69 protein-coding genes and 1 tRNA gene are annotated in these 81,272 nt (G+C 27.9%); 58 read left to right on the plus strand and 12 right to left on the minus strand.

The features are described 5' to 3' along the window. The first annotated feature begins 218 nt into the window (after positions 1-218). On the plus strand, positions 219-2,222 hold the full coding sequence (locus tag KQI77_RS04265) for an ATP-dependent helicase (RefSeq protein ID WP_253289341.1): 2,004 nt from the start codon (positions 219-221) through the stop codon (positions 2,220-2,222). A gap of 106 nt (positions 2,223-2,328) precedes the next feature. Here the strand turns inward: KQI77_RS04265 and KQI77_RS04270 are convergent, their stop codons facing one another. Continuing rightward, a complete protein-coding gene (locus KQI77_RS04270) occupies positions 2,329-3,798 on the minus strand; it encodes a glycosyltransferase family 39 protein (RefSeq protein ID WP_216388733.1) in 1,470 nt (489 codons plus the stop codon). Positions 3,799-3,993: 195 nt separating this feature from the next. Here KQI77_RS04270 and KQI77_RS04275 point away from each other — a divergent pair, with 195 nt between their 5' ends. Continuing rightward, positions 3,994-4,971, plus strand: coding sequence for a glycosyltransferase family 2 protein (locus tag KQI77_RS04275; protein WP_216388866.1), 978 nt, complete (start codon positions 3,994-3,996; stop codon positions 4,969-4,971). Between the two features lie 172 nt (positions 4,972-5,143). Here KQI77_RS04275 and KQI77_RS04280 read toward each other — a convergent pair whose 3' ends face one another. Further along, positions 5,144-5,407 (minus strand): late competence development ComFB family protein, encoded by a 264-nt coding sequence (locus KQI77_RS04280; protein ID WP_216388735.1) that lies wholly within the window; start codon positions 5,405-5,407, stop codon positions 5,144-5,146. A gap of 279 nt (positions 5,408-5,686) precedes the next feature. Between KQI77_RS04280 and KQI77_RS04285 the strand changes: the two genes are divergently transcribed. The 6 genes from KQI77_RS04285 (at position 5,687) to spoVB (ending at position 13,649) form a co-directional block, all read left to right on the plus strand. Further along, positions 5,687-5,863, plus strand: a complete 177-nt coding sequence (locus KQI77_RS04285) for a hypothetical protein (protein WP_216388737.1) — start codon at positions 5,687-5,689, stop codon at positions 5,861-5,863. A gap of 311 nt (positions 5,864-6,174) precedes the next feature. Beyond that, the gene (locus tag KQI77_RS04290; protein ID WP_216388739.1) at positions 6,175-8,217 is read left to right on the plus strand and encodes a cell division protein FtsA; all 2,043 of its coding nucleotides are present in this window, start codon (positions 6,175-6,177) and stop codon (positions 8,215-8,217) included. Between the two features lie 52 nt (positions 8,218-8,269). Continuing rightward, a complete protein-coding gene (locus tag KQI77_RS04295; RefSeq protein ID WP_216388741.1) occupies positions 8,270-9,451 on the plus strand; it encodes a M20 family metallopeptidase in 1,182 nt (393 codons plus the stop codon). A gap of 57 nt (positions 9,452-9,508) precedes the next feature. Further along, entirely contained in the window at positions 9,509-10,477 is a 969-nt protein-coding gene (locus KQI77_RS04300; protein WP_216388743.1) for an RluA family pseudouridine synthase, read from the plus strand. Between the two features lie 12 nt (positions 10,478-10,489). Further along, positions 10,490-12,097 carry a polysaccharide biosynthesis protein gene (locus tag KQI77_RS04305; RefSeq protein ID WP_216388745.1) on the plus strand — a complete coding sequence of 536 codons (1,608 nt, stop codon included), beginning with the start codon at positions 10,490-10,492 and terminating at the stop codon, positions 12,095-12,097. Positions 12,098-12,155: 58 nt separating this feature from the next. Further along, positions 12,156-13,649: a stage V sporulation protein B gene (gene spoVB / locus KQI77_RS04310; protein ID WP_216388746.1), complete on the plus strand. Its 1,494-nt coding sequence runs from the start codon at positions 12,156-12,158 to the stop codon at positions 13,647-13,649. 132 nt (positions 13,650-13,781) lie between these two features. Here the strand turns inward: spoVB and thyX are convergent, their stop codons facing one another. Further along, entirely contained in the window at positions 13,782-14,402 is a 621-nt protein-coding gene (thyX, locus tag KQI77_RS04315) for an FAD-dependent thymidylate synthase (protein ID WP_216388748.1), read from the minus strand. A 404-nt stretch (positions 14,403-14,806) separates the two neighbouring features. Here thyX and KQI77_RS04320 point away from each other — a divergent pair, with 404 nt between their 5' ends. The 9 genes from KQI77_RS04320 (at position 14,807) to KQI77_RS04360 (ending at position 22,054) form a co-directional block, all read left to right on the plus strand. Beyond that, entirely contained in the window at positions 14,807-15,982 is a 1,176-nt protein-coding gene (locus KQI77_RS04320; protein WP_216388750.1) for a M20 family metallopeptidase, read from the plus strand. Between the two features lie 160 nt (positions 15,983-16,142). Next, positions 16,143-17,777, plus strand: coding sequence for a hydroxylamine reductase (gene hcp / locus KQI77_RS04325; protein ID WP_216388752.1), 1,635 nt, complete (start codon positions 16,143-16,145; stop codon positions 17,775-17,777). Positions 17,778-18,474: 697 nt separating this feature from the next. Then, positions 18,475-19,176: an MgtC/SapB family protein gene (locus tag KQI77_RS04330; RefSeq protein ID WP_216388755.1), complete on the plus strand. Its 702-nt coding sequence runs from the start codon at positions 18,475-18,477 to the stop codon at positions 19,174-19,176. Positions 19,177-19,293: 117 nt separating this feature from the next. Continuing rightward, entirely contained in the window at positions 19,294-19,527 is a 234-nt protein-coding gene (locus tag KQI77_RS04335) for a TIGR04540 family protein (protein ID WP_216388757.1), read from the plus strand. Positions 19,528-19,660: 133 nt separating this feature from the next. Then, positions 19,661-19,810: a hypothetical protein gene (locus KQI77_RS04340; RefSeq protein WP_216388758.1), complete on the plus strand. Its 150-nt coding sequence runs from the start codon at positions 19,661-19,663 to the stop codon at positions 19,808-19,810. A gap of 139 nt (positions 19,811-19,949) precedes the next feature. Then, positions 19,950-20,855: an alpha/beta hydrolase gene (locus tag KQI77_RS04345; protein ID WP_216388759.1), complete on the plus strand. Its 906-nt coding sequence runs from the start codon at positions 19,950-19,952 to the stop codon at positions 20,853-20,855. 34 nt (positions 20,856-20,889) lie between these two features. After that, the gene (locus tag KQI77_RS04350; protein WP_216388761.1) at positions 20,890-21,108 is read left to right on the plus strand and encodes a hypothetical protein; all 219 of its coding nucleotides are present in this window, start codon (positions 20,890-20,892) and stop codon (positions 21,106-21,108) included. Further along, complete coding sequence (locus KQI77_RS04355) at positions 21,089-21,400, plus strand: YbjQ family protein (protein ID WP_216388763.1); 312 nt, start codon at positions 21,089-21,091, stop codon at positions 21,398-21,400. Before KQI77_RS04350 ends, KQI77_RS04355 begins: the two co-directional genes overlap by 20 nt. A 186-nt stretch (positions 21,401-21,586) precedes the next feature. Beyond that, the gene (locus tag KQI77_RS04360; protein WP_216388765.1) at positions 21,587-22,054 is read left to right on the plus strand and encodes a DUF2798 domain-containing protein; all 468 of its coding nucleotides are present in this window, start codon (positions 21,587-21,589) and stop codon (positions 22,052-22,054) included. 490 nt (positions 22,055-22,544) lie between these two features. Here the strand turns inward: KQI77_RS04360 and KQI77_RS04365 are convergent. Next, positions 22,545-22,619, minus strand: a tRNA-Glu gene (locus KQI77_RS04365). Between the two features lie 309 nt (positions 22,620-22,928). Here KQI77_RS04365 and KQI77_RS13265 point away from each other — a divergent pair. From KQI77_RS13265 to KQI77_RS04395, 6 genes are all read left to right on the plus strand, one after another. Further along, complete coding sequence (locus KQI77_RS13265; protein ID WP_216388767.1) at positions 22,929-23,702, plus strand: GDSL-type esterase/lipase family protein; 774 nt, start codon at positions 22,929-22,931, stop codon at positions 23,700-23,702. Beyond that, positions 23,703-24,161 (plus strand): DUF4358 domain-containing protein, encoded by a 459-nt coding sequence (locus KQI77_RS04375; RefSeq protein ID WP_216388770.1) that lies wholly within the window; start codon positions 23,703-23,705, stop codon positions 24,159-24,161. A 12-nt stretch (positions 24,162-24,173) separates the two neighbouring features. Further along, positions 24,174-25,574, plus strand: coding sequence for an MBOAT family protein (locus tag KQI77_RS04380; protein ID WP_216388772.1), 1,401 nt, complete (start codon positions 24,174-24,176; stop codon positions 25,572-25,574). A 17-nt stretch (positions 25,575-25,591) separates the two neighbouring features. Beyond that, positions 25,592-26,752: a DHHW family protein gene (locus KQI77_RS04385; RefSeq protein WP_216388774.1), complete on the plus strand. Its 1,161-nt coding sequence runs from the start codon at positions 25,592-25,594 to the stop codon at positions 26,750-26,752. A 20-nt stretch (positions 26,753-26,772) separates the two neighbouring features. Further along, entirely contained in the window at positions 26,773-27,714 is a 942-nt protein-coding gene (locus KQI77_RS04390) for a hypothetical protein (protein ID WP_216388776.1), read from the plus strand. Between the two features lie 217 nt (positions 27,715-27,931). Then, complete coding sequence (locus KQI77_RS04395) at positions 27,932-28,342, plus strand: SH3 domain-containing protein (RefSeq protein ID WP_216388778.1); 411 nt, start codon at positions 27,932-27,934, stop codon at positions 28,340-28,342. Positions 28,343-28,376: 34 nt separating this feature from the next. Here KQI77_RS04395 and KQI77_RS04400 read toward each other — a convergent pair whose 3' ends face one another. After that, positions 28,377-29,012, minus strand: coding sequence for a GerMN domain-containing protein (locus tag KQI77_RS04400; RefSeq protein WP_216388780.1), 636 nt, complete (start codon positions 29,010-29,012; stop codon positions 28,377-28,379). A gap of 170 nt (positions 29,013-29,182) precedes the next feature. Here KQI77_RS04400 and KQI77_RS04405 point away from each other — a divergent pair, with 170 nt between their 5' ends. Both KQI77_RS04405 and KQI77_RS04410 read left to right on the plus strand, forming a co-directional pair. Next, positions 29,183-29,986 (plus strand): response regulator, encoded by an 804-nt coding sequence (locus tag KQI77_RS04405; protein ID WP_216388782.1) that lies wholly within the window; start codon positions 29,183-29,185, stop codon positions 29,984-29,986. A 5-nt stretch (positions 29,987-29,991) separates the two neighbouring features. After that, on the plus strand, positions 29,992-32,835 hold the full coding sequence (locus tag KQI77_RS04410) for an ATP-binding protein (protein ID WP_216388784.1): 2,844 nt from the start codon (positions 29,992-29,994) through the stop codon (positions 32,833-32,835). A 40-nt stretch (positions 32,836-32,875) separates the two neighbouring features. On the opposite strand, the gene KQI77_RS04415 is transcribed toward KQI77_RS04410, so the two are convergent. After that, positions 32,876-34,474 (minus strand): DEAD/DEAH box helicase, encoded by a 1,599-nt coding sequence (locus KQI77_RS04415; protein WP_216388786.1) that lies wholly within the window; start codon positions 34,472-34,474, stop codon positions 32,876-32,878. A gap of 255 nt (positions 34,475-34,729) precedes the next feature. Further along, complete coding sequence (locus tag KQI77_RS04420; protein WP_216388788.1) at positions 34,730-36,634, minus strand: NAD(+) synthase; 1,905 nt, start codon at positions 36,632-36,634, stop codon at positions 34,730-34,732. Between the two features lie 314 nt (positions 36,635-36,948). Between KQI77_RS04420 and KQI77_RS04425 the strand changes: the two genes are divergently transcribed. From KQI77_RS04425 to KQI77_RS04445, 5 genes are all read left to right on the plus strand, one after another. Beyond that, positions 36,949-37,386, plus strand: a complete 438-nt coding sequence (locus tag KQI77_RS04425) for an NfeD family protein (protein WP_216388790.1) — start codon at positions 36,949-36,951, stop codon at positions 37,384-37,386. Then, complete coding sequence (locus KQI77_RS04430; RefSeq protein ID WP_216388792.1) at positions 37,386-38,324, plus strand: SPFH domain-containing protein; 939 nt, start codon at positions 37,386-37,388, stop codon at positions 38,322-38,324. The genes KQI77_RS04425 and KQI77_RS04430 overlap by 1 nt, the downstream gene beginning before the upstream one ends. Before the next feature lie 708 nt (positions 38,325-39,032). Then, positions 39,033-39,410 (plus strand): RidA family protein, encoded by a 378-nt coding sequence (locus tag KQI77_RS04435; protein ID WP_216388793.1) that lies wholly within the window; start codon positions 39,033-39,035, stop codon positions 39,408-39,410. 34 nt (positions 39,411-39,444) lie between these two features. Next, on the plus strand, positions 39,445-39,768 hold the full coding sequence (locus tag KQI77_RS04440) for a plasmid mobilization relaxosome protein MobC (protein ID WP_216388795.1): 324 nt from the start codon (positions 39,445-39,447) through the stop codon (positions 39,766-39,768). A gap of 79 nt (positions 39,769-39,847) precedes the next feature. Further along, positions 39,848-40,624, plus strand: coding sequence for a relaxase/mobilization nuclease domain-containing protein (locus tag KQI77_RS04445; RefSeq protein WP_216388797.1), 777 nt, complete (start codon positions 39,848-39,850; stop codon positions 40,622-40,624). Between the two features lie 33 nt (positions 40,625-40,657). On the opposite strand, the gene KQI77_RS04450 is transcribed toward KQI77_RS04445, so the two are convergent. The 3 genes from KQI77_RS04450 to eno form a co-directional block, all read right to left on the minus strand. Further along, entirely contained in the window at positions 40,658-42,772 is a 2,115-nt protein-coding gene (locus KQI77_RS04450) for a heavy metal translocating P-type ATPase (RefSeq protein WP_216388799.1), read from the minus strand. Between the two features lie 5 nt (positions 42,773-42,777). Further along, on the minus strand, positions 42,778-43,005 hold the full coding sequence (locus tag KQI77_RS04455) for a DUF6110 family protein (protein ID WP_216388801.1): 228 nt from the start codon (positions 43,003-43,005) through the stop codon (positions 42,778-42,780). A gap of 361 nt (positions 43,006-43,366) precedes the next feature. After that, complete coding sequence (gene eno, locus KQI77_RS04460; protein ID WP_216388803.1) at positions 43,367-44,656, minus strand: phosphopyruvate hydratase; 1,290 nt, start codon at positions 44,654-44,656, stop codon at positions 43,367-43,369. Positions 44,657-45,163: 507 nt separating this feature from the next. Here eno and KQI77_RS04465 point away from each other — a divergent pair. The 12 genes from KQI77_RS04465 to KQI77_RS04515 all read left to right on the plus strand — a co-directional run bounded on the left by KQI77_RS04465 (position 45,164) and on the right by KQI77_RS04515 (position 59,682). Beyond that, positions 45,164-48,916, plus strand: a complete 3,753-nt coding sequence (locus tag KQI77_RS04465; RefSeq protein WP_216388805.1) for a phosphoribosylformylglycinamidine synthase — start codon at positions 45,164-45,166, stop codon at positions 48,914-48,916. Positions 48,917-48,933: 17 nt separating this feature from the next. Further along, the gene (gene purE, locus KQI77_RS04470) at positions 48,934-49,413 is read left to right on the plus strand and encodes a 5-(carboxyamino)imidazole ribonucleotide mutase (RefSeq protein WP_216388807.1); all 480 of its coding nucleotides are present in this window, start codon (positions 48,934-48,936) and stop codon (positions 49,411-49,413) included. Continuing rightward, positions 49,413-50,126: a phosphoribosylaminoimidazolesuccinocarboxamide synthase gene (purC, locus tag KQI77_RS04475; protein WP_216388809.1), complete on the plus strand. Its 714-nt coding sequence runs from the start codon at positions 49,413-49,415 to the stop codon at positions 50,124-50,126. The genes purE and purC overlap by 1 nt, the downstream gene beginning before the upstream one ends. A gap of 1 nt (position 50,127) precedes the next feature. Continuing rightward, positions 50,128-51,561, plus strand: a complete 1,434-nt coding sequence (purF, locus tag KQI77_RS04480) for an amidophosphoribosyltransferase (RefSeq protein ID WP_216388811.1) — start codon at positions 50,128-50,130, stop codon at positions 51,559-51,561. Between the two features lie 9 nt (positions 51,562-51,570). Continuing rightward, positions 51,571-52,572, plus strand: coding sequence for a phosphoribosylformylglycinamidine cyclo-ligase (gene purM, locus KQI77_RS04485; RefSeq protein WP_216388814.1), 1,002 nt, complete (start codon positions 51,571-51,573; stop codon positions 52,570-52,572). Beyond that, on the plus strand, positions 52,560-53,174 hold the full coding sequence (gene purN / locus KQI77_RS04490; protein WP_216388816.1) for a phosphoribosylglycinamide formyltransferase: 615 nt from the start codon (positions 52,560-52,562) through the stop codon (positions 53,172-53,174). Before purM ends, purN begins: the two co-directional genes overlap by 13 nt. Positions 53,175-53,190: 16 nt before the next feature. Next, the gene (purH, locus tag KQI77_RS04495) at positions 53,191-54,696 is read left to right on the plus strand and encodes a bifunctional phosphoribosylaminoimidazolecarboxamide formyltransferase/IMP cyclohydrolase (RefSeq protein ID WP_216388818.1); all 1,506 of its coding nucleotides are present in this window, start codon (positions 53,191-53,193) and stop codon (positions 54,694-54,696) included. A gap of 73 nt (positions 54,697-54,769) precedes the next feature. Then, complete coding sequence (purD, locus tag KQI77_RS04500; protein WP_216388820.1) at positions 54,770-56,020, plus strand: phosphoribosylamine--glycine ligase; 1,251 nt, start codon at positions 54,770-54,772, stop codon at positions 56,018-56,020. 68 nt (positions 56,021-56,088) lie between these two features. Further along, positions 56,089-56,712 (plus strand): VanZ family protein, encoded by a 624-nt coding sequence (locus tag KQI77_RS04505; protein WP_216388826.1) that lies wholly within the window; start codon positions 56,089-56,091, stop codon positions 56,710-56,712. Then, positions 56,705-57,832 (plus strand): GTP-binding protein, encoded by a 1,128-nt coding sequence (locus KQI77_RS04510; protein ID WP_216388828.1) that lies wholly within the window; start codon positions 56,705-56,707, stop codon positions 57,830-57,832. Before KQI77_RS04505 ends, KQI77_RS04510 begins: the two co-directional genes overlap by 8 nt. A gap of 261 nt (positions 57,833-58,093) precedes the next feature. Beyond that, a complete protein-coding gene (locus tag KQI77_RS13160; protein WP_301281674.1) occupies positions 58,094-58,219 on the plus strand; it encodes a hypothetical protein in 126 nt (41 codons plus the stop codon). 230 nt (positions 58,220-58,449) lie between these two features. Beyond that, on the plus strand, positions 58,450-59,682 hold the full coding sequence (locus tag KQI77_RS04515; RefSeq protein ID WP_216388830.1) for a Coenzyme F420 hydrogenase/dehydrogenase, beta subunit C-terminal domain: 1,233 nt from the start codon (positions 58,450-58,452) through the stop codon (positions 59,680-59,682). Between the two features lie 146 nt (positions 59,683-59,828). On the opposite strand, the gene KQI77_RS04520 is transcribed toward KQI77_RS04515, so the two are convergent. Then, positions 59,829-60,593, minus strand: coding sequence for a histidinol-phosphatase (locus KQI77_RS04520; protein ID WP_216388832.1), 765 nt, complete (start codon positions 60,591-60,593; stop codon positions 59,829-59,831). Positions 60,594-60,755: 162 nt separating this feature from the next. Between KQI77_RS04520 and KQI77_RS04525 the strand changes: the two genes are divergently transcribed. The 14 genes from KQI77_RS04525 (at position 60,756) to KQI77_RS04590 (ending at position 76,256) form a co-directional block, all read left to right on the plus strand. Beyond that, positions 60,756-61,478 (plus strand): glycerophosphodiester phosphodiesterase, encoded by a 723-nt coding sequence (locus KQI77_RS04525; protein ID WP_216388834.1) that lies wholly within the window; start codon positions 60,756-60,758, stop codon positions 61,476-61,478. Between the two features lie 98 nt (positions 61,479-61,576). Next, a complete protein-coding gene (locus KQI77_RS04530; RefSeq protein WP_216388836.1) occupies positions 61,577-61,981 on the plus strand; it encodes a hypothetical protein in 405 nt (134 codons plus the stop codon). Positions 61,982-62,134: 153 nt separating this feature from the next. Further along, the gene (locus tag KQI77_RS04535) at positions 62,135-62,932 is read left to right on the plus strand and encodes an ion channel (protein ID WP_216388837.1); all 798 of its coding nucleotides are present in this window, start codon (positions 62,135-62,137) and stop codon (positions 62,930-62,932) included. 46 nt (positions 62,933-62,978) lie between these two features. Beyond that, positions 62,979-64,106, plus strand: coding sequence for a sensor histidine kinase (locus KQI77_RS04540; RefSeq protein ID WP_216388839.1), 1,128 nt, complete (start codon positions 62,979-62,981; stop codon positions 64,104-64,106). Positions 64,107-64,111: 5 nt separating this feature from the next. Then, complete coding sequence (locus KQI77_RS04545; RefSeq protein ID WP_216388841.1) at positions 64,112-64,735, plus strand: response regulator transcription factor; 624 nt, start codon at positions 64,112-64,114, stop codon at positions 64,733-64,735. 102 nt (positions 64,736-64,837) lie between these two features. Continuing rightward, positions 64,838-65,767 carry an ABC transporter ATP-binding protein gene (locus KQI77_RS04550; RefSeq protein ID WP_216388843.1) on the plus strand — a complete coding sequence of 310 codons (930 nt, stop codon included), beginning with the start codon at positions 64,838-64,840 and terminating at the stop codon, positions 65,765-65,767. 10 nt (positions 65,768-65,777) lie between these two features. Continuing rightward, positions 65,778-66,914, plus strand: a complete 1,137-nt coding sequence (locus KQI77_RS04555; RefSeq protein WP_216388844.1) for an ABC transporter permease — start codon at positions 65,778-65,780, stop codon at positions 66,912-66,914. Beyond that, complete coding sequence (locus tag KQI77_RS04560) at positions 66,907-68,034, plus strand: ABC transporter permease (protein ID WP_216388846.1); 1,128 nt, start codon at positions 66,907-66,909, stop codon at positions 68,032-68,034. Before KQI77_RS04555 ends, KQI77_RS04560 begins: the two co-directional genes overlap by 8 nt. Before the next feature lie 139 nt (positions 68,035-68,173). Beyond that, complete coding sequence (locus KQI77_RS04565) at positions 68,174-70,063, plus strand: methyl-accepting chemotaxis protein (protein ID WP_216388848.1); 1,890 nt, start codon at positions 68,174-68,176, stop codon at positions 70,061-70,063. 159 nt (positions 70,064-70,222) lie between these two features. Further along, positions 70,223-70,852, plus strand: a complete 630-nt coding sequence (locus KQI77_RS04570; protein ID WP_216388850.1) for an HAD family hydrolase — start codon at positions 70,223-70,225, stop codon at positions 70,850-70,852. Between the two features lie 88 nt (positions 70,853-70,940). Continuing rightward, positions 70,941-72,314, plus strand: a complete 1,374-nt coding sequence (gene lexA / locus KQI77_RS04575) for a transcriptional repressor LexA (protein ID WP_216388852.1) — start codon at positions 70,941-70,943, stop codon at positions 72,312-72,314. Between the two features lie 48 nt (positions 72,315-72,362). Further along, entirely contained in the window at positions 72,363-73,052 is a 690-nt protein-coding gene (locus tag KQI77_RS04580) for a DUF4253 domain-containing protein (RefSeq protein WP_216388854.1), read from the plus strand. Between the two features lie 255 nt (positions 73,053-73,307). Next, positions 73,308-74,024: an HAD family hydrolase gene (locus KQI77_RS04585; protein ID WP_216388856.1), complete on the plus strand. Its 717-nt coding sequence runs from the start codon at positions 73,308-73,310 to the stop codon at positions 74,022-74,024. Between the two features lie 123 nt (positions 74,025-74,147). Then, positions 74,148-76,256, plus strand: coding sequence for a methyl-accepting chemotaxis protein (locus tag KQI77_RS04590; RefSeq protein WP_216388858.1), 2,109 nt, complete (start codon positions 74,148-74,150; stop codon positions 76,254-76,256). 179 nt (positions 76,257-76,435) lie between these two features. Here the strand turns inward: KQI77_RS04590 and KQI77_RS04595 are convergent, their stop codons facing one another. Beyond that, positions 76,436-76,672 (minus strand): hypothetical protein, encoded by a 237-nt coding sequence (locus tag KQI77_RS04595; RefSeq protein WP_216388860.1) that lies wholly within the window; start codon positions 76,670-76,672, stop codon positions 76,436-76,438. 98 nt (positions 76,673-76,770) lie between these two features. Here KQI77_RS04595 and KQI77_RS04600 point away from each other — a divergent pair, with 98 nt between their 5' ends. Beyond that, the gene (locus KQI77_RS04600) at positions 76,771-77,433 is read left to right on the plus strand and encodes a Crp/Fnr family transcriptional regulator (protein WP_253289345.1); all 663 of its coding nucleotides are present in this window, start codon (positions 76,771-76,773) and stop codon (positions 77,431-77,433) included. 266 nt (positions 77,434-77,699) lie between these two features. Continuing rightward, the gene (locus tag KQI77_RS04605; protein ID WP_216388862.1) at positions 77,700-81,140 is read left to right on the plus strand and encodes a pyruvate carboxylase; all 3,441 of its coding nucleotides are present in this window, start codon (positions 77,700-77,702) and stop codon (positions 81,138-81,140) included. Positions 81,141-81,272 lie beyond the last annotated feature (132 nt).

The following is an 81,272-nucleotide window of genomic DNA, read 5'->3' on the forward strand; positions in this document are numbered from 1 at the left end:
ATCCTATTATTTGCAGGTTTATTTGCCATGTAATAAAATAATCAAACTTATATAATTTTCAAAGAGCGAGCAATTCTACGAAAAGTTAAGCTATTTTTTCATAACAACCTAACAGAATCTAAAATTATATAATTATATTGTATACATTAAAAATAATTATTACAATAATATATATGTATATTGTTTAATAAAACAATATTTAAGAAAGGGAAATATATATGAATTTAGACGAATTTCAGAAACAGGCTGTAGTGGCTAAAGATAGAAATATATTAGTAGTTGCAGCACCAGGGTCTGGGAAGACAACTGTTATAGTTAATAGAATAAAATTTTTAATTGATGATATGCTTATTAAGGAAGGGCAAATAGTAGTTTTAACCTTTACTAAAGCTGCAGCAACTAACATGAAAAATAGATATATAAAAACATTTAATAAGGATAAGTCACCGTTTTTTGGGACATTTCATGGCTTGTTTTATAAGATGCTCTTAAGAGAAGGATATAAAATAAATATAATTGAAGGGTATGTTACTAATAAGATAATTGAAAATACATTAAAGAAATATTTTGATGATGTTAATGAAGATAAGATAAAAGAAGTAATTAATAATATTTCATTATATGGCACATCTAATATGGATATAGATGAATTTGAACCAAGCATAGCCAAAGACATATTTATTAAATGTTATGAGAATTATACAATATATAAGAAACAAAACAACTTATGGGATTTTGACGATTTAGCTATAAAGGTAATTGAATTATTAAAAAATGATACTAGATTTAGAGAGGGGTATAGGAGAGTATTTTCCTATATGCTTGTAGATGAGTTTCAGGATTGTGATGAGCTACAGATAGAATTTCTTAAAATAATTAATGAAGGAAAATCAAATTCATTGTTTGCAGTAGGAGATGAAGATCAATGTATATATTCATTTAGAGGATCTCGACCGGAGTATATGGTTATATTTAACAAGATATTTACTAGTGGAAAAAAATATTATTTATCTAAGAATTATAGAAGTTCTAAGAATATTATTGAATCTGCAAAATTATTAATAGAAAATAATAAAAATAGAAATTCAAAAGATATATTTGCATACAAACAAAATGAAGGCGACATAGCTTATTCATTAGTATATGATGAGAGACAAGAAGGAGAATTTATAGTAAAAACTATAAGAAACAAATTATCAGAAGGATATAGATATAAGGATAATATTGTCTTGTATAGAACTAATATGGAATCTATGGGGATGATAGATGTGTTTATTAGAAATAATATACCTTTTAGAATGATTGATAAGGAATATAATTTTTTTAACCATTTTATATGTAGAGATCTTATTGATTATTTAAGATTTACTTTAAACCCTTATGACAGAGAGGCTTTTATTAATATTATAAATAAGCCTTTTAGGTATGTAAGTAGAGATAATTTAAGTTATATTAGAGAATATACAGCAGAGGCAGATCCTTTAGATATACTTATTGATAAGGAGGATGTTCCACCATTTCAAAAGAAAAAATTTGCAGAACTTAAGATTGATTTTGCATATATTAGAAAAGCATCCCTTGGAACTGCAATACAATATATTATTATGGATTTAGGATATATAGATTATTTGAAATCTTATTCTGAAAAGTTTTCAAGCAGTTTTGATGATTTAGAGGAAATATTAGAAGGTTTTAAGGAATCTGCAGCCCCTTTTAAGACAATAATAGAATTTTTTAATCATATAGAAGAGGTTAAGAAAAAACTAGAAGAAAGCAAAAAAAATAGTTCTGAAGATAGAGTATTACTTAGTACGATTCATGGCGTTAAGGGTATGGAGTTTAAAAATGTATATATAATAAATTGTAATGAAGATACTATCCCACATTATTCATCAAAAAAAGATAATCTAGAAGAGGAAAGAAGGTTGTTCTATGTAGGAATAACTAGAGCAATAGATAATTTATATCTATATAGTCCTAAGAGTAGAAAAGGAACTTTTAAAGAACCATCTAGATTTATAGAAGAAGCAGGATTTATTTCTAACAGTGATTTATTACATGGATTAAAAAAAGGGATGGAGATATATCATAGAAGCTTTGGCAATGGAAGAGTATCTAGAGTAGATGGTGATGATGTAATACTTCAATTTGAAAATGGCTCTAAGAAGAAGTTCTCAGGGAAGGTACTTATTGATAAAGGATTGATAATTACTATAAGTTAAATAAAAAATCAATGAAAAATAATTTGAACTTAATTTAATAAATAAAATGCTATCATAAAAATAATTGTTATTAATATGATAGCATTTTATTATAGAGAGGTTTTTGTTATTTCTTATAGAGAAGAATGTAATTTCCGTTACTACTTTGAACAAGTATATCTTCTTTGTTTAAATCTTTATTATTTAAATATTTTTCTTTTGTAGTTATTAATACTGATTTTGAATTATCCTTTAAGTATGAAGATATTCCTCCATCGTTGCATTTAAAATCCATTTCTATTTCACCTAAGAACAATAAACTTTGAGACCAATTAGATGTATCAACATCTATATAAGCATTATCACCTTTTAAATCTGTATTTGTACTTACTTCATTAGTAATGAAATCTTGCAACGAATCCTTGAGAGGATTATTAATATAATTAACTATCTTTATAAAATTTAAAAGATTTAACGCAATAAAAACAAGTGATATTACCCTAAATAATATTTTATTTTGATTTGAATTTTTTATTATTTCACTGAATATAATTGAAGCAACTATTAATACTGGAATCATTATAGGAATGATATACCAGTCTAGCTTAGTTTTAGCTAAAGAAAATAAAATTAGTGGAACAAAAATCCAAAGTAAATAACCTATAGTGTCATTTTTATTTAAAATACTAGTTTTTGTTTTACTGTTTTTTACTTTTTTAAATAATAATATAAACCCAATGACTAATATTACTATTGAAGTTGCTTGAAATAAGTTATGAGTAATTAAATATTTAAAATAATAAAAGAAGTTTTGACCATTACCTTCTATTCCTGTGCTTGTCCTTTTTAATAAATCATACTGTACCATATTAACAAAGAATTTGCTACCATCGTTACAATATCTTAGAATGCCCCATGCACCAATAGGAACTATAAAAGATAAAAGAAAATAAATCCATTCTTTTAGCTTTAATTTTTTTATTAATCCTGTAGCTATTAAAAATAATCCACCTATAGCAACTATAGAAAGAGAATGCCAGCTTTTAGTTAAAAATACTAAAGCAAAAAAGAAACCTGCTAAATACAAATTTTTAACATTAGTATTTATTTTTAGCATAGATAACATTGCTATTGTTAAAAATAATAATGCAATTGCATCTGCATCTCCATTTCTCCCCATATGACTATAATAAATAGGTGCACAACAACAGAATAGAAATAACCAAGTAATAGCTGTGAATTTATCATATTTCTTTTTTATGAAAAGAACAACACAAATTGCTAATATAATTATAGATAATGCAGAATATAATCTCATTGTAAATATTGTTGTTCCAAATAGTTTATAGCTTAACATAATCATCCAAAAGCTAATTGGTGGCTTTAAATTCCAATAATCATTTTCGTAGTTATATGTATTTATAATATAGTTTTTGTTTTTTAACATTTCATAGGCACTTACACCATGTCTAGCTTCATCCCAATCATTTACTTTAAATTCCCCTAAGTTGTAAAAAGTAATAAATGCAAGCACTAAAAACAAAAGTATTAATATAATATTGCAAAATAGTTCTTGCTTTTGTTTTGCTTTTTTCATTCTTTTTCCTCCTAAAATAGCAGTTTTCCATTTATTATAATAACATATAAGCATATTGAATTAATAGTTTTTAACGTATAGGAAAGTATAAATTTTTGGGGTTGACATAATATAATGGCTATGTGAAAATTACTATAAATATAGATATATTAGTTTTATTATTTATATAGATTTAAAATTTACTAGGGGGCGGAGATATTGAAACCATGTCTTTACATTATAATTCCTTGTTATAATGAAGAAAGTGTTTTACCTATTACATCAAATATGTTTTTACAAAAGTTAAATACGTTGTGTAAAGAAGGCAAGATAAGTAATGAAAGTAGAATTCTGTTTGTAGATGATGGATCAAGGGATAACACTTGGAACTTGATTTGTGAATTGTCACAGGCAGATAATAGATATATAGGTATTCGTCAAAGTCGTAATAGAGGACATCAGAATGCTGTTTTAGCTGGACTTATGGAAGCAAAAGATTTATGTGATATTACAATATCAATTGATTGTGATGGACAAGATGATATTAATGCTATGGACAAGATGGTAGATGAGTATTTAAATGGTAGTGAAATAGTATATGGAGTTAGAAACAAAAGAGATACAGATACATTTTTTAAGAGATATACAGCAGAAAAATTTTATAAGATACTTAATTCTATGGGAGGTGAAACAATTTATAATCATGCAGATTACAGATTGGTATCTAGGAGAGTGTTAAAAGAATTTCAGAATTATAAAGAGGTAAATCTTTTCTTAAGGGGGATGTTTCCACTAGTTGGATTTAAGAGTACTTGTGTATCATATGAGAGGAATGAAAGAATTGCTGGTGAAAGCCATTATCCCGTAAGAAAAATGCTAAAGTTAGCCATTGATGGAATAACAAGCTTGAGTATAAAACCTATACATATGATTACAATTCTGGGAGCCATTATTTCAGTGTTAAGTTTTATTGGTGCAATATGGGCAGTAGTTGTTGCTCTGCTTGGAAAGTCTGTTACTGGGTGGGCTAGTATGACTTGTATAATATGCTTTATTGGAGGGATTCAACTTATTTGTTTAGGGGTTATAGGTGAATATATTGGAAAGATATATATGGAAGTGAAGCATAGACCACGTTATATAATTAGTGAAAGAACTTCGGATTATAAAAACAATAAGATCAACTTGAAATAATAACGCTAGATTAATTAAAATATAATAAGATTAGTGTAAGTAACCATTTATTGTAAAGGTTAAGATTATAGGTTGATACAGAATAGTATAACCATAATAAATTAACATTTGGTGTGAATAATATGAAACAATAGGTTACTGAACCAATGCTATTATATTTTAATTTTATATATTAATGATTTGGATTCTTTTTGACTATTTCTATAGCATTAGTTACAGCAAGAATTATATCTGTTTCAAATTGATATTCTTTTATTTGATATTTTGCCATGATTTTACCTTTTTGTGTTACTACATAATAAGGTGGTAAATTATTAAGTGCTAATGCAAATATATCTTTTTTACAACTATCACAAGTACAGACATCATATTCTTTTAAAAATTTATTCATATATTCTTCTACCCATATTTCCATATAATTAAATACATCTTCCATAGTGAGTACCCCCTTTTTATATGCAATTATACAACGAATTTTTAAAACTGTCCATAAAAAGAAAAAAATGTAAAAATAAAATTAGAATATAAGGAAAATAAATAAAAAAATTAATTGTTTATTTACAAGAAAAAAGGTATAATTTAATAAGAGAAAATTATACCTTTTTATAACTACTTTATTTTAGGGGTATAAAGATTGATATATTATAAACGATAATATATCTGATATTAAAGAATCATTTATAAAAATTTAACATAGCCGAGGGGATGGATTAAAATGAATTGTTATGATTTAGCATTAGAGTTTTTAAGAACAGTAACATCAATTGATGAATTAGTAGATAAGAAAGCTAAAGCTTCTGCAAAGGAAGATAAAATATTAAATGATAAAATAGAACAATTAGAAAGTAGAATGTTTGAGATAAAGAACATCTTAAAACAAAAAGAAGTTTAATATTTTCAGAAAAAGGCACTAGAGATTTATTTCTAGGTGCTTTTTTTTACTCTTTAGGAGGTTGTATTTTGTTTGAGGTTGAGAATAAGTAGTTTACACGTAGTATTTATATATTAAAATAGATGAATTTAAAATAACTATAATACGTAGATAATTAAATAATTGCAAGAAAAGTAGTATATATACTATAATAAAATTATATAATTAATAAAAATCATGAAATAATTAACAATAACTTTATTGATGGGGAGGAGAAAACTATCATAGAGTATATTTATTAGATAAATATGTAGTTATGATAGGTGAGAGGTATGAATAATAGTAAGTATAAACCAAAGGATTTAATATTTTCATTAGATATAGGTACTAGGTCAATAATAGGATCTGTTGGAATTATTAAAAATAATAAATTTGTAGTATTATGTGAAGAATATAAGGAACATGAAGAAAGAGCTATGGTTGACGGACAGATACATGACATTAATCTTGTAGCAAAGACTGTTCGTTATGTAAAAGAATCTATAGAAGAGAAAATGAATGTTGAACTTACAGAAGTATCTATTGCAGCTGCAGGTAGATTCCTTAGAACAAGCGAAGCAAGTATAGATATTGAATTAAATGGAGATGAAGAAATAGATAAAGATATAATAAGAGGACTTGAGCTTAGTGCAGTAAAAAAAGCAGAAAGTGAAATCTTAAAAAGTAGTAATGGTAAGATGTATTGTGTAGGATATTCGGTGAAAAATTATTATTTAAATTCATTTGTTATATCTAATTTATTAGGTCATAAGGGTGAAAAGATAGGGGCAGATGTTATAGCAACATTTTTACCTAGATCAGTAGTAGATTCTCTTTATGCAGTTATGGAGAAAGTTTCTCTTACTGTAATGAACTTGACCCTAGAACCTATAGCTGCAATAGAAGCTGTTGTTCCTCAGAAGTTAAGATTACTTAATATAGCTTTAGTTGATATAGGTGCCGGAACTTCAGATATTGCTATAAGTTCAAAACAGACTGTAGCGGCCTATGGAATGGTTCCACTAGCAGGAGATGAAGTGACAGAAGTTATAGCACAAGAATATTTAATTGATTTTAATGAAGCAGAAGTTATTAAGAGAGAAATTACAGATATAGATGAGATAAAATACACTGATGTATTAGGTGTTGAAAACATCGTAAAAAGCGAAGAAGCATTAAAGCTCATTAGACCAACAGTAAAAAAGATAGCAGAAGAAATAGGTGGCAAGATAATAGAATTGAATGGTAATAAATCGCCAGCAGCTGTTTTTTTAGTAGGAGGAGGGGCACATACTCCTTATATAATAGAAGAATTGAGTGAAGTGCTTAATATAAAGCAAGAGAGAATAGGTATAAAGGATAGATCGGCAATTGAGGAATGTGAATCTGATAATAGTTTAGGGTCTGCAGGAGTTACAGTAATAGGAATAGCTCTAAATGCTATCAGAAAAATAGGTGATAATTTTGTAGATATTGATCTTAATGGAGAAATAATAAGTTTATTCAATTCTAGAAATAATACAGTGTTAGATGTACTTATTCAAGCAGGAATCAATTCATCATTTTTGATAGCTAGAAATGGAAAGAGCAAGAGATTTGTATTAAATGGTAAGAAGAGATTGGTATTTGGTCAGATGGGAAGTAACGCGGAAATATTTGTAAATGGAGCCAAAGCTGATACAGATACAGAAGTATTTAATGGGGACAAGATAATTATCAATTATGCAAGGAATGGTGAAGATGCTAAAACAGTTGTAAGAGATCATGTTGGAAATATAACATCTATAAGTATATATGTAGATGATGAAATTGTTAATATAGATCCGTTATGTACTATAAATGGAGAACTAAGAGATTTTGATGCAGAAATAAATGAAGAAGATGAAGTTGATATATTTTTACCTAATACAGTAAAAGATATAAAAGAAAAAATACTAAAAGAAGACGTAGTATTAATGAAGAATGATTTGATACTTCCAGATGACTATGTTGTTAATGAAGGTGAAAAAATATATAGAAGGACAGTTCAAGACGAAGTTATACAAGAAAATATCAATGAAGATCAAGAAATTAAATTGCCTATTGAAGAGGAAGATGTACTAAAGGAAAAATCAAATCAGGAAAATGGACATAGTATAACAGTTATTGTAAATGGTGAACCAGTTATACTTACAGGAAAAGATGAATATGTATTTGTAGATATTTTTGATAAAATTGATTTTGATATACATACAGTACGAGGAAGAAGGTTAAATACTACATTAAATGGAAATAAGGTGGCGTATTTAGATAATATAAAAGAAAATGATGTAATAAACGTAGAATGGATTAATTAAGTTAGGAAATCTATCATATTATTATACTAAAGTAATACATTTAGGAGATAATATGATAGATTTTTTTAATGAAGCAAATAGTATAAAGGATGAATTAATAAATATAAGAAGAGATATACACATGCATCCAGAGCTTGGATTCGAGGAAGAGAGAACTTCTAAGGTTATAAAAAATTTTTTGTGGTACGAAGGTATAGAATATAAAAATGTTGCAGGAACAGGTATATGTGCTATTATAAATGGCAATAATTATAATAACAGAGTTATTGCTGCAAGGGCAGATATAGATGCATTGCCATTAGTAGATAAGAAGGATTGTTATTATAAGTCGAAGATAAATGGCAAGATGCATGCTTGTGGACATGATGCTCACACAGCTATCTTATTAGGTGTTGCTAGAATAATGAATAGACATAAGGATGAATTTTCAGGAACTATTAAGTTGTTGTTTGAACCAGCAGAAGAGACTAGTGGAGGTGCACCTATTATGATAGAGCAGGGGATATTAGAGAATCCTCATGTAGATGCTATTATAGGATTACATGTATCAGAAGAAGTGGAATGTGGTAAGATAGCAATTAAGGAAGGAATGGTTAATGCAGCATCTAATCCGTTTAAGATAACTATTAGAGGGGCATCTTCTCATGGTGCAACGCCTCATTTATCTATAGATCCTATAGTTATATCAGCACATATAATAACTGCTATTCAGAATGTAGTAGCTAGAGAAGTTTCGCCACTTAGACCAGCTGTAGTAACAATAGGTAGTATTCATGGTGGAACTGCTATGAACATTATTCCTGAAGAGGTAGTATTACAAGGAACTATAAGAACTATTACTGATAGAGATAGGGAATTTGTTATAGGAAGAATTAGAGATATAGTAGAGAATATATTGAAGTCATTTAGAGCTAATGGAGATATAGAGATAGAAGATGGTTATCCTTGCTTGTATAATGATTCTAATATGATATCAATGCTTAGAAGTAATGCAGAGAATGTAATAGGTAGTGAGAATATAATTATAAAGAGACAACCTAGTATGGGAGTAGAGAGCTTTGCATATTTTGCTAACGCATGTCCTTCAGTATTTTATTATTTAGGTACTAGGAATGAAGAAAAAGGTACAGATAAGCCAGCACATACCAATTACTTTGATATAGATGAAGATGCTATACCTATAGGAGTTGCTATTCAATGCTCAATTATGTATGATTATTTGACAAGATGTTAAATAAATATTAATCTATAAAAAAGAGAGAAACTAAAGAAAGAAGATGGAGTTGATTTTTTGGAGATAATTATAGGTTCTAATGAAGCAGGACAGAGACTAGATAAGTTTTTGAGAAAATTATTAAAAGATGTACCTCTTAGTGCTATATTTAAGGCACTTAGAAAAGGTGATGTAAGAGTAAACGGCAAGAAACAAAAAGAAAAATATATATTACAAGAAGGAGATCTTGTAACAATAAAATACATAACAAGTAAGAAAGAAGATAAGTTTAATAAATTTATCAATGTAGATTCAAGTGGAATTAAGATTGCGTATGAAGATGAGAACTTATTAGTTATAGAGAAGTGGCCAGGAATATTAGTTCATCCAGATAGTAATAATAACGAGCCTACACTAACAGATTATGCATTATCATATCTTAATGCAAAAGGTGATTATAAGCCAGAGAGTGAGCTTACATTTACACCAGCTCCTTGCAATAGATTAGATAGAAACACATCTGGTCTTGTTATATTTGGCAAGAACTTTGAAGCATTGAGAAATCTTAATGAACTTATACGTAATGGAGATGTAGATAAATATTATAATACAATAGTACAAGGAAGAGTAAAAGATGGATTATATAATGGATATATTCTTAAGAATGAGGAAAATAATATTTCTAGAGTTTATGACACAAAAGTCCCTAATTCAAAAGAGATATCTATGGAAATAAAGACTATACAGAGTAATGGAGCATTTTCATTTATTGAAATAAAGCTTCTTACAGGAAGAAGTCATCAGATAAGAGCGCATATGGCTCATATAGGTAATCCATTAATAGGTGATATGAAATATGGCAAAAAAGATATCAATTCTTATTTCAAGAATAAATATGGTTTAGAATATCAATTTTTATATGCATATAAGCTAATAATAAGAAATGCAACAGGCAAATTAGCATATTTAAATAATAAAACAATTGTAGAAGCATTGCCACCAATATTTAAAAAGATAAAACAAGATGTATTTAAAGTTAATTTATGATAGGGGATAAATATGAGGGAAGAGACTTCAGCTGCTAGAGGTGCTATGGCACTTTCTATAGCAGGAATAGTAAGTAAAATAATATCAGTAGCATATACTCCTATTCTTATACAGATATTAGGTGTGTATGGATATGGAATATATTCAAAGGTTTTAACTGTATTTTTGTTTATATATGCGCTAACAAGTGCAGGAGTACAACCAGCTGTTGCAAAGGTAGTTGCAGAGTTTAATGCAAGAGAGAATCCAAAAGGAGCAATAAAGACTCTTAAGGTAGCAAGAAGGTTTTATATACTTATAGGACTACTTGCATGTCTTATAATGATTGCTATTGCATACCCTATGGCAGAGATTATGAAAACATCAAAAGTAACTTATGGAATTATGTTCTTAGGACCTTGTGTATTTATAACATGTATATTATCTGTATATAGAGGTTTTATGCAAGGTAGTAACAATATGAAAGCTATTGCTATATCTCAGATAATAGAACAGTTTATAAACGTAATTCTAAGCCTTTTATGTGCTTATATCCTAGTAAGTGTTGGAACTGAATATGGAGTAGCAGGAGCACAAGTAGGAACTTCTGTTGGAGCATTTGTAGCTATTGTGTATGTTGTTTTCTGTTTTAAGAGAGGAAGGTATGAAGAAGAAGCTCTTAGAGATGTAGATACTAGGAAACTTAATGCAAAGAAAATAAGAAATAGAATATTAGTCTATTCTATACCTATAATTATGAGTTCGGGTTTACAGAACCTAGGTAGTTTAATTGATTCAGGAAATGTATCAACTATATTAGAACGTATAGGTTATAATGAAGTTCAAGCTAATACATTATATGGATATTACGGTGCGTATTTAACACTAATAGGGGTACCTATGGTAATAATTACAGCTATATGTACAATTGTCCTTCCAGCTATAACTAAAGCTAGAGCTATAAAGGATCAAAAAGAAGTTAGAAGAAAAATTCGCTTTGGTTATAAAGCAGTATTTGCTATAGTAGTTCCTTCAGCAGTAGGCTTGTCTATGGTAGCTAAACCTTTATATATAGCATTATATGGTTCAAAAGAAGGAAGCAATATGTTAGTTATTGGATCTTTTATACTTATTATCATGGCAACTGCACAGTTACAAACATCTATACTTCAAGGAATTAATAAATTTTATTATATTCTAATTACTTATGGCTTAGGTATAGCATTGAAAATAATATTAAATTATATATGTGTTGGTATTCCATCAATAAATATATATGGTGTTTTAATAGGAAATACAGCTTGGTATCTAGTGCCTGCTATAATGAATCATATTAAGATACGTAAAACAACTAAAGCAAAAATTAATATAATAAGGCTTATAGCAAAACCTGTATTTGCTTCATTGATTATGGCATTAACAATTTTAATAGTTAATAAACCATTAGATTTGATATATAGATTTGCAGGTGTAACTAGACTTACATGTGTGCCAGTTATCTTAGTTGAAGTAATAGCAGGGGCATTTGCATACATATATGTAATGATAGTTTGTGGTGGTATAAGAAAGAATGATATTGAATCAATATCTGCAAGACTTATAACAATGATGCCTAGATTTTTAAGAAAGAAATTAAGATAGTTCTAATACAAAATCTCTCCGAATATGCTTTATAGAAGGCAAAAGGGGAGATTTTTTTATGGGAAAAGATAATTTTTTTAAGAATTCATTTATATTAACTGCATCTAATATTACAACAGGAATTATAGGATTTATTTTTTCAATATATCTATCAAAAATAATAGGTCCTGAAGGGATGGGACTTTATAATCTTGTAATGCCTATATATAATTTGTTTATATGTGTTATGACAGCAGGTGTTGCAGCATCAATATCTCAAATATCTGCTGTTTTCTATGAAAAAGGAGAATATACAAATTTAAGACGAACTATAAAGGTTGTAACTATATTTAATTTATTATGGGCTATATTGGTATCAGCAATTGTATTTTTAGCTGCTAATTATATAGGAGAATATGCTATAAAAGATATAAGAACTATAGATGCTATTAAAGTGACATGTCCAGCTATGGTTTTTATTGCATTATCAAATATATTAAAAGGATATTTTTGGGGTACGTCTCAAGTAACAGCACCTGCTATAATAGATATATTTGAGAAGGCACTTAGAATTGTAACAGTTGCTATTTTGATTTTTTTATTTAAAGCAACTGAATTAAAAGAATTAGTAATGTTATGTTATGTAGCTTTGGCTTTAGGGGAATTGCAAAGTCTGTTGTTGTTATACATATATTATAAGCAAAGTGTAAAGAAATTACCTGTAACAAGTGAAAGGGTAGAACGAAGGTCTCAATTATTATTTAATGTTTTGATAATATCATTACCTTTAACTTTAAACGGATTTTTAAGTAATATATTTAACACAATATCAACGCTTATAATTCCTCGTTCACTTCAAATGGCAGGGTTTAGACATTCAGTAGCTTTATCTATGATTGGTAAGTACACTGGAATGGCAATGATGATAATAGGTATGCCACTTATTGTGGTAAGTTCTATAAACACTCTTCTAATACCAGATTTATCACAGACAATGATAAAAGGTAACTTATACGAAGCATCTGTAAGAATAAAAAAAGTGCTTAAAATAGCTTTTTTGTTAGGAATGGCAACAACAATAATATGTTTAATTGTACCAACTGAATTAGGAGAATTATTTTATAGTAGAAGTGATTTGGGATATTATATAATGACTGGAGGGTTATGTGCTCCTGTATTTTTTGTATCTGTACCTATGAATAGTATATTAAATGGATTAAATAAACAAGGAATAATACTTAGAAATTCAATGATAATTGCAATTGTTGAATTAATTGGATTATATATATTTACTGCAATACCTGCTATTAATATATATGGATATGCTATTACTTTGTTTTTAGTGTCAGTACTTGGAATAATTATTAATATGTATGAGATAAGAAAGCATATAGAATTAAATATATCTTTTTATAATATAATAATATATATTATTCTTGGAATTGTTAGTTATATAATAATTAAAAATATCTTTAATATAATATATATAAAGAGTATTGTGGTGAAATGTATAGCATTAATAGTAATAGTATTTGGAGTGTTTGTATATCTTGGAAATTTAGGCAATGAGTAATTGATAAAATTAATATATATCGAATTGAAAAGAAAAAGGTATTATAATTTAAGGCGTTATAGTGAGATGAATAGATAAACTTATAATCACTATAACGCCTATGTAATTAAATAAAATAATTATTTTAGATTTTTATTCTATATCATCAAATATAACAGGGACTTCCTTCTTAAATGTATCAAGAATAAGATAAGCAACTTCTCTCATTTGAGGATGAGCAGCTTTTGCGCATCTTAACTTGAAGAAGTGTCTCCATTCTCTAAGATTCATTGTCATAACAATTTCAGTTTTTAAACTGTTAGGTAATATGCTTCTAGCTTCTTGAGGAGTAGCACCACTTTTTATAAGTGCATTATATGTTTCTTCAATAGAAGTCATACATTTCTTCCAATGCATGTATTGTTCACAATTCTCATCCCAATAACAAGGCTTGATAAATGTTAATTCTTCACCGAATTTTTCATTACAATAATTACAATATCTAGTACTCTCTTGACTATAACTAGCAACTCTATGTCTTACAATTTCATGAGTAACACCTCTATCACATATAACACGCACAGATATACTAACATGTTCAATAACAGATTCATGTCCTCTCTTTAAGATGTTATGTATAAATCTCTCGCATGATTCTTCAGTTATGTTATTTTCTGATTTGTAACATACTCTACCTATTCTCTCTATTTTCTTCAACATAGCTGTTCCATCAATCTTATCTTCAAGCTCTATATATGGTTTAATTATGTTCATAAATATATTTCCTCCAAACTTATATCGATTAAAAGTTATTATACCATAGAATAAAAGATAGTTGAAAATTTTTTTGCTTTATAGAAAAATATTAATAAGAAGAAATAGCAAAATTTATTATGAATGTTTACTTAAGGTAATAGTTATTAATATTAATTAACTGAAAAAATAAGTTATATATATATAAATAAAGATATAAACTTTCTTATGTATATATGATATTATATAAGCAACATTATAATTTAGTGTATATTATTAGTGGTAAAAATTTTGTATAGTAAAAAAATAGTGCCATGACAGAATACCAAAACAAGTTTTGTAACCTGTAATAAGGCTCTGACAAAATCTTAGGTTCTATAGTTGTCTTGGTGATATTTTACTACTTTATAAGAGAGGGGATAGCTATGATAGATATAAAAAAAGAAGTAAAGGATATATCGAAGTATATTGTAAGACTACGAAAGCATTTTCATAAGTATCCAGAACTGGGACTTCAAGAGTTTGAAACATCTAAGAAGATTAAAGAGGAATTAGATAATCTTGGGATACCATATGTAGAAACTGCAGTAACAGGTGTTATAGGAACAATTGGAAGTGGGGAAGGAAAACATATAGCATTACGTACAGATATGGATGCTATAAAAATTCAAGAGAAGACAGGAGTTTCTTATGAATCGCAAAATCCAGGAATAATGCATGCTTGTGGACATGATGCACATATGGCTGCATTAATAGGTGCTGCTAATATACTTAAAAAACATGAAGATGAGATAGATGGACAGATTGATCTTATATTTCAACCATCAGAAGAAAATTGTAAAGGTGCTAAGCTTATAGCAGAAGATGGATATTTAAATGATATAGACGAAATTTTTGGATTACATGTATTTGGGGATATTGAATGTGGCAAGATATCTATAGAAGAAGGTCCTAGAATGGCCCAATCTGACATATTTAAGATAAAGGTACATGGCAAAGCAGGGCATGCTGGTAAACCACATTTGACAGTAGATGCTGCAGTTGTATGTTCAGCAATAGTTATGAATCTTCAATCTATAGTCAGTAGAGAAGTTAATCCTATAGATTCTGCTGTAGTTACAGTTGGACATGTGGAAGTTGGAACTCAACATAATATAATTCCAGGAGAAGGTTTTATTGAAGGAACTGTAAGAACATTTTCAGTAGAAACTGCAAAAATTATAGAGAAAGCTATAAAGAGAATAGTGCTTAGTACGGCAAATGCATATGGTGCAACAGTTGAAATAGATTATACATTCTCTGCACATCCTACTGTATTTAATGACAAGGATGTAGTAGAAACAGCATTAAGAGGTGCAAAAAAGATATTCCCAGAGAATATGCTTGTAAGTATTCCGAAGATGATGCTTGGAGAAGATTTCTCAGAATATCAGAAGAGAATCCCAGGAGTGTTTGCATTTGTTGGTGCAGGAAATGAAGAAATGAATAGAGCATATCCTAATCATAATGAAAAGTTTAATATTGATGAAAAAGCTGTATTATATGCAACAATGTTACATGTAGCTTATGCTATGGAGGCAGTAGGAAAGGAAAATAAATAGTTAATATTTTGAGTCTGAATATATGTTATACAAAGAATAATATTTAAAAAAAGATAGTTTATAAAAATTTTCAATGTGTAACATATGTTACAGACCTCTTTTTATTTTCTAGCTATAATTTAAGCATAGATTGAGGAAATGAATGGAGGAAATATAAACTATGGATAAATCAATGTTTTGTTATCAATGTCAAGAAACTGCAGGAGGAACTGGATGTACTAAAGTTGGTGTATGTGGTAAGTCAAGTGAATTAGCAAAAGAACAAGATTATTTAGTTTATGCAACTAAGTTACTTAGTGATGTAACAACAAGACTAAGAGAAGAAGGAAAAAAAGTAGAAGCTTATATAGATAATTTAATAACTGTTAATTTATTTACTACAATAACAAATGCTAACTTCGATAAAGAAGCTATTACAAAAAGAATAAAAGAAACAATAGATATAAAAAATCAATTAATTTCTAAAGTAGATGATATGGATGAATTATCAAAAGATACAATAAATACAAAATTGTTTACAGAAGATACAGATAAGAAAGTAAGTATATTATTTGTTGAAAATGAAGATATTAGAAGTTTAAATGAACTTATAACTTATGGATTAAAGGGTCTTTCAGCTTATATGAAACATGCAAATGCATTAGGATATGATAGCGAAGATATAAATGTATTTATACAAAGTACTTTAAGCAAAATATTAAAAGGTAATTTAAGTGTAGATGAGCTTGTTGCATTAGCATTAGAAGCAGGTAAATATGGAGTGGATGGTATGGCATTATTAGATAAAGCTAATACTGAAACTTATGGTAATCCAGAAATTACTAAAGTAAATATAGGTACAGGTAAAAATCCAGGAATATTGATATCAGGACATGACTTAAGTGATATAAAAGAATTATTAGAGCAAACAAAAGATACAGGAATTGATGTATATACTCATTCAGAAATGTTGCCAGCTCATTACTATCCTGAATTAAAGAAATATCCACATTTAGTTGGAAATTATGGTAATGCATGGTGGAAACAAAAAGAAGAATTTGAGAAGTTCAATGGACCTATACTTATGACTACTAATTGTATTGTACCACCAAGTGATAGTTATAAAAATAGATTATTTACTACAGGTGCTGCAGGTTTTGAAGGATGTAAGCATATAGATGGAGTAAGTGGAAATAAGAAGGATTTCTCTGAAATAATAGAAATGGCAAAAAGATGTAAGGCCCCAGAAGAGTTAGAACAAGGTGAAATCATAGGAGGATTTGCACATAATCAAGTCTTTGCATTAGCAGATAAGGTTGTAGATGCAGTAAAGTCAGGGGCTATTAAAAAGTTCGTAGTAATGGCAGGATGTGATGGTAGAGCTAAGTCAAGAAATTACTATAGTGACTTTGCAAAAGCGTTACCAAATGATACAGTTATATTAACTGCAGGTTGTGCAAAATATAAATATAACAAGCTAAATTTAGGAGATATTGGCGGAATTCCTAGAGTTTTAGATGCAGGACAATGTAATGATTCTTATTCATTAGTTTTAATTGCACTAAAGTTACAAGAAGCTTTTGGATTAAAAGATGTAAATGAACTTCCTATAGCATATAATATAGCGTGGTATGAACAAAAAGCAGTGATAGTGTTATTATCATTATTACATTTAAATGTAAAGAATATTCACCTAGGACCAACACTTCCAGCATTTTTATCAAAGAATGTAGTTAATGTTTTAGTGGAGAATTTTGGAATAAGTGGAATATCAACAGTAGAAGATGATATGAAGATATTTGGGATACAAAAGTAAAATCCAATGTTATTCGTATTTGATTAATATTAAGTTTATAATTAGTATCAATATTATATGTTTTCATAAATAGCATAACTTCATTAAGGATTTCTAACTATAAAAAAATTAAGGTATTATTGTTAGATAACTTATATTTTGCAATAATTAATATCAAAATTATATGTTTAAGTAAATAATATAATATCATTAAGTATTTACTAATATAATAAAAAAGAGTAAAGATCCCTAAATACTATAAACTCGCTAAAGCTCAGACAGTATAGTATTTTTAACGGGATCTTTACTTTTTTATTATAAGAAATACTAAATTCTATTATAGATAATTTACTTAAATCAATAATTTGATATTAATTAACTAAAAAAATAAGTAATCAAAAATAAATAAATTCAATAATTATTTTAAGTAAGAATTACTGAAGACATAAGATACTTGTAATAATATAGATACACTAAAAACAACCATAACGCTTAAATAATTAAAATATAATAAGCTTAGTGGAAGTAACCATTATTGTTAAGGTTAGAATTATAGTAGATATAGAATGATATAACCATGAAGAATTAAAGATTAGTATAAATAATATGGAACAATAGGTTACTGAACTAATGCTATTATATTTTAAATATATGTATAGAAAATATTCATAATACCAAGTATAATATTACTATAAAATTTGGAGGAAAGAGTGAGAGTATGGAAGGATTTAGAGAGTTCAGTAACTACATTCATGACTTAAATTCAGTATCAATAACAATAAGACTTCTTATGGCAATTTTATGTGGAGGAATTATTGGACTTGAAAGAGGAAGGAAAGGACAGGCAGCAGGATGTAGAACCCACATGTTAGTATGTATTGCTTCAGCCCTTGTAATGATGACTAATATATATATAGTTCAAGAGTATAGTCCTAATTCTGATCCATCTAGAATAGGAGCACAAGTAGTTAGTGGAATAGGTTTTTTAGGTGCAGGAACTATAATGGTAACTAGTAAGAATCAGATAAGAGGATTAACTACAGCAGCTGGATTATGGGCTTCTGCATGTATGGGATTAGCAATAGGTGTTGGTTTCTATAAATTAGCAATAATAGGAAACTTGTGTATTTTTGCAGTTATTGCTATATTGAATAAATTTGATAGAAAAGTATATGGTAAGTCTAGACAGATAGATGCTTATGTAGAGTTTGAAGATTCACATGTGTTATCTGAAATTGTTGCATATGCTAGAGAAAGAGATTATACTATAAGGAATATTCAAGTAATAAAAAATAAAGCTGTAGATATTACTAAGATAGGTGCTATTTTGTCATTGAAAACAAAAGATAAAGTTGACCATTCATTAGTTATTGCTGATTTAAGTGAATTAACAGGAGTTTGTTATATTGAAGAAGTATAGTAATATATAATTACAAAAAAAGTATAAAGAATTAAAAAAAAATAGACGATAATAGTAGTACATAAAGCATAAATAATGCTTATATATAGTAAAATAAAAAGAAAGAGAGATAAAAAAATGAGAGCAGTTTACAGAAACCCAAAGGAATTAGCAACAGCAGTAAAGGATATAGTAGATTTATATCAAGATGATTTAATGAGTTATGAAAAATTATCAGATAAGATAGTAAGAATTTCAGAAGCCAATACTGATAGATTTTATAAAAATGGAAAGATAGATTCAAAATTAGCTACTGTATTAGGTACAGAAAGATTAGAAATAATTAATGATATTCTTAAACAAGCAAAATAAGGATATGGAGGTAATAAAAACCTCCATATTTCTATAAAACAATATTTGAAAAAATAAATATTGTGATATAATAAATGTGTACATGTTATTGAGAAAATGCATATACTATAATATAAGAAGGGAGAGAGAGATAATGGCAGTTAGAGATTATAGAGAAATGTATATTAGTACAATATTAACCATGAGTAAAAATAATCAAAATGGTAATATGATTGATAGATCATATTTAGCAAAATTATCTTTTGATGAATTAAAGGAATTAGCTGAAAAACTTAAAAGATAATTTTAGAAAGGAGAGATCATGGATTCTCAAGAATTTAATTAGAAGAGAGTAGCAGGAAAGTATATTTAGCTACTCTCTTTTTTTACTTTAATAGAAAATTATATTAAATTTTCAATATACATTTGAAAGAGAGGTAGAAATGGTTATACTAATTATAGTTTTAGTAATCTTTTTAATTACGTTTTTATTAGGGGAGCTTGCGTTTTATAGGAGTTTTTCAATTCACAAGAGAACTGAAGAAGAAGCATATGAATATTTAACTAGAAAGAAATTGTTAGACAAAGATATATATGATGAAGTGGAATTTGAAGAAGTTGAAATAGAATCTTTTGATAAATTGATTTTAAAAGGTTTTTATGTTGAAGGAAGATCAAAAAACAAATATATTATACTAGTTCACGGATTTAAAGATAATCATCATGTTCAGATGCCATTTGTTAGAATGTTTCTAAAGGAAGGATTTAATGTATTATTAGTAGATGAAAGAAGTCATGGAGATAGTGAAGGTAAATATCCTACTTATGGCTATTATGAAAAGTTAGATTTAGATAGATGGATTGAATATTTGTATAATAGAAATGATAATAAGGATATTATATTAGGACTTCATGGTGTATCTATGGGAGCGGCTACAGTTCTTATATGTGGAAGTAATAATGAGAAAGTAAATTTTATTATTGAAGATTGTGGGTATAGTGACTGTACTGAAGAAATGTTGTTCCAGATAGGAAAAGCAGTTAGAGGATTTAAAATTTTTGTATATATTGCACTTAAAATTAAAGCAAAATTAAGAGCAAAGATAAATATTTCTGATATAAAACCTATAGAGGAAATAAAGAAAACATCTAAACCTATTTTATTCATACATGGAGATAAGGATACAGTTGTACCTTGTAATATGGCAATAGATATGTATAATGCTCATAACAATCTTAATGATAGGTTATTAATTGTAAAAGGTGCAGAGCATATATGTTCCTATGCAGTTGATAGAAAAAAATACGAAAAAGAAGTACATGCTTTTATACAACAATGTATAAATTAGTTTATTAATATCATGATGAATAGGATGTGATATAATGAAAAAGAAAATGATTGCACCAATAGTGATAGGGTTATTGATAATAATTTATTATTTGATAATTGCATTAATTATTATATTTACTGATATTTTAATGATTATTAAAGTTATTATAGGTGGGGGATCTTGCATTTTAGCACTAGCTATGATTTCTGTAGTGAAATCTAGAATAAAAGAAATTAAGAGAGGTGAAGAAGATGATCTTAGTAAATACTGATTATATTTCAGGAAAAGAATTAGAAATGTTATCTTTAGTAAAAGGAAGTACTATTCAATCTAAGAATTTAGGAAGAGATATTATGAGTGGATTCAAGAGTATGGTTGGCGGTGAATTAGAAAGTTATAATACCATGATGAATGAAGCAAGAGCATTAGCAACTAAGCGTATGGTGAAGGAAGCAGAAGAGTTAGGAGCTGATGCTGTAGTTAATATTCGTTATGCATCATCAGCAATTATGCAAGGCGCAGCTGAAGTTATTGCTTATGGTACAGCTGTTAAGTTTAAATAATTTTAAATTCTGAATAATTTACTATATAGAAAAAAACTTGATATATAACTAAATAATATAGTATAATAAGGATAATTAATGGTAGTTAACCGCGAGAGCAAGGTGAAACGAAAGTTTACACCTTGCTCTTTTTTTGTGTATAGGGTTAGCTACTTAATATAATTATTTTTAGGAGGAATGTTTTTTATGCCAAAGACAAGAGTACAAGAAACAATATTTACTATTATGATGGTTTTGATTATGGTGTATGGAATGATATGCTATAATGCATCTATAGCAATGGAAGGAATGAGTAATAAAGTATTTATAGCAGCTTTAAAAGAATTACCTATCATGGCTTGTGTAGCCTTTTTATTAGATACATTTATTGCAGGACCTATAGCGAAAAAGAAAACTTTTAAAATTTTTAATCCAAAAGAAACTAAAGGAATTGTAATAATATTATCTATATCAGTATTTTCTATATGCATTATGTGCCCACTTATGAGTTTAGTTGCAACAATTTTTATAAAAGGAATGGTTAATAGTGAGGTTATTTCAGTATGGCTTCAAACAACAGTGTTAAATTTTCCTATGGCATTCTTTTTGCAACTATTTGCAGTAGGACCATTAGTGAGATTTATTTTTGGAAAAATATTTAAAGAAAATAATTAATTTTAATGCTAAAAGGAAAAAAACAAGAATAAAGTTTACAGCAATAGATATATAATGGTATAATTATGAAAAAAATATATAAGAAGGTAGAAAAGTGAAAAAAGGGGCAAATATTCAAATAGAAAAGAATGATAATAGGTATATTATTGTTGAGGTAATGCATAAAGTTGCTTAAAAGTATTAAGTACTTCAATTATTAATATAAAGGGTATATGTTCTAAGTAAATAACATAATATCATTAAATGTTTTTTTATATGAAAATTAAGTTGGTTAAATGTTATAAATGTACTAAAGATCCAATGTTATAACATTTTAATTCTAACTTAATTTTTTATTTTATAGAAAATTATATTAATTGAATTAATGTTGGTATATTTAAATTTTATTCTTTGTATAAGTGTAAAAATGGTGTGGAATTTATGAAATGAATTAAGAGTGGTAAAAATAAAAAACCTTCAGACTAGCACATACGCTAAGCATGAAGGTTAATGGTAGTCCATAGGGGAGTCGAACCCCTGATTCCACCGTGAGAGGGTGGCGTCTTGACCACTTGACCAATGGACCACGAACAAGACATATAATATCATATACTATTATAAAAGTAAAGCATTATTTAAAAAAAATTAAAAAAATTAATTAGGAGGACATTAATTATTGTTTATGAATTAAGATATTGATATAATAATCTATTGAGTAAAGGTATAATATATTGGTTATGTAATAAAATAATATTAGAGATTTTGTACATATAGCGGAAGTTACAACGCAGAATACATAATAATATGAAAGGAGAGAATTACATATATTTATGTAACATTATAAATATTACCTAAAAAGATATTTATGATAATTATATGTAATAAAGGGAATAAGGTGAAGAAGATAGGAGTTTTATTTGTTGCACTGTTAGTGGGAATCTTTTTTGTCAAAACATCAAGTAATAATGTAACTGTTACTACTAATCAAGAGACAAAGGATGGAATAAAGACAGTAAGTGAATTAGAGAAAAAAGATGTCTCCAAAGTTCAACAAAAATTTAACGAAAAAGAAGAGGAAAAAGCTAAAGAAGAACAAGAAAACAATAATGATAATAGTTCACAAGCATCAGGAAACAACTATAAGGTGTTTTTTAAATCTACTGTATTTATGGGGGATTCATTAACTCAACCATTATCTTTGTACGGATTCTTAGATAATACATCAGTTGTGGCAGAAAAAGGTAGAAATATTGATAAAGCGTTAGGAGATTTAGATAGGGTAGTTAATTTATGCCCTAATACGGTTATAATGCTTTTTGGAATGAATGACTTGGGTTATTATGACAATATTGAGGATTACATAACAAAATATAAGGAACTTGTAAGTGAGTTAAGAAAAAGAATTCCAGATGTGAAGTTAGCAATTTTATCACCAACTTATATTACAGAACAAGCAGCACTTACAACTACCTTCTTATCAGCAGATAGAATAGATAAAGCAAATGAATTATTACAGGATATGTGCAAAAAAGAAAAAATAACTTATATAGATATTAGAGATATTCAAGCTAACAATCCTAATATGTTTGAACCAGACGGAATTCATCTTGTAGGTTCATTTTATCCGTTAATGTTAGATAAAATAATAAATGAAATGAAGGTGGATTAGATGAAAAGAAGGATATATATTAGTATAATGCTTCTAATTATAAGTATATTTATGGTGGGTTGTGGCTATAAGGATATATCAGTTAATAAAGAAGGAAAAAAACTTATTAAAATGACAGATGAAACAAAGTATGAAAAAGGTGATGATAAGTCATTAAAAAAATATTTTGGACTTAATCCTGATGACTATGCAGAAGTATGCATATATGTTCCTAGTTCAAGCATGGAAGCAAGTGAACTGCTTATTATTAAGGTTAAAGATCAATCTCAAGTTGATACAATTGAAACTGCAATAGATAGTAGGATTCAGAAACAAAGTGATGGATTTAAGGATTATGCACCTGAGCAATATGGATTATTACAGAATTATGAAATTTCTACTAGAGGAAATTATGTATTCTATGTAGTAGGAAAAGATGCTTACGATATGAAAAAAGAATTTAAAAAATCAATATCATAGGAGAAGAAGAAGATGGTATTTAGTAGTATAGTATTTTTATTTACATTTCTTCCTATAATGTTATTAGCATATTATATAGCACCAAAAAAAATAAAGAACTTTGTGCTATTAATAGGAAGTTTAATCTTTTATGCATGGGGAGAACCTGTTTATATATTTTTGATGATATTTACAACTATTAGTAATTATATTCTTGCAAGAATTATTGCTCTAATGAGAAAAGAAAATAAGAGAAAAATGTATCTTATAATTACAATAGTATTAGACCTTGCAATATTAGGTTTCTTTAAATATTGGGGATTACTTATTGATACTATAAATGGTATTTTTTCAACATCAATTAGTTATACTCAATTAGCATTGCCAATAGGAATATCATTTTATACATTTCAAGCATTATCATATGTTATAGATGTATATTTGAAGAAAGTTGAAGTTCAAAAGAATATTATTGATTTTGGAGCTTATATAACAATGTTCCCGCAGTTAGTTGCAGGTCCTATTGTAAGATATTCAGACATAGCAACTCAATTGAAATCTAGAGAACATACTATTAATGGATTTGGAATAGGTGTAGAAAAGTTTATAATAGGTTTAGGAAAAAAGGTTTTGCTTGCAAATAATATAGGAATGTTATGGAACACTATCCAAGCACAATCGTTAAGTGAATTATCAGTTTTGACAGCTTGGTTAGGTGCTATAGCATATACATTGCAGATATATTTTGATTTTAGTGGATATTCAGATATGGCAGTTGGACTTGGAAGAATGTTTGGGTTTAAATTTATAAAGAACTTTGATTACCCATACATATCAAAAAGTGTAACTGAATTTTGGAGAAGATGGCATATATCTCTTAGTTCATGGTTTAAAGAATATGTATATATTCCATTAGGCGGAAATAGAAAAGGAACAGGAAAACAAATAAGAAATCTGCTTATTGTATGGGGACTTACTGGTTTATGGCATGGTGCTAGTTATAATTTCATAATATGGGGCTTATATTATGGAGTGTTATTAATAATTGAAAAATTCATTTTAGGGAAATACATAGAAAAATTACCTAACATAATAAAAAATATATATACAATGCTTATTGTAATAATAGGCTGGGTATTCTTTGCATCTCCAGATCTTGGATGGGCTGTAGATTATATAAAAGTATTATTTGGTATAGGAAAACATGCATTTATAGATGGTAATTTTATATATTACATAAAGAATTACTTAATATTACTTATAATTTTGATTATTGCTTCAAGACCATTTGTTTATAGCAGATTTTCAAAATTGAAAAAGAAAGATAATTCATGGGCTATTATAGCTGCAATAATAGAATTTGCTATGTTTGCAATTGTAATTGCATATTTATTAAATGCAAGTTATAATCCATTCTTATATTTTAGGTTTTAAGGAGGTGCGTTAAATATATGAGAAAAAGAAAAAAACAAAAAAGAAGTATATATAACAATATTATGGCAATAATATTTATTATAGCTATATTTGGAATAACTATTATTAATATAGTATCTAAGGATAAAACATTTTCTGATATGGAGAATAGATCATTAACGCAGAAACCTAGATTTGATATAGATAATTTAGTAGAAGGTAGATACACTAAGAAATATGAGAAATATGTTAATGATCAATTTATAGATAGAACAGAATTTATTAACATTAAAGCTTCTATAGATAATCTACTAGGTAGAAGTGATAATAATGGCGTATATAGAGGGAAGGACAATTATCTTTTTGAGAGCTTTGACGTACCTAATAAGGAAGCAGAAGATAAGAATATAGATGCTATTAATAAATTTGCAGATAAATATAAAGACATAAACTTTAACTTTATGTTAGTACCTATTTCAACTACTGTACTTAAAGATAAATTACCAGAAGATGCACCAGTTGTAGATGAGAAGAAATATGTAAACAAGTTCTCAGATAAACTTAGTGATAGAATTAAGTTTTTATATTTATATGATACAATGAAGGCTCATAAGGATGAATATATATATTATAGAACAGACCATCATTGGACTACGCTTGGAGCATATTATGGATATGAAGCTTTTATGAAGAGTGTAGATGTTGAACCTAAGTCTTTAGATAACTATAATGAAGACTTAGTTACTAATGAATTTTATGGAACATTATTTTCTAAGGGATTATTCAAAGTAAAGAAACCTGATAGTATTAACATATATACTCCTAAGGATAATAATGATGAAGCTATAATAACTTATGTGGAAGAACAACAGAAGACAGCATCTTTCTATAATAGTGAATACTTAAAGAAGCGAGATAAATATGGAATGTTTTTAGCAGGTAACCATCCATTAGTAGAGATTGAAACAAATTCTGATGAAGAGAAAACTTTGCTTATTTTTAAGGATTCATATGCTAATTGCTTTGTGCCATTTTTGACTTCACATTATAAAAAAATTATATTAGTAGATCCTAGATATTATTATGAGGATATAGATGAATTAATGAAGAATGATAATGTTACTGATGTATTATATTTATATAATTCAGAGACTTTCTTCCAAGACAATTCATTAAGTGGAGTATTAAATAATGATTAATAGATAAAGGAAGGATAAAAATGAAAATTAACTACTTTAATTCAAAATTCAAAAAAATTATAAGTTTGTTAGTAATCTGTTTATTAACAATAAGTGCTATGGGTTGTAGTTCTGATAACAATTCATTTGTAGAAAGTAAGAGAACTTTACCTAAAAATATAAAATCAATTATAACGTCTGCCAAGGATGGAGATGCTTTAATAATGTTAGGGAAAGACAATGATGGTAATATAGAAGTTCTAAAATCTACAGATAAAGCGAAGAATTTTGAAACTAAGAAGTTATCAGTAGATTTTTCGGATAAAACAATATTATATGGTGCAATTGGAAAAGATCATAGATATGCTGTATTATATGGAGTTACAAATAAATTTGGAGTAACAACAACAGAAACAAAAGAGCTTCATATATACGATGAAGGAGATAAGGACATAAAAATAGAAATTCCAACTGATGATGTTGACAGTGTAAGTAACATATTACTTGCAGAAGATTCTATAATAGTTGTATGTTCTAATGGAGCTATATATCAATATAACTCTGAAACAGCAGAGCTTATGAATAAAGTTGATGGAGATGACAAGAAAGTTGTAATAAGTAGTGCTATAGTTAATGGTAGTTTAATAATTGCTACTAATGATAGTATTGAACGTTATGATTTTGATTCGGATTTTAAGAGTAAAAAGATAAAGGCTCTAAAAGACTTTGTTGATGGAGATTTTACGCTTATATCTTCTATTGAAGATGATAATTTATATTTTGTATATGATAATTCATTATACAAGTATAATCTAAAAGAGGATAAGACAAGTAGAATAATTAAAAGCGAAGATGAGACTTCATTTAGTAAAGATAATTATATAGCTATTTATTTCTGTATGTATTCAGATAAAGAAGCAATTGGATTATTTTTAGATCTTGATTATAACTATCATATGATTTATTTTAGTAAGAATAAATAGTAAGTTTTATTTTATTGAAACATTATTTGTATATTTAAATTTTTGATTTTTATATACAAATAATGTTTTTTTACTCTTTAGTAAATTAAACTATATCATTATTTATTTTAATTAGTGAGAAGTAGAAAAACTAGATATAACAACATATATTGTCAAAAGTTGATTAAAATTTATTAATAATATATAATATAGTTGTATAATGGGAGGTGTTAGAGAGGTGAGGAGGTCGTTAAGAAAAAAGATTGTTAAAATACAATATTTTATTCTTGTTGCAACAATTTTTGTTTTGTGTGGATTGACAGTGTACATATATTTTGGAAAACCAAATCAAGTATATAAAGATATTGATAAGATTAAAGTCAATAATGGAAATGGCATAGTGTCAGATGATGATAAGGTATTAGAAACATATAATGTAGATGAATTAAAAAATATATATGCAATACATGATTCAGAGATTAAAGAAACTGCAAATAATGAATCTAGAGTTGTAGGAATTTTATTAAAGGGAGAATCTGTTAAGGCTATTGAAGAAGTTAATAATGATTGGGTTAAAGTATGGTATAACGATAGAGAAGCATATATAGAGAAATCATCAATTACATATGATGTTGATTCAATAAAATAAGGTAGGGATAAAAATTAAACCCTACCTTTTAATTTTAATTCATTTTAGTAAAATTAGAATAATCTACAGAAAAAGCAGTTCCTTTTTCTAACATAATATGACCAGAAGCATATTCTTCTCCATTTACTGTTATATATACTTTAGATACACCTAAGTTATATCCTAGTGAATTAACTACGCATTGAAGTATATTACTTTCGACTCCACTACCAAAACCTAAGTTATTAATAAAAGTACTTCCAAAGTTAACAGAAAGAGTATCTGTATCTTTATCTAATTTAGCACTTGCTACTTGAATTCTAGAATCTAATGCATAATAGTCATTACCTCTGTCTTCTTTTAACGCGTTAATAATAGCAGTTACTATAGCACCGTCTTTTACATTAATTGCAGTGTCTATATAATTAAGTTTATCAGAAGTAGCATCATACATATATAATCTTACATCCCTTTGTGCAGAAGTAGTACTTTTGCTATCGTTAGTAGTTTCCTCTGATTTTATTGTTTCATCTTTTTTAGTTTGATTATCTTTTTTTTCAGAATCATTATTATTTGTTTCAATATTAGTAGTTGTATTAGAATTCTTATTAGTATTTTGCTCGTTTGAACATGCAACTAAAGAGATTAAACAAATTAATGATAGAAGAATATATAATATTTTTCTCTTCATAATCAACACCCCCTTATTAATTCATTATAGCAAAAAATATATATTTAGACATTAAATAAAACAAGAATTAACAAATGGTTAAAACTATGTAAATATATATGTCTGTGCATATAGTGAAATATAAAAAATGATATAATTAAATGTAACAAGATGAAAACGAGGTGATAAAGATGCCTGAAAACAATGAAAAAATTAATGAGGAAAATAACAAACAAGCAAATGAAAGAACTAAGGATAAGATTTTAATTATTGATAATGATGAAGAATATACCAAAAAAGTTAGAAGAAGTGTTGGAAATACTTATGATATATTAGTAATAGAATCTGGTAAAAAGGCATTTAATTATTTATTTTATAACAAGGTAAATTTAATAGTATTAAATATAGATATGCCTATAATTGATGGGTTTAAGGTATATGAGAATATAAAAGAATTATATAATTGTAAAAATACACCTATTATATTTACTACAAGTATGAAAAATAAAGCAAAATTAATACATTCATCTAATAATAAATTAGAATGTTTATTAAAAGGGTCTGATAGTGAAGAAAATGTTATCAAAGATAAAATAGAATCTATAATATGTAAATATAATGAATATCAAAATAGAGAATCTATTTTAGTGGTGGATGATGATTTAGAATTTTTGCAAATAATTAATGGATATCTTAAAGAAAACTTTAATGTTAAGCTTGCTAATACTTATGCTATGGCAATGAAACATTTAGAGAAAAATACAATTGATTTGTTATTATTAGACTATGAGATGCCAATATATAATGGAACATCATTATTAAGAATGATAAGAGAAAAAAAAGAATTTAATGATTTACCTGTGATTATGGTAAGTGGTAATTCTAGTACTAATGTTATAACAGAATTGTATCAATACAAAATAAAGGATTATGTAAAGAAGCCCGTAAATAAAAATATATTAATTGATAAAATTGAAAGAGTTTTAAAAGGGTAGAGAGTATGACTATATTAACTATTATAAAGTGTATAATAATATTAGGGATAGCTGTAACGTTTCTTACATGTGTTGTTATGTATAGGCAGAAAACTTCAGAGGCAGCAAGAAATCTTCTAATAACTTCTATGTTTTGTTGTGTGGCAATAACTGCATATTATTTTGAAGTGTCATGCAGTAGGCTTGAGGATGGTATATTAGCTGTAAAGTTTGGGTATATAGGCAAGGTCTATGGAATGTTGTTTGGAGTTCAATTCATAGTTGCTTATTTAAAAAGAAATATTCCGGGATGGGTAGTTGATACATTATTTGGAGTCGCAACTGGATTGTTAGCACTTATTTTAACTAACGAATATCATCATTTGTATTATAAGAGTTGGAATCTTGTGTTTAATGGTTATTATTATTATATAGAATTTGAAAAAAATATATTCTATTGGGTATTTATGGGCGTAATGCTTTTGAATGGATTGATATATTTTCATTTTGCTTGTTCATCAGTAATTATTACTTATGGGAAAGAGAGAATGAAATATTTAATGCTTATATTAGCAGGGATAGCTCCTATAATATTTCTATTGATATATTTAAGTGGAGCTTTTAAGTTATTTGATTTAACATCAATAGGTATAAGCATTGCCAATTTTATTTTGGCAATTACAGCAACACGGTTTGGGTTATTTGATACATTAGATATTGCTAAAGATAAAATAATAGAAGATACAAATGATGGAATGATAGTTGTAGATACAGAGTATGAGTTGATTTATTACAATAAAAAAGCTAAAGATTTTATATATAATATTATACTTACTAAGGAAGTTAATTCAAGAAATGCTATAAAAGATATATTTACTCAAGAGGAGAATGTATTCTTAAGTGATGGAAAACATTATGAAGTTAGAATATCGAATCTATACGAAGATGAGAATATTAGAGGGTATATGGCATGGATATTTGATATGACTTTTATTGATAAATATACTAAAGAAATATTAGTTCTTAAAGAAGAGGCAGAAAGAGCAAATAAAGCAAAATCTATTTTCTTAGCTAATATGTCTCATGAAATAAGAACACCTATGAATGCAATAATTGGCTTTTCAGATATAGCCCTTAAGAGAAAAGATTTAGATAAAGAATCTAGAAAAGAGATAACAGATATAAAGAAATCAGCAAATAGTTTGCTAGACATAATAAATGATATTCTCGATATATCCAAAATCGAAGCAAATAAATTAGAATTTGTAGAAGAAGAAATTGATGTACAAGAGTTTTTAAATGGCATTATTTCAATAATAAATGCAAATATTATTGAAAAGGGTTTAAAGTTTGAAGAAGATATAGATGCACATATTCCTAAGAAAATAATAGGAGATGAGACTAGACTTAGAGAAATTCTTATAAACATATTAAATAATGCAGTAAAATACACTAAAGAAGGCAAAGTAGATTTTATAATAAAAGTTATAGATAAAAGCGAAGAGAGCGTTAAGGTGTCTTATACTATAAGAGACACAGGAATAGGAATAAAAGAGGAAAATATACAGAAAATTTTCAATAAGTTTGAACAGGTAGATAAACATATTAATTCAGGAATTGAAGGGACTGGATTAGGTTTAGCGATAACAAAAAATCTTGTAGAACATATGCATGGACAAATTAATGTAGAAAGTGTTTATGGGCAAGGAAGTACATTTACAGTTGTATTATCCCATAAGATAGCTTCAAATGAGGAATTAGGAAAATTTAATATAATAAAAGAACAAACTGAAAATAAAACTAATAATTTTAAAATAAAAGATACTTCTGTTTTGGTTGTTGATGATAATCCGGTTAATATAAAAGTTATACAAGGATTATTAAAAACCTATGGACTTAATAGTGATATTGCAGAGAATGGAATAGAGTCTATAGAAAAAGCGAAAAATAAAAAATATGATATAATATTTATGGATCATATGATGCCTGAAATGGATGGAATTGAAGCTATGAAACATATAAGGATGCTTCAAGAAGTAGATTATAAAAATGCAAATATAATTGCGCTTACAGCAAATGCAATAAATGGTGTTAGAGAAAAAATGCTACAAGAAGGGTTTACTGATTATTTATCTAAACCTATAGATATTGAAGAATTAGAAGCAATATTTACAAAGTACATTCCAAAAGAAAAGATAATATATATAGCAGAACCTATAGATGATGATGTGGTTCAGAGTGAAGATAGTCTTATTGATTATAATATATTAGAAGAAAATGGAGTGGATACTAAAAAAGGTAGAAGTAATTGTGGTGGAAGAGAAGAGGATTACTTGGAAATTCTTAAAATAACATATGAATATGGTTTATCAAGGATTGATGTTTTGAAAAAGAATTATACTGATGGAGATATAAATAATTATACAATTAATGTGCATGCGCTAAAAAGTAGTCTTGCTAATATTGGAGCATTAGAATTATCTGAAGCTGCAAGGCAACAAGAAATGGCAGGCAAAGAAGGAAATATTGAATTTATAGATAAAAATATTGATGAGCTATTAAATAAATATAACGAATTATTAGGTATAATAAAGAAATCTATTTCTATAGATGATACAAAACATGAATTAGATGAGGAAAACCAAAAAGAAGACATATCAAGGGATGAATTGCAAGATATGTTATCTTACCTTCGTACATTAATAGAAGAACTAGATATAAATAGTGGACAAGGTCTTATAGAAGGATTGAAAAAATTTAAACTAGATAGTAATGTGGCAAAAGGAATTGATAAAATATATAGTTATTTAGAAAAACTTGAATTTGATGAAGCTCTTAAAGTACTAGATAATATAGAAAAAGAAGGATGATAGTACATCCTTCTTTTTCTATTAGTCAAAATAATTAGAATTATTTGCTTTTGGTTGCAACTTCTATATTAACTCTTCTTTTATTTAGTTTGTGCCCACTACATTTATTAAGAACTATACTACTTACATCCTTATTAACTGTAACAAAAGAGAAGTTTTCTAGTATATCTATTTTAGTTACTTTATTTCCTCTTATATTTGCTTTTTCTGTAATAAATTTAACTAATGATTTTGCAGTTAGTTTATCCCTCTTTCCAATTGATAGGAATAATCTTACGCTTGAACCGTCTATTATGCCTTTTCTTTGAGAGTATTTAGGAGTTTCTAATTCATTTTTAGTATATTTGAAACTCATTTCTTTATCAAGCTGCATTTTCATAAGTGCAGAAACAACTTCAACAGGATTATAGTTTTCACATAGTTCTATTGCAGTTTTAGTATAATTAAAGTAGTCGTTTTGGTTAAGTACTTCTTCGATTTCTTCTTCTTTAGCTATTTGTTTTTTCTTTATGATTTCATTTACTGTAGGTACGTTCATTTTTTCTAGGTTACCTTTAGTAACTTTTTTTATTTGACGTAACATAGAGAATTCTTTTGGTGTTATAAATGAATAAGCAGTTCCTTGTTTATTTGCACGACCTGTTCTACCTATTCTGTGAACGTAAGATTCAACATCTTGAGTTAGATCGTAATTGAAAACATGTGTTATTCCATCAACATCTATACCTCTTGCAGCAACATCTGTAGCTACAAGATAATTTAAAACACCTTCTTTAAATCTTTTTAAAGTTTTAGTTCTATGTATTTGCGTCATATCTCCATGCATTCCTTCTACTACAAAGTTTTTGTCTTGAAGATTTTCTACTAATTCATCTACGCCTCTTTTTGTTTTGCAGAATATAATAGCTGCATTAGGAGTATCATAATCTAAAACTCTACATAATGCTTCGAATTTATTTTTTTGATCAACTTCAAAGTAGATTTGTTTAACATTTGTAGCAGTCATAGCTACTTTTTTTATGTTTACTATTTTGTAGTCTTTTTTCATGTAATTTTTAGCTAATTTCTTTATTGGTTCAGGCATTGTGGCTGAAAATAAAAGTGTTTGTCTATCAGTTGGAATTTCTTTTGCTATTGTTTCAATATCTTCAATAAAGCCCATGTTTAACATTTCATCAGCTTCATCTAACACAAAGCATTGGATATTAGATAAAGGAAGAACTTTTCTACGAATAAGATCCATAACTCTTCCTGGAGTACCAACTACGATATCAACACCTTTTTTTAATTCTTTGATTTGCTTTGATATAGAATCGCCACCATATATAGGTAGAACTTTAACTTTTTCGTATTTAGATAATTTGTTTAATTCTTCATATATTTGAATTGCAAGTTCTCTAGTTGGAGTTAAAATAATAGAAGATATATAATCACCTTTTTTTATGTTATTAAGTATAGAACAACCAAATGCTGCAGTTTTACCAGTACCTGTTTGAGCTTGACCTATTATATCAAAACCTTGTAGTGCTAATGGAATAGATTCAGCTTGAATCTGAGATGGATTAACATAACCTAAATCATCTATTGCCTTTAGGATGCTATCCTTTAAATTTAATTCTTTAAATGTGATATTTTCCATGTAAAAATCCCTTCATGTTTATAAAATTTATCTAAATTAAAATATGTATTGACAATAATTCTTATCAACTTATTAAGTATATCCTAATCTTTAATATAATGCAAAGAATTTTTATTATATTTTAATTATTCAAACGTTATGCCTATTTTCAGTGTATCTATATTATCATCAAGTATCTTAAGACTTATGTATTTCTAATAAAAAATTATCTAACTACAAAGTTATCAATAATTTTTTATTAGAAAATGTTGATTTTTACATGCTTTCAAATGGAAATGCATCTGAAGGCATTCTCCAATCACCTCTAGGTGAAAGAGATATACTACCTACCTTTGGACCATCTGGAAGTGCACTTCTTTTAAATTGTTGTGTAAAGAATCTATAGAAGAATTTATCAAGCCATTTTTTGATTTCTTCTTCTGAATACTCATCTTTAAATGCATTAATTGCAAGGAAGAATATTCTGTCTTTTGATGAACCGTGCTTAATGAAGTGATATAGGAAGAAGTCATGTAGTTCATAAGGACCAACTATATCTTCTGTTTTTTGAGCAATTTCACCTTTAGCGTCTTTTGGTAAAAGTTCAGGGCTAACAGGAGTATCTAATATGTCTAATAAAGTTCTTTTGACAGCCTCAGTAGATTCTTTCTCGGCTACATATTTTACTAGGTATCTTACTAAGGTTTTAGGTATAGATGGATTAACTGAATACATAGACATATGATCCCCATTATATGTACACCATCCTAGGGCAAGTTCTGACAGGTCTCCTGTACCTATTAATAATCCCCCTTCTTTATTAGCTACATCCATAAGAATTTGAGTTCTCTCTCTTGCTTGAACATTCTCGTAAGTTACATCATGGATATCTTTATCATGCCCTATGTCTTCAAAGTGTTGAAGAGCAGCTTTAACTATATTTACTTCTCTTAAATCAGTGCCTAGTTCTTTACATAAATCTAATGCATTAGTATAAGTTCTATCTGTAGTTCCAAAGCCAGGCATAGTTATAGTTATGATATTTTCTAGTGGATAATTAAGTAGTTTAAATGTTTTAACTATAACAAGTAAGGCTAATGTAGAATCTAAACCTCCAGATATACCAACAACTGCTTTTTTAGATTTTGTATGTTCAAAACGTTTAGCCAATGCTGAAGATTGTATATTAAATATTTCTTTTGAACGAATTTCTATTTCATCAACATTAGAAGGTACAAATGGATGTTTATTTATATATCTATCAAAATCTTTTATTGAAGTATCATCATAAGTGAAATTAATAAATTTAGGTGTATAAGGTATATACCTTAAGTTATCTCTAAAACTTATATTTTTAAGTCTTTCACTTCTTAGTTTAAACACATCTATAAAGGAATATATAACTTCGTTTTTTCTCTGGAATCTTTCATTTTCACATAAAATACCACCATTTTCACTTATTAATAAGTGACCACTGAATAATAAATCTGTAGTGCTTTCATATACGCCAGCAGAAGAATAAACATAAGCAGACATGCATCTTGCACTTTGATTGTTTATTAAAGATCTTCTATATTCCATTTTACTAACTAATTCGTTAGAAGCAGATAAGTTACCTATAATATCTGCACCCATAAGTGATAAATAAGAACTAGGAGGTATAGTTACCCATAAATCTTCACATATTTCAAAACCAAAATTGAAATGTTCACTTGAGAATATAAGATTAGTACCAAAAGGTATAGAATCTTGAAAAGGAAGAGATACCATTTCATTAACTATACCAATACCTTCTGTAAACCATCTTTTTTCATAGAATTCACTATAATTAGGTAAGTAAGACTTTGGAACAATACCTAAAATCCTTCCTTTAAATATTATATATGCACAATTATATAAAACATTATTGAATTTTAAAGGAGCTCCTATTGCTATAAGCATATCTATTGCTTTTGTTTTGTCTAATAGCTCTTTTATAGCTTGGTTAGAATTATTAAGCAATGTATTATTAAGAAATAAATCACTACATGTATAAGATGTTATACATAATTCAGGAAAAACTATAAATTTTGTATTCTTTTCAGCAGCTTCTTCAATACAAGTTACGATGTTATCTAAATTGTATTTTGTGTCACCAACCCTTGTAAGTGGACAGGCGGCTGCTACTTTTACAAAGTCCATATACACACATCCTTTATTAAAATTTTTAGTATTATTATACCACACAAAATAAAAATAATAATATGGGGTACTACAAAAAAATAGAAAGAAGTTTCTAAAAATACAGAAAATAATATAAAATATTGCACTATATAATAATAAATAACTTATAAAATGATAAAAAATACTTGCAAAAGAGATGAATGCAATTTATAATTATAATTGTAATAAAAAATACTATTTAATACGTATACATGTTATAATTATAGTAAGTATTTATTAGTAGATGCTTGTCTGTAGTATAGTGTATATAATAATTGAAAGGGGAGAGGAGCATGGATGCAATAGTATTTTGGTTAATAGTAGCTGTAGTAGTTATTGTAGTAGATTTATTTACAAGCACATTTATTTTTATGTGGTTGTCTGTAGGTGCTATAGCATCTATTATATGTGAATTCTGTGGATTAGATTTTTCAATGCAATTCATAGCATTTGCAGTTGTTAGTTTAATATCTATATTGATAGGATATCCATTGGTGAAGAGGAAATTCAAGAAAGATATACACAAGACACCACTTATGGAAGAATCCTATATTGGTCAGGTACATGAAGCTGAAGACGATATTATAGATATGGCTAGAATAAAAATAGGAGGAATCTATTGGACAGGTGTTAATAGAGGTGAACCAATCAAGAAGGGGGATAAATTCGAGATAGTAGGCATCGAAGGTAATAAGTTCATAGTGGAGAAATGTAAGGAGGATAATGAATAATGAATATTGTTTTAGCAGTAATATTAGTATTGGTAGTAATAGTTGTTATATCATCTATTAAGGTGGTAAACACTGGATATTTATATGTAGTAGAGAGATTTGGACAATTTTATAAGGTATTAGAACCTGGTTGGCATTTGGTAATTCCATTTGTTGATTATGTTAGAAAGAAAGTATCAACAAAACAACAAATTTTAGATGTACCACCTCAATCAGTTATAACAAAAGATAACGTTAAGATATCTGTTGATAATGTAATTTTCTATAAATTATTAAATGCACAAGAAGCAGTATATAATATAGAAGACTATAAAGCAGGTATAGTATACTCTGCAACAACTAATATGAGAAATATATTGGGTAATATGACATTAGATGAGATATTATCAGGAAGAGATAAGATTAATCAAGATTTATTAAGTATAATTGACGAACTTACTGATGCATATGGTATCAAGATTTTGTCTGTAGAAATCAAGAACATAGTTCCACCAGCTGAAATACAAGCGGCTATGGAGAAACAAATGAAGGCAGAAAGAGATAAGAGAGCTGCTATCTTAAAGGCAGAAGGAGAGAGACAATCAGAAGTAGAGAGAGCAGAAGGTGAGAAACAAGCTCAAATCTTAGCAGCAGAAGCTGAAAAAGAAGCTAATATAAGAAGGGCAGAAGGTTTGAAGGAATCTCAACTATTAGAAGCAGAAGGTAAGGCGAAAGCTATAGAAGCTATAGCAAAAGCTGAAGCAGAAGCTATAGAAAAGGTAAATAAAGCAATTATTGACTCTGGAACTGATGAAAGAGTTATTGCACTTAAGCAAGTTGAGGCACTTAAAGAAATGGCTAATAATCCAGCTAATAAACTTATCTTACCAAATGAGACTTTATCTTCTCTTGGTAGTATAGCAGCTATAGGTGAAATGTTAAAAGGAAATAAACAATAATTAATATCAAAATTATATGTTTAAGTAAATAATATAATATGTAAAAAATCCAATGTTATTTGTATTTGATCAATATTAAGTTTATAATTAGTATCAATATTATATGTTTTCATAAATAGCATAATTTCATTAAGGATTTCTAAATATAAAAAAATTAAGGTAGCTAAATGTTGTAAACTCACTAAAGTTCAAACAGTACAACATTTTAAACGCTATCTTAATTTTTTTATAATAAGAAATCCTAAAATTCATTATGAAGATTTATTCAAAGCAATAATATTGATACTAAAAAAGAAAATCATAATATTAACATTAACAAATAACATTGGATTTTTTATTATCAATATTTACTTAAAGCAATAATTTGATATTAATTAACTGAAAAATAAGTAATCAAAAAAATATTAGATAATTTTTTTAAAGTAAGAATTACTGAAGACATAAGATACTTGTAATAATATAGACACGCTAAAAATTACCATAATGCTTAAATAATTAAAATATAATAAGCTTAGTGGAAGTAACCATTATTGTTAAGGTTAGAATTATAGGTAGATATAACCATGAAGCATTAAAGATTAGTAAAATAAATATAGAATAATCGGTTAATGAAACTAATGTTATTATATTTTAATTATATGTGTAGAAAAATATATTATAAAGCTTTATAATAGAATTAATAACATTAAAACAAGGGGGCAATTATAAATGCAAAAAGAAATAATATCAACATCAAAGGCACCAGGTGCTATAGGACCATATTCACAAGCTAATAAAATAGGTAATTTAATATTTACATCAGGACAAATTCCTTTAGTTCCTGCAACTGGAGAATTAGTTACTGATATAGAAGGTGCAACTAAGCAATGTTTAGAAAACATAAAAGCTATATTAGAAGAAGCAGGAAGTTCTTTAGAAAAGGTAGTAAAGGTTGTAATATTCTTAAGTGATATTAATGATTTTGCTACAGTTAATAAGATATATGGAGAATACTTTACAGCTAATGAACCAGCTAGAAGTTGTGTAGAAATAGCAAAATTACCAAAGGATGCTTTATTAGAAATTGAAACAATAGCATATGTTTAATATGAAGACAATGTAATTTTAGGAGGTACTACTTATGGCTGGCCAGAGAACAAGGCCAAAGCAAATTAAGTTTTGGACAACAGAGGAAGAATATGACAATATAAAAGAAAGGGTATCTCAAAGCAGATTGACTCAAAATGAGTATTTGATAAGATCAGCAATGGAGAATGACATAGTGGTAATAGATGGATTAAAGGATACTTTGTTAGAGCTAAGTACAATAGGTAATTCATTAAATGAATTAGGAAATACAAAAAAGATTTCACAAGAGGATTTTAATGAAGTAAAAGATGGACTACTTTCTGTATGGAAACATATAGAGAGAATTTTGTCAGAATCTAATAAGAGACAAGTTTAGAATGATAGGATGGAAAAATATTATTTGTTTTCCATCCTTTTTTATTGAAGTAAAACAAAAGAAAAAGAGAGGAAAAGTAATGGCTATAATAAAAAATTTACCAGCAACTAAGAAATTAGAAGAACAGCTAGAATATTTGAAACAAGAAGAAAAAACTAAATATGAGCTTATTACTGGGATTAATTGCACAAAAGATAATATACTAATAGAATTTAGAATAATAAAAGAATTATATAATAAATTAAAAGGTAAAGAATATTATCATATGACAATGGCATTTAGCCCTAATGATAAGATATCAGAAGAAAAAGTGCATAGCTTAGGTTTAGAGTGGATAAAAAAATGTATAGAAGATCATCAGATTCTTGCAGTAACACATATTGATAAAAATCATTTACATAATCATTTTATAATTAATAGCGTTAATATGAAAAATGGTAAAAAGCTTCAGATAAATCCTAAAAAATTACATGATATGAAGGTTCAAAGTAATAAAATATGTAGTAGAGAAGGGATGTCTATAATAGAATTGGATAAGATTCCAGAAGTTTTTAAAACTCATAATGAATATTATCTTGAAAAAAGGGTAAGAATAGAAGGGGTAGATGTGGATATTTGGAAAGATAGAATAAGAGATAGTATAGATTACTCCATAAGTGTTTCAGATGATTTAGAGGAATTTAAGATAATACTTAAGGATAACTTTGATATAGATATAGTAGATAATAGATATGGTTATAAGTATATTCTTGAAGATAACAAGAATGTTACAGATAGTAGATTAGGGTCATTATATTGTAGAGAATCTATAATAAGTAGGATAAAATATAAGAAGCAATATGATGAACATATTTAAGGTCATAATATTGCTTCTTAACATATAACAGAATTATTTTTTTATTAATGGTCTAGTTGATGAAGCAGCGAAAACAAACGTAGATGTATTGTGAAGTAGAGCACTTGTGCTAGGGTTAAGTACTCCAGCTACTCCTAGTATAATTAAACTTGTATTAAATGTTACTATTTGTCTATAATTTCGTTTAATTCTTTCCATTAATAGTGTAGATAATTTCTTAAATTCAACAATTTCATTTAGGTTACTAGATGTAAGAGTTACATCTGCTAATTCTCTTGCTATATCAGAGCTATCTTGCATAGAGATAGAAACATCTGAAGCAGATAATGCAGGTGTATCGTTAACACCATCACCTACCATTACTACTGTTTTACCTTCTGCTTTTAACTTGTTTATATAGTCTGCTTTATCTTCAGGAAGTGCACTAGCTTTATAATCAGTTATACCTAATTCGTTAGCTATATGTTTAGCTGCATTTTCACAATCGCCAGTAAGCATAACAATATTTTTGAAGCCTACTTTCTTTAAGTTTTCTATAACTTCTTTTGATTCATCTTTTAGTGGGTCGTATATGCTTATTATTCCTGATAAAACATTACCTATAGCTAAGTATATAAGTGAACTAGCTCCTTCTTTTTGAAGTTCATCTATTAATACTTTAATTTCTTCAGTTTTTGGAACTTCATTATCTTCAAATACAAAATGTTCACTACCTATAATAGCAGTTTTATTATTTAATTTAGTTGCTATACCATGAGCAATTATATATTCAACTTCTGCATGTTCTTCTGCGTGACTTAGCCCTTCATCAGAAGCTTGCTTTACAATAGCATTTGCAACACTGTGAGGGAAATGTTCCTCTAGACATGCTGCAATTGTTAAAACCCTATCTCTTGAGTATCCATTTAAAGGAGTTACTTTTTGAACGAATGGGGTAGCATTAGTTAAAGTACCAGTTTTATCGAAAACAATAGTGTCAGCTTTTGACATTATTTCTAAGTACTTACCACCTTTTACCATTATTGAATGTTTGCTTGCTTCTTGCATAGCGCTAATTATTGATATAGATGTTGATAATTTTATAGCACATGAGTAATCAACTAATAGAATAGAGGTCGCACGTGCAAGATTTCTAGTTATTAATAATAGCCCAAAGAATCCAAAGAAACTAAAAGGTACAATAGAATCTGCAAGATGTTCTGCGTTTGATTGAATACCTGCTTTTAGTGATTCGTTATTATCAATCATATCAACAATTTTACTTAATCTACTTTCTTGTTGAAGATTTCTTACAGTAACATATATTTTACCCTCTTCCACAACAGTTCCAGCGAAAACTGTATCATTTTCGGCGACTGCTTTACTAAGAGGTTCTCCTGTAAAACTAGATTCATTAACCATAGCTTCACCTTTTAGTATTTCTCCATCTACTGGTATCATGGCACCAGTTTGAACTATAACAACATCATATTTTTTAAGAGATGAAGTAGGTATCTCGTGTTCTATATTGTCTTCTAAAATCCATACTTTATCTATATTTAAAGATAAAGTTTCTTTTAATTGTAGAGTAGTTTTCTTTCTAGTGTAGTCTTCAAGTAATTCTGAAATATTTAGAAGGAACATAATATTTCCAGCAGTATTAAGTTGTCCACTAAATAGTGAAACCCCTATGCTAGTTGCATCTAAAACTGGAACATCTAGCTTTCCATGAAGAATAGAATTAATTCCTTTCTTGAAATATTTACATGAATGTATGAAGCATGTTAATTGTCTTAAAGGTAATGGTAAAAACCATTTCGTAGCGTATCTTCTTATTGCAAGCTTATAAAATTTATGACGATATTCTTTAGCTACTTTTGCTTGCTTTAAGTTATAATTATTATCTTCATTAATTCTATCTAAATAAGGTGTAATATCAAAATTATTAACCTTAAAATTTGATATAGATTCTAATAATTGTTCACGATTATCAGCACTATATGTAAATAAGACACTACCTGTGGTACTATTTACTTCAACATTAATAACCATAGCCCATTTCTTAAATTCATAAGCTAAAGCTATGGCTTTTTTTTGTGAGAAAGCATATTTACCATATCTGATTCTCATTCGTCCTGGCATATCATGAACAATTTGATAAGCCTCCATAATTATTATTCTCCGTCGTTTTTAGATTTTGCTTCATAGCATAAGTCTTGAGCATCTTCTCTTATTGTTTCATATGTTGAAACAGCATCATCTTTTAATTTCATACCTGATGCTATAGAGTTAACAGCGATTTTTCTTGCAGTAGAGCTCTTTAAGAATTTTGTTCCTACTACAGTAGCAGCTACACCTCCGATAAATGATAATACAGTTGGTTTTTTAAAAAAGTCTTTCATTGTAAAATCCTCCTTGAAATTAGTTTATTTTACATAAAGAATACTACTCTGTGGGGAAAAATGTCAATAACATAAGTGAAAATTTAACAAGAAATATGCTTTATTGAGAAAAAAAGTGTTTTTAGGGAATTATTAAGCTGCAAATCATTAATATAATTAATGATTTATAAATAAAATAGAAACTAATTATATTTTAAATGACTATATGTAAATAAAAATATTATAGTAAATGTTGAAGGTAAATATGATGGATATATGAAACTAGAAACTCAGGATTATTAAAGGAAAATAGGAAAAGGGCTACCTTATTAGCAGTAAAGAACTGCTAATAAGGTAGCCCTAATTATATAGAAGAATTAAATTATTTATCTAATTGGTAGAAAGCACTTTTACTAGCATAATTAGATTGAGTAGCTAATTCATCTTCAATACGTAATAATTGATTATATTTAGCTATACGATCAGTTCTTGATGCAGAACCAGTTTTGATTTGACCTGCATTTGTTGCAACTGCAATATCAGCAATTGTTGTATCTTCAGTTTCTCCTGAACGGTGAGAAACAACAGCAGTATAGTTAGCTTTTTGAGCCATTTGAATTGCTTCTAATGTTTCAGTAAGAGTACCTATTTGGTTTACTTTAATTAAAATTGAGTTAGCAACGCCTTCTTCAATACCTTTCTTTAATCTCTTAGTATTAGTAACAAAGAAATCATCACCAACTAATTGAACTTTTTTACCTAATTTTTCAGTTAAGTAATGCCATCCTTCCCAGTCATCTTGATCTAGGCCATCTTCAATAGAGATGATAGGGTATTTTTCACATAATTCAGCATAAAAATCAACTAGTTCTTTTGAAGTGAATGTCTTGTTATTTTCACCAGGTAAAGTATATTTACCGTCTTTATAGAATTCACTACTTGCAACATCCATTGCTAGTTTTACATCTTCACCTGGAGTGTATCCAGCAGCTTTTATTGCCTCTAATATTGTTTGAATAGCTTCTTCATTTGATGCTAAGTCTGGAGCAAAACCACCTTCATCACCAACTGCAGTGTTAAGACCTTTTGATTTTAAAACTTTTTTTAGTGCGTGGAATACTTCTGCACCCATACGAATTGCTTCTTTAAATGAAGGTGCATTAACAGGCATAATCATGAATTCTTGAAAATCAACATTATTATCAGCGTGAGCACCACCATTTATGATATTCATCATAGGTGTTGGAAGAACGTGAGCATTAGCACCACCTATATATTTATATAAAGGTAAGTTTAAACTGTTAGCAGCACATTTTGCTATAGCTAAAGATACGCCTAATATAGCATTAGCTCCTAAATTACCTTTATTTTCAGTTCCATCTAAATCAATCATTGCTTGATCTAATTCTCGTTGATTAAATATTGATTTTCCAATTAGTTCCTTAGAAATAATTACATTTACATTATCTACAGCTTTTGATACTCCAAGTCCTGAATATCTTTCTTTATCGCCATCACGTAATTCAACAGCTTCATGAATTCCTGTTGAAGCACCACTAGGAACACTAGCACGACCTAAAACACCATTTTCTGCTACAACTTCAACTTCTACTGTTGGGTTTCCTCTAGAATCTAATATCTCTCTTGCGTAAATACTTTTTATTTTACTCATTAAAAAATCCTCCTATACTTTATATTATAGAAATCTGCTTCTATAATATTGAACTAACATAAAGTAATTAATATTAAACAAGTCAATATTTCTGACTGAACCTAGCGTAACATAAAAAAATCGTCAATACAATAATAAAATTAAAAATCACTTGCAAATGATAAAAATTATCAATAAAAAACTAAATAGCAATTAATTTTTAATATTAAAGAAAAAACAAAAAATGACAATAGATTTAAATAATAAATTTAATATACATTTTTTAAAAAAATTACAGCAAAAGGGATTTTAAAAACGTATATTTATACGGAAAAATTAGAGTATGGTTCGGTGTAATACGAATGTTAATATAAACTACCTCTTGGATTATTGACATATTAATAGCGTGGTGGTAATCTAAAAATGGTGAAAAGATAATAAAATTTTACAAGAAAAAAAGTATAAGTGTAAAACAATGGGGTTTTAAGGAATCCAAATAAGCAATACTACAAATTTGGAGGTATTTTAATGTTAAAAAACAGATGCATTTTCGTTGAAAAGAAACCTGGGTTCGACGTAGAAGCAAGGAGTTTACTTAGCGATATTTCAAGCAATTTAAGAATTGATAACTTAAAAGGAATAAGAGTTATTAATAAGTACATCATAGGGGAAGTGACAGAAGAATATTACAAAAAAGCACTACATACAATTTTCTCAGAATTAACTGTTGATAATGTTTATGAAGAAAAATTAGATATCGACAGTGGGGATATTGCATTTGGAGTAGAATTTTTACCTGGACAATATGACCAAAGAGCAGATTCGGCTTCAGAATGTTTTATGCTATTAACAGCAGAAGACAGAGTAGAAGTTAAATCAGTTAAAATCATTGTTTTAAAAGGAAACCTAACTGAAGATGAAGTTAAAAAAATTAAAAACTACTATATCAATCCTGTAGATTCAAGAGAAGTAGATATATACAGTAGAGAATTACAAGCACCAGTTAGTGAAGCTAAAGACGTAGAGATTCTAACAGGATTTACTAATTATGATGAAGAAGATTTAAAGGCATTTCATAAAGCTCAAGGCTTGGCAATGAGTCTTGAAGATATCATAATGATTAGAGATTATTTCAAGAATGAAGAAAAAAGAGACCCAAGTATTACAGAAATAAAAGTTATAGATACTTATTGGTCTGATCACTGTAGACATACTACATTCTCAACATCAATTCAAAAAGTAGAAATCCAAGATAATAAATATACAACGCCTATAAAGAATAGTTATAAAGCATATATAAAAGCAAGAGATTATGTTTATGGAGCAGATACTACAAGAGACATGACTCTTATGGATATTGCAGTTATTGGAATGAAAGAAATGAGAAAGAAAGGTTATTTAGATGACTTAGATGTTTCTGATGAAATAAATGCATGTTCTATTAATATAGATGTAGAAACAAATAAAGGTATAGAAAAGTATCTACTAATGTTCAAGAATGAAACTCATAACCACCCAACAGAAATAGAACCATTTGGTGGCGCAGCAACATGTCTTGGTGGAGCAATTAGAGATCCATTATCAGGTAGAACATTTGTATATCAAGCTATGAGAGTTACAGGAGCAGCAGACCCAACAGTTCCTATAGAAGATACCTTAAAGGGTAAATTACCTCAAAGAACTATTACATTAGGCGCAGCTCATGGTTATAGTTCATATGGTAATCAAATAGGACTTGCAACTGGTCAAGTTTCAGAGGTATATCATAAAAATTATGTTGCAAAGAGAATGGAAGTAGGAGCAGTTATAGCAGCAGCACCTAAAGAAAATGTAGTTCGTGAAGAACCAAAGGTAGGAGATGTAGTTATTCTTCTAGGTGGTAGAACTGGTAGAGATGGTGTTGGTGGTGCAACAGGATCTTCTAAGGAACATAATGAAGAATCAATAGAAACATGTGGAGCAGAAGTACAAAAAGGTAATGCACCTACAGAAAGAAAACTTCAAAGATTATTCAGAAACAAAGAAGCAGCTCAAATGATTAAGAGATGTAATGACTTTGGAGCTGGTGGTGTTTCAGTTGCAATAGGTGAGTTATGTAGAGGCTTAGATATAAACTTAGATTTAGTACCTAAAAAATACGAAGGATTAGATGGAACTGAACTTGCAGTATCAGAATCTCAAGAGAGAATGGCAGTTGTAGTTCACAATTCAGTAGCAGACAGATTTATAGAACTTGCTAGTGAAGAAAACTTAGAAGCTGTAACAGTTGCTAAGGTAACTGATACAGAGAGATTAAGATTATTCTGGAGAGGTAAAGCTATAGTTGATCTTAAGAGAAGTTTCTTAGATACAAATGGAGCAACTCAAAAGACAGATATTATAGTAGAAGCACCTAAAGAATATTCGTTTGAAGTTGGCGATGTAGATGTTAAGTCTAAGTGGCTTGAAACATTACAAAAACTTAATGTGGCATCACAACAAGGTTTAGTAGAGAGATTTGACTCATCTATAGGGGCGAGAACAGTTCTTGCACCATTTGGTGGAAAGTATTCAAAAACTCCAGCAGAAGGTATGGCAGCTAAAATACCTGTATTTGATGGAGAAACAGATGATGCATCACTTATGACATTTGGATTTAATCCAGATTTAGGTGAATGGAGTCCATATCATATGGCATTCTATTCTGTAGTTGAAAGTGTTACTAAGCTTACTGCTATGGGTGGAGATTATAGAAAAGCTAGACTTACATTCCAAGAATACTTTGAGAGATTAGGTAAGAAACCTGAGAGATGGGGTAAGCCATTTGCAGCATTACTTGGTGCTTTACAAGTACAAGAAGATTTAAATATAGCAGCAATTGGTGGTAAAGATTCAATGTCAGGTACATTTGATGATATAGATGTTCCACCATCATTAGTAAGCTTTGCTGTAGGATATGAAAAAGCAGATAGAATTATATCACCTGAATTTAAGAAGATAGGCTCTAAATTAGTATTATTAATGAGTGAAAAACTTGAAGATGGTACTATAGACATGGATAAGTTTAAATTAAATATGGAAACAGTATATGAACTTATTGGAGAAAAGAAGATTATATCAGCATATTCACTTAAATTTGGAGGAGTATGTGAAGCTATAACTAAGATGTCACTTGGTAATAGAATAGGAGCTGACTTTGGAAACATTTCATTAGATGAATTATTTGGATTAAATTATGGTTCATTGCTTGTTGAAGTTCCAGAAGGAAATAATATAGATGAAATATTCAATGGATGTGTTTATAGAGAAATAGGTACAACAATAAAAGAAGAAAAGATAGTATCTAGAGGATTTGATTTAGAATTTAGTATACAAGAACTTCAAGATACATTAGAAAAGAAATTAAGTACAGTATTCCCAATAAATACAAAAGAAACTAACGAGAAAGTTCAAGAAATATCTTATACTGAGAGAAATACAAAAACTCCAGTAATAAAAATAGCAAAACCAAAGGTTGTTATTCCTGTATTCCCAGGAACTAACTGTGAAGATGATACTAAACGTGCATTTGAGAGAGAAGGTGCAGAAGTTAGTACAGTTATTTTGAGAAACTTAAATAAGAATACTTTTGTGGAATCTATTGAAAAATTACAAAAAGAAATAAGTACAGCTCAAATAGTAATGATTCCAGGAGGATTCTCTGCGGGAGATGAACCAGATGGTTCAGGTAAATTCATAGCAACTGTATTTAGAAATGAGAAAATTAAAAATGCAGTTAATGAATTATTAAATAACAAAGACGGATTAATGTTAGGTATATGTAACGGCTTCCAAGCATTAATTAAATTAGGATTAGTTCCTTATGGAGAAATAAGAGATATAGAAGAAGATATGGCAACATTAACTTACAATAATATTAATAGACATATGTCATCATTAATAAGAACAAGAATAGCTTCAGTAAAATCACCTTGGTTTAATGAAGTAAATGTTGGAGATATTCATACAGTTGCAATATCTCATGGTGAAGGTAGATTTGTTGCACCAGAGAGTTTAATTAAGGAATTAATAGCAAATGGACAAGTAGCAACTCAATATGTAGATTTTGATGGAAATGTGTCACTTGATATGCCATATAATCCAAATGGATCTATGTATGGAATAGAAGGTATAACTAGTCCAGATGGTAGAGTTCTTGGTAAAATGGGTCACTCTGAAAGAATTGGAGCTAACTTATATAAGAACGTAGAAGGAAATTATGATCAAAAGATATTTAAATCAGGTGTTAAATATTTTGAATAATTGAAAGGGGTTTAATAATGAAAGTAGCAATTATTTTCGGAAGTAAATCAGATACTGATATTATGAAGGGAGCAGCTAATGCATTAAATGAATATGGAATATCATATAAAGCATTTGTATTATCTGCACATAGAGTTCCAGAAAAATTATCTGAAACAATTAAGCAAGTAGAAAATGAAGGATGCGAAGTAATAATAGCTGGAGCTGGACTTGCAGCTCATTTACCAGGTGTTATTGCATCTCAAACTGTTCTACCTGTAATAGGTATTCCAGTTAAGGCTGCATTAGAAGGAATGGATGCACTATTATCTATAGTGCAAATGCCAAAATCAATTCCAGTTGCAACAGTTGGAATAAATAATAGCTATAATGCAGGTATGCTTGCAGTACAGATATTATCATTAAAATATCCAGAGATAAAAGAAAAACTTATACAAAAAAGAGCTGAGATGAAGGAAAAATTCATCGCTGAAAATGGGGAAGGAGTAGAACTATAATGGAAAAATTAGAAATGTTATACGAAGGAAAGGCAAAGCAAATATTTAAAACAGATAAGGAAGATGAAATAATAGTTTATTACAAAGATGATGCAACAGCATTCAATGGAGAAAAGAAAGCTCAAATAGACAACAAAGGTGTTTTAAATAATGCTATAACAACAATGATCTTCGAAATGTTAAACGAGAATGGAATAAAGACTCACTTCATTAAGAAATTAAATGAAAGAGAACAATTATGTAAGAAGGTTGAGATAGTTCCTCTAGAAGTTATAGTTAGAAACGTAGCAGCTGGAAGTATGGCTAAGAGATTAGGACTTGAAGAAGGTTACAAATTAAAAACTACAGTATTTGAATTCTCTTATAAAGATGATGCTCTAGGAGATCCATTAATAAATTCATATCACGCAGTAGCTATTGGAGCTGCAACATTTGAAGAAATAGATACAATATTAGATATGACAGCTAAGATTAATGATTTATTAAAAGAATTCTTCTCTAAATTAAATATTAATTTAATTGACTTCAAGATAGAATTTGGTAAATTACCAAATGGAGAAATAGTTCTTGCAGATGAAATATCACCTGATACATGTAGATTCTGGGATGCAACAACTGGTGAAAAACTAGATAAAGATAGATTCAGAAGAGACATGGGAAATGTAGAAGGAGCATATATAGAAATATTAAATAGAATTAAAGGGGAAAAATAATATGATAAAAACTGACTTTGATTTAATATTAGATCCAAGTTTAGACAAGTTTAAAGAAGAATGTGGAGTTTTTGGAGTTTATTCTCCAAAACCTCTAGATGCAGCTGGTGTAACATATTATGGATTATATGCATTACAACATAGAGGACAAGAAAGTGCAGGAATAGCAGTTTCAAATGGCGAAACTATAAATATGCATAAAGGACTTGGATTAATAACTGATGCTTTCAAGAATACTGAAGATCTTCATAAGTTAAAAGGAAATATTGCAGTAGGTCATGTTAGATATTCAACAACTGGTGCAAATACAGTAGAGAATTCTCAACCACTTGTATCTAATTCAAAGATTGGTACAATTGCAATGGCTCATAATGGTAACTTGGTTAATGCTGATGTTATAAGAGAACTTCTAGAAGATGGAGGTCATATATTCCATACTACAATAGATACAGAAGTAATAGCAACATTACTTGCAAGAGGTGCATCTAAGGGTATAGAAAGAGCAGTAGTTGATGCAATGCAGGCAGTTAAGGGAAGTTTTGCTTTAGTAATTATAACAAAAGATAAACTAATAGGTGCAAGAGATCCTCATGGTATAAGACCATTATGTATAGGAAAACTAGATGATGCGTATATATTATCTTCTGAAAGCTGTGCACTTGATGCGGTAGGTGCTGAATTTGTAAGAGATGTTAAACCAGGAGAAATAGTAGTTATTGATGAAGAAGGAATAAAATCAGTAATATATGCAGAAGATTCTGGATGTCAAACTTGTTCTTTTGAATATATATATTTTGCAAGACCAGATTCTCAGATAGACGGACTTGACGTATATACAACTAGAGTAAGAGCTGGAGAACAATTATACAAAGAACATGTTATAGATGCAGATTTAGTTGTGCCAGTTCCAGATTCGGGAATACCAGCAGCAATTGGTTATGCAAAAGCTTCAGGAATTCCATTTGGAACAGGTTTCATTAAGAACAGATATGTTGGAAGAACATTTATATCTCCTTCTCAAGAAGTAAGAGAGAGAGCAGTTGCAGTTAAGCTTAACCCTCTTAAGGTAAATGTTGAAGGTAAGAGAGTAATAATGATAGATGACTCAATTGTAAGAGGTACAACATCTAGACATTTAGTTGAAGCTATGAGAAGAGCAGGGGCTAAAGAAGTACATCTTTTAATTGCATCACCAGTAGTAAAATTCCCATGTTATTTTGGAATAAATACTGCATATAGAAGTGAATTAATAGGTGCAAACCACAAGGTACATGAAATTTCAGAAATATTAGGTTGCGATTCATTAGGATACCTAAGTATGGAAGGAATGTATAAGTGTTTTGAAGGGAAAAAAGGTTTCTGTGTAGGATGTTTTAATGGAGTATATCCAGTAGCTACACCAATAGAAGCAGGAAAAGATTATCTTGAAAGGTAGGGTAAATTAATGATAACTTACAAGGATTCTGGAGTAAACATAGAAGAAGGATACAGATCAGTAAAATTAATAAAAGAATATGCAGCAAGAACTATGAGTGAATATGTACTTAATGGTTTAGGAAGCTTTGCAGGAATGGTAGAATTACCAGAGGGATATAAGAAACCAGTATTAGTTTCAGGTACAGATGGTGTTGGAACTAAGCTTGATATAGCATGTAAGAAGAAAAAGTACGATACAGTAGGTATAGATTGTGTAGCTATGTGTGTTAATGATATATTATGCCATGGTGCTAAACCTTTATTTTTCTTAGATTATATTGCTTGTGGAAAACTTGAAGCAGAAGTAGCAGCTGACTTAGTAAAAGGTGTTTCTGATGGATGTCTTCAATCAGATTGTGCATTAGTAGGTGGAGAAACAGCTGAAATGCCAGGTTTTTATAAAGAAGGAGATTATGATATAGCAGGATTTGCTGTAGGTATAGCTGAAAAAGATGAAATAATTGATGGAAGTAAAATAAATGATGGAGATAAATTAATAGGTATTGCATCTTCAGGAGTTCATTCTAATGGATTTTCTTTAGTAAGAAAGATATTCACTGATTTAGATATGGAATTTAATGGAGAAGAGGTATGGAAGACATTAATTACTCCAACTAAAATATATGTAAAACCAGTATTAAAATTAATGGAATCATTCGAGATAAAAGGAATGGCACATGTTACTGGTGGTGGATTTATAGAAAATGTACCAAGAATGTTTAATGGAAGAGAATTAACAGCAGTTATCAATAAAGATAGTTATAAAGTACCAGCTATTTTTGAAAAGATGATAGAACTAGGTGTAGATAAAGATCATATGTATAATACATTTAATATGGGAATAGGATTTGTATTATGTGTAAATGAAAAGGATGTTGACGGTGTTCTAAAGGCATTAAAAGATATGGGAGAAGAAGCTTTTGAAATAGGATACGTTACATCTGGAGGTGACGGCATTTGTTTAAAATAGCAGTATTAGTTTCCGGGGGCGGAACTGATTTACAGTCTATTATAGATGCTGTAGAAAGTAAAAAGATAAATTGTGCAATTGATATAGTAATAAGCAATAAAGATGGGGTTTTTGCAATAGATAGAGCCAAGAAACATAACATAGATTATGCTGTTGTTTCAAGAAAAGAATATGGGGATAAACAATCAGATAAAATATTAGAGATATGTAAAGAGAGAAGCATAGATTTAATAGTTCTAGCAGGTTACCTTTCAATATTAGGAGGTAACCTATTAGAAGAATATAGTAATAAGATAATTAATATTCATCCATCACTTATACCATCATTTTGTGGACCTAATATGTATGGACTAAAAGTTCATGAAGCAGCTATAAAGAAGGGCGTAAAATTCTCGGGTTGTACTGTTCACTTTGTTAATAGTGAAGTTGATGGAGGGGCTATAATTAAGCAAGAAGTTGTCCCTGTATATTATGAAGATGATGCAGAAACTCTTCAGAAGAGGATATTAGAAAAGGAGCATATAATACTACCAGAAGTGGTAGGATTAATAGCCGAAGGTAAAGTAAGTATAATAAATGGTAGAGTTAAGATAGATAATTAAAGGAGGACTAGTAAACGTGAAAAAAAGAGCTTTAATTAGTGTGTTCTATAAAGATGGCGTAGCAGAATTTGCTAAATACTTAGAATCAAAAGGTGTTGAAATAATTTCTACAGGAGGAACTTATAAACACCTAAAAGAAGCAGGAGTTAATGTTATAGAAGTAAATGAAGTAACAGACTTCCCAGAAATGTTAGATGGTAGAGTTAAGACTCTTCATCCACTTATACATGCAGGTATACTAGCAATAAGAGGAAATGAAGAACATATGAATACTTTAAAAGAAAGAGATATTCATCCAATTGACTATGTTGTTGTAAACTTATATCCATTCTTTGAAAAGGTAAAAGAAGATTTAACATTTGAAGAAAAAGTAGAATTTATCGATATCGGAGGTCCTACAATGCTAAGAGCAGCAGCAAAGAACTTCCAAGATGTAGTAGTTATAAGTGATAAAGATGACTATAAAGTAGTTATGGATGAAATGGAAAAGGACGGAGAAGTTTCGTACAATACTAAGAAAAAGCTAGCTGGAAAAGTATTTAACCTTATGGGTGCGTATGATGCAGCAATTGCTAATTTCATGTTAGAAGGAACAGAAGAATATCCTGAATATCTATCAGCATCATTTAGAAAGAAACAAAGTTTAAGATATGGTGAAAATTCTCATCAAAGTGCAGCATTCTATGAGTCAACTACAGTTCAAGGTGCTATGAATAGTATAGAAATATTAAATGGTAAAGAATTATCATATAATAACTTTAAAGATATGGATATAGCATGGAAATGCGTTAATGAGTTCGAAGAACCAGCATGTTGTGCATTAAAGCATAATACACCATGTGGAGTTGCTATAGGAACTAATCCATACGAAGCATATACAAAAGCTTATGAAGTAGATCCAACATCTATCTTTGGTGGAATAGTTGCTTTCAACAGAAAGGTTGACAAGAAGACAGCAGAAGAAATGGTTAAGATATTCTTAGAGGTTATAGCTGCACCAGATTATGATGATGATGCAATAGAAGTATTAAAGACTAAGAAAAATTTAAGAGTATTAAAAGTTCATAAGACACCTCAAGATAAGAGATATATGGTTACAGTTGATGGTGGAATATTAGTTCAAGAAGAAGATAAGAAGTTAGTAGACGAAATAAAAGTAGTAACTGAAAAGAAACCTACTGATGAAGAAATGAAAGATTTATTATTTGGAATGAAAGTAGTTAAATATGTAAAATCTAATGCAATAGTAGTTGCACATAATGGAATCGCTCTTGGAATAGGTGGAGGTCAAGTTAATAGAATCTGGCCTACAGAAGATGCGTTAAAGAGAGGTAAAGGTGCAACAATATTAGCATCTGATGCTTTCTTCCCATTTAGAGATGTTGTTGATGAAGCAGCAAAATACGGAATTAAAGCTATAATTCAACCAGGTGGTTCTATGAGAGATCAAGAATCTATAGATGCATGTAATGAACATGGAATAGCAATGGTGTTCACTGGATTAAGACATTTTAAACATTAATACTTACTAAAAGCTGTTGTTTTTTTAGCAACAGCTTTTTAAGAAAATAATTGTTATAATTAGGAGGAAACTTATGAAATTATTATTAATAGGTTCAGGCGGAAGAGAACATGCAATAGCACATACGCTTGCAAAAAGCCCAAAGGTAGATAAAATATATGTAGCACCAGGTAATGGTGGAACTGCAATAGAAAATAAATGTGAAAATATAAATATAACTGATTTAGATGAATTAGCAGCATTTGCAAAGGAAAATGATATATATCTAACAGTTGTAGGTCCTGAAGATCCATTAACAAGAGGAATAACAGATAAGTTTAAATCACAAGGACTTAGAATATTTGGACCAGATAAAGCAGGAGCTCAATTAGAAGGAAGTAAAAGTTTCTCTAAAGAATTCATGAAAAAGTATGGCGTAAAGACAGCAGAATATGCAGTATTTACAGATGCAGATGAAGCTAAGAAATATCTTGAAGATTGTGCATATCCAACTGTAATTAAGGCAGATGGATTAGCAGCTGGAAAAGGTGTTATAATATGCTTTAATAAAGAAGAAGCAATAAAAGCTATAGATGATTGTATGGTAAATGACATATTTAATGGTGCAGGCCAAAAAGTAGTAATAGAAGAATTCTTAGAAGGTGTAGAAGCATCAATATTATCTATAACAGATGGTAAAACAATAATTCCTTTTGTATCAGGTAAGGATCATAAACAAATATATGATGGCGGAAAGGGACCTAATACTGGTGGAATGGGAGTACTTGCTCCAAACCCATATGTTACAGATGATGTAATGAAGGATTTTGAAGAAAATATTATGGCAAATACTTTAAAAGGAATTCAAGCAGAAGGTTTTGACTTTAAGGGTATAATATTCTTTGGACTTATGATAACTAAAAAAGGAACTTATTTACTTGAATATAATGTAAGAATGGGAGATCCAGAAACTCAATCAGTACTTAGCTTAATGGAAAGTGATTTATTTGAGCTTATAGAAGCTGCTATGAATGAATCATTAAGTAAGACAACAGTTAAATGGAAAGATGGAGTATGCATAAATGTTGTTCTTGCATCAAAGGGATATCCAGGAAAGTTCCAAAAAGGATATGAAATAACTATAGATGATGCAATAAAAGATAAAGTATTTATAGCAGGAGCTAAATTTGAAGATGGAGTATTAAAAACTAATGGCGGAAGAGTTTTATCAGTAATAGGTACAGGTAAGACAGTAGAAGAAGCTAGAAAAGATGCTTACAATAATATCAAATTTGTAAACTTTAAAGACAGTTATTGCAGAAATGATATTGGATTATGTGAATAAATAGTGTAAAATGGAAATTGTTTAGGGATTTAGTACTTAAACAATTTCTTTGCATTTAGGTGGAATATATGACATTACTTTATTTGAATTTACTTATATATATGTTTTTCTTAATATATCAATTTACAACATATAAGAAGCGAGAAAGCACTATTTATATCGAAATAGCTATATCTATACTGTTACTTGTATTAACATTTATGTTTGCGGTAACGGGCATTAGTCCACTTAGTGGATTGCAGTTAAGACAGCATGGAGTATTTAATTTAATACCATCTCATGGGATAGGAATAATAATGAGATGTCCTAATAATATTTTTAGAATTAAGAATATATTAGGAAATATAATTATGTTTATGCCTATAGGCTTTTTATTACCTATTATTTGGTGTAAGTATAAAAATATATACAGATGCACTATATTTGGAATGTTGTTGTCAGTATCTATAGAGATTATGCAGATGCCATTATCAAGAGGTACGGACATTGATGATGTTATTTTAAATACTTTTGGAACAGTGTTAGGTTATGGAGTTTATGTTATTATAAGAGATAGGCATAATGATATTTTAGAATTATTTGAAGATAACAAAAGATTATACAGTCCTATAAAGCTTATATTGATGTTTTTATTATCAATAGTTGTATTAGGATTTATTATATTAATTAAGGGGATGTTTTTTTATGAATAAAAAATTAGTACCAATTACATTATTAACAGGTTATTTAGGAGCAGGAAAAACTACACTTATTAATCATATACTTAATAACCAACAAGGTTATAAGGTAGCTGTAATAGTAAATGATATAGGAGAAGTTAATGTTGATGCTGATCTTATTGAAAAAGGTGGTAAAGTAGATAAAAAAGAAGAAAATTTAGTTCCTCTTTCAAATGGTTGTATATGTTGTACATTAAAAATGGATTTGATAGAACAAATAGCAGAGATTGTATCAAAGAATAAATTTGATTATATATTGATAGAAGCTAGTGGTATATGTGAGCCAATTCCTATAGCACAAACAATAACTATGCTAGATGGTTCACAACAAGGAACTAACTTACCAGCAGTATGTAGATTAGATAATATAGTAACAGTTGTTGATGCGCTTAGAATAGCAACTGAATTTGAGAATGGGGATAGCCTTGTAGATAATGACGATATTGATGAAGAAGATATTGAAAACTTAATAATAGAACAGATAGAATTCTGTAATACTATAGTATTAAATAAGGTAGATTTAGTATCAGAAGAACAACTTAAAAAAGTAAAAGCAGTAATTAAGAAATTACAACCAGAAGCAAAGATTATAGAAGCTAATCACTCACAAATAGATTTAAAGGAAGTTATGGATACACATGCATTTAACTTTGAAAAAGCATGTAATTCAGCAGGATGGATTCATTATTTAGAAAATCCAGAAGAGGAAGAAGAATCAGAAACAGAAGAGTATGGAATTAATTCTTTTGTATATTATAGAAGAGCACCATTTAACAAGAAAAAGTTTGCTGAGTGGATTGATAAGTGGCCTACTAATATAATAAGATGCAAAGGAATGATGTATACATCAGATGAGTATGATATGGCTTATGTGTTTGAACAAGCAGGAAAACAAGTATCATTCCAAGAAGCAGGACAATGGTTTGCATCAGCACCAAAAGATGAATTTGAAGAGTTAAAGAAGCAATATCCTGATATAATGGATAACTGGGATGAACAATATGGAGATAGAGAAATAAAACTTGTATTTATAGGACAACATTTAAATAAAGATGAAATAAGTAAATCTTTAGATAAGTGCTTAGAGGCGTAAAATAATTTTGGGGTTTAATTAATAAAAAAAATTAAGTTGGCTAAATGTTGTAAATTTACAAAAGGTGTATACTACAGCATTTTAAAAGCTAACTTAATTTTTTGCTCTTTAGGAAATTATATTCTCAAATTTTTAATATATGAATAAAGATTAAATAGTAAAAATAAAAGGTAAATATAATTTTAAGTAGCTAAATTATCAATAAGATTATTACGATATAATAAATGATAACGTTTACTAAAATTATAAGGAGTGATTACTATGGCAAATATAAATTGTGAAAAGATAAATGAGATATTTCAAAAGGAAATATTAGAAGTACTAAAGAAATATGATATAGAAGAATATAAACTTGAAGTAGTCACAACAAAAGAATTAGAGAAATAATATTTGTTATATTTGATGTACTATGTTTTTATTCAATATAAATAAAATTAATCTTTATCGTTAGCTGATGTGGTAATAACTTGATTTTTATATTTAAATTGGATACAATCTTAATGATGTAAATTTATAAATAGCATTTAATAAATATTTCTTTAAGGATGTCATTATTAGTTGAAATTATTTAAAGAAATTGTTTAAGGAAGTAGAAGGTAAGAAAAGGAGATTATAATATGGGAATTGTTCTTTTTGATGAAAAAGAAAAATGTTGTGGATGTGGTGCATGTTTAAATGTATGTCCTAAGAATGCAATTTCTATGAAACCCGATAAGGAGGGCTTTTTGTATCCGTTTATAGATAAAGGTAGATGTATTGAATGTGGGTTATGTAAAAAGTCTTGTAATTATCAAGAAGTGAATTATTTACAAGAACCTATTTCAGCTTATGCAGCAGTAAACAAAAATGAAGAGCAGTTATTTAAGTCGGCTTCAGGTGGCGTATTTTCAGCAATCGCAACACAATTTCTTAAGGAGGGTGGCGTTGTATATGGAGCTACATTAGAATTTAATGATGGTTATGTCAATCCACATCATATTGAAGTTACGTCAATAGATGAACTTTATAAATTACAAGGGTCAAAATATGTTCAAAGTATGATTGATGATTGTTATAAAAAGGCCCAAATTCATCTTGAGAATGGTAAAAAAGTTCTTTTTTCAGGAACACCATGTCAAATTGCAGGTTTATATGGTTATTTAAAAAAATATTATGAAAATTTATGGACAATAGATGTAATTTGCCATGGAGTGCCAAATGCACAATTTTTTAATGATTTTATTAATAATGAATCTAAGAAGAAGAATGCATCTGTCATAGGCTATTGCTTTAGAGATAAAACAAAAGGTTGGGGACTAAATGGACGAATTGATTTTAAGTATCCATCAGGTAAAGTGAAAAGTTTTTATACTTTAGCACGTTTATCATCATACTATACATTCTTTTTAAATGGCGATATATATAGAGAAAATTGCTATAGTTGTCCTTATGCAAGAAAAGAAAGAGTAAGTGATATCACTATTGGTGATTATTGGGGGATAAGAAAAGAACAATCAGAATTATTAAATAAAGAAGAATATGATGAAAATAAAGGAATTTCTTGTGCTTTGGTAAATACAGAAAAAGGGAAGAAACTTTTCGAAGGTATGGGAAAATGGATTTGTTTAGATAAATCGTCTTATGAAAAAATTAGTCGAGGAAATGGTCAGTTGAAAAAGCCATCTGATGAATCAAAAATTAGAAATTATATTTTGAATATGTATGTTACAGAAGGTTATGAAAAACTTGATAAGTGGTATAAAAGAAAAAATAGGAAAAAACTAATTGCATATAGAATGTATAGAATGATTCCTACAAAACTTCGTTTGAAAATCAAGTATATAGCTTTAAACTTTAAAACAAAACTTTAGAGTGGTAATATTAAGTGAATATTACTAAGAAAACTAAAAATGTATAAATAGGCCCTAAAAAAATTCATGTAAACTGAATAAAACAACTTCTTCTTGGCAATAATCTAAATAACAAATTATTACAAGAAGGAGTTGCTTTTTTAAAATTATTCTATTTCTATATTAAGTTGTTTAGCAAATTCAATAGCTTCTAACATAGCATTATCCCACATGTCCTTTGGATTATGACAATCAGAATTTACAACTACTTTTATGTTAGTTTTTGCAACTTCTTCCCAGAAAGGAGTAAAGGGATACATATATCTATAGCCATCTGGAGTATCAAATTTTCCATTTCTTATTCCATTTGCATTTATTTCTAAGGTAATATTATTTTTTACTGCAGCATTTAATATTATATCAGTTGCTTTTTTAGAATTATCATCATAAGGTAAAAAGAATTTCATAAAGAAATCTGGATGTGCAACTATACTAAATAATTTTGTCTCCATAGCTTCTTTTATGGAATTTGCGTAATCTATAAGATAGCTAGTATTATCAATTAGATTATAAGTAACAAGGTTATTGTCTTTATAATACATATGTTGACCTAATAAAAGGTAATCTAAATTGTATTTAGTTAAAAGTTCTTCATAAAAATTCATTTCTTGAGGAAAATATTCTATTTCTACTGCTTTAAGAATTTTAATTTTTTCTTTGTATTTTTCTTTTAATTCATCAAGTGTATTTAAGTAATCAGGAAAATCATTAAAGTTCATTTTGAAATCATGATATACGTCAGGAAAAGGACCATGATCACTTATTCCTAGGATATTTGTATTATTCTTGATAGCTTCTATAATATACTCTTCTTCAGTACCAGTAGCATGACCACATCTATAAGTATGTGTATGATAATTTGATCGAATCATTTTTTTACTCCTTGGTTTCTTATTTTAATATAATAGTATCATAAGTTATGTTAATTTTAAAATCTTATATAAATTTTTATAGAATGAAAAAATACCTGCTAGTAAATGACTAAAAGCAAAGAATGTGATATATAATTATATTATAGAAAGGTGGTATAGGTTATGATTAATTTTGCACATAGAGGATATAGTTCAAAATATCCTGAAAATACTATTTTAGCATTTAGCAAAGCTATAGAAATAGGAGCAGATGCAATAGAATTAGATGTCCATAAGACAAAAGATAATGTATTAGTAGTGATTCATGATGAGAAGGTAAATAGAACACATAGAGGAAAGGGATATGTTAAAGATTATACATTAAAAGAATTACAAAGCTTAAAACACAAATCTTTAAAATATTATTTAAATAGACAAACTTATATACCGACTTTAGAAGAAGTGCTAGATATTTTTAAAAGTAATAAAATGTTAATAAATATAGAAATAAAAAATGATAAAATAAATTATGAAGGCATAGAAAAAGATGTTATAGACATGGTGAAACAATATAACATGAAATCACGAATAATTCTTTCAAGTTTCAATCATAATGCACTTTTAAAGTGTAAGGAGATAGATAATACAATAGTAACAGGAATGTTGTATTCAAAAAACATAAAGAATATAGGAGAATATGCAAAAAAATATAAAGTAGATGCACTCCATCCTTCGGCATTATTACTAGATGAAGAATACATAAAAGAAGCTCATAGATATAAATTAAAAGTGAATACTTATACTGTTAATGTACCAGAGATGATGAATATGTTAATAAAGTGGAATATAGATGGTATAATAACAGATTGTCCTCAAGAATTAAAAAAGATTACAAATAAAAAATAAATGTAAAGATATAGTGAACGTTTTATAAAAGGTATAAATATAACTACAATGAGAGACGAATTATATTGTATAAGGCCAAAAGAATAGGAGGCAGCAATATGATAATGAAAATCTCAGTTTCATGTAATAACTGTAGTTATGAAGAAAAATTTCTCATAGGGCAGATTAAAAATGTTTCATCTATTGAAGAAATTTATAATGAATTAGAAGAAGAAGATAAAATTATATTAGACGACTTAGATGAAAAGAATGAGATATTATCATTTACTTATTATAATAAGTTGACTTATTGCGCAAGATGCAGAAAATTAGAGTCATCTGCTTTAGTTAATATTTTTACAAGGTCTGGGAAAATAATCACTCTAAATGGAAGATGTAAAGTTTGCAAATCAAATTTGAATATATTAAATTCTAATGAAGATATTTTTAAGGTTAAGTGTAATAAATGTAATAAGAATACGCTTAGTGTTGTAGAAAATATCTTAACTGTTGCAGATATTTAAGTATATCTTATATTAATATTTAAATGGTAAACCTCAAAATAACTAAAATTTGTTATAATATATTAAAATCTCACAAAGTATTTTGTGAGATTTTTTCATTATTAAATTATAATGGTAATAATATATAGAGTAATTAATAAATGGATAGAAACTATGAAAATGATTTTTGGTTTAATAGTTATACTTATTATTATTATTAGATTGTTAGGTATAAATAAGGTAAAATTATTAGTGAAATATGTTAATAATTATTATGCAGATAATAAATTATTAATACGGATAATGATTATTATTTCAGAAGTTTCAATATTTTTGAGCTTTTATAGAATTTTTGTAAGTATATATAAGGTTGTTAATATAGGGTATTTTATAGTTATAACATTAATTTTTCATTATATATTTGGATATATGCTTGTTATTATTTCAAGATATAATGAGATAATAGGCAAATCCTTAGATAGTAATATCAGAGAAGAATTTCTAACTAGTTATTTTATTATAAGTATAAATATCTTACTAATATTTATTGCTCCTAGGTTAGCTATAAGATATATAATTACTATATTGGTTGCTAATGTTATTTCGTATCTTATTAATATTCATATTCTATTTATGTTTATTAAAAATCCTAAGGTAGTAAAATTATCAAAAAAAGATAATAGCACGTTTTTCCCTTATTTAATAATTGGTATTATAATTATTTTAATGATAATAGTAAATCTCTATATATTAGTGATAGGAGCATATGTTATAGATGTAAATACCTTTTCTAACAATCCTTCTATGTTAGATTTATTGTATTATACGATAGCTTCCTTTGTAACAATAGGATTTGGGGATATAGTTCCACTTAATAATTTGGGCAAAATAATTTTTATAATAATATCATTTACTAGTGTATTAAGTATATCAATATTTATAGGAGGAATATATTGCAATAGAAAAATATAACAATTAAATGTATAATATGTTATAGAAAAGAATTGGAGCGATATTGATGAAGAAAAGTTTATTTACATTAGCAATAAATATATTTTTAGCAATACTTGGACTATTACAGATAAGTTTAAGTAATGATAGTAATAAACAAATTGTTATATATTGTACATTAGTAGTTTTAATAATTATTCTAATAGAGTTATTAAAAAAAATAAATACATTTATTGAAAAAAATAATATTATAATATCATTATTAGAGGCTAGTATTATTTTGCTATCTATTAATGTATATAATTTAAAAATTGGATTATACCTTGTGCCTATGGTAGTATTAAATATTATAGGATATAAACTTAATGTGTATTTGAGTGCTGGTATTGTTATTGTAATTTCTATGTTTTTAAATGGAAAAGACGAGATAATAAATCTTGTTATCTATAATTTTTTAGTTACTATGTACTTATACAATATAGAATCGGATTATAATTCTAAACAAGAATTAAAACTTCTTAATAAAGATCTTAGGGAATCAGAAGGAATAATGAAGAAAAAAATGATTAACTTAGATAAATATTTAGAGCAAAATGTTATAATAACAACATTAAAAGAGAGAAATTATATAGCACAAAAACTACATGACAAATTAGGTCATAGAATTGCAGGATCTATTATGCAGTTAGAAGTGGCTAGGGAGATTATGGATAGTGATGTACAAACTAGCAAGGATTTTTTAAATAATTCAATAAATAATTTAAGAGAAGGTATGGAAGAAATAAGAGATTTTTTACATAATGTAAAACCAGAAGAAAAAATTATTTCACTAGAAGATTTAAATGAAATAATAGTTAAATTTCAATGTGTTAGTGGAATAAGCTGTAGATTTAATGTTGAAGGAGAAATTAACAGATTGCCATCAATGATTATAGAAGTATTTAAAGATAATATAAAAGAAGCATTAACTAATGCAGCTAAGTATTCTAAAGCTACTAAAATTGAAATTAACTTATACATATATAATAAAATAGCTAGACTAGAGATAAGAGATAATGGAATAGGTGCAACACTAAACAAAGAGAATATGGGAATAGGATTAAAAGGAATGATTGAAAGAGCAAAAGTTATAAATGGAAATATAGATTTTTATAATGATAATGGATTTGTAATAAGTATGCTAGTAGGAGTGTAAGATATATGGCTATAAGAGTTCTTATATGTGATGATGACAAATTAATAAGAGAAAGTTTGAAGATATTACTTCCAATGAAAAAAAGTAATATTGAAATAGTAGAAGAAGGTGAAAATGGAAGAGAAGCAGTAGAGAAATGCTTACAAGGAGGAATAGATATTGCATTATTAGACATTAGAATGCCAGAATTAAACGGTGTAGAAGCAATAAAGGAAATAACTAATAAAACTAATACTAAATGTTTAATTCTTACTACATTTGATGAAGATGAATATGTTAATGAAGCAATTAATTATGGAGCAAGAGGGTATATTTTAAAGAGTAGTAGTCCAGAACAAATAGCTAATGCAGTTGAATCAGTATATAACAATAATATTGTTATGAATGATGAAGTATTAGCTAAGATAAATAAACAAGCAACTAGTAAGGATATAACTAAATTCGATTTTACAGAACGTGAAAAAGAAGTAATTGTAGCTATAAGTGAAGGACTTAATAATAAAGAGATTAGTAATAAATTATTTATATCAGAAGGTACTGTTAGAAATTATATAACATCTATACTAGATAAGACCAATTTAGAACATAGAACAGCAATTGCAGTAAATTATCTTAAGGGCAATTTATAAAAAATGTGACATATGTCATATGAAAAAGGTGATATTCTGAACTGATGGAATATCACCTTTTTTAATATAATAATTGTATAGAAAATGGTAGGGAGTGGTAATGTGAATATTGTAAAGATTAATAAAATATATAAAGAATATGATGACAATGTTGCAGTAGATGGAATAGATTTAGCTGTCAAGAAAGGTGAGATATTAGGAATATTAGGGCCTAATGGGGCTGGAAAGAGTACATTAATAAGTATGATATGTGGACTTATTAATAAAGATTCTGGAGAAGTAATATATGAAGAGAATACTAAAGAAATAAGTAAGTGGAAAGAAAATATAGGAATAGTTCCTCAAGATTTTGCATTGTATTGGGATCTTACTGCAGAAGAGAACATTAGATTCTTTTGCTCGTTATATGGATATAAAGGTGAAGATCTAAGGAGGAGAACAGATAAAGTATTAGAGTTTGTAGGTTTAACAGATGTTAAAGATAAAAGGGCTAGTAGTTATTCAGGAGGAATGAAGAGAAGATTAAATATTGCATGTGCAATAGCACATTCTCCAAAACTTATTATTATGGATGAACCTACAGTTGGAATTGATCCTCAATCAAGAAATCATGTGTTAGAATCTGTTAAGAAGCTTAGAGATGATGGTGCAACTATAATATATACATCTCACTATATGCAAGAAGTTGATGATATTTGTGACAGAATAGCTATTATAGATAAAGGCAAAATAATTGCAGAAGGAACTAGTAGTGAATTAAAATCATTAATTACAAACAATAAGACTTATTATGTATCTCTTAATAAAAAGGTTGATGGATTAGAAGATAAACTTATGGAGATATCTGGTATACAAAATGTAACATTTGAGGATAATAGATATAGAATTGAAACATTAAAGTCTACAAGTTTCATATCTAAGATAGTTAATTTAATATCTGACATGGGGATAGATGTAATTAATATTAGCAATGAAGAAATAACGTTAGAACACGTATTTTTAGCATTGACAGGAAAAAAATTAAGAGATTAGGAGTGATTATATGTTTTGGGAATTATTAAAAAAAGAAATAAAACAGTTTTCACGTTCTAAGGGAGATTTGATAATGCTATTTGCGTTTCCGATAGTTCTTATTACTATTTTAAGTGTTGGTCTTAAAGATATTATGGATGGAACAGCAAATGTTTTTGAAGATGATATTGTTTATTATAAAATATCTGAACAAAGTGAATATTCAGATGGACTTATAATGTTTAAGGATTCAGTTGAATCAAAATATGATATAGAGTTTAAAGAAATAGAATCACAAGATAAAGCAAAGAAGGCAGTAGATAAAGGAAAAGCATTGTTATATATATCAGTGGATAGTAATGGATATAAAATGTATAGAGCAAATGATGAAAATTTTAGTAGTAAAATGTTAAGAAGTATATTTCAAGTGGTAATGAATGAGTATGACACTTATACTACAATTGCTGAATATAATCCTCAGCAAATGTCAAATCTTATAGAAAAACAATATGATAGTTATATTGAAGAGCAAAATGGTAAATGTAAAAAAGGAGTTACATCAGCTGAATATTATACATTTGCAGAATTGGCACTTATTATATTATATATATCTGCAACAGTAGGAGAACATGTAGCGAGAGAAGAAGAACTTACAACTATTAATAGGATAAGAATGTCAAAAGTTAGTGAGAGACAAATTGTATTATCTAAAGTTTCATTAGGTATAATAATAGGTATTATTCAAGTGTTGTTAGTATATGTATATTCATCCACTATTCTTAAGGTAGATTGGGGAGAGAGTACTTTAAAGCTTTTAGTGTTATTTTTAGATTTGGTTATTTTTTCATCGGTTTTAGGTGCTATTTTAGGTTTGGTAATAAAGAAGGCAGCTGTACTAAATGGACTTTTACAAGTACTTATTGCATTTTTTTGTGCTTTGGGGGGATGTTATGTTCCGATTCATGTATTAATAATAAGCCCAGTTCTTGCTCAAATTGTAAAGATAAGTCCTATGTATTGGATTAATGTGGCAACTTCAACTATGGTATGTGGGTATGAATCTGATGCTTATAAAATTGCACTTATAATACTAGCAGTTATGTCAATAATTATGATATTAATTTATTTAATAGGATTTAACAAAAAGGAAGGTGAAAAGGATGCTTAACATAATAAAGAATGTAATTAGAATATTAAGTAAGAGAAAAAGTTTTTTATTTGTAACATTTGTTCTTCCAATACTAGTTGTTTTATTATTTACATCTACTTTTACTCAAAGCTCTACAGCAACAATTGCTGTTATTAATAATGATAAAGGGGGTTTTGGAGAATTTATAGTAAATAGATTAAATGATGTAGATGGAGTAGAAACTATAGAGGTAACAGATGAAGATAATATAGAAGAAGGATTATTATTTGCAAAATATCAAATGGCAATTACAATAGATAAAGATTATACAGAAGATATGCTTAATGGTAAACTTAATAAAATTAGAACAAAGACTATTAGAAAGGAAGAAATTCAAGCACTTGTATCTAGAATAATAGAAAATAATTCTTCTAGTTTATTAAAAGTATGTAGCAATATAGATGCTAAAGCTATAGGAGAAGATAAAATTTTAGATAGTTTAATAAATAATGAACCTAAATTAACCGTTAACAAATTATCAAAAGAAAAAAAGAGCATAAATGATGCGTTAGGTATGATGTTATATATAATTACCTTGACAGCAACAATGAGTGTTTCATATTTGTTAGAAGATGAAAATTTAGGAACTAAAGATAGAATATTAATGTCTAATGTATCAGTTAAAACTTATTATTCATCAATGAGTATTATATTTTTTGTATTAAGTTCTGTACCAGCTATAGAATATTATATTTTATGTAAGGTGAAGAAATTAGAATTTGGATTTAAACATACTTATATTATGCTTTTATTACTATTACTAGGAGTTTTAATTATAGTTATGTTAAATATATTTTTAACAACATTTATTAAGAAAAGACAAGTTGTATCACTAATAAGTTCTACATGTTTATTACCTATATATATGCTTAGTGGAGCATTTTGGCCATATGAATATATGAGTAAAACACTTCAAAAAATAGGATCTTTTTTACCACCTAGGTGGATATTAGGTTCAATAGAAAAGTTGCAACAAGGAAAATATATAAAAGAGATATTACCTGAAATATCAGGATTAATATTAGTAAGCATTATTTTGTTTTTGGCAACTATTATCTTTACTAAAAATAAAATTGTTTTGGTAAAAAATAAAAAATAAATTCATCCAAAATTACTAAATTATAATATTTTAATATTCTATTAAAAAAATTTAACATTTTAGTTCAATATAATATTAATTTAATAAATGATGTTATAATAATCATATAGGAATTTTGCTTATATGGGAGGGGATTAAGATGTTAAAGAAAAAAGTAAAAGAAAACGATGACATGAAGAAAAAAAACAAAATAACAAAGGAGAAAAAAATCCCAAAGACAAAAAATAAAAAAGATAGTAATACAATAAAGAAGGGACTATATAAGAAAAATAAAAAAGAATCAAGTAAAAATGTAAAAGGGATTAAATTTAAGTTGATATTATGGTTAGTATCAATGATTACAGTTATAATATTAGTTATATGTGTAGTTGGATATTCTGGAGCTAGAAAATCGTTAAAAGATATAATTAATAAGCAAACACAAGATAAGATGTTATCAGATATGGCTTCATTTGAAGTATTTAATACATGTTATTATGGAGCAATTTTATTAAACGACAAAGGCGAATTTACAAATGATAGAGGTTATTCTATAGAAGGAAAAGTCGATGTAATGAATAAAATTAAAGATGAATTAGGTGACATTGCTTGTATATATAAACTAAAAGATGGACAGTTTGTAACTGCTATGACTAATATGGTTAATGAAAATGGTGGTAATACTAAAGGAGAAGTAATTGAAAATTCTAAGATAGTTGATGCTCTTAATAATGGAAAGGATTATAGCGAAATTATGAAATTTGTAGATGAAGATTATATGGCTATATATAGACCAATATATAATTCATCAAATAGCATGATAGGAGCGTTATTTTTAGGTGTACCTCAAGCAGAAATTACAAAAACATCAGATGCTGCACTTTCAGCTTTAGCAAGTAAATTTATAATAATAGCAATTGCTTTCATTGTGGTAGCTGTAGGTTTTAGTTATTTTATTGGAGAAAAGATATCTAGAAGAATTAAAGGAATTACTAAGTATACTAACACAATGAGTAGTCTAGATATATCACAAGATATAGATAAGAATATACTAAAAGGTGAAGATGAAATATCAGATGCAGCTAAGTCATTACAAAATGCTGTTACAAGTATAAGAGAGTTTATGGGAAGTTCTAGTAGTTTATGTGGTACTGTTACTACTCGTTCTAAAGAAATTAATGATGGTATGGAAGAGGTGTCAACAACATCTAAAGAAATAGCAGAAGTAATTAATGAAATATCAGATGGAGCTGTAAAACAAGCAGAAGAAACAGATGGCGGTGTAAGAAGTGTAGAGGTACTAGGAAGAAGTATTGAAGAAATTCAAAAATTAATTATAAATCTTAATGAAGATATGGTTACAGTTAATAAGCTAAAGAAGGAAGGTCTTAGTACAGCTAATGAGTTATCAGATAAAAGTAAGTTGACAAATGATGCTGCTGTAGAAATTCATAAGATTATATTAGATACAAATAATAAAGCATTGGAAATTGAAAAAGCTAGTAAAATGATTAAAGATATTGCAGAGGAAACTGATATATTAGCATTAAATGCTGCAATAGAAGCTGCTAGGGCTGGTGATAGTGGAAAAGGTTTTTCAGTGGTAGCATCTCAAGTAAGAGTATTAGCAGAGCAATCTAATACATTTACTAAAGAAATTGAAGCAAGCATAAAAGAATTAACTAAACGAACTGAAGCAGCTGTAAAGACAATTAATTCAATGGTTGAGGTAATTGACAATCAGAATAAAGGTGTTAAGATAACAACTAATAAATTTGAAGGAATTGCAGATAGTGTGGAAAATTCAGTAAAGACATTAAATACATTAAATGAAACTTCTGAAACTATGGAAAAAGAAAAAGAACATGTCATAGATGTTATAACTAATTTATCTGCAATTGCAGAAGAAAATGCATCTTCAACAGAACAAGTTGCTGCATCTATAGAAATGCAAACTAATAAAATTGAAGAATTTAAAGACGCATTAAATAGCATGGCATCAGTAGTGGAAGATATGGAAACAAATTTATCAAAATTCAAATATGAATAAGCTTTTAGATGAAGATAATGTGTAAACTCGGCTAACCTTTTGGTTAAGCCGAGTTTTGTTTATGTTAGAAAAGGTTAAAAGTTTTTTAATTCTATTGAGAATATTAATAAATATAGTATAATGATTGCAAGATTATTAAATAAAAAGGAGAATCATAAGATGAAGATAGATAGTATTATATTTGATTTAGATGGAACACTTTGGGATTCTAGTGAAAATGTTGTGAATTCCTTTAACGAAGTATTAGAAAAATGTGATGATATAAAGAAGCTTATTACTGTAGAAGATATGAAGTCAGTTATGGGAATGTTATTAGATGATATAGCAAAGAAGTTTTGGCCATATTTAACAGATGAGAGAAGAGATGAAGTACAAAAAGCATGTACTAGTAATGAAGTGAAATATTTAGAAAAGCATGGTGGCATATTATTTGAAGGATTAGAAGAAACTTTAAAAATTCTTAGTGAAAAGTACAAGTTATTTATAGTTAGCAATTGCCAAGTAGGATATATAGAAGCTTTTTATAAAAGCCATGGATTAGAAAAGTACTTTACTGATTATGAAAATCCAGGCAGAACAGGTCTTTCAAAAGGAGAGAATATTAAGCTTGTTATAGAGAGAAATAATTTAAAAAAGCCTGTATATGTTGGAGATACTAATGGAGATTATCTTGCAACTAAGGTAGCAGGAATTCCATTTATTCATGCAAAATATGGATTTGGAAAAATTGAAGATCAAGTTATAGAAATAAATGATATTAGAGAACTTCAACATGTGGAGAAATTGTAATTATGTTTTTATATAAAACAAGAATTATCTTTTAACTAGCTATGTGATATAATGTTAGTAGATTTTAATTAGCTAGTTGGTGAAGATAATGGAATTTAGAAATATACAAAAGAAATTTATTAATATAAAGCCTATAGAAAATATTATACTAAAGTGCAAATCATTAGAAAATGTAGATACTTTATTGCATAGAATATTGTATTTGAATAGCAATTATTTATATGAGGATGAAGATAGAATTTTATACATCCAAAAAGATAATAAGAATATTACTAATATAATAAATAGATATGATGAAATTAATGAAAGATATAAATATTCTTATTATTCATTACTAAGCAGTGGAAAACATCCAACAATATGTTCTTATAATGATTTTCTAGAAAAGGCAGTAGGAAATAAAAAAAGAATAAGTAATGTAAAAAAAATAAGAATAATAAATGATATTTTAGAAAATACTAAAATATGTAGTAAGAAAATAAAAGAAGTAGAAGCTTTTACTATAGTACATGAGATAAAGTATATGAAGAATAATAATATAACATCATTAGAAGAGTATAATAATTTATTAGGTACACCACTTAAGTTGCGTAGAAATTCATCTTCTAGATTAGAAATGTTTAATATATATTCTGCATATAATAAAATATTATTAGATAATGATTTATTTGATGATGAAGATATAACATTATTAGCATTTAATAATTTAACAGATAGATATACTCATATAATAATCAATAATGCTCAAGATTTTTCAACAATAGAATTAGGATTATTAATGAAACTGTCTATGAAGAAAACATATTCTACTATAGTTTATGTTATAGACCTAGATAGAAGTGAGAATATTTATTCTTCTTTAGTTAAGAAGGGAAGAGTATATCTAAAGAAAGTCATTAAAGGCGATAAAAAAGTCTTCAATCTAAATAAAAAGATTAAGAAGGCAAAAGAAGTTATATATGAAGAGGAGAACTATAAGTTCCTAGATTTTAAGTATAACAGAGAAATTGGATTTTCTGTTGGAGACGATGGGAGAGTATTAGACGAAGATAAGGATAAGTATTCAGATAACCAAGTTGTAAATGTTCCTGTGTTTAGTAACATAGCAGCTGGAGAGCCTATCCTTATTAATCCTGAAGTAGAAGATACATTTGGAATTCCAAAGCATTGGATTAGAGGAATGTCTAATAAGTTCATATTGAAAGTAAAAGGTGATTCAATGATTAATGCACACATTAATGATGGAGATTTTGTTTTAATAGAACAAAATAACATGCCAGATAATGGAGACATAGTGGCTGTAAATATTGATGGAAGTGCAACTCTTAAAAGGATAAAAATAGAACCAAACAAAATATTGTTATTGCCAGAAAATGAAAAATACAAACCTATAATAATCTCAAGAGAAGATGAATTTTTTGTTCTAGGAAAAGCTATAGGTGTTATATCTAAGAATCAATAAACTATTATATTATGTGATTTTCTGTATTTCTGGAAGGAGAATTACAAAATGAAATTAATAGATTATTTTTCTTTTGATTGTATTGAGATAGAAAAAGATAAAAAGACAATAATAAAAAGATATCAACAAGAGTTAACTACAGGAATATCCAAAGGATATATTCCTGTAGTTATAATTGAAGATGATAAGGGGATAATGGAACAAAACATCAAAATAGTCATAGAAGATTTTGGTTCACTAGATAATTATAGACATTATATAATATCTAAATATAATAATGTTAATATTAATGATTTTTTTGAAGATAGAAAGAAATATTATGAAGATGAAGATAAGCTTGAACAATTAGTTGCAGATAATATATACAAGAAAACTAATGATATAGTTATAGAAGACTATGCAAAGAATATTTATATTGCATTAGTTCCAACTTTAAAACCAGAGGAGATTTTTGCTTATATTCCATTTGGAGGCTTTAATGAATGTTCAGAAGGAATTATTCATGCAGCAATTACTCATTATTGGTATTCTAAGTATAAAGCAATTCCAATATGTATAAGTTATGATTCGCTTCAATTTATGTTAAGAGATTCTGTGTTAGATTCGGAAGAATTAGAACAAATAGCAATAGAACAATATTTATATTGTGGCGATCTTATATGGCAAGGACTTGAGACTCTGTCCAACTTAAAATCTTATATATGTGGTTCGAATTTTTGGTATTTTTGGTGGGAATGAATAGTAGCTTGATATGATGTGAGTATCATATCAAGCTATTTTTTAACATATAGGCAAAGTATATAGAAGTCCAAAGCTGTGAACAAGTACCTTAAACATAGAAATAAAATTTATTATGTATTGTTATTTATAAATTCTATAGAGTAAAAAATAAGTAACTTGAAATTACCACAACATTTGAATAATTAAAATATAAAGACAAAATATGATGCCTTATGATACAATAGTTATATTATTGTAAATAGGAGGAATATTATGTATAAGAATTATATATTTGATTTATATGGTACTTTAATAGATATAAAAACAAATGAGAATAAACCATATTTGTGGCAAAAGGTAGCTGATTTTTACAGATTTCATGGAGCTGATTATACTCCTCAAGAATTAAAAAAAGAATATGAAAAATTATGTATGGAAGAAGGAGAGAAAATCCAAGATGTTGAATGGGCTGAAATACAAATTGAAAAGGTATTCTTAAAGCTATTTGAGGAAAAAGGTGTACAAGCAGACATATCTTTAGCAACACATATAGGAGAAATGTTTAGAATATTGTCTACAAAATATTTAAGATTATATGATGGCGTTATTGATTTCCTAAAAGAATTAAAGCAAAAGGGAAAGAAAATATATTTATTATCTAATGCTCAATATATTTTTACAATACCAGAGATGAAATCACTTAAAATATATGATTATTTTGATGGAATAGTTATATCATCCACAGAAGAGTGTAAGAAACCAGACCCTAAATTCTTTGATATAGTTATAAATAGATATAATCTAAAAAAAGAAGAATCTATAATGATTGGTAATGATAGTATTACAGATATAAAAGGAGCTAATTATGCAGGATTAAAATCATTATATATTCATGCAAATATTTCACCAGAAATAAAAGGTGAACTTTTAAGTGATTATTCTATAATGGATGGTGATTTTAGAAAAGTGTCAAAGCTCATATTGAAGTAGTAGAATTATGCCTTTTAAATAAACAAAATATTAACAAATAGTTAAATGCATTTCAAATCATTCATTAATTTATTTTATAATACGAAAATATAATAGAACTGTAAATAAATGGGGGGATTGAGAATGCGAGTAAAAGTGAAAAAAGGTTTAACATCTAGAATGACAATTACTATTTCTATAGTAGCTTGGGTGGCGATAGCAATATGTATTACTCTATCTACAGCGTTAAGTAAATCAGCTCTTCAAGTAGAGGCTAAGAAAAACATAAAGCTAGATGTAAAGGAAACAACAAGTGAAATTAATTCTACTATAGAAAAAATAGAACAATCAGTAAATATATTATCTAATTTATCTGAAAGGGAATTAACAGACTTAGGTAGTTTTAAAACAGATAATAATTATGTAAACACATATACTGAAAGGTTAGAAGCTACTTTCTTAGAAGTTGCTAATAATACAGAAGGAGCAATGACATTTTACTTGAGGTTTAATCCTAAATATACTGAACCGACATCAGGACTATTTTATAGTAAATCATCAGAGAAAGGTCAATTTGAAAAGCTAACTCCAACTGATTTTAGTCAATATGATTCAAGTGATTTAGAACACGTAGGATGGTATTATACACCTATTAATAATGGCGGACCCACATGGATGGACCCTTATTTGAATTCAAATATAAATGTATATATGATATCTTATGTTATTCCTATTATGAAAGATGGTGAAGCAATAGGAGTAGTAGGAATGGATATTGACTTTAACGTAATAAAAGATGTAGTAAAAGATAAGGCGATATATGAAAGTGGATTTGGCATTTTAGTTAATGGAGAAAATAATATACTATATCATCCTAAGTTTGACAATAATGAAAACTTAAGTGATATATATAATGGAGAGCTAAGTAACATAGCAAATGATGTTAATGATAAAGATAAACAATTTAAGATATTAACCTGCAAATATAATAACAAAAATCATTATATATGTTATTCATCATTAGAAAATGGAATGAAGTATTTAATAACAGTAGAAGAAAGTGAAGTTAATAGTGTAGCTATGTCAATTATGTATAAGATAATGAATGTAGGGGTTTTTCTTATGTTATTATTTATAGCAGTTTCAATCATTACATCTGTACGAATAACTAGACCTATAATATACTTATCAAAGGTTATGAAGAAAGCAGAAGATTTAGATTTAACAAGTGATGAAAAATTAAATGAAATAACTAAGACTAAAAATGAAATAGGTGATTTAGCTAAATCTTATAATAATTTAAGAATAGCACTTTCAAAGATAGTTAAGGACATAAATGTTGAATCTAATAATATGAATATAGCAACAAATGAATTAAGAAAATTTGCAAATACTATAAGTACTCAATCAACAGCAATAGGAAAAGCAGTAGAAACAATTTCAGTAGATGTTCAAGATACAAGTGCATCTTCTGAAGAAATATCTGCATCAGTTGAAGAAATTCAAGCTAATATTGAATTATTGTCTAAAAAGGCAGAAGAAAGTAAAAGCAATGCTTTTTCTTCTCAAAAACGTGCTATTAATGCAAAACAAAGTAGTGATAAAGCTATAAAGAATTCAACTGAAGTTTATGAAAGAGAGAAAGAAAATTCTAAAAGGGCTATTGAAGAAGGAAAAGTTGTAAGTGAAATAGATAAGATGGCAGATGCTATAAGTCAGATTGCTGAAAATATTAACTTATTATCATTAAATGCTGCAATAGAAGCTGCAAGAGCTGGAGATGCAGGAAAAGGATTTGCAGTAGTTGCAGAAGAAATAGGAAGACTTGCAGAAGAATCACAAGAAACAGTTACTAATATAAAAGATACTATAGAAAAAGTTGATAAGGCGTTTAACAATTTATCATCAAATAATGAAAGACAACTTGAATTCATTAATAATGATATAAATGAGCAGTTAGGTGTATTATCTGCAACAGGAAGCCAATATTATAACGATTCTGAGAAAGTAAATAATATTGCAAATGACTTAGCAGATATGGCAAGTCAATTAAAAGAAAATATAGAACAAGTTAGTATAGCAATACAAAATACTACAGTTAGTGCACAGAATTCATCTGAAAATGCAGATAGCATAAATGAAGAAATTAAGCAAACAATTGATTCAATAAATGATATAGTAACTATAGCAGATAATCAAAAATCTGTAGCAAATGATTTAAATAATATGATTAATAAATTTAAAGTTGATTAACATATATTTTCAATAACTAATATCAAAAATATATGCACTAAGTAAATAATATAATATCATTAATTATTTCTAAATATAAAAAAATTAAGTTAGCTAAATGTTGAAAACTTACTAAATTTTAAACAGTACAACATTTTAAAAGCTAACTTAATTTTTTATAATATTATAAAGATTTATTATTAATAGTCTATTCCAGCAACTCTTATATTATCTTCACGTTGACCACATGGAGGTAAAGCATAAGTCATTTTGCAATAAGGACATTTATCTACACAAGTTTTCATTTCAAATTCATGACCACATTCACATAAAATTGTAAATGGAGTATCTAATTTTATATTTTCTTTTCCTTTACTTCTTATATGATCAACAGTTTTCTTTCCATCGTGTTTTAGTGTTTCACAAGTACAAGCCATAAAAAGACCTCCTTATAATTTTAAAATTTTATTATAAGTATATTATAAAGCACTATGATATAATAGTCTGTAACAAATGGTACAAAAGGAGAAAAAATATGATGGAAACAATAATAAATAATAGGTTATTTAACAATATTGAACCTTCAAGTTTAAAAAAAATATTAAATGATATTCAATATGTAACTTATAGCTATACAAAAGATGAAATAATAAAAAATGAAAGAGAAGAATGTAAATGGTTAGGACTTATAGTAGAAGGAAGTATAGAACTTCAAAGAATATACTCAAGCGGTAGGTATATAGTTTTAAAAAAATTAGATAAAGGTGATATATTTGGAGAAGCGCTTATTTTTAGTGATAATAATTGCTATCCTGCAACAGTGGTAGCTGCATCAGATTGTAGAATTATATTCATAAATAAAAGAGAAATAATTAGATTATGTAAAGAAAATGAAACTATACTACAAAATTTTATTTCATTATTAAGTAATAAAGTTTTTATGCTTAATAATAAGATAAAAAATCAAAATTTAAAATCCATAAGAGATAAAGTGGTTAATTATATATTAGAAAATAGACAAGATTATTGTGTATATTTAAATGCAAGCAAGGAAACAATAGCTAATGAATTAGGAGTGCCAAGGCCTTCTTTTTCTAGAGAATTAATAAACTTAAAAGAAGAAGGTTATATAGATTATGATAGACATGTTATAAAGATATTAGACATAGGAGCTTTAGAAGAGATAAGTGAAAGATAGATATGAAGTTAAAAAGAATGACATTTGAGTGAGTTTTATTCATTTGAATTCTATTTTTGAATGAAATATAGTCAGAATAATTCATTTTATAGATAAAAAAACTATATTATAATAGAAAAATGAAAGTTTTTTAAAAAAAAGTTGTAAAAAATGCAATTTGGGTATGCTAATTTTAGTAAAACTGTGGTATAATTTATTCGTTGTACAAAAAGGAAAAGATGTTAAGGTACAATTACGTAAGATATCGCAGAAGGAGTTGCATTAAATTGGGGAGAAAGTTTAAAAGAGTTTTAGTTGCTAATAGAGGAGAAATAGCAATAAGAATATTTAGAGCTTGTCATGAATTAGGCATAAGAACAGTGGCAATTTATACAGAAGAAGATAAGTGTGCATTATTCAGAACTAAAGCTAACGAATCTTATCTAATTGGTAAAAATAAGGGACCGGTTGAGGCTTATTTAAATATGGATGAAATAATAAGTCTAGCTAAGAAAAAACACGTAGATGCAATCCATCCAGGTTATGGCTTCTTATCAGAAAATCCTGAATTTGCAAGAAGATGTGAAGAAGCAGGAATAGAATTCATAGGACCAAAACCAGAAATGATGGAAAAATTAGGGGACAAGATAAAATCCAAGATAGTAGCAAAGAGCGTAGGAGTTCCAGTAATTCCTGGAATAGAAAGACCTATTCAATCTGAAGAAGAAGCTCGTGAATTTGCTGCAGAATGTGGTTATCCTGTTATGTTAAAAGCTGCTGCTGGTGGCGGTGGTAGAGGTATGAGAATTGTTAGAAGCGAAGATCAAATTATCGAACAATTCAGAAGTGCTAAAAACGAAGCTAAAAAAGCTTTTGGTATAGATGATATATTTATTGAAAAATATATAGAAGGACCTAAACATATAGAAATACAAGTTTTAGGTGATAAATATGGTAATATGGTGCATTTATATGAAAGAGATTGCTCTATTCAAAGAAGACACCAAAAGGTTATAGAAATTGCACCATCATTAAAGCTATCAGAAGAAAAAAGAAAAGAAATATGTGAAGATGCATTAAAGATAGCAAGATCAGTAGGATATAGAAGTGCAGGTACACTAGAATTCTTAGTTGATATGCACGGCAATCACTATTTTATAGAGATGAATCCTAGAGTTCAAGTTGAACATACAATAACAGAATTAATAACTGGAATAGATATAGTTCAAAGTCAAATTCTTATAGCTGAAGGATTTGCTTTAGATTCTCCTGAAATAGGTATTAAATCACAAGATGATATATCTGCAAGAGGATATGCAATACAATGTAGAGTTACAACTGAAGATCCATCTAATAACTTTGCACCTGATACAGGAAAGATTGATGTATATAGAACATCAGCAGGTTTTGGTGTTAGACTAGATGGAGGTAATGGATTTAGTGGAGCTATAATAAGTCCATATTATGATAGTTTATTAGTTAAAACTACTGCATTTGCAAGAACATTTGAAGATACTGTAAGAAAAGCTATAAGAGCTATTAAGGAATTAACAATTACAGGAGTTAAAACAAATGTTGATTTCTTAATTAATGTATTAAATAATGAAACATTTAAGAAGGGTGAATGTGATACAAACTTTATATCAGATAATCCACAATTATTTGACATTAAACCAAGAACAGATACAGAATTAAGAGTATTAAAATTCGTAGGAGAAAAAATTGTCAATGAAACTCAAGGTATAAAGTTAGATTATGATGTTCCAGAAGTTCCTGAAAGAATGCATGTAAGTAACTTAAGAGGAACTAAGCAATTATTAGATGCTGAAGGACCAGAAGCTGTTAAGAAGTGGGTTATGGATCAAAAGAAATTGTTATTAACAGATACAACTATGAGAGATGCCCAACAATCACTTATGGCTACAAGAGTAAGAACTAAAGATATGTTAAATATAGCTAATGCTACAGCTGCATATGGAAATGATTTATTCTCTATGGAGATGTGGGGAGGAGCTACATTTGATACAGCATATAGATTCTTAAAAGAAAATCCATGGGAAAGACTAGAAAAATTAAGAGCTAAGATTCCAAATGTTATGTTCCAAATGTTAATAAGAGGAGCAAATGCTGTTGGATATAGAAATTATCCAGATAATACAATAAGAAAATTCATTCAAGAATCAGCAAAAGCAGGAATTGATGTATTTAGAATATTTGATTCATTAAATTGGTTAAAAGGTGTAGAAGTAGCTCTAGATGAAGTTCTTAAGAATAACAAATTAGCAGAAGTAGCATTATGTTATACTGGAGATATCTCTGATGAAACTAGAGATAAATATACTTTACAATATTATGTAGATAAAGCTAAGGAAATAGAAAAAATGGGAGCTCATATCTTAGCAATTAAAGATATGTCAGCTTTATTAAAACCATATGCAGCTAAGAAGTTAGTTACTGCATTAAAGAATGAAGTATCTATTCCTATCCATTTACACACTCATGATACAACAGGTAATGGTGTTGCAACAGTATTAATGGCAGCAGATGCAGGAGTAGATATAGTTGATACAACTTACAACTCAATGTCAGGATTAACATCACAACCAGCATTAAACTCTATAGTTGCTGCTCTTGAAAATACTGATAGAGCAACAGGAATAAATCTAAGTGATGTACAAAAGATTTCAGATTATTGGGGTGCTGTAAGACCTGTATATAGTGAATTCGAATCAGGATTAAAATCAGGTAGTGCAGAAATCTACAAATATGAAATACCAGGAGGACAATATTCAAACTTAAAACCTCAAGTTGAAAGTTTTGGATTAGGACATAGATTTAATGATGTTAAGAAGATGTATCATGATGTAAATAAAATGGTTGGAGATATAATTAAGGTTACTCCATCTTCAAAAATGGTTGGAGATATGGCTATATTCATGGTTCAAAATGATTTAACACCAGAAAATATATGCGACAAGGCTAAGAACATGGCATTCCCAGATTCAGTTGTTTCATACTTTAAGGGAATGATGGGTCAACCAGAAGGTGGTTTCCCAGAAGAACTACAAAAAATTGTTCTAAAAGGAGAAGCTCCTATAACTGTTAGACCAGGAGAATTATTACCAGATGAAGATTTCGATGCTATAAGAGAAAACTTAAAGAATAAATTTAATATTGAACCAACAGAACAAGATGTTATATCAAGTGCAATATATCCAGATGTATTTGAAGATTACTTGAAGTTCAAGCAAGAATATGGCGATGTTAGCCGTATGGGAAGTGATGTATTCTTCCATGGACTTGCTGAAGGAGAAACTTCTGAAATTGAAGTTGGAGAAGGTAAAGTATTAATAGTTAGATTAATAGAAATTGGTAAAGTTGATCGTGAAGGTTATAGAAATCTTGTATTTGAAGTAAACGGAAATAGAAGAGAAATCAAGATAAAAGATAAGAGTGAAAGAATATCTGCTGAAAGTGGTATGGAAGGGCTTACTGTAATGGCTGATCCTGAGAATCATCTAGAAGTAGGAGCAGGTATACCAGGAACAATTATCAAGGTATTAGTAAGTGAAGGAGATACTGTAGAAGAAGGACAAAGCTTGGCAGTAATAGAAGCTATGAAGATGGAAACTAACATAACTGCAGGTGCTTCTGGTGTTATAGAATCAGTATTTGTAAAAGAAGGTCAACAAGTTAAATCTGGAGAGCTTATTATAAGAATTAAATAATTTATAACTAAAAAGGGGCTGTGAAATAACCCCTAAATAAAAAAAGAGGATTTTTACTCATATAAATGAGCAAAAGTCCTCTTTTTGTGATAAAATTTTCTTGCTATGAAAAATATAATCACAACTTATTCT

The sequence above is a fragment of the Clostridium sp. MSJ-8 genome (genome assembly GCF_018918325.1).
Lineage (GTDB): Bacteria > Bacillota > Clostridia > Clostridiales > Clostridiaceae > Clostridium.

Coding starts and splice junctions, on each gene's coding strand:
- KQI77_RS04265 (WP_253289341.1), top strand. CDS start 219: ATGAATTTAGACGAATTTCAGAAACAGGCTGTAGTGGCTAAAGATAGA.
- KQI77_RS04270 (WP_216388733.1), bottom strand. CDS start 3,798: ATGAAAAAAGCAAAACAAAAGCAAGAACTATTTTGCAATATTATATTA.
- KQI77_RS04280 (WP_216388735.1), bottom strand. CDS start 5,407: ATGGAAGATGTATTTAATTATATGGAAATATGGGTAGAAGAATATATG.
- KQI77_RS04285 (WP_216388737.1), top strand. CDS start 5,687: ATGAATTGTTATGATTTAGCATTAGAGTTTTTAAGAACAGTAACATCA.
- KQI77_RS04290 (WP_216388739.1), top strand. CDS start 6,175: ATGAATAATAGTAAGTATAAACCAAAGGATTTAATATTTTCATTAGAT.
- KQI77_RS04295 (WP_216388741.1), top strand. CDS start 8,270: ATGATAGATTTTTTTAATGAAGCAAATAGTATAAAGGATGAATTAATA.
- KQI77_RS04305 (WP_216388745.1), top strand. CDS start 10,490: ATGAGGGAAGAGACTTCAGCTGCTAGAGGTGCTATGGCACTTTCTATA.
- spoVB (WP_216388746.1), top strand. CDS start 12,156: ATGGGAAAAGATAATTTTTTTAAGAATTCATTTATATTAACTGCATCT.
- thyX (WP_216388748.1), bottom strand. CDS start 14,402: ATGAACATAATTAAACCATATATAGAGCTTGAAGATAAGATTGATGGA.
- KQI77_RS04320 (WP_216388750.1), top strand. CDS start 14,807: ATGATAGATATAAAAAAAGAAGTAAAGGATATATCGAAGTATATTGTA.
- hcp (WP_216388752.1), top strand. CDS start 16,143: ATGGATAAATCAATGTTTTGTTATCAATGTCAAGAAACTGCAGGAGGA.
- KQI77_RS04330 (WP_216388755.1), top strand. CDS start 18,475: ATGGAAGGATTTAGAGAGTTCAGTAACTACATTCATGACTTAAATTCA.
- KQI77_RS04335 (WP_216388757.1), top strand. CDS start 19,294: ATGAGAGCAGTTTACAGAAACCCAAAGGAATTAGCAACAGCAGTAAAG.
- KQI77_RS04340 (WP_216388758.1), top strand. CDS start 19,661: ATGGCAGTTAGAGATTATAGAGAAATGTATATTAGTACAATATTAACC.
- KQI77_RS04345 (WP_216388759.1), top strand. CDS start 19,950: ATGGTTATACTAATTATAGTTTTAGTAATCTTTTTAATTACGTTTTTA.
- KQI77_RS04350 (WP_216388761.1), top strand. CDS start 20,890: ATGAAAAAGAAAATGATTGCACCAATAGTGATAGGGTTATTGATAATA.
- KQI77_RS04355 (WP_216388763.1), top strand. CDS start 21,089: ATGATCTTAGTAAATACTGATTATATTTCAGGAAAAGAATTAGAAATG.
- KQI77_RS04360 (WP_216388765.1), top strand. CDS start 21,587: ATGCCAAAGACAAGAGTACAAGAAACAATATTTACTATTATGATGGTT.
- KQI77_RS04375 (WP_216388770.1), top strand. CDS start 23,703: ATGAAAAGAAGGATATATATTAGTATAATGCTTCTAATTATAAGTATA.
- KQI77_RS04380 (WP_216388772.1), top strand. CDS start 24,174: ATGGTATTTAGTAGTATAGTATTTTTATTTACATTTCTTCCTATAATG.
- KQI77_RS04385 (WP_216388774.1), top strand. CDS start 25,592: ATGAGAAAAAGAAAAAAACAAAAAAGAAGTATATATAACAATATTATG.
- KQI77_RS04390 (WP_216388776.1), top strand. CDS start 26,773: ATGAAAATTAACTACTTTAATTCAAAATTCAAAAAAATTATAAGTTTG.
- KQI77_RS04400 (WP_216388780.1), bottom strand. CDS start 29,012: ATGAAGAGAAAAATATTATATATTCTTCTATCATTAATTTGTTTAATC.
- KQI77_RS04405 (WP_216388782.1), top strand. CDS start 29,183: ATGCCTGAAAACAATGAAAAAATTAATGAGGAAAATAACAAACAAGCA.
- KQI77_RS04410 (WP_216388784.1), top strand. CDS start 29,992: ATGACTATATTAACTATTATAAAGTGTATAATAATATTAGGGATAGCT.
- KQI77_RS04415 (WP_216388786.1), bottom strand. CDS start 34,474: ATGGAAAATATCACATTTAAAGAATTAAATTTAAAGGATAGCATCCTA.
- KQI77_RS04420 (WP_216388788.1), bottom strand. CDS start 36,634: ATGGACTTTGTAAAAGTAGCAGCCGCCTGTCCACTTACAAGGGTTGGT.
- KQI77_RS04425 (WP_216388790.1), top strand. CDS start 36,949: ATGGATGCAATAGTATTTTGGTTAATAGTAGCTGTAGTAGTTATTGTA.
- KQI77_RS04430 (WP_216388792.1), top strand. CDS start 37,386: ATGAATATTGTTTTAGCAGTAATATTAGTATTGGTAGTAATAGTTGTT.
- KQI77_RS04435 (WP_216388793.1), top strand. CDS start 39,033: ATGCAAAAAGAAATAATATCAACATCAAAGGCACCAGGTGCTATAGGA.
- KQI77_RS04440 (WP_216388795.1), top strand. CDS start 39,445: ATGGCTGGCCAGAGAACAAGGCCAAAGCAAATTAAGTTTTGGACAACA.
- KQI77_RS04445 (WP_216388797.1), top strand. CDS start 39,848: ATGGCTATAATAAAAAATTTACCAGCAACTAAGAAATTAGAAGAACAG.
- KQI77_RS04450 (WP_216388799.1), bottom strand. CDS start 42,772: ATGGAGGCTTATCAAATTGTTCATGATATGCCAGGACGAATGAGAATC.
- KQI77_RS04455 (WP_216388801.1), bottom strand. CDS start 43,005: ATGAAAGACTTTTTTAAAAAACCAACTGTATTATCATTTATCGGAGGT.
- eno (WP_216388803.1), bottom strand. CDS start 44,656: ATGAGTAAAATAAAAAGTATTTACGCAAGAGAGATATTAGATTCTAGA.
- KQI77_RS04465 (WP_216388805.1), top strand. CDS start 45,164: ATGTTAAAAAACAGATGCATTTTCGTTGAAAAGAAACCTGGGTTCGAC.
- purE (WP_216388807.1), top strand. CDS start 48,934: ATGAAAGTAGCAATTATTTTCGGAAGTAAATCAGATACTGATATTATG.
- purC (WP_216388809.1), top strand. CDS start 49,413: ATGGAAAAATTAGAAATGTTATACGAAGGAAAGGCAAAGCAAATATTT.
- purF (WP_216388811.1), top strand. CDS start 50,128: ATGATAAAAACTGACTTTGATTTAATATTAGATCCAAGTTTAGACAAG.
- purM (WP_216388814.1), top strand. CDS start 51,571: ATGATAACTTACAAGGATTCTGGAGTAAACATAGAAGAAGGATACAGA.
- purD (WP_216388820.1), top strand. CDS start 54,770: ATGAAATTATTATTAATAGGTTCAGGCGGAAGAGAACATGCAATAGCA.
- KQI77_RS04505 (WP_216388826.1), top strand. CDS start 56,089: ATGACATTACTTTATTTGAATTTACTTATATATATGTTTTTCTTAATA.
- KQI77_RS04510 (WP_216388828.1), top strand. CDS start 56,705: ATGAATAAAAAATTAGTACCAATTACATTATTAACAGGTTATTTAGGA.
- KQI77_RS13160 (WP_301281674.1), top strand. CDS start 58,094: ATGGCAAATATAAATTGTGAAAAGATAAATGAGATATTTCAAAAGGAA.
- KQI77_RS04515 (WP_216388830.1), top strand. CDS start 58,450: ATGGGAATTGTTCTTTTTGATGAAAAAGAAAAATGTTGTGGATGTGGT.
- KQI77_RS04520 (WP_216388832.1), bottom strand. CDS start 60,593: ATGATTCGATCAAATTATCATACACATACTTATAGATGTGGTCATGCT.
- KQI77_RS04525 (WP_216388834.1), top strand. CDS start 60,756: ATGATTAATTTTGCACATAGAGGATATAGTTCAAAATATCCTGAAAAT.
- KQI77_RS04530 (WP_216388836.1), top strand. CDS start 61,577: ATGATAATGAAAATCTCAGTTTCATGTAATAACTGTAGTTATGAAGAA.
- KQI77_RS04535 (WP_216388837.1), top strand. CDS start 62,135: ATGAAAATGATTTTTGGTTTAATAGTTATACTTATTATTATTATTAGA.
- KQI77_RS04540 (WP_216388839.1), top strand. CDS start 62,979: ATGAAGAAAAGTTTATTTACATTAGCAATAAATATATTTTTAGCAATA.
- KQI77_RS04545 (WP_216388841.1), top strand. CDS start 64,112: ATGGCTATAAGAGTTCTTATATGTGATGATGACAAATTAATAAGAGAA.
- KQI77_RS04555 (WP_216388844.1), top strand. CDS start 65,778: ATGTTTTGGGAATTATTAAAAAAAGAAATAAAACAGTTTTCACGTTCT.
- KQI77_RS04560 (WP_216388846.1), top strand. CDS start 66,907: ATGCTTAACATAATAAAGAATGTAATTAGAATATTAAGTAAGAGAAAA.
- KQI77_RS04565 (WP_216388848.1), top strand. CDS start 68,174: ATGTTAAAGAAAAAAGTAAAAGAAAACGATGACATGAAGAAAAAAAAC.
- KQI77_RS04570 (WP_216388850.1), top strand. CDS start 70,223: ATGAAGATAGATAGTATTATATTTGATTTAGATGGAACACTTTGGGAT.
- lexA (WP_216388852.1), top strand. CDS start 70,941: ATGGAATTTAGAAATATACAAAAGAAATTTATTAATATAAAGCCTATA.
- KQI77_RS04580 (WP_216388854.1), top strand. CDS start 72,363: ATGAAATTAATAGATTATTTTTCTTTTGATTGTATTGAGATAGAAAAA.
- KQI77_RS04585 (WP_216388856.1), top strand. CDS start 73,308: ATGTATAAGAATTATATATTTGATTTATATGGTACTTTAATAGATATA.
- KQI77_RS04590 (WP_216388858.1), top strand. CDS start 74,148: ATGCGAGTAAAAGTGAAAAAAGGTTTAACATCTAGAATGACAATTACT.
- KQI77_RS04595 (WP_216388860.1), bottom strand. CDS start 76,672: ATGGCTTGTACTTGTGAAACACTAAAACACGATGGAAAGAAAACTGTT.
- KQI77_RS04600 (WP_253289345.1), top strand. CDS start 76,771: ATGATGGAAACAATAATAAATAATAGGTTATTTAACAATATTGAACCT.